The organism is Arthrobacter sp. 18067 (genome assembly GCF_902706295.1).
In the GTDB taxonomy this organism is placed as follows: domain Bacteria; phylum Actinomycetota; class Actinomycetes; order Actinomycetales; family Micrococcaceae; genus Arthrobacter.
The window spans coordinates 230,687-346,029 of the sequence record NZ_CACSJJ010000001.1; the positions used below are offsets into that span (position 1 = coordinate 230,687).

At 62.2% G+C, this 115,343-nt stretch carries 100 protein-coding genes (2 of these 100 running past the window's edge); 55 read left to right on the plus strand and 45 right to left on the minus strand.

Annotated features, from left to right (window positions below):
- Both GVL04_RS00980 and GVL04_RS00985 read left to right on the plus strand, forming a co-directional pair.
- On the plus strand, positions 1 to 885 hold the 3' portion of the coding sequence (locus GVL04_RS00980) for an ABC transporter permease (protein WP_159698184.1). 582 nt of this gene lie to the left of the window's left edge; 885 of the gene's 1,467 nt are visible here — the last part of the coding sequence; the start codon falls outside the window, past its left edge; the stop codon is at positions 883 to 885.
- 2 nt (positions 886 to 887) lie between these two features.
- Positions 888 to 1,580 (plus strand): ABC transporter ATP-binding protein, encoded by a 693-nt coding sequence (locus GVL04_RS00985; protein WP_024820032.1) that lies wholly within the window; start codon positions 888 to 890, stop codon positions 1,578 to 1,580.
- On the opposite strand, the gene GVL04_RS00990 is transcribed toward GVL04_RS00985, so the two are convergent.
- Genes GVL04_RS00990 through GVL04_RS01000 form a run of 3 tightly spaced genes read right to left on the minus strand, consistent with a single transcriptional unit; the run spans position 1,558 to position 4,563 of the window.
- Positions 1,558 to 2,739 (minus strand): ABC transporter permease, encoded by a 1,182-nt coding sequence (locus GVL04_RS00990; protein ID WP_159698187.1) that lies wholly within the window; start codon positions 2,737 to 2,739, stop codon positions 1,558 to 1,560. The genes GVL04_RS00985 and GVL04_RS00990 overlap by 23 nt on opposite strands.
- Positions 2,736 to 3,461, minus strand: coding sequence for an ABC transporter ATP-binding protein (locus GVL04_RS00995; RefSeq protein WP_159698190.1), 726 nt, complete (start codon positions 3,459 to 3,461; stop codon positions 2,736 to 2,738). Before GVL04_RS00995 ends, GVL04_RS00990 begins: the two co-directional genes overlap by 4 nt.
- 4 nt (positions 3,462 to 3,465) lie before the next feature.
- Positions 3,466 to 4,563 carry an efflux RND transporter periplasmic adaptor subunit gene (locus GVL04_RS01000; protein ID WP_159698193.1) on the minus strand — a complete coding sequence of 366 codons (1,098 nt, stop codon included), beginning with the start codon at positions 4,561 to 4,563 and terminating at the stop codon, positions 3,466 to 3,468.
- 296 nt (positions 4,564 to 4,859) lie between these two features.
- Here GVL04_RS01000 and GVL04_RS01005 point away from each other — a divergent pair, with 296 nt between their 5' ends.
- The 5 genes from GVL04_RS01005 (at position 4,860) to GVL04_RS01025 (ending at position 9,936) form a co-directional block, all read left to right on the plus strand.
- Positions 4,860 to 5,315, plus strand: coding sequence for a hypothetical protein (locus GVL04_RS01005; RefSeq protein WP_159698196.1), 456 nt, complete (start codon positions 4,860 to 4,862; stop codon positions 5,313 to 5,315).
- A gap of 209 nt (positions 5,316 to 5,524) precedes the next feature.
- A complete protein-coding gene (locus GVL04_RS01010; RefSeq protein WP_159698199.1) occupies positions 5,525 to 6,931 on the plus strand; it encodes a hypothetical protein in 1,407 nt (468 codons plus the stop codon).
- Complete coding sequence (locus tag GVL04_RS01015) at positions 6,932 to 7,585, plus strand: ABC transporter ATP-binding protein (protein WP_235036106.1); 654 nt, start codon at positions 6,932 to 6,934, stop codon at positions 7,583 to 7,585.
- Positions 7,578 to 8,810 (plus strand): ABC transporter permease, encoded by a 1,233-nt coding sequence (locus GVL04_RS01020; RefSeq protein ID WP_159698205.1) that lies wholly within the window; start codon positions 7,578 to 7,580, stop codon positions 8,808 to 8,810. Before GVL04_RS01015 ends, GVL04_RS01020 begins: the two co-directional genes overlap by 8 nt.
- A 55-nt stretch (positions 8,811 to 8,865) precedes the next feature.
- Positions 8,866 to 9,936 (plus strand): Gfo/Idh/MocA family protein, encoded by a 1,071-nt coding sequence (locus tag GVL04_RS01025; RefSeq protein ID WP_159698208.1) that lies wholly within the window; start codon positions 8,866 to 8,868, stop codon positions 9,934 to 9,936.
- A 93-nt stretch (positions 9,937 to 10,029) separates the two neighbouring features.
- Here GVL04_RS01025 and GVL04_RS01030 read toward each other — a convergent pair whose 3' ends face one another.
- The 3 genes from GVL04_RS01030 to GVL04_RS01040 all read right to left on the minus strand — a co-directional run bounded on the left by GVL04_RS01030 (position 10,030) and on the right by GVL04_RS01040 (position 11,983).
- Positions 10,030 to 10,470 (minus strand): DoxX family protein, encoded by a 441-nt coding sequence (locus GVL04_RS01030; RefSeq protein WP_159698211.1) that lies wholly within the window; start codon positions 10,468 to 10,470, stop codon positions 10,030 to 10,032.
- Positions 10,471 to 10,547: 77 nt separating this feature from the next.
- The gene (locus GVL04_RS01035; protein WP_159698214.1) at positions 10,548 to 11,219 is read right to left on the minus strand and encodes a phosphonatase-like hydrolase; all 672 of its coding nucleotides are present in this window, start codon (positions 11,217 to 11,219) and stop codon (positions 10,548 to 10,550) included.
- Positions 11,216 to 11,983: a GntR family transcriptional regulator gene (locus GVL04_RS01040; RefSeq protein WP_159698217.1), complete on the minus strand. Its 768-nt coding sequence runs from the start codon at positions 11,981 to 11,983 to the stop codon at positions 11,216 to 11,218. The genes GVL04_RS01035 and GVL04_RS01040 overlap by 4 nt, the downstream gene beginning before the upstream one ends.
- 163 nt (positions 11,984 to 12,146) lie before the next feature.
- On the opposite strand from GVL04_RS01040, the gene GVL04_RS01045 reads away from it, so the two are divergent.
- From GVL04_RS01045 to GVL04_RS01065, 5 genes are all read left to right on the plus strand, one after another.
- Positions 12,147 to 13,358, plus strand: a complete 1,212-nt coding sequence (locus GVL04_RS01045; protein ID WP_159698220.1) for a TIGR03364 family FAD-dependent oxidoreductase — start codon at positions 12,147 to 12,149, stop codon at positions 13,356 to 13,358.
- A gap of 35 nt (positions 13,359 to 13,393) precedes the next feature.
- Positions 13,394 to 14,308, plus strand: coding sequence for a phosphate/phosphite/phosphonate ABC transporter substrate-binding protein (locus tag GVL04_RS01050; protein ID WP_159698223.1), 915 nt, complete (start codon positions 13,394 to 13,396; stop codon positions 14,306 to 14,308).
- Positions 14,308 to 15,063 (plus strand): phosphonate ABC transporter ATP-binding protein, encoded by a 756-nt coding sequence (locus GVL04_RS01055; RefSeq protein WP_159698226.1) that lies wholly within the window; start codon positions 14,308 to 14,310, stop codon positions 15,061 to 15,063. Before GVL04_RS01050 ends, GVL04_RS01055 begins: the two co-directional genes overlap by 1 nt.
- Positions 15,060 to 15,914 (plus strand): phosphonate ABC transporter, permease protein PhnE, encoded by an 855-nt coding sequence (gene phnE, locus GVL04_RS01060; RefSeq protein ID WP_159698229.1) that lies wholly within the window; start codon positions 15,060 to 15,062, stop codon positions 15,912 to 15,914. Before GVL04_RS01055 ends, phnE (GVL04_RS01060) begins: the two co-directional genes overlap by 4 nt.
- 155 nt (positions 15,915 to 16,069) lie before the next feature.
- Positions 16,070 to 17,188 (plus strand): FAD-dependent oxidoreductase, encoded by a 1,119-nt coding sequence (locus GVL04_RS01065; protein WP_159698232.1) that lies wholly within the window; start codon positions 16,070 to 16,072, stop codon positions 17,186 to 17,188.
- Positions 17,189 to 17,252: 64 nt separating this feature from the next.
- Here the strand turns inward: GVL04_RS01065 and GVL04_RS01070 are convergent, their stop codons facing one another.
- On the minus strand, positions 17,253 to 19,472 hold the full coding sequence (locus tag GVL04_RS01070; protein ID WP_159698235.1) for an NADP-dependent isocitrate dehydrogenase: 2,220 nt from the start codon (positions 19,470 to 19,472) through the stop codon (positions 17,253 to 17,255).
- 356 nt (positions 19,473 to 19,828) lie between these two features.
- Between GVL04_RS01070 and GVL04_RS01075 the strand changes: the two genes are divergently transcribed.
- The gene (locus GVL04_RS01075; RefSeq protein WP_235036107.1) at positions 19,829 to 20,830 is read left to right on the plus strand and encodes a serine protease; all 1,002 of its coding nucleotides are present in this window, start codon (positions 19,829 to 19,831) and stop codon (positions 20,828 to 20,830) included.
- A gap of 101 nt (positions 20,831 to 20,931) precedes the next feature.
- Here GVL04_RS01075 and purH read toward each other — a convergent pair whose 3' ends face one another.
- Positions 20,932 to 22,602, minus strand: a complete 1,671-nt coding sequence (gene purH / locus GVL04_RS01080) for a bifunctional phosphoribosylaminoimidazolecarboxamide formyltransferase/IMP cyclohydrolase (protein ID WP_159698241.1) — start codon at positions 22,600 to 22,602, stop codon at positions 20,932 to 20,934.
- Between the two features lie 120 nt (positions 22,603 to 22,722).
- On the opposite strand from purH, the gene GVL04_RS01085 reads away from it, so the two are divergent.
- From GVL04_RS01085 to GVL04_RS01095, 3 genes are read left to right on the plus strand one after another with little or no spacing between them, the layout of a single operon-like run.
- Complete coding sequence (locus GVL04_RS01085) at positions 22,723 to 23,673, plus strand: N-acetylglucosamine kinase (protein WP_159698244.1); 951 nt, start codon at positions 22,723 to 22,725, stop codon at positions 23,671 to 23,673.
- Positions 23,648 to 24,598 (plus strand): N-acetylmuramic acid 6-phosphate etherase, encoded by a 951-nt coding sequence (murQ, locus tag GVL04_RS01090; RefSeq protein WP_159698247.1) that lies wholly within the window; start codon positions 23,648 to 23,650, stop codon positions 24,596 to 24,598. Before GVL04_RS01085 ends, murQ begins: the two co-directional genes overlap by 26 nt.
- Before the next feature lie 51 nt (positions 24,599 to 24,649).
- On the plus strand, positions 24,650 to 26,002 hold the full coding sequence (locus GVL04_RS01095) for an MFS transporter (RefSeq protein WP_159698250.1): 1,353 nt from the start codon (positions 24,650 to 24,652) through the stop codon (positions 26,000 to 26,002).
- 72 nt (positions 26,003 to 26,074) lie between these two features.
- Here the strand turns inward: GVL04_RS01095 and GVL04_RS01100 are convergent, their stop codons facing one another.
- Positions 26,075 to 27,010, minus strand: a complete 936-nt coding sequence (locus GVL04_RS01100; protein WP_159698253.1) for a hypothetical protein — start codon at positions 27,008 to 27,010, stop codon at positions 26,075 to 26,077.
- Between the two features lie 120 nt (positions 27,011 to 27,130).
- The gene (purN, locus tag GVL04_RS01105) at positions 27,131 to 27,700 is read right to left on the minus strand and encodes a phosphoribosylglycinamide formyltransferase (RefSeq protein WP_159698256.1); all 570 of its coding nucleotides are present in this window, start codon (positions 27,698 to 27,700) and stop codon (positions 27,131 to 27,133) included.
- An 11-nt stretch (positions 27,701 to 27,711) separates the two neighbouring features.
- On the opposite strand from purN, the gene GVL04_RS01110 reads away from it, so the two are divergent.
- Complete coding sequence (locus GVL04_RS01110) at positions 27,712 to 28,161, plus strand: hypothetical protein (protein WP_159698259.1); 450 nt, start codon at positions 27,712 to 27,714, stop codon at positions 28,159 to 28,161.
- Positions 28,162 to 28,201: 40 nt separating this feature from the next.
- Here the strand turns inward: GVL04_RS01110 and GVL04_RS01115 are convergent, their stop codons facing one another.
- Both GVL04_RS01115 and GVL04_RS01120 read right to left on the minus strand, forming a co-directional pair.
- Positions 28,202 to 29,533 carry a DUF6350 family protein gene (locus GVL04_RS01115; RefSeq protein ID WP_159698262.1) on the minus strand — a complete coding sequence of 444 codons (1,332 nt, stop codon included), beginning with the start codon at positions 29,531 to 29,533 and terminating at the stop codon, positions 28,202 to 28,204.
- Positions 29,534 to 29,977: 444 nt separating this feature from the next.
- Positions 29,978 to 30,901 (minus strand): LysR family transcriptional regulator, encoded by a 924-nt coding sequence (locus tag GVL04_RS01120; protein WP_159698265.1) that lies wholly within the window; start codon positions 30,899 to 30,901, stop codon positions 29,978 to 29,980.
- A 177-nt stretch (positions 30,902 to 31,078) separates the two neighbouring features.
- Between GVL04_RS01120 and GVL04_RS01125 the strand changes: the two genes are divergently transcribed.
- From GVL04_RS01125 to GVL04_RS01135, 3 genes are read left to right on the plus strand one after another with little or no spacing between them, the layout of a single operon-like run.
- Positions 31,079 to 32,464, plus strand: coding sequence for a nucleobase:cation symporter-2 family protein (locus GVL04_RS01125; RefSeq protein ID WP_159698268.1), 1,386 nt, complete (start codon positions 31,079 to 31,081; stop codon positions 32,462 to 32,464).
- Between the two features lie 18 nt (positions 32,465 to 32,482).
- Positions 32,483 to 33,850, plus strand: a complete 1,368-nt coding sequence (locus tag GVL04_RS24590; protein WP_159698271.1) for an amidohydrolase family protein — start codon at positions 32,483 to 32,485, stop codon at positions 33,848 to 33,850.
- Between the two features lie 25 nt (positions 33,851 to 33,875).
- Positions 33,876 to 34,382: a nucleoside deaminase gene (locus GVL04_RS01135; RefSeq protein ID WP_235036108.1), complete on the plus strand. Its 507-nt coding sequence runs from the start codon at positions 33,876 to 33,878 to the stop codon at positions 34,380 to 34,382.
- Between the two features lie 47 nt (positions 34,383 to 34,429).
- On the opposite strand, the gene GVL04_RS01140 is transcribed toward GVL04_RS01135, so the two are convergent.
- Positions 34,430 to 35,467, minus strand: a complete 1,038-nt coding sequence (locus GVL04_RS01140; protein WP_159698277.1) for a VOC family protein — start codon at positions 35,465 to 35,467, stop codon at positions 34,430 to 34,432.
- Between the two features lie 205 nt (positions 35,468 to 35,672).
- On the opposite strand from GVL04_RS01140, the gene GVL04_RS01145 reads away from it, so the two are divergent.
- A complete protein-coding gene (locus GVL04_RS01145; protein ID WP_159698280.1) occupies positions 35,673 to 37,160 on the plus strand; it encodes a flotillin family protein in 1,488 nt (495 codons plus the stop codon).
- On the plus strand, positions 37,153 to 37,389 hold the full coding sequence (locus GVL04_RS01150; RefSeq protein ID WP_090820106.1) for a hypothetical protein: 237 nt from the start codon (positions 37,153 to 37,155) through the stop codon (positions 37,387 to 37,389). Before GVL04_RS01145 ends, GVL04_RS01150 begins: the two co-directional genes overlap by 8 nt.
- Positions 37,390 to 37,608: 219 nt before the next feature.
- Here GVL04_RS01150 and GVL04_RS01155 read toward each other — a convergent pair whose 3' ends face one another.
- The 3 genes from GVL04_RS01155 to GVL04_RS01165 form a co-directional block, all read right to left on the minus strand.
- Entirely contained in the window at positions 37,609 to 37,986 is a 378-nt protein-coding gene (locus GVL04_RS01155; RefSeq protein WP_159698283.1) for a hypothetical protein, read from the minus strand.
- Positions 37,983 to 38,438 carry a J domain-containing protein gene (locus GVL04_RS01160; RefSeq protein WP_327785605.1) on the minus strand — a complete coding sequence of 152 codons (456 nt, stop codon included), beginning with the start codon at positions 38,436 to 38,438 and terminating at the stop codon, positions 37,983 to 37,985. The genes GVL04_RS01155 and GVL04_RS01160 overlap by 4 nt, the downstream gene beginning before the upstream one ends.
- Positions 38,439 to 38,614: 176 nt before the next feature.
- Positions 38,615 to 39,037 (minus strand): Hsp20/alpha crystallin family protein, encoded by a 423-nt coding sequence (locus tag GVL04_RS01165; protein ID WP_159698289.1) that lies wholly within the window; start codon positions 39,035 to 39,037, stop codon positions 38,615 to 38,617.
- Positions 39,038 to 39,178: 141 nt separating this feature from the next.
- Between GVL04_RS01165 and GVL04_RS01170 the strand changes: the two genes are divergently transcribed.
- Complete coding sequence (locus tag GVL04_RS01170) at positions 39,179 to 39,595, plus strand: MerR family transcriptional regulator (RefSeq protein WP_327785606.1); 417 nt, start codon at positions 39,179 to 39,181, stop codon at positions 39,593 to 39,595.
- A 212-nt stretch (positions 39,596 to 39,807) separates the two neighbouring features.
- On the plus strand, positions 39,808 to 40,719 hold the full coding sequence (locus GVL04_RS01175; RefSeq protein WP_235036109.1) for a hypothetical protein: 912 nt from the start codon (positions 39,808 to 39,810) through the stop codon (positions 40,717 to 40,719).
- Between the two features lie 64 nt (positions 40,720 to 40,783).
- Here the strand turns inward: GVL04_RS01175 and GVL04_RS01180 are convergent, their stop codons facing one another.
- Both GVL04_RS01180 and GVL04_RS01185 read right to left on the minus strand, forming a co-directional pair.
- Entirely contained in the window at positions 40,784 to 42,655 is a 1,872-nt protein-coding gene (locus GVL04_RS01180) for an FG-GAP-like repeat-containing protein (protein WP_235036110.1), read from the minus strand.
- Positions 42,656 to 42,750: 95 nt separating this feature from the next.
- The gene (locus GVL04_RS01185) at positions 42,751 to 44,487 is read right to left on the minus strand and encodes an FG-GAP-like repeat-containing protein (protein ID WP_235036111.1); all 1,737 of its coding nucleotides are present in this window, start codon (positions 44,485 to 44,487) and stop codon (positions 42,751 to 42,753) included.
- A 302-nt stretch (positions 44,488 to 44,789) separates the two neighbouring features.
- On the opposite strand from GVL04_RS01185, the gene GVL04_RS01190 reads away from it, so the two are divergent.
- The 4 genes from GVL04_RS01190 (at position 44,790) to GVL04_RS01205 (ending at position 49,107) form a co-directional block, all read left to right on the plus strand.
- Positions 44,790 to 45,956 carry a glycosyltransferase family 1 protein gene (locus GVL04_RS01190; RefSeq protein WP_159698295.1) on the plus strand — a complete coding sequence of 389 codons (1,167 nt, stop codon included), beginning with the start codon at positions 44,790 to 44,792 and terminating at the stop codon, positions 45,954 to 45,956.
- On the plus strand, positions 45,953 to 47,347 hold the full coding sequence (locus GVL04_RS01195) for a UDP-glucose/GDP-mannose dehydrogenase family protein (RefSeq protein WP_159698298.1): 1,395 nt from the start codon (positions 45,953 to 45,955) through the stop codon (positions 47,345 to 47,347). The genes GVL04_RS01190 and GVL04_RS01195 overlap by 4 nt, the downstream gene beginning before the upstream one ends.
- A gap of 436 nt (positions 47,348 to 47,783) precedes the next feature.
- On the plus strand, positions 47,784 to 48,206 hold the full coding sequence (locus tag GVL04_RS01200) for a hypothetical protein (protein WP_327785607.1): 423 nt from the start codon (positions 47,784 to 47,786) through the stop codon (positions 48,204 to 48,206).
- A 142-nt stretch (positions 48,207 to 48,348) separates the two neighbouring features.
- Positions 48,349 to 49,107, plus strand: a complete 759-nt coding sequence (locus tag GVL04_RS01205; protein WP_159698301.1) for a tyrosine-protein phosphatase — start codon at positions 48,349 to 48,351, stop codon at positions 49,105 to 49,107.
- Here GVL04_RS01205 and GVL04_RS01210 read toward each other — a convergent pair.
- The 5 genes from GVL04_RS01210 to GVL04_RS01230 all read right to left on the minus strand — a co-directional run bounded on the left by GVL04_RS01210 (position 49,089) and on the right by GVL04_RS01230 (position 57,097).
- Positions 49,089 to 50,339 (minus strand): plasmid pRiA4b ORF-3 family protein, encoded by a 1,251-nt coding sequence (locus tag GVL04_RS01210; RefSeq protein ID WP_159698305.1) that lies wholly within the window; start codon positions 50,337 to 50,339, stop codon positions 49,089 to 49,091. The two genes, GVL04_RS01205 and GVL04_RS01210, sit on opposite strands and share 19 nt — an antisense overlap.
- A gap of 409 nt (positions 50,340 to 50,748) precedes the next feature.
- Positions 50,749 to 51,999, minus strand: a complete 1,251-nt coding sequence (locus GVL04_RS01215; protein ID WP_159698308.1) for an APC family permease — start codon at positions 51,997 to 51,999, stop codon at positions 50,749 to 50,751.
- A gap of 79 nt (positions 52,000 to 52,078) precedes the next feature.
- Positions 52,079 to 54,637: a LuxR C-terminal-related transcriptional regulator gene (locus tag GVL04_RS24595; protein WP_235036112.1), complete on the minus strand. Its 2,559-nt coding sequence runs from the start codon at positions 54,635 to 54,637 to the stop codon at positions 52,079 to 52,081.
- Between the two features lie 389 nt (positions 54,638 to 55,026).
- Complete coding sequence (locus GVL04_RS01225) at positions 55,027 to 55,230, minus strand: cold-shock protein (RefSeq protein ID WP_011773907.1); 204 nt, start codon at positions 55,228 to 55,230, stop codon at positions 55,027 to 55,029.
- A gap of 1,036 nt (positions 55,231 to 56,266) precedes the next feature.
- Positions 56,267 to 57,097, minus strand: coding sequence for a hypothetical protein (locus GVL04_RS01230; RefSeq protein ID WP_159698311.1), 831 nt, complete (start codon positions 57,095 to 57,097; stop codon positions 56,267 to 56,269).
- A 291-nt stretch (positions 57,098 to 57,388) separates the two neighbouring features.
- On the opposite strand from GVL04_RS01230, the gene GVL04_RS01235 reads away from it, so the two are divergent.
- Both GVL04_RS01235 and GVL04_RS01240 read left to right on the plus strand, forming a co-directional pair.
- A complete protein-coding gene (locus GVL04_RS01235) occupies positions 57,389 to 58,633 on the plus strand; it encodes an NAD(P)/FAD-dependent oxidoreductase (RefSeq protein ID WP_159698314.1) in 1,245 nt (414 codons plus the stop codon).
- A gap of 617 nt (positions 58,634 to 59,250) precedes the next feature.
- A complete protein-coding gene (locus tag GVL04_RS01240) occupies positions 59,251 to 60,438 on the plus strand; it encodes a YDG/SRA domain-containing protein (RefSeq protein ID WP_159698317.1) in 1,188 nt (395 codons plus the stop codon).
- Positions 60,439 to 61,098: 660 nt separating this feature from the next.
- Here GVL04_RS01240 and GVL04_RS01245 read toward each other — a convergent pair.
- The 4 genes from GVL04_RS01245 to GVL04_RS01260 form a co-directional block, all read right to left on the minus strand.
- Positions 61,099 to 61,821, minus strand: a complete 723-nt coding sequence (locus GVL04_RS01245; RefSeq protein WP_159698320.1) for a hypothetical protein — start codon at positions 61,819 to 61,821, stop codon at positions 61,099 to 61,101.
- Positions 61,803 to 62,285 carry a DUF262 domain-containing protein gene (locus GVL04_RS01250; RefSeq protein WP_159698323.1) on the minus strand — a complete coding sequence of 161 codons (483 nt, stop codon included), beginning with the start codon at positions 62,283 to 62,285 and terminating at the stop codon, positions 61,803 to 61,805. Before GVL04_RS01250 ends, GVL04_RS01245 begins: the two co-directional genes overlap by 19 nt.
- A 5-nt stretch (positions 62,286 to 62,290) precedes the next feature.
- Positions 62,291 to 67,114: a type ISP restriction/modification enzyme gene (locus GVL04_RS01255; RefSeq protein ID WP_327785608.1), complete on the minus strand. Its 4,824-nt coding sequence runs from the start codon at positions 67,112 to 67,114 to the stop codon at positions 62,291 to 62,293.
- 467 nt (positions 67,115 to 67,581) lie between these two features.
- Entirely contained in the window at positions 67,582 to 69,015 is a 1,434-nt protein-coding gene (locus GVL04_RS01260) for a hypothetical protein (protein ID WP_159698329.1), read from the minus strand.
- Between the two features lie 1,141 nt (positions 69,016 to 70,156).
- On the opposite strand from GVL04_RS01260, the gene GVL04_RS01265 reads away from it, so the two are divergent.
- Positions 70,157 to 70,768, plus strand: coding sequence for a hypothetical protein (locus tag GVL04_RS01265; RefSeq protein ID WP_159698332.1), 612 nt, complete (start codon positions 70,157 to 70,159; stop codon positions 70,766 to 70,768).
- Positions 70,765 to 72,435, plus strand: coding sequence for an ATP-binding protein (locus tag GVL04_RS01270; protein WP_159698335.1), 1,671 nt, complete (start codon positions 70,765 to 70,767; stop codon positions 72,433 to 72,435). The genes GVL04_RS01265 and GVL04_RS01270 overlap by 4 nt, the downstream gene beginning before the upstream one ends.
- Before the next feature lie 252 nt (positions 72,436 to 72,687).
- Here GVL04_RS01270 and GVL04_RS01275 read toward each other — a convergent pair whose 3' ends face one another.
- Positions 72,688 to 73,593 carry an EamA family transporter gene (locus GVL04_RS01275; protein ID WP_159698338.1) on the minus strand — a complete coding sequence of 302 codons (906 nt, stop codon included), beginning with the start codon at positions 73,591 to 73,593 and terminating at the stop codon, positions 72,688 to 72,690.
- Positions 73,594 to 73,680: 87 nt separating this feature from the next.
- Between GVL04_RS01275 and GVL04_RS01280 the strand changes: the two genes are divergently transcribed.
- The gene (locus tag GVL04_RS01280) at positions 73,681 to 74,184 is read left to right on the plus strand and encodes a MarR family winged helix-turn-helix transcriptional regulator (protein ID WP_159698341.1); all 504 of its coding nucleotides are present in this window, start codon (positions 73,681 to 73,683) and stop codon (positions 74,182 to 74,184) included.
- Positions 74,185 to 74,215: 31 nt separating this feature from the next.
- A complete protein-coding gene (locus GVL04_RS01285) occupies positions 74,216 to 74,803 on the plus strand; it encodes a hypothetical protein (RefSeq protein WP_159698344.1) in 588 nt (195 codons plus the stop codon).
- Between the two features lie 703 nt (positions 74,804 to 75,506).
- Here GVL04_RS01285 and GVL04_RS01290 read toward each other — a convergent pair.
- On the minus strand, positions 75,507 to 76,232 hold the full coding sequence (locus GVL04_RS01290; protein WP_159698347.1) for a hypothetical protein: 726 nt from the start codon (positions 76,230 to 76,232) through the stop codon (positions 75,507 to 75,509).
- A 244-nt stretch (positions 76,233 to 76,476) separates the two neighbouring features.
- Positions 76,477 to 79,389: an NPCBM/NEW2 domain-containing protein gene (locus GVL04_RS01295; RefSeq protein WP_159698350.1), complete on the minus strand. Its 2,913-nt coding sequence runs from the start codon at positions 79,387 to 79,389 to the stop codon at positions 76,477 to 76,479.
- Between the two features lie 373 nt (positions 79,390 to 79,762).
- On the opposite strand from GVL04_RS01295, the gene GVL04_RS01300 reads away from it, so the two are divergent.
- The 5 genes from GVL04_RS01300 (at position 79,763) to GVL04_RS01320 (ending at position 84,082) form a co-directional block, all read left to right on the plus strand.
- Positions 79,763 to 80,542, plus strand: coding sequence for a VCBS repeat-containing protein (locus tag GVL04_RS01300; RefSeq protein ID WP_159698353.1), 780 nt, complete (start codon positions 79,763 to 79,765; stop codon positions 80,540 to 80,542).
- Positions 80,543 to 80,650: 108 nt separating this feature from the next.
- Positions 80,651 to 80,890 carry a PLDc N-terminal domain-containing protein gene (locus tag GVL04_RS01305; RefSeq protein WP_159698356.1) on the plus strand — a complete coding sequence of 80 codons (240 nt, stop codon included), beginning with the start codon at positions 80,651 to 80,653 and terminating at the stop codon, positions 80,888 to 80,890.
- Positions 80,891 to 80,894: 4 nt separating this feature from the next.
- Positions 80,895 to 81,953 carry a hypothetical protein gene (locus GVL04_RS01310; protein WP_159698359.1) on the plus strand — a complete coding sequence of 353 codons (1,059 nt, stop codon included), beginning with the start codon at positions 80,895 to 80,897 and terminating at the stop codon, positions 81,951 to 81,953.
- Positions 81,954 to 82,033: 80 nt separating this feature from the next.
- Positions 82,034 to 82,594: a hypothetical protein gene (locus tag GVL04_RS01315; protein ID WP_159698362.1), complete on the plus strand. Its 561-nt coding sequence runs from the start codon at positions 82,034 to 82,036 to the stop codon at positions 82,592 to 82,594.
- 291 nt (positions 82,595 to 82,885) lie between these two features.
- The gene (locus tag GVL04_RS01320) at positions 82,886 to 84,082 is read left to right on the plus strand and encodes a TerC family protein (RefSeq protein WP_159698365.1); all 1,197 of its coding nucleotides are present in this window, start codon (positions 82,886 to 82,888) and stop codon (positions 84,080 to 84,082) included.
- Positions 84,083 to 84,085: 3 nt separating this feature from the next.
- Here the strand turns inward: GVL04_RS01320 and GVL04_RS01325 are convergent, their stop codons facing one another.
- The 3 genes from GVL04_RS01325 to GVL04_RS01335 are packed head-to-tail and all read right to left on the minus strand — an operon-like array spanning position 84,086 to position 86,591.
- On the minus strand, positions 84,086 to 84,688 hold the full coding sequence (locus tag GVL04_RS01325) for a TetR/AcrR family transcriptional regulator (RefSeq protein WP_159698368.1): 603 nt from the start codon (positions 84,686 to 84,688) through the stop codon (positions 84,086 to 84,088).
- Between the two features lie 28 nt (positions 84,689 to 84,716).
- A complete protein-coding gene (locus GVL04_RS01330; RefSeq protein ID WP_159699068.1) occupies positions 84,717 to 85,568 on the minus strand; it encodes an alpha/beta fold hydrolase in 852 nt (283 codons plus the stop codon).
- A 27-nt stretch (positions 85,569 to 85,595) separates the two neighbouring features.
- Positions 85,596 to 86,591 carry an NADP-dependent oxidoreductase gene (locus tag GVL04_RS01335; RefSeq protein WP_159698371.1) on the minus strand — a complete coding sequence of 332 codons (996 nt, stop codon included), beginning with the start codon at positions 86,589 to 86,591 and terminating at the stop codon, positions 85,596 to 85,598.
- 91 nt (positions 86,592 to 86,682) lie between these two features.
- Between GVL04_RS01335 and GVL04_RS01340 the strand changes: the two genes are divergently transcribed.
- On the plus strand, positions 86,683 to 87,888 hold the full coding sequence (locus tag GVL04_RS01340) for a hypothetical protein (protein WP_159698374.1): 1,206 nt from the start codon (positions 86,683 to 86,685) through the stop codon (positions 87,886 to 87,888).
- A 34-nt stretch (positions 87,889 to 87,922) separates the two neighbouring features.
- Here the strand turns inward: GVL04_RS01340 and GVL04_RS01345 are convergent, their stop codons facing one another.
- Positions 87,923 to 88,294, minus strand: coding sequence for a hypothetical protein (locus GVL04_RS01345; RefSeq protein WP_235036114.1), 372 nt, complete (start codon positions 88,292 to 88,294; stop codon positions 87,923 to 87,925).
- Positions 88,295 to 88,467: 173 nt separating this feature from the next.
- Positions 88,468 to 89,832, minus strand: a complete 1,365-nt coding sequence (locus GVL04_RS01350) for an MFS transporter (RefSeq protein WP_159698377.1) — start codon at positions 89,830 to 89,832, stop codon at positions 88,468 to 88,470.
- 182 nt (positions 89,833 to 90,014) lie between these two features.
- Here GVL04_RS01350 and phnD point away from each other — a divergent pair, with 182 nt between their 5' ends.
- The 5 genes from phnD to GVL04_RS01375 are packed head-to-tail and all read left to right on the plus strand — an operon-like array spanning position 90,015 to position 93,940.
- On the plus strand, positions 90,015 to 90,914 hold the full coding sequence (gene phnD, locus GVL04_RS01355; protein ID WP_159698380.1) for a phosphate/phosphite/phosphonate ABC transporter substrate-binding protein: 900 nt from the start codon (positions 90,015 to 90,017) through the stop codon (positions 90,912 to 90,914).
- 14 nt (positions 90,915 to 90,928) lie between these two features.
- On the plus strand, positions 90,929 to 91,720 hold the full coding sequence (phnC, locus tag GVL04_RS01360) for a phosphonate ABC transporter ATP-binding protein (protein WP_235036115.1): 792 nt from the start codon (positions 90,929 to 90,931) through the stop codon (positions 91,718 to 91,720).
- Positions 91,689 to 92,552: a phosphonate ABC transporter, permease protein PhnE gene (phnE, locus tag GVL04_RS01365; RefSeq protein ID WP_159698386.1), complete on the plus strand. Its 864-nt coding sequence runs from the start codon at positions 91,689 to 91,691 to the stop codon at positions 92,550 to 92,552. The genes phnC and phnE (GVL04_RS01365) overlap by 32 nt, the downstream gene beginning before the upstream one ends.
- A gap of 10 nt (positions 92,553 to 92,562) precedes the next feature.
- Positions 92,563 to 93,330 carry a tyrosine-protein phosphatase gene (locus GVL04_RS01370; protein ID WP_159698389.1) on the plus strand — a complete coding sequence of 256 codons (768 nt, stop codon included), beginning with the start codon at positions 92,563 to 92,565 and terminating at the stop codon, positions 93,328 to 93,330.
- Complete coding sequence (locus GVL04_RS01375) at positions 93,323 to 93,940, plus strand: TetR/AcrR family transcriptional regulator (protein WP_159698392.1); 618 nt, start codon at positions 93,323 to 93,325, stop codon at positions 93,938 to 93,940. The genes GVL04_RS01370 and GVL04_RS01375 overlap by 8 nt, the downstream gene beginning before the upstream one ends.
- A gap of 5 nt (positions 93,941 to 93,945) precedes the next feature.
- Here the strand turns inward: GVL04_RS01375 and GVL04_RS01380 are convergent, their stop codons facing one another.
- From GVL04_RS01380 to GVL04_RS01400, 5 genes are all read right to left on the minus strand, one after another.
- Entirely contained in the window at positions 93,946 to 94,683 is a 738-nt protein-coding gene (locus GVL04_RS01380) for an ANTAR domain-containing response regulator (RefSeq protein WP_159698395.1), read from the minus strand.
- A 274-nt stretch (positions 94,684 to 94,957) separates the two neighbouring features.
- On the minus strand, positions 94,958 to 95,977 hold the full coding sequence (locus GVL04_RS01385) for a LacI family DNA-binding transcriptional regulator (protein WP_159698398.1): 1,020 nt from the start codon (positions 95,975 to 95,977) through the stop codon (positions 94,958 to 94,960).
- Positions 95,978 to 96,002: 25 nt separating this feature from the next.
- Positions 96,003 to 96,749: a cupin domain-containing protein gene (locus tag GVL04_RS01390; RefSeq protein ID WP_159698401.1), complete on the minus strand. Its 747-nt coding sequence runs from the start codon at positions 96,747 to 96,749 to the stop codon at positions 96,003 to 96,005.
- A 2-nt stretch (positions 96,750 to 96,751) separates the two neighbouring features.
- Entirely contained in the window at positions 96,752 to 97,714 is a 963-nt protein-coding gene (locus tag GVL04_RS01395; RefSeq protein WP_159698404.1) for a PmoA family protein, read from the minus strand.
- Positions 97,715 to 97,739: 25 nt separating this feature from the next.
- The gene (locus GVL04_RS01400) at positions 97,740 to 98,846 is read right to left on the minus strand and encodes a Gfo/Idh/MocA family protein (RefSeq protein ID WP_159698407.1); all 1,107 of its coding nucleotides are present in this window, start codon (positions 98,844 to 98,846) and stop codon (positions 97,740 to 97,742) included.
- Between the two features lie 195 nt (positions 98,847 to 99,041).
- Here GVL04_RS01400 and GVL04_RS01405 point away from each other — a divergent pair, with 195 nt between their 5' ends.
- Together GVL04_RS01405 and GVL04_RS01410 are read left to right on the plus strand one after the other, a co-directional pair.
- Positions 99,042 to 101,399 carry a glycoside hydrolase family 3 N-terminal domain-containing protein gene (locus GVL04_RS01405; RefSeq protein WP_159698410.1) on the plus strand — a complete coding sequence of 786 codons (2,358 nt, stop codon included), beginning with the start codon at positions 99,042 to 99,044 and terminating at the stop codon, positions 101,397 to 101,399.
- Positions 101,400 to 101,426: 27 nt separating this feature from the next.
- Positions 101,427 to 101,927 (plus strand): GNAT family N-acetyltransferase, encoded by a 501-nt coding sequence (locus GVL04_RS01410; RefSeq protein WP_159698413.1) that lies wholly within the window; start codon positions 101,427 to 101,429, stop codon positions 101,925 to 101,927.
- A 113-nt stretch (positions 101,928 to 102,040) separates the two neighbouring features.
- On the opposite strand, the gene GVL04_RS01415 is transcribed toward GVL04_RS01410, so the two are convergent.
- Positions 102,041 to 102,730, minus strand: a complete 690-nt coding sequence (locus tag GVL04_RS01415; RefSeq protein WP_159698416.1) for a hypothetical protein — start codon at positions 102,728 to 102,730, stop codon at positions 102,041 to 102,043.
- Between the two features lie 147 nt (positions 102,731 to 102,877).
- Here GVL04_RS01415 and GVL04_RS01420 point away from each other — a divergent pair, with 147 nt between their 5' ends.
- The 3 genes from GVL04_RS01420 (at position 102,878) to GVL04_RS01430 (ending at position 105,821) form a co-directional block, all read left to right on the plus strand.
- The gene (locus GVL04_RS01420) at positions 102,878 to 103,309 is read left to right on the plus strand and encodes a VOC family protein (protein ID WP_159698419.1); all 432 of its coding nucleotides are present in this window, start codon (positions 102,878 to 102,880) and stop codon (positions 103,307 to 103,309) included.
- On the plus strand, positions 103,306 to 103,800 hold the full coding sequence (locus GVL04_RS01425) for a DinB family protein (RefSeq protein ID WP_159698422.1): 495 nt from the start codon (positions 103,306 to 103,308) through the stop codon (positions 103,798 to 103,800). Before GVL04_RS01420 ends, GVL04_RS01425 begins: the two co-directional genes overlap by 4 nt.
- Before the next feature lie 137 nt (positions 103,801 to 103,937).
- Positions 103,938 to 105,821 (plus strand): HNH endonuclease signature motif containing protein, encoded by a 1,884-nt coding sequence (locus tag GVL04_RS01430; RefSeq protein ID WP_235036116.1) that lies wholly within the window; start codon positions 103,938 to 103,940, stop codon positions 105,819 to 105,821.
- Positions 105,822 to 105,920: 99 nt separating this feature from the next.
- On the opposite strand, the gene GVL04_RS01435 is transcribed toward GVL04_RS01430, so the two are convergent.
- Positions 105,921 to 107,174, minus strand: a complete 1,254-nt coding sequence (locus GVL04_RS01435) for an RNA polymerase sigma factor (RefSeq protein ID WP_159698429.1) — start codon at positions 107,172 to 107,174, stop codon at positions 105,921 to 105,923.
- Positions 107,175 to 107,210: 36 nt separating this feature from the next.
- On the minus strand, positions 107,211 to 107,630 hold the full coding sequence (locus GVL04_RS01440) for a YciI family protein (RefSeq protein ID WP_159698432.1): 420 nt from the start codon (positions 107,628 to 107,630) through the stop codon (positions 107,211 to 107,213).
- Between the two features lie 190 nt (positions 107,631 to 107,820).
- Here GVL04_RS01440 and GVL04_RS01445 point away from each other — a divergent pair, with 190 nt between their 5' ends.
- Positions 107,821 to 108,906 (plus strand): acyl-CoA desaturase, encoded by a 1,086-nt coding sequence (locus GVL04_RS01445; protein WP_159698435.1) that lies wholly within the window; start codon positions 107,821 to 107,823, stop codon positions 108,904 to 108,906.
- Positions 108,907 to 108,982: 76 nt separating this feature from the next.
- Here the strand turns inward: GVL04_RS01445 and GVL04_RS01450 are convergent, their stop codons facing one another.
- Complete coding sequence (locus tag GVL04_RS01450; protein WP_159698438.1) at positions 108,983 to 109,540, minus strand: Clp protease N-terminal domain-containing protein; 558 nt, start codon at positions 109,538 to 109,540, stop codon at positions 108,983 to 108,985.
- A 171-nt stretch (positions 109,541 to 109,711) separates the two neighbouring features.
- Positions 109,712 to 110,647 carry a 5'-3' exonuclease gene (locus tag GVL04_RS01455; RefSeq protein ID WP_235036117.1) on the minus strand — a complete coding sequence of 312 codons (936 nt, stop codon included), beginning with the start codon at positions 110,645 to 110,647 and terminating at the stop codon, positions 109,712 to 109,714.
- A 194-nt stretch (positions 110,648 to 110,841) separates the two neighbouring features.
- On the opposite strand from GVL04_RS01455, the gene GVL04_RS01460 reads away from it, so the two are divergent.
- The 4 genes from GVL04_RS01460 to GVL04_RS01475 form a co-directional block, all read left to right on the plus strand.
- Positions 110,842 to 112,752: an FAD-binding monooxygenase gene (locus tag GVL04_RS01460; protein ID WP_159698444.1), complete on the plus strand. Its 1,911-nt coding sequence runs from the start codon at positions 110,842 to 110,844 to the stop codon at positions 112,750 to 112,752.
- Positions 112,753 to 112,932: 180 nt separating this feature from the next.
- Complete coding sequence (locus GVL04_RS01465) at positions 112,933 to 113,823, plus strand: MurR/RpiR family transcriptional regulator (protein ID WP_159698447.1); 891 nt, start codon at positions 112,933 to 112,935, stop codon at positions 113,821 to 113,823.
- Positions 113,824 to 113,892: 69 nt separating this feature from the next.
- Positions 113,893 to 114,852: an NAD(P)-dependent oxidoreductase gene (locus tag GVL04_RS01470; RefSeq protein ID WP_159698450.1), complete on the plus strand. Its 960-nt coding sequence runs from the start codon at positions 113,893 to 113,895 to the stop codon at positions 114,850 to 114,852.
- 29 nt (positions 114,853 to 114,881) lie between these two features.
- Positions 114,882 to 115,343 carry the start of an aldehyde dehydrogenase gene (locus GVL04_RS01475; RefSeq protein WP_159698453.1) on the plus strand. Its footprint extends 1,086 nt past the window's final position, so only the first 462 of its 1,548 coding nucleotides appear in the window; the start codon lies at positions 114,882 to 114,884; its stop codon lies beyond the right edge, outside the window.

Consider the following 115,343-nt stretch of genomic DNA (forward strand, 5'->3'; position numbering starts at 1 on the left):
GGCGACTACGCCACGGCCGAAGCCAAGGCACTTGTGGGCACCTCGCTTGCGGAGAAGAACAGCCTGACAGTGGGCTCCACTTTCACCATCCAGGACAAGACGTTTACCGTGTCAGGCATCTTCGACGCCGGCACCACGTTCGGCAACAACGCCGTCTACGTCACCCTGCCGGAAGCCCAAACGTTGGCTGAAACCCCGGATGAGCTCTCCACCATGATCGTCACGGTCAACAGCATGGAAAACGTGGACAGCACCAAGACCGCTGTCCAGGACGCACTCGGCACGGACAAGGCCGATGTCACCCAGGGCCAGCGCAACCTCGAAACCGCCGTCAGCTCACTGGACAGCGTCAAGAACATCTCGCTGATCGCCTTCATCGCGGCCCTCGCCACCGCAGGCATCATCATCCTGCTCATCATGGTCATGCTGGTCCGCGAGCGCCGCCGCGAAATCGGTGTCCTCAAGGCTATCGGTGCCCGCAACCGCACCATCGGCCTGCAGTTCGTCCTCGAGTCACTGGTTCTTGTGGCTCTTGGCAGCGTGGTGGGTGCCGTGATTGCGTCGCTGGCCAGCGGCGGTATCGCGTCCGCGCTCATCAGTTCGAATTCAACCACGACGGCGGCCACCACCACCCAGCGCGGCGGCGGTCTCGCTGGTGCTATGCCAAACGGCGCCGTACCTGGCGGTGGCGGCATGCCCGGCGGCGGCCAAGGCGGTCCGTTCGGTGGCGCCTCGCAGCTGCTCACCTCCGTGACTGCAAGCGTCTCGCCCGGTGTCCTCGCTGCAGGCATCGCAGCGGTGTTCGCGGTGGCCATCATCGGCGCGCTGGTCCCGGCATTGCTGACCGCCCGTATCCGTCCCATCGAAGTACTCCGAGGAGAATAGCCGTGATCGTAGTCAAGGACCTGGTCCGTCAGTTCAAGTCCGGTGACCGGACCATCAAGCCCGTCAACGGTGTGAGCTTCGAACTCGAAAAGGGTTCGCTGGCGTCCATCGTCGGCAAGAGCGGCAGCGGCAAGAGCACGCTGTTGTCCCTCCTGGGCGCGCTGGACAAGCCCACCTCAGGTGACGTCGTCGTGGATGGAGTCAGCTTGGCCGGGCTCCCGGACGGCAAGCTGACCGAGTACCGGCGCCGGGACATCGGCTTTGTGTTCCAGCAGTTCAACCTGATCCCCAACCTCAGCGCCGTAGACAACGTCATGCTGCCCATGGAGTTCGCGGGCGTCCGCAAGGCGGCCAGGCTGCAGCGTGCCAAGGAGTTGCTGGAGCAGGTGCAACTGGATCCGGAGAAGCACTCACGAAGGACCAACCGGCTGTCCGGTGGCGAGCAGCAGCGTGTGGCGATTGCCCGGGCGCTGGCCAACGAGCCCAAGCTGATCCTGGCCGATGAGCCCACCGGCAACCTGGACGAGCAGACCGGTGAGCACATCATCGAACTACTGAGCTCGCTGAGCCGCGACCACAACACCACCATCCTGGTGGTCACCCATGACCGCAGCCTTGCGCAGAAAACGGAGCGTTGCTTCCGGCTTCAGCAGGGCCGGCTCACGGAGGAGGTCAGAACCGGATCGCGTCGATGACCTTCACGCGCACCGCCACGAGCGCAGGGATGGCTCCGGCGAGTGCGCCGACAAGGACAGCCGCGCCGAATCCAAGGAGGGCGGCGTCGACGGGGAACGCAGGGTACTCAGTGAGCCCCGGGGCTACCTTCGACTCGATCCACGGGTGTTTCACCACCGCAACCGCCAGCATGACGCCGGCCACGCCGGCCACTGCGGTGGCCACCACGGATTCCATCATGACGCCAACAAAGATCCGGCCCGACGTTGCCCCGAAGCTGCGGCGGATGCCGATCTCCCGGACCCTGTAGCGCACGGTGACCATGGAAATGTTCAGCATCCCCACGGCGCCGAGCAGCAGGACCAATCCGGCTACTCCGCCCACCACCAACTGCACGGGAGCCAACGGATCGCCCCAGGCTGCGTAGTCCATGCGGTCGGCTTGGGCGTAGTAGCCGGGGAACTGGCCTTGGAGGTCTGCGGTGATCGCTGCTTTGAGCGCGTCGGCCTGCTGCTCGCCCACCCACATCTTGAACTGGGACATCTGCGGTTCCATCCCCGTCATGGCCGCACCCTCGCTGAGGATGAACGCGGACGGCGGCGTATCCGGGTACGTATCAGGGACGACGCCGATAATCACCGCCGTAGCTGGCCGGTCACCGGGGATGCTCATCGTGGGATGGGTGGTGAGGTTTGGCCTGCCGGCTTGGTTGTAGAAGGACTCGGACACCACGACGGCGGGTGCAAGCCTTTGACCGTCGTCGGCGGCGAACCAGCTTCCCTGTTGGAGCGGAACGCGGTGGATAGTGCCGTAGCCGATGTCCACGATGGTCATGCTCACGGCGGTCACACCGCGGGGAAACTGAAAACCAGCTTGCGTCTGACCGACGTGGGTGGAGGTGGTGATGCCGTAGCGCTGCTGGATCCCTTGGTACGCCTTCTCGAGTTTCACCGGGTCCGGCATGGTCGGTCCGTTGACGCTCAACGACAACGTTGCCACCCGGCCGCCGTTTCGTTCGGACTGCACCTTGTATCCCTCGCGGGCCAGATTCCCGACGCCCACCACGGAAGTCAGTGCCGCCACGGACAACGCCACTCCCATGAGCGCCAGGAGGATCCGGACCTTATTGATGCGAAGTTCCTGCCACGCCTCGACCAGCGTGGACACAAAGCCGGTCATGCGCTGACTCCTGCTGCTGCGGGCACCGACAGTGGACTGAGTACGCCGGAGTCCAGCCGGTAGCAGGCGCGGGCCAGGGCGGCCACGTTGGTGTCGTGGGTAATGGTCACCAAGGCGGCCGCGGTCTCCGTGGCGACGGTGTCCAGCAGTGCCATGACGGACTGGCCGGTCTCGACGTCGAGTGCTCCGGTCGGTTCGTCGGCCAGGATAAGCCGGGGCTTCCGAACCAAGGCACGGGCTATGGCCACGCGCTGCTGTTCGCCACCGGAGAGCATGTTGGGCATGGTGTTGGCCCGGGCGGCGAGGCCCACGCGGTCCAGCATGTCCATGGCGATATCGCGGCGACGCCAGAACTCCTTGCCCTTGGCGTAAAACAGCGGAGTGATCACGTTGTCCAAGGCGCTGCGGCCCGGCAAGAGATTGAACTGCTGGAAAACGAAGCCCACGGTGGAACCCCGGAGTCGGGCTCGGGCGTTGTTGCCCAGCCGGTCAGCGGACTGGCCCAGGAACTCCAGCTCTCCCGATGTCGGGATGTCCAGCAGGCCCAGCAAGTTGAGTAGCGTTGATTTGCCGCAGCCGGAGCGGCCCACGATTGCCGTGTGATCGCCGCTGTGCACCTCGAGGTCGATGCCCCGGAGAATGTGCAGGTGCTGATCGTCCGGCAGGATGACGGATCGGGTGACTGACCGCAGGCTGACAAGTGTTTCCTTGGGTTCCTTCATGCCTTTAGCCCGCCGGAGCATAGGCGACCTGGCCCGGCCCCATCATGGGGTTCGGGGCAGCCGGAGCACCGGGCACGAATTCCAGGACCTGCTCTCCTTCGGCCAGTCCGGACGTTACTTCCACTACGGAGCCATCATTGAGCCCCAGCTGCACTGTGCGCTGCTCGGGCGCTGCCCCTGTCCCTCCCGGGCCGGCAATCCAGACGATCCCGTCCTTCACGCTGCCCTTCACCGAGGTCAGCGGAACAGTCACCACGTCAGGGGCGACTCCGGCGCTGACTGTCATGGTGGCTCCCAGACCGGCGAAAACCTCCGGGCCTGCCGGGATCGCACAGCTGAGCGTCCCGGTGGGAGTGCCGCCCTCTTCGGGCTGGCTCCCGCCGGACCCGGGACCCGGGATCGCTGCGCCCACGCCCATCCCGGCACCTCCGCCGGTGGCGGCCAAACCGCCCGAGGCGCCGCCGCCGTCGTCGGACGCGTTGTTCTTAAGCGTCACTTCGGCGCACTGGAACGGCGCCGGTCCACCCACCAACGCAATCTCCGCGGGGCCGGGCTTGCCGAGCAGGCGGTACTGCTGGGCTGCGGTGACCGGGCCCGCCACCGTGTAGGTTCCAGGGTCGATCTTGCCCACGGACTCGCCAACGGTCACCTGCTGGTCAATGAGCGTTGACAAGGACTGTACGGTTCCGGCGCTCGGAGCGAGGACATCGAAGTAGTCGTACACCGGCTTGGGTGCGGTGGGTGTGCCGTCCTTGGAAGTAGCCGTACTGGTGATGGGTCGCTCGGCCTTGACCTGGAAGAGAGCGTCTCCCTTGGCGACAGTGGCACCTTGGTCCACGAAGATCTTGATGACCTTGCCGGCGGAAGTGCTCCGGACCGGTTCGGCTGCGTCACTCTGAACGGTGCCCTTGATCTGGACTGTGTTGGTAACCGTGGTCCGTGTCGCCGGGACCACCGGAATATCCACTTGGGCCAGCGGGGCTGGCTCCGCGCCGGCCGATTCAAGTCCATCCACGAAGGCGATCTTGACCAATGCCACCGCGATTATCGCGAAAACCAACAACCAGGCAACCGGCAAAATGACGCGCCGAAAAGTACCCATCCCTGCTCCATTTCGGTAACTCCCCACAGAACCTCTGCGAGGGATGATGGCCTAAGCCTAGGCGAGGAAAATCTTCGGTCCGGACATTCGTATGACTTGACAGAATTCGCTGGCGGCCTATATGCATGCCGGTCAGAGGCGGTGCTGTCAATTTGAGTAACGATACGACAACGCATTCGCAGGATCAGTCAATTTTAGTCATGCCGAATATCCAGCGGAGTAGAGTTTTTGAGTCCTATCCGAGGTTTGGGGACCTCCCGACTGGACTGAAAGCACTTTTGTATTGGGGGATAAATATGAAATTGAAATTGCGTTCCATTGTTGGTGCCAGCATTGGCGCCTTTGTCTTGTCCATCGCTGCAGCGGGCGGAGCTAACGCCATCAGCAGCAGTGGAACTGCCTACTTTGACAATGGCCAGCCCATTACGGCAAACATGTGGATCCAGTCCCTTACTGCTGGGACATGTGGTTCATTCTCATCATCCGCAGTCATGAATGTCTCGCCGAACTACATCACAAACAACACGAAGTTCTACCAGATTGGCGTTGGGGGAATATCAGTTTCGGGTGTGTCCGCCTCACAGGTCGGGGGCGATCCGGCGAACCTCACTTGGACCAACAGCAACGGTGCCAGGGGTTCCTACATGAGCGGGAACGTTTGTGGTGGATGGGGCATGCTTTACCTCGGCGCGGATGTCAGCGCCAGCGCCTTCTACTACGGTAATTACCGAGTAGCAACCGCGCACGTATAGTATCGGTGGCCAGTTTTAATATGAGTTTTTCTCTCAAGTCAGGATCTTTTAGAACCGCGTTGTGCACGACCTTGGTGTTCGTCTTCTGCGCCACTGGCTGTGCGCCCAACGGTGAGGGGGGTAGCAAAGGAGATGGCCCAGAGCTGGTCGCGGACGCTTTGGCCCTCCGAGACGCAAACGGGCTTTTCCGCATGCCCGAGGGTGAGAGATTGGCGGAAGGCGATGCATTCACTACCGCCATTTACGCCCGCTCTGATCCTGATGGAAAACTGGCCGAGGGCACGAGGGGGGCTGCAGCCAAGAAACCGGTCGCTGACTCTACAGACCCGAGTCTGACAACCGCATGGTCGGCTGCAGCCCTCAACCTGCCTGGCGGACAAGCGCCCGTTCTACCCGACAAACAGCTCACGGCTGATGCGGAAGTTGCGGTGCTCTGGTACTACGCCGATGCTGTCCGCATTTTGGGGCGGAGCCAAGAAGCCGACCGAAGCATCCTGGATCGGCTTGAGAGTATAGACTTGGGCGCGATTCGTGGCCATCCTTACTTGGTCTGGCGACTGTGGGATACCTACGAGTCTTTAGGTGTCCCCCAGCCACGTGAGGTCACCGAGGTACTCATCTCGGCATCGATGGGCAATCTGCCGACGACCCCCGAATCAGTTTTTGACACTCAGGCCATACTCGAAATCTCCTCACTGCTCAACGCGCCGCCTCCCGTTCCTGGCGGCCTGGCCAAACATTTCGGGGATTTGCTGACCAGCAACGCCGTCACCGAGGACGTCACAGTGGCGTCGGTCCTGCGATCGCTGACGCTCCTGGGCAGGGCCGATGAATCCCGGCGTTATCTGGAGGACAACGTGCTGTCGAAGCGCATTGACTCCGACAACGGCTTCGTCAGGCCATTAGTGTCCCACCAAGGGACAATCGAAGGTTCCTACCTCATGTCACGGCTCCTGGATCAGTCGTTTCCAGAAGCGACGAATGAGAAGACCACCGAAACTCTTATTACAAGTATTGAAAGTGACTCAGTGGACGTCACTACCAAGCTCAAGGCAATGGTCGCCCTGAGACGTGCCGGGGACGCCCGTTGGCAGGACTATAGACACATCTCTAAGAAGGTAACCACATCCTTGCCATCCGCAGTTACGCCGTCCCAGATGGTCGCCTACTTGGACACCGTCGATGCATTGGTTCAGCTCGACTCGTCGCCCAAGTTCCCGCGCCTTGAAAAGTTCAACGCGCCCGACATCAATGACCCTGTGGTGAGCAGGCAAGCCTTCCTGGCACTTTCCAAAGCCTCATACTTCTCGAATACATCAGAAATTGCATCATGGTTTCCTGAACAGCAGAAGAATTTACCCGCTCTGGTTAGAGAACCATCAGAGCCCTATCTCCTGTACTTTAGCGGCCTCGCCGCCATGGCAAATGCCCCTCTATCGGGATTGAACTCGAATGACTTTACACAAGCAACAGAGAATCTTAAGGACCTGCAAGGATGTGGAAGCCTAAAAAAGCTTTACCGCATCAGCACTCAACCCGGTTCGCCCTGCAGCTTGATCATTTCAGTCCAGCTCATGGCTGCACCTGGCGCATACACATTTGGAAGAACAAACTAGATGAGCATTCTTACATTGGCCGGTGTCAGCAAGAGGTACCGGGACGCTTCGGGGAGATCCCATCGCGTGCTGTCCCACTTTGACCTCGATATCGGCCGCGGTGAAGTGGTCTGGCTCCGAGGGCAGTCCGGTTCAGGGAAATCAACCGTGCTAAACATCGCCGGTCTCCTTTCCACGCAAGACAGCGGAACACGCCACATCGACGGCCAAGACCTCACTGCCCCTACACAGGGTCTGGCGGCAGAAACTCGGCGCACAAAGATCGGGATGGTTTTCCAGCACAGCAACCTTCTCCCCGAACTGACAGCCATCGAAAATGTCCAGATCGCGAGCATAGTTAAACGCACCGAGAAGGACGTAATGGAGCGGCTGTCCGAACTCGGGCTTGCAGGAGTTGCACAGCAGCAGGCCAAGCAGTTGTCGGGCGGACAGCAGCAGCGGGTGGCCTTCTGCCGGGCATTAGTCAACGATCCTGTGATTCTCCTGGCCGATGAACCCAATTCCGGTCTGGACGAAAAGAACACAACAAGCATCCGTAACGCCCTCTCGGCCGCGGCAGACCGAGGATGCGCCGTTTTACTCGCTTCACACACTTCCGCATTTGAGACGATCGTCTCACGAACCTTAGATATGGAGGACGGTCGTATTGGCTAGCACCGGCATCCTGGTCCGCCGCAATACGGCGCAAACACTCCGCAAATTGCGCCCGCTGGCAATCATGATGGCACTCGCCATCGCGATCCTGCTGATTGCGGACAGCGTCGTGTCAGCGGGCATCGCGAGATATTCGAAATCGGTCACCAGTGATTCTTCGCTCAACATGGTTCAAGTCAGTTCCATCACCTCCGGCTCCATGAAGCCGATCACCAAAGGCTCACTCGATGAATTCGCCGGCATTCCTCACGTCGCGGACGTGTATGGCTGGGCGCAGGTTGACCTCACCATCGACAACCCTGCGCAGTGGCCAGGCTCTGACAACCCCGGTGCCCTATGGGGAACCCCATACATCCGCGGGGTAAGTCCAAAAATCACTGACGGATCAGTCGGCCAGAACGGCCCTGGCCTTGGGGAGATAATCCTCCCGAGGTCCAGTAGCTTTGGTGACTTCGCACCCCTTCTCGGCCAGACGGTCCGCTTTGGCTATACGCAGATGATCTCTCCCGGAAACGGAGCCCTCGCTACGATCGACCTAAAAGTCGCAGGCATGTACGACAACAGCACACCTGGAGCCGATGGCACGCAGCCTTCCTACATTTCATCCGAGCTATTAGCTCAACTCATTTCCAGCCGGCAGTTCGGAAACGCAGACATGAGCGACTCGGACGCCCTGCCGTTTGATCGCGCTTTCATCAAGCCCGAGCAACCCGATAACCTCTCCGACATACAGTCGGCAGTGTCCGGCATGGGATACGGCGTTTTCAGTATCGCCAATCAGATTGACTCTCTCCCGGGCCTTTTCAGGCTTCTTTCCTTCGTTACTTGGGCTGTCGGCATATTCCTCGTGCTTTTTTGTGTGGGAGTAGGCGGCTCAATGGGCGGCTCGTGGATCAATCAGCGCGTTCGCGAAGTGGGGATCCTAAAGGCCGTGGGATGGCCAGGGGGCGCGATATCCCGGGCATTTTGCTATGAACTAGCGCTAGTAGGTGCTGCCATCGCCGTTTGCGGAGTCACTGCCGGAGTTCTGGGTTCACTGGCAACTACAACAATTGTTGGCGCGATGGATCTGGAACTCCTGCGCGTGGAGCCGTGGACGCTGCCTAATGCATTGTGGATTGCCTCCACTTTACTCATCGTCCCAGCCTTCCTGTGCCTCGGCGCCCTCCGCAGCGCCATTGGCGTTGCCCGCATGGATGCCGACTCCGCTCTCCGCGACCTATGACGGCAGAACGCTGGGGGCAGAGGCAACGCTTGCCCGGAATGAGAGGATGTCAGTCATGACCCTCCCTATCGCCAAGCCGTGGCTTTTCTCGCAAACCAACCAGGACCCCCGAGCGGCTACGGGCCGGCGTCTGCGGTGGGGCGTCGTGTCCACCGGCAACATCGCCAACAGCGTCTCGCAGGACCTTTCCTTGCTGGAAGACGCCGAGCTCTACGCCGTGAGTTCCCGGACCCAGGGTGCCGCGGACGCGTTCGCCGGCCCGCTTGGTTTCGCCAAGGGATACGGGGACGACGGCGATGTGCCCGGCTACCAGCGGCTGTTCGACGATCCCGCAGTGGACGTAGTCTATGTGGCCACTCCCCATGCCCAGCACTTCCAGATCGCATCGGCCGCCTTGCGCGCCGGCAAGCACGTACTTTGCGAGAAGGCGCTCACCATCAACGCCCGCGAAGCCTCTGAGCTGGTGAAACTGGCCCGGGACAATAAGGTGTTCTTCATGGAGGCCGTCTGGAGCCGCTTCCTTCCGAGTATGCAGCGGGCCTTCGCGATCGCCGCATCCGGGGAGCTCGGAGAAATCCAGTGGGTCAGCGCAGATCTTGGCTTCCCCGCACCCTACGACCCCTCCGCCCGTATCTGGGCCTTGAACGACGGCGGCGGCGCACTCCTGGACCTCACCGTCTACCCCTTGCTGTGGCCTTTGGGGACGCTGGGATTCCCCCAGTCGGTGACGGCGATCGGCACGCTGAACGAGGACGGCGTGGACACGCAGAACGCACTGACGCTGGGGTATGCCAACGGTGCCCAGGCGCAGCTGACCTCTTCCCTCATGGCACACGGGCCACGGACCGCCACCGTTGCTGGCGGGCTTGGGTTCCTGCAGACCGTTGGGTCCGTCAACAATCCGCGAGAATTGATGATCCGGGTAGGTTGGGACGAGCCGCGCCACGAGCGCTTCGATGTGGTGGGCATTGGCTACACCTACGAACTCCGTGAGGTAACGCGTTGCGTCCAGCAGGGCCTCACCGAAAGCCCGGTCATGCCTCTGGAAGACTCAGTCAACGTCATGCGCTTGTTCGACGGCGTGCGGTCCCAACTGGGCATCCGGTACCCGAACGATGCGCGGTGAGTTTAAGGCACGGTGAGTTGACGGCACGGTGGGGTGCTCCCGACGGTGAGTGCCGCCGTCGGGAGTTAACCCAGGCGCGTTAACGTCGACAGACTAACGCCGCGGGCCGGTTGGTTGCCGTGCGAGTTTACGGTCAAGCGACAGCGCCCCCGGTCCGAGGAACACGAACGCCACGGAGATGGCTGCATAGACAATCAGGAGTTCTGCCGTGACGCCCGACTTGTCCGTGAGCAGGGGCTTGCCCGCTTCCGTCACGAACCAGATGCCCGCGAACATGATCGCCGCGAGGAACCCGGCCACTCGGGTCAGGGCTCCGAGGACCAGCAGCAGGCCAAGTCCCAGCTCACCGGCGATCACCAACCACGCCACGATCTCGGGCTTCTGCACGCCCATTGCCGCGACAGATGCCGCGAACGCGGCGTGACCGGCCATGAGCTTCTGGATGCCGTGCACCATGATGAGTGCACCAAACACCACGCGCAGGATGGTGACGCCACGGGCGGAGGACTTGGGAGAGGGGTGAAGGAATTTCACCCGTCCCAATCTTCCATGCCGGGCGCCCCCAGCCAAACGGGCGGCGCCAGCCAAACTGGCGGCGCCAACGCCGGACGCTAGGACAACAGCGCGGGGATGTCCTTGACGCCGGCCAGGATGTGGTGGTGCGGGTGCGCGGCGAGGTCTTCGCGGCCCAGTTTGCCGGTCAGGACACCGACGGCGGTGACGCCTGCGTTGTTGGCCGCGGCGAGATCGTTCACGGTGTCGCCCGCGGCGATCACAGCCCGGACGTCCTGCACGCCTGTTAGTTCCATGGCACGGTGGATCATGTGCGGCGCCGGGCGGCCCGCGGCTACTTCATCGGAGCAGACGACGGCGTCCAGCAAGTTGTCGTCGCCGACGCCCCATCCCAGCCGCTCGAGCAGGGGCTCGGCGACGTCGCGTGAGAAGCCGGTGGTCAGCGCCACCTTGATGCCCTGGCGGCGCAGTTCGCGGAACGCGTCTTCCACTCCCTCCAAGGCGACCGGCGGGTTGGCGTCGTAGAACTCGACGAGCAGTTCCTTGAAGCGGATGAAGGCAGCCGCCACGGTTTCAGCGTCCGCCGTGCCTCCGCCGGCTTCGATCAGCGCCGTGATGGCCTCCACCTTGTCCGCGCCCATCCATTCCTGGACGGCGTCGGGTGTGGTGGCCACGCCGGTCTCTTCAACGCAGCGGGCAAGGGCTACGTACACGTCGCCGTGTTCGTCGATGGTGGTCCCGGCCATATCGCAGGCGACAAGGGTGATCATGGGGTGGCTCCTTCGGTGTGGATTCGGACCAGGGCGGCCCTGCGTTCCACGGTGTTGTCGATGGTGAAGTTGGTCAGTGCCGGCAGGTAGCGGTCCTCCGAATATTCCAGGGGCTGGCCATCGCCGGAACGGGTGATGCGGCGTTCGCGTAGGAGCGGAATGCCTTCGGGCTGCTCCAACAGCTCGGCGTCCTCATCGCTGGCGGCAACGGCGTCGATCGTGTGCCGTGCGCTGTGCAGGTCCACGCCTTGCTCCTTGAGGAACGCGAAGATGGACCCGGAGTCGGTGTCGAAGTCGAACAGTTTCCGGCCCACATCCAGGATGAACGTGGTGCGCTCAATCATGGCCGGGGACTCGTCCAGGTAGCGGACACGCAGGACCTCCACCACCGTGGTTCCCGGCACCAGACCGAGTGCCTCGGCAGCTTCCGGGCTGGCCTCGCGGCGCGCGACCTCCAGCGTCCGCTGGCCGGGCTTCTTGCCGATGCCGCTGGCCCATTCGGTGAACGAGTTGAACGTGGAAAACGACTGCGACGGCACGGACGAACGAACCATGGGAGGACGGCCCCGCCCTCCGGTCACGGCGCCTTCCGACCGGAGAAACGCGAGCGCCTGGCGGATCGGTCCGCGCGAGGTCCCGAATTCCCGGCATAGCTCCGCCTCGCTGGGCAACTGGTAACCCGGAGGCCACTCACCGTCGGTGATGCGGCGCATGAATTCCTCGCTCAGCCTGACGTGGAGGGGTGCGTTCTGCTGTGTGCTCACCAGTTGATAATACAAGTCTGTTTCGGCAATAACACCGGATTTGAGCGGTCCCAGGTGAATTTGGGGTGAACTCAAATGAACAGACGTTAAATTCAGATTAACTTGTATATACAAGTGCCATTCTGGCTTGATTCCCCTTCCCGGAGCCGCCAATGTCAGTGGTGTGAACAACCCAAGCACCTCCCCCACCCCCTTCAACAACAGCGCGGGCCAGCCCGCCGACGTCGTGATTGTCGGCGCTGGAATCGTTGGTTTGGCGCATGCCGCGCACGCTGTTGCCAACGGCCTGACCGTCACCATCATTGACCGCGACCACCACGCCGCGGGCGCCTCCGTCCGCAATTTCGGCCACTGCTGCATCACTGCCCAGTCCGGGGAACTGTACGAACTCGCGCAGACCTCGCGGAAGTACTGGCTCGAGTTCGCCGAGCAGGCAGGCTTCTGGGCCTCCGAGGCCGGCGCTGTAGTACTCGCCCGCACCGAAGCCGAGATGAACGTCCTGCGCGAACTCTCCTCGGTCCGCGAGCCAGGCCAGGTGGAATTGCTCTCCCCTGCAGAGACGCGGAAACGGCTGAATGCTTCGGCTCCTGAGGAAGCGCACGACGGCGGTGGTACTTCCGGCGCGGCATGGCCCGGCCTCGTAGGCGGCGCCTTCCTCCGGGACGACCTCCGCGTCGACCCCCGCACCACCGTCGCCAGGTTGGCCGAATGGCTGAGCCTGCAGCCCGGCGTCGAACTTCACTGGAACACGGCGGCGCTCGGCTTCTCGCAGGGTACCCGCGGCGTGACCGTCCAGACCTCGCGGGGCGAGCTTCGCGCCGGGCAGGTGTTCGTGTGCGTGGGCCATGACGTCGACTACCTGTACCCGGTGCTGGCCGCCGAACACCGGATCCAGCGGTGCGCGCTGCAGATGTCGCTGGCCGCCAAGCCGTCCAGCGTCGAGTTCGCTCCCGCTGTCCTTACTGCAACATCCATGCTTCGGTACCCGGCATTCACGGACATGCCCGCTGCCGCTGCGCTCCGCTCCGAGGTGTTGGAAAACCAGCCCGAGTTGCTGGAGGTCGGCGCCAACGTCATGTTCACCCAGCGCCCGGACGGCAGCATCATCCTCGGTGACTCGCACCATTACCACCACACCGCGGACCCTTTCCTGGACGAATCCGTGACCACCACCCTCAACACCGAAATCGAGGCCCGCATCGGTGAGCCGTTGGAGATCATCCAACGCTGGCAGGGCGTCTACGCCTCTTCTGACGTCGCACCGATCCTGGTCCGAGAGGTCCAACCCGGAGTCACGGTGGTGTCCGTGACCTCCGGCGTGGGCATGACCCTGTCCTTCGGCCTGGCACACCGCAACGTGTCGCGTTTGTACTGAAGCTCCCCTCCCCCTCCCTTCGCATAAGGAATCCCATGAAAACCTCGCTCTTCACCGGCTCCGCCCTTGCCCTCGCCACTGCCCTTGCGCTCACTGCCTGTGGCGGCTCAGCCCAGTCCTCGCCCGAGGCAACGTCCGCCACCTGCCCCAACGGCGAGATCAAGTTCGGCATCGAGCCTTACGAGGACCCGGCCAAACTCAAGCCCGCCTACGACGTCCTGGCCGCAGCGCTGTCCAAGAAGCTCGAATGCCCCGTCAGCGTCCAAGTGGTTGAGGACTACGCCGCCGAAGTCCTGGCCATGCGCAACGGCAAGCTGGACCTGGGCCAGTTCGGACCGTTGGGATATGTGTTCGCCGATGCCAAGGCCGGTGCCGAACCCCTGGTTTCGTTCGGCACCGCGGAGAAGGAACTCAGCACCTACACCGCAGGGATCTGGGTTCCCAAGGACAGCCCCGTCAAGGCCATTGGGGACCTTAAGGGCAAGTCGCTCGCCTTGGGCAGTGTTGGATCCACCTCGGGTGACGTGCTGCCGCGCTTCGGCCTCCGCGAAGCCGGAATCGCCGAGGCCGACATCAAGATGGACTACACCGGAGGTCACCCCGAAGCTTTGCTGGCCCTGACCAACGGCAAGGTGGATGCAGCCGAGATCAACTCCCAGACGCTCGCCACGGCGATCGCTGCAGGGACGTTCAAGCAGGACGATTTCCGCCAGGTTTGGACGTCCGACCCCATCCCGAACGATCCCATCACCGTGCGCGGTGACGCCGATCCCGCCTTCAAGGCTGCCGTCAAGGACGCGTTCCTGAGCCTCGATCCCGCGGACGTGGCAAAGGTTGGCGAGTTCCTGGATGTCACCCCTCCAGGGCCGCTGTTGGAGGTCACCAAGGACAACTACACGCCGCTGTTCGACCTTGCCGAGACCATGGGCCTCACTGAGAAGGACCTGTAATGCCTCTCTCCGTCCAAGGCTTACGCAAGTCCTTCAGCGGGCGGACCGTGCTTCAAGGAGTGGACTTCTCCGTTGCCGCGGGCGAGCTGGTGGCTTTCCTTGGCGCCAACGGTTCCGGTAAGTCCACCACCCTCCGCTGCGTCATGGGCATCACGGAACCCGACGCCGGCAGCATCAGCATCGATGGGGCGGCACTGGATTCCCTGCAGGGCCGGGAGCTGCAGCAGATGCGCCAGCGAATGGCCATGATCTTCCAGAAGATCCACTTGGTCCCCCGGCGCACGGCCCTGGACAATGTTTGCGCCGGTGCCCTCGCCCGGATTCCCACTGTGCGTTCGCTGTCGCCGCTCTTGTTCCCGGCCGACGTTCAGCAGGAAGCCCTCGACTGCCTGGACCGCGTCGGCTTGGCCGACCGTGCCTTCGACCGCGTCGGCCGGCTCTCCGGCGGACAGCAGCAGCGCGTGGCCGTGGCCCGGGCACTCTGCCAGCGGGCCGACGTCGTACTCGCCGATGAGCCGGTGTCCGCCCTGGACCCGCACGCCGCTGAGCAGGTCATGGCGCTGCTGCGCGAGCTCGCGCACTCCGAAGGGCTGGCCGTTGCCGCCGTCCTGCACCAGCCGGACCTGGCCCTGCGCTACGCGGACAGGTCCATCGGGCTGCTCCAAGGATCCATGACCTTCGACCTCCCCTCCACAGCGGTCACGGCTGAACATCTCGACACGTTGTATGCCCCGGACAGGAATATCGCAGCATGACACCCCAGACCCTGACCCCGGCCGTCGCGCGCCGGAACTCAACTGCAAAAAACCGAGTGGCACTTGTCCGCCCGAAGAAGCCGCTGCGGTGGATCACGACGGCGGCAGTGTCTGCCGCCGTCGTCGGACTTCACGCTGTGGCCATCGAAGGGACGGACTTCAAACCGGAGCTGTTGGTGGATGGCTGGAAGGGCATGGCCGCGTTCATCGGCGATGCCTTCCCACCTGACCTGAGCTGGGAGAAGACACTCAAGCCTGGCCTGGAAGCCACGCTGGTGACATTGTGGATCGGCCTCCTGGGGACCACACTGTCTGTGCCGTTCGCCCTGCTCCTGGCCGCGTTGGCCGCCGAGAACACCAGCCCGCACCGGCTGGTCTACCAAGGCGCCCGGGCCGTGCTGTCCTTCTTCCGCGCCGTGCCGGACATCGTGTTCGCACTGATCTTCGTGACGGCCGTGGGGCTTGGCCCGTTCGCTGGCGTGCTCGCCCTGATCTGCCACAACACGGGCGTGATGGGCAAGCTGTGGGCCGAGTCCATGGAGGAGATCGACGCCGGTCCGCAGGAGGCACTCCGTACTGCGGGCGCCAACCGAATCCAGCAGGTAGCCAATGCCACGCTGCCCATGGTGGTCCCCCAGTTCGTGGGCCTGCTGCTCTACCGCTTCGATGTCAATGTCCGGTCCTCGCTGGTCCTCGGCCTGGTGGGCGCGGGCGGCATCGGGCTCCTGATCAACCAGTCCATCAAGTCGTTCCAGTTCGACTCCATGCTGACGCACATCCTGATCGTGTTGGTGCTGATCATCGTCGTGGACCAGTTCTCCGCGTGGATCCGGCGACGCCTGGCTGCCTAACGCTGCATTGTTGACCCAAGTAAGTAGCAGATGACGCCGTTTTGAGCTCTCAGAACGGCATGATCTGCGACTCAGTTGGGTGAGTGGGGGCAGAATGGGAGGTGGCCCTGTTTGGGGCCGTGGTTGGAGTCGCGGACGTTGTGGATGGAGCAGGCATGCAGGTTGATGTTGTAGTTGTTGGCGGAGGAGCCATGGGATCGGCGGCCGCGTGGCAACTCGCCCGCTCGGGCCGCTCGGTGGTCCTCCTGGAGCAGTTCGAGGCCGGGCACCACATCGGCGCTTCCCACGGCGCCACCCGCAACTTCAACACCGCCTACGCTGAGGCCGACTACCTGGACCTCCTGGCCGAATCCAAGACCCTCTGGGACGAACTGGCTGCCGAGAACGGCGCGCCCCTGCTGGACCTGGTGGGGTTGGCGAACCACGGCAACCTCCCCCGTTTGAAAGAAGTCCGCGAGGCCCACGAGGCACGCGGCATCGAGAGCTACTTCATCTCCGCCGAAGAGGCCGCCAACCGCTGGCTGGGTATGAACTTCGCCACCGACGTCCTCTTTGTGCCGGGATCAGGCCGGATCCGTTCCGCCGACGCGCTGGCGGCGCTCCGCAAATCCGCCGAGGCCCACGGTGCGGTCTTCATGTACTCGACGCCGGTCCGCGACATCCGCGTCGACGGCGCCGAATCGGTGGTGGTGGTGACTGAGGAGACCGAATACACGGCCAAACGCGTGGTGGTCACCGCCGGAGCCTGGACCCCCAAGCTCATCGGCAAGCTCACGGACCTGCCCGCGTTGGTAGTCACCCAGGAGCAGCCGGCCCACTTCACACCGACAGACAACACCTTCGTGTGGCCCAGCTTCAACCACAGCCCCGACCCTGATCCGAACAACGAAGCCTACGAAGCCTACGAATACTGGTACAGCCCGGTATACGGCATGCTCACCCCGGGCGAAGGCGTGAAGGCCGGCTGGCACGGCGTCGGCCCCGTCATGGACCCTGACGAACGCACGTTCGAACCCATCCCCCACCAGATGGAAGCGTTGGTGCGGTACGCCCAAGAGTGGCTTCCCGGCGTCGACCCTTCCACCGCCGTTCCCATCAGCTGCACCTACACCACTACACCCAACGAGGACTTCGTGCTGGACCACTTCGGTCCCCTGGTGGTGGGCGCCGGGTTCTCGGGTCACGGCTTCAAGTTCACCCCGGCGATCGGCCGGGTGCTGAAAGACATCGTCGACGGCGGCGTGGCACCGGAGCGGTTCCGCGCGGACCGCTGAATCCATCCTTAAAAGCAACTGGCCCGCAGGCAATGCCTACGGGCCAGTTTGCTTAATCCGGTGACTACTTCAGGGTCGCGAGGACCTTGTTGAACGTAGCCGACGGGCGCATGATCTCAGCAGCCTTCGCGGCGTCCGGACGGTAGTAGCCGCCCAGCTCGACGGCGGGACCCTGGACTGCGGCCAGCTCGCCGACGATGGTCTCCTCGTTGGAGGTCAGGGCTTCGGCAATTGCTGCGAAGTCCTTGGCCAACTCGGCGTCCTCGGTCTGCTTGGCCAGTTCCTGGGCCCAGTACGTGGCCAGGTAGAAGTGGCTTCCACGGTTGTCCAGCTCGCCAACGCTGCGGCGCGGGGACTTGTTTTCCAGCAGGAACGTACCCGTAGCGCGGTCCAACGTGTCAGCCAGGACCTGTGCGCGGGCGTTGCCCGTGGTGGTGGCAAGGTGCTCGAAGCTGACGGCCAGGGCAAGGAACTCGCCCAGGCTGTCCCAGCGGAGGTGGTTTTCCTTGACCAGCTGCTGGACGTGCTTGGGAGCGGAGCCACCGGCACCGGTCTCGAACAGGCCGCCACCGTTGATCAGCGGAACGATGGAGAGCATCTTGGCACTGGTGCCCAGCTCGAGGATCGGGAACAGGTCCGTGAGGTAGTCGCGGAGGACGTTACCGGTGACGGAGATGGTGTCCTCGCCCTTGCGGATGCGCTCCAGCGTGAAGGCCGTAGCCTCAACCGGGGAGAGGATCTTGATCTCGAGGCCTTCGGTGTCGTATTCCTTGAGGTACTCGTTGACCTTGGCGATGAGGTTGGCGTCGTGCGCGCGGGTCTCGTCCAGCCAGAACACGGCCGGGGTCTGGGAAGCGCGGGCGCGGGTGACGGCCAGCTTGACCCAGTCGCGGACCGGGATGTCCTTGGTCTGGCAGGCGCGCCAGATGTCGCCCGGGAAGACCTGGTGTTCGGTCAGGACGGTGCCCTTGCTGTCCACGAGCTGGACGGTGCCGGCTGCCTGGATCTCGAAGGTCTTGTCGTGACTGCCGTATTCTTCGGCTGCCTGCGCCATGAGGCCCACGTTGGGAACGGTGCCCATGGTGGTGGGATCGAAGGCACCGTTGGCGCGGCAGTCGTCCAGGACAACCTGGTAGATGCCGGCGTAGGAGCTGTCCGGGATGACGGCCAGGGTGTCGGCTTCTTTGCCATCCGGGCCCCACATGTGGCCGGAGGAACGGATCATGGCCGGCATGGAGGCGTCAACGATGATGTCCGAGGGAACATGCAGGCTGGTGATGCCCTTGTCGGAATCGACCATGGCCAGCGCGGGACCGTCTTCGAGGCCCTTGGTGATGGCTGCCTTGACGCCTTCGCGGACGTCCTCGGGCAGGTCTTCCAGGCCGCTGAGGATTGCTGCGAGGCCGTTGTTCGGGCTGATGCCTGCGGCTGCGAGCTGCTTGCCGTAGGTGTCGAACAGTTCGGAGAAGTAGGCCTTGACCACGTGGCCGAAGATGATGGGGTCCGAGACCTTCATCATGGTGGCCTTCAGGTGTGCGGAGAAGAGGACGCCCTCTTCCTTGGCGCGCGCGACCTGTGCCTTGAGGAACTCGTCCAGGGCGTCGGCGCGCAGGACGGTAGCGTCCACAACTTCGCCGGCCAGGACGGGGAAGTCCTTCTTGAGGACCTTGGTGGTGCCGTCTTCACGGACCAGCTGGATGGTCAGGGAATCGTCGGCCTTCAGGACAACGGACTTCTCGTTGGAGCGGAAGTCGTTCTCGCCCATGGTGGCAACGTTGGTCTTGGAATCAGCGGACCAGGCACCCATGGAGTGCGGGTTCTGGCGGGCGTAGTTCTTCACCGACAGGGGTGCGCGGCGGTCAGAGTTGCCTTCACGCAGCACCGGGTTCACAGCGGAGCCCTTGATCTTGTCGTAACGCGAGCGGATGTCCGTCTCGGTGTCCGAGGAAGGGTTGTCCGGGTAGTCCGGAAGGGCGTAGCCCTGGGCCTGGAGCTCGGCGATGGCAGCCTTGAGCTGCGGCACGGAGGCGCTGATGTTGGGCAGCTTGATGATGTTGGCTTCCGGCTGCTTTGCCAGTTCACCAAGTTCAGCCAGGGCGTTGCCCGTGCGCTGCTCTTCGGTCAGGAAATCGCCGAAAACGGCGATGATGCGGCCGGCCAGCGAAATGTCGCGGGTCTCCACCTCTACGCCTGCGGTTGAGGCATACGCTTCCACAATCGGCAGGAATGAGTAGGTTGCCAGCATCGGCGCTTCGTCTGTGTGGGTATAGATAATCTTGGCCATTGGCGGGGTTCTCCCTGAAAGTCTGCAGATTTCAACATCTCCTAACTTACCCGAGCAAGCCGCAACGGCGGCCCTTCGTGTCCGGGATCACGCCTTTGGTTACCGGGCGGGAAAGCGATTTACGCACGACGGCGACCTGGCCACCAAAGCTGCCGACCGCCGTCGAACGCTGCTCCCGCCTCCCCGAACGAGGGCGCGCAAACATGGCCCACCTAGCCTCAACAGGAAGTGACAGCAAATTATCACAAACTATGAAACATCTCTTTACAAACTTGTCATACGTTCGATACCTTCAATTCCGTCAGTCGGCGGTCGCCATCACTGGCCGCCTCACTCCCTCGATAGGTAGGAACAACGTGACAAAAACCAAGACCCTGGCCACAAGCCTGCTGAGTCTGTCCGCTGCCGCAATCCTGGCGCTGGTCGGTACCACCAGCGCCAACGCGGCGCCGGTAAACACCACAGACTCCAGCAGCGCTGCGGTCAGCAGCCACGCAGTGTCGGACGCCGGCGCTGCAGACTACTGGACGCCGGAGCGCATGAAGACGGCACAGTCCGGCGAGATCCTGGCCGCCAAGGCACTGGATCGCGGCAAGCTCCTCAACCTCGGCAAGGCCCCGGTCACCGAAGCCCCGGGCGCCGTCAGCAGCATCGCCGGCCAGCAGGCCACCACCGAATCCAAGACCATCGACCGCAAGGTCAACCAGAGCGAAACTCCGGTCAAGCACATCGGCAAGATCTTCTTCACCTTGGGCGGCTCCAACTACGTCTGCTCCGGCAACTCCGTCACCGCAGCCAACAAGAGCACCGTGTCCACCGCAGGACACTGCCTCAACGAAGGCCCGGGCGCCTACGCCACCAACTTCACCTTCGTTCCGGCGTACCTCAACGGCGCAGCACCCTACGGGAAGTGGACGGCAAAGGCGCTGTACGCCCCCACCCAGTGGGCCTCCAACGGCAACATGCAGTACGACACCGCATTCGCTGTCATGAACACCCTCAACGGCCAGAAGCTCGCCGACGTCGTAGGTTCCTCCGGCGTCCAGTTCAACGCCGCCCGCGGCCTGAGCTACAAGTCCTTCGGCTACCCGGCAGGCTCGCCCTTCAACGGTGAATCGCTCAAGAGCTGCTCCGGCACCGCCACCAACGATCCCTACAACCCGCAGTTCGCCACGCAGGGTATCCCCTGCAATATGACCGGTGGTTCCTCGGGCGGTCCTTGGTTCATCGGCAACAGCTCCTCCGGCTACCAGAACTCCGTGAACAGCTACGGCTACGGCAGCAACTCCACCACCATGTACGGCCCGTACTGGGGCACCGTGATCCAGTCCACCTACAACACCGCGGCGGCTTCGTAACCGATTTAGCAAGTCCCTGTTAACAACGACGGCGGCCGTCCCCTACCGGGGGCGGCCGCCGTTGCGTTGTGGTGCTTGGGCCCTCTCGGGCTCTTCCTCTTCTAGTGGAAGAAGTGGCGTGCGCCGGTGAAGTACATCGTGATGCCGGCAGCGTTGGCTGCGGCGATGACTTCCTCGTCGCGGACGGAACCGCCCGGCTGGACGACGGCGCGGACACCGGCGTCGATCAGGATCTGCAGGCCGTCAGCGAACGGGAAGAACGCATCCGAGGCTGCAACGGCACCGCGGGCACGCTCAGGTGCGTCTGAACCGCTGGCGTTGGAGGCACCGCCGGCACCTTCGACGTCGGACGCCACCGTCACGCCCAGCGTGTTGGCGCGCTCGACGGCAAGGCGGCAGGAGTCCAGGCGGTTGACCTGGCCCATGCCGATACCCACAGCAGCACCGTGATCGGCGATCAGGATCGCGTTGGATTTTGCGGCGCGGCAAGCGGTCCAGGCGAAGGCGAGGTCGGCGAGGGTTGCTTCGTCGACGGCTTCGCCGGCCGCGAGGGTCCAGTTGGCGGGGTTGTCGCCGTCGGCGTCCACCTTGTCGCTCATCTGGACCAGGACGCCACCGGAAACCTGGCGCATCTCAGAGGGGTAGCGGCCGTAGCCCTCGGGCAGGGCCAGGAGGCGGATGTTCTTCTTCTTGGAGAGGATCTCCACGGCTTCCGGCTCGAAGTCCGGGGCGATGACCACCTCGGTGAAGATGTCTGCAACCGTGCGGGCCATGCCGGCGGTGACGGTCCGGTTGGAAGCGATGACGCCGCCGAAAGCGGAGACGGGATCGCAGGCGTGGGCCTTGGCATGGGCGTCGGCGATCGGATCTGCAGCATCTGCGGAACCGACAGCGACACCGCACGGGTTGGCGTGCTTGATGATGGCGACTGCAGGCTCGGCGAAGTCGAAGGCAGCGCGGAGGGCGGCATCGGCGTCGACGAAGTTGTTGTAGCTCATGGCCTTGCCGTGCAGCTGGTCGGCCTGGGCGATGCCGGCCGGAGCAGCCTTGTCCACGTAAAGCGCGGCCTGCTGGTGCGGGTTCTCGCCGTAGCGCAGGACCTCGGAACGCTCCAGGGCGAGGCCTGCGTAGGCGGGCCAGTCGATGATGCCGTCGCCGTCTTCGTCCAGGAACTGGCTGGCAGTCCAGGAAGCAACAGCGTTGTCGTAGCTGGCCGTGTGCGCGAAGGCCTTGGCAGCCAGGCGGCGGCGGGTGTTCAGGTCGAAACCGCCGTGTGCAGCGGCGTCGACAACTGCGCCATAGAAGTGCGGGTCCGTGACGATGGCGACGGCGGCGTGGTTCTTCGCGGCCGAACGCACCATGGCGGGGCCTCCGATATCGATCTGCTCAACGACGTCGTCCTGCGCCGCGCCGGACTTCACGGTCTCGACGAACGGGTAGAGGTTCACCACCACGAGGTCGAAGGTTTCGATCTCCATGCCGGCAAGGGTTTCCATGTGCGCCGGAACGCGACGGTCGGCCAGGATGCCGCCGTGCACGCGCGGGTGCAGGGTCTTCACGCGGCCATCCAGCATTTCCGGGGAGCCGGTGACTTCTTCGACTTCCTTGACCGGGATGCCTGCGGCGGCGATCTTCTTGGCGGTGGAGCCGGTGGAAATGATGGCGACGCCTGCTGCGTGCAGGCCCTTCGCGAGCTCCTCCAGTCCCGTCTTGTCGTAAACCGAGATCAGTGCACGGCGGATGGGAACACGGTCAAGCTGCGTCAAGCTCACAAAAGTCTCCGTCTTAGTTCGCGTAGATGTCGCGGGTGGTATCGCGGGTGTGGGGATACGGAGAGTTTATCGTGTTTCGTTGGAGCGCCGGTTTTGCGTCGTGCAACATAGGGTTGAGCCATGGAAGCCCCCAACGATGTCGTACTTGTTGCCGATCTAGGGAAGAGCCGCTGCCGCGTGGAGTTGCGCAGCGGTGACGCGTTGCTGGGCGCCGCAGACCAGCACGGCTTTCCCGGAGTGCACGTGGACAACGGCCCCACCCTCGCGTTTGACCTCCTCCTTGAGACGGTCAGCCAGCTGCCGCCCGGCCTCCCGGTCAGCACCTTGACCGGAATCGGTGCCGCCGTGGCCGGCGTTGAAGCTTCAGCGGAGAAGTCGCAGGAACTCGCCACAATGCTCTCGCAGCGGTTCAGTGTCCCGGCAGCCGTCCTCTCCGATGCCACGGCCGCCCAGCTCGGCGCGCTCCAGGGCGCCCCCGGCACCACGCTCATTGTTGGGACAGGCGCCGTCGCCTTCCGTTTCGATGACGCCGGCGTCCTCCACCGCGCCGACGGCTGGGGACCCTATCTTGGTGATCGCGGCAGTGGACGATGGATCGGCCAGCAGGGTCTGCAGGCAGTTCTTGAAGCGCACGACGGCGGCACTGCCACATCGCTGTCGGCTGCGGCCGGTGCACTGGTCGAGTCGCCCGAGATGCTTCCGGGGTGGCTCGCGGCAAACGAGAACCCCTACCGCGCGATGGCCCGTTTCGCGCCGCTGGTTCTGCACGCCGCCGAGGCGGGTGACGCCGTCGCGCATGACATCATCGGCGAGGCGTGCCGCATACTGACCCACACGGTGAAGCTCGCGTCCAGCGGCGACGACGGCGCCACGCCCCGCGTGGCGATGCTGGGCGGAGTGGTGGGCTCGGAGTTCTTCGCGGCGCTCTTGCGCAAGTCCCTCGCTTCGGCTGGGATTGAGGTGGTGGCGCCGCTCGGCGATGGCTTGGACGGTGCTGCCCTCGCTGCGACGCGCCGCGGGCTCATCCAGGAAAGGTACATCCACCGTGACGGAACAATCTGGCCCGACTAGCGCCGACAAACTCGCGGGCTTGCGCACGGAACTCGCCGGACTGCAGACCGAAGCCACGGCCGAGGGCTTGGAAAACCTGGACATCCTGGGCACCGAGGAACTCGTTGCCGCCATGCTTTCCCACAGTTCAGGAGTGCACGCTGCGGTCGAGGCGGCGGGCCCCGCCATTGTCCAAACCGTCGACGCCGTTGCGGAGCGGCTCCAGCGCGGCGGCCGCCTTTTGTATGTGGGAGCCGGCACGGCCGGGCGTCTGGGCGTGCTCGACGCGAGTGAGTGCCCGCCGACGTTCGGCACCCCGCCGGGACTCGTCGTCGGACTCATCGCGGGCGGCGTGCAGGCGATCCAGAAACCGGTGGAGTATGCCGAGGACAACGCAACTGCCGGCGCGCGCGACCTGCACGATATCAACGTGACGGAAGCGGACGCCGTCGTGGGTATTACGGCCTCCGGCCGGACCCCGTACGTGATCGGCGCACTGGAGGAGGCTCGGAAGCGGGGCGCGTTCACGGCGTCGCTGGCGTGCAACAAGGGCTCGGCAGTAAGTCATGTGGCGGATGCTGCGATCGAGGTTGTGGTGGGTCCGGAGTTCATCGCGGGTTCCACCAGGCTGAATTCGGGCACGGCCCAGAAACTCGTCCTCAACATGATCAGCACGCTGGTGATGGTGAAGCTCGGCAAGACCTACGGCAACCTCATGGTGGATCTGCGGGCCACGAACGAGAAGCTCCTGGCCCGTTCGCAGAGGACCGTGCAGCATGCCACCGGCGTGTCTGCCCAGGAAGCCGCCGTGGCGTTGGACTCCGTTGGTGGTTCGGTCAAGGCGGCTATTTTGGTGCTCCTGACAGGCATCGAGGCTGGTCAGGCCAAGGGTGCCCTGGAGGAAGCCGGCGGTTTCCTGCGCCGGGCGATCGAGAACCAGAAGTAACCCGGGCGGCGGCGCGTTGCCCAGCGCATAAAGTTGCATGCAGGAGGGCAAATGAATACATACACAGCCGTGCCCAGCGGCGAACAAGTTGTGCAGGAACTGCCATGGCGGTGGAAGGTCCAAGGACGGATTTTCCTGATCGGCGGGCTCGGGTTCATGTTCGACGCTTGGGATGTCACGCTCAATGGCATCCTGATTCCGTTGCTGTCCAAGCACTGGTCCCTGCAGCCCGCTGACGCTGCATGGATCGGGACGGCCAACTTGATCGGCATGGCTGTGGGTGCGTTCGCGTGGGGAACCATTGCGGACACTATTGGCCGCAAGAAAGCCTTCACGGCAACCCTCCTCATTTTTAGCATCTTCACGGTTCTGGGTGCCTTCGCCCCGGACATCGTGTGGTTCTGCATTTTCCGTTTCATGGCCGGCTTCGGCCTGGGCGGCTGCATCCCCGTGGATTACGCGCTGGTGGGTGAGTTCACGCCTCGTAAGCAACGCGGCAAGGTGCTCACAGCCATGGATGGCTGGTGGCCCGTTGGTGCAGCGCTGTGCGGTTTCATCTCCGCCGGGCTGGTTGCGGCCTTTGGCGACTGGCGGCTCACCATGCTGATCATGGTGCTGCCCGCGTTGTTGGTCTTCTGGGTGCGCCGTTCGGTTCCCGAGTCGCCGCTGTTCCTGATCCGTGCGGGTCGGCGGGCTGAAGCTGCGGCGGTGATCGATGGCTTGGTCGAGGCGACAGGTGCTTCGCCGCGGGCATATAGCCTGCCCGAACCGCAGGCCGCGCCGCGCCTCTCCCCCGGCAGCGCCTGGGCACAGCTACGGGGGATTTGGCAGTTCAACTGGAAGATCACGACGGCGGCTTGGGCTTTGTTCTTCTCTGTGCTTCTGGTCTACTACTTGTCGCTGACGTGGATGCCGCGCATTCTCATCGGTGCTGGATTCGAGGAGTACAAGGCGTTCGTCACGACGGCGAGCATGGCCGCCGTCGGGCTCTTGGGCGTGGTAGTCGCAGCGCTCCTGGTGGAGCGGGTGGGTCGCAAGTGGATCCTGGCCATCACCGGTCCACTGTCCGCTTTGACCTTGGTGATCGTGGCCTTCGTGGTGGATGTTCCGTCGGCCGCCGTGTTCTGGTTGCTGGTCTTCGGGTTCGTGGTCCAGGTGGCCATCCCGGTTCTCTACGCCTACGTGTCCGAGCTCTATCCGACCGAGCTTCGTGGCTCCGGTTTCGGCTGGGCGTCGACGTTCTCCCGCCTCGGCGCAGGCTTTGGGCCTCTGGTGTTCGCCTCGTTCTTCTGGCCGGAGTTCGGATTGGCGCAGTCGTTCGCGATGGCCGGCGGCTTGGTGCTCCTGTCCGTGCTGTGGATGGCCTTCTTCGCCCCGGAAACGAAGCAGCGCGAACTCTCGTAACCGCCCCGCCTCGTACCCAACTGAGTCGCAGTTCAGGTCGTTCCCAGCCCTGGGAACGACCTGAACTGCGACTTACTTGGGTGACCAGCCGCGTTGTTCGAGCGCCCGCCGCACCTTGGCCACGGCGGACCTCGCGTTGTTGCTCATGTGGCCCTTTGAGATTCTCACGAGAATCCAGCCGGCTCGACTGTAATCCTCCTCCCGGGCGATGTCCCTCACGATCTGCTCCGGATCCGAGTGACCCTCACCTTCGTACTCCACGGCAACGCGCTGCTCGCGATAGGCCAAATCCGGTTGACGCACGACGCCGGGACTTAGCTCCGTAGGAACGTTGACTTCCGCTGTGGGCAGGCCAGCCCACTTGAGCGCCAGCCTCAGTCGCGTTTCGGGAGCCGAGTCGGACCCCACGCATGCTTGTTCCAAAGCGAGGCGGGCCTTGCGGATGCCAGGTGTCCCCCAGTGACGGTCAAGCATCTCTTCGAGCTCATCCATGGTGCAGTGGGGCGAACTCCGTCCTTCGAATTCCGGTCTGGGAATACGCAGCAAATGATCGGCCACAACGGTGATCTCGTCGATGTCCATCTTCCGCGCGCAGTCCAACCACGTCCGAGCCCGGCTGGTGATGAGCAGGCCATTGAACGTGGTGATTTCATCCTCGAAGAACTGACCTCGATGTCCCACCACACCGCGCCGTCGAGGGATGGCCATGGCGTGGGGCCGCGAAATATGAATCCCAGGCTCGTGGCTGCCGGGCAGGAACCCTGGAAACCCCCACAGCAGGAACGCCGTCGCGTGGGAGGCCGCCGAAAATGGTGTGACCTGAGTGATCGGACGAACCATGTCCGCGAAGGCATGTTCGGTCTCCAGACGAGGGACTCGAATGGCTCGGCTCGGCGAGTCCAGATCCCGGTAACGCAGGCGCCCAACCGACACTCCGGCGTCGAGTGCTTCCTGCGTTGTAAAGGATTTCGAAGTGAGGTCTGCCGGGAGCGGCCGTGGGATCTTCATCAGCCCATGCTGGCAAATGCGACGGGAGCCTGGGGCGTTATCCACAGCCTTTCGTTCCTGCCACCCAACTAGGTAACAGCAAACGCTCCACTCAGGGCTCAGTGGAACAGGTGCTGCGACTCAGTTGGGTGCGGCGGCGAGGTCTGCGAGGGTCTGGACCAGCAGGCGGCGCTCCACTATCTTGATGCGCTCGTGCAGGGTTTCCTCGGAATCCGCAGGAAGGATAGTGACGGCTTCCTGGGCAATGATGGGGCCCGTGTCCACGCCGGCGTCGGCCCAGTGCACAGTGCAACCGGTGACCTTCACGCCGTACGCGATGGCGTCGCGCACTCCGTGGGCGCCCGGGAAGGACGGGAGCAACGCGGGGTGGGTGTTGACGTACTTGCCGCCGAAAGCGTTGATGAAGTCCTCGCTGACGATCCTCATGAACCCGGAGGACACCACGACGTCCGGCTTGTAGGACAGGACTTTGTCGCGCAAAGCAGAGTCCCATTCAGCACGGGTTTCGAACGAGTTGAAGTTGACCACGAAGGTCTCAATGCCGGCCTCGTCGGAGCGTTCCACGCCATACGTATCGGGGCGGTCGGCACCCACAGCGGCGATCTCGACATCCAGTTCACCCGACTTCACGGCGTCGATAACTGCCTGAAGATTGGAACCGGTACCGGAGACGAGGACAACAATGCGCATTGCACTAGCTTATGGGCGGCTCGCGTAGGCTGGAAAACATGAATCCCGACGTCGGTCCCAAGCCGAGCCAGCAACCCCGCTCAGAGACCGAAAAGTCCGCCCTCGGCGTGACCCAAATCCTGTTCCGTGCATTCCTTTTGACGGCTTTGGGCGCGTTCTTTGTGTTCTCCCTGAACGTGAATTACGTGTGGTTGAGTGCCATCCTGACGCTCGCGGGTTTGGTGTTGGGGATTGTGGTGCTGGTGAGGACGCTGAAGTACAAGCACCCGCGGCTGATTCTCTTCGGGACGATCTCCGGCCTCATCGTTTCGGCCGTCATGTGCCTGCTCATCCTGACGTCGGTGCTCTTTTTCAACCAGGTCAGCACATACCAGGACTGCTCGCGCGGAGCATTGACGGAATCCGCCAAAACACAGTGCATGACGCAGCTCGAGGACTCAATGCCGGGGTCGCTTCGCTAAGCCGGCTGAGGCTCCCCAGCGCCAGCGGAAGAGGTCCCGCTTAGGCGTGTTCGTCGTCGTACGCTGCTTCGTCGAGGTCCGCCTCGCGCAGCTTCTGGCGCCGTTCCAGCCACGGCCCCACTGCGTAACCAATTACGACGCCGATACCCACTTCCGCGGCCAGCCAGACTGCCGTCCACAACGGGTGGGGTCCGATTTCCGTGAGCCGGCCAATTCCGGCCGATCCCCGCGCGATCCACGCCAAGGCACCGCCCAGCAGACCTGCAGCTGCGCCGATGAATGCGCCCAGGAACAGGGTTGAGACGGTGGCTGTGAACCAGCGGGCTTTGATCTTGATGGAGAGCCACTCGTCGAAGTGGTTTTCGCCTTCGCGCAGGAACCACCAACCCGCCAGGATGCCCGCAACGACGGGAAGCGCGAGGGCCATGGCTCCGGCGTCGAGTTGACCTGCGGGGAGCGCGCCGAGGACCGGGACGGCCGGGAGCGGTCCGACGGCGGTACCCAGCGGACCTGCCGTGGAGCCGACGCCGAGCGAGAAGCCCGCACCGGAGGACCATGCCAGGGCGAAGATCACGAGGTTGGGCAGGAAGCCGAGCTGCGCGATCGTGAGAACGGCACCGCCCAGCGCGCCGGCTTGGATGCCTTCGTAGACGGCGATGATGTCAGTCCAGTGCCCCACGATGGTCACGGCCAAGAGCAGCGCGGCCAAACACACAGCAGCCATGGCCGCCACGAAACCGGCTTTCAACGCCGAGCCCACGTAGGAGCCTGCCCAGCGCGAGTGCTGGCTGGTCTTCGCGAGCCAAGCAACGGCGTCGACGCCGATCAGGCGGCTCCACGAGCCTGCCTCGCGTCGGGCGCCGACGATCATGCCCAGACCGAAGGAGATCAGCGGAATGGTCATGGCAAGCCAAAGGTTGATGACCACTTCGGAGGTGCGGCACACGAACCCGGTAGCTGCACCGAAAGCCGCGTAGACAACGAATGCGCCAAAGAATGCCTGCCACAGCTGGTCTGTGTACGAGGCACGGGCGAGGCGGCGCCCGGCCCGCCAGGCGAGCAGGAAGGGGATGAGCGTCAGGCCCAAAGGAATGAGGGACAACAGGCCCGAGCCCGGCTGGCCCGCAGTGCCGAGGCTGACTTGGGCCAGCTCCAGCGGAACGCCGTGAATCAGCAGCCAGGCCTGGCCTGCCAAGCGAGCCAGGGAGTCCACGTTCCGGTCTTGGAATCCATCAGTGGCCCACACTCCCACCAGCGGCAGCACCACAACGATGGCCGAAATGAAGGCTGCCTGCGCCGATTCCAAACCACCCTGCAGCCAAAGGGGCATCGGGAGGCCACGGTTTCCGGTCTGATCAGCGCGCAGTTTCATCGTGATCTATCGTGCCACGGCAGGGGGCGCCCGCCCCGCAGGCGCCCCTGAAATACCGCGAATTCCAGCGCTTTTTCCATGGAGTCGCCGTAAGATGGGAGGTGTTCTCCCGGGGTACGGAGCCCTCAGTTGCCACCTCAGCTCCGCCTCACCTGCACAGACTTTGAAAGGCCCGGAAACAATCGAAGCCGGGAACTAGGAGCGGCCAATGAATAGGTGTCACAACTCATAGCAGAAAGTCGTACTAGCAGCTGGTGCAGCCGCCTTGGGATTCTTTCCATAGGCTGCACCAGCCTTCTTTTTGTCCCCGCCTTCCGCCGAGGGGCGACTTCTCGGGACTTTGGGGCCGCGCTTACTGCCGAGAGCTAACCCCTCGCTCAAGGAACGCACGACGGCGGTCCCGTCACCAGAGCGGCCGGCGACCCGGCCCATCCATGCCTGCCATCAGGCGGGATTGGAGAGTTGCTCGCCGGAGGTTGACCGTTCAGAAACCACGTGGGAGGCCAGGCGGTTGCGCAGCCACAGCTCCGGCTCCGTTGGCCTCTGCTCCAGTGAATAGAGCAGGTCCACTCCAACCAGCCAGTCTGTGTGCTGGTACGCCTCCAGCCTGAGCTCTACCAATTCCCCACTGGCCAACTCCTGAGGAATGAATTGCCTCGGCACGGTCGCCCACCCCAAGCCGGCCCGAGTGAGTTCCACCAAGGGGCCGTAATCAAAGATCTGCCACACCTGCGCGTTTCGCAGGTACTCACCCGTTGGATGGACGTTGGCCTGATCGGCGTAGACCAACCTTCGGTGCTCCCGCAGATCCTCGAATTTCACCAGATCCCGACTGGCCAACGGGTGGTCCCGGTGGGCCACGTGCACCAGGATCAGATTGCCCAAACGGCGAAAGGCAAGTGACCTTGGGTAGTTGGGCAGCGTAAAGCAGACACCCATGGCGGTGGACCCGGCAAGGACATAGTCACTGATTGGACGTTGGTGGGCGGGGTTCTGCACCACCAGGTTGACGTGCGGGAAACGAGCCCCGAATTCCTGCAACGGTTGGGAGATCATCCGGAGGGGAATGTTGACGCTGATCGTCATCGTGTGGGCCGTTCCAGAGGCGAAGGCATCCGCTTGAAGTTCAAAAGCTTTGGCTCGTTCAATGACTGTCCGGGCGTCCAGGGCCAAACGCTGCCCAGCTTCGGTGACGGTTGGGATCCGGGTCGATCGATCGAAGAGTTCCACCCCGATCTCGATCTCCAGTTGGGCGATCGCCCCCGACAGGGATGACTGAGACCTGCCCAGCCGGCGTGCGGCCGCCGAAAATGATCCAGCCTCGCAGGCGGTGACGAACGCTTCCAAGCGGTCCAACGAGATATTCACGAAAGCCCTTCCTATCGGAGAATCCGATGATAACTAGCTTGGCTCATCGGGAATGTCGCAACTACGCTCCCCATTATGACGCAGCACACACCCCATCACCACGCTGTACGGGCTGCGGCAAATCCCCCCAACATCCCCGCACTTCAGCTGCAATGCACTCCCACTGAAGGAGTTTCCATGTCGTCAACGGCTCTACCCAACCACCGTCCGGAGGACGAAAAGCTCGGTTTCGGACGAACACTGCTCTACGGCCTGCAGCACATGCTCACCATGTACGGCAGCCTCATCGCCACGCCCTTGGTCATCGCAGGCGCGGCCGGGCTATCCCCCGCTGAGAGCGGCTCACTCATCACGGCTTCCCTGCTTATGGGCGGCATCGCCACGCTCATCCAATCGCTGGGACTCCCCTTCTTCGGCTCCCAGCTGCCACTCGTTCAAGGCGTTTCATTCGCCGGAGTGGCCACCATGATCGTGATCATCAACGGAGGTGGTGGGCTTCCGGAGATATTCGGAGCCGTCATAGCTGCCTCCGCGATCGGCCTGGTAGTCGCCCCCTTCTTTGCACAGGTTGTCCGCTTCTTTCCCCCTGTAGTTACAGGCACGGTCATCACGACCATCGGTCTCACCCTCATGCCAGTTGCGGCTAACTGGGCCATGGGCGGCAACTCCGGGAGCACCGACTACGGGTCTGTGGACAACATCGGCCTTGCCGGGTTCACACTCCTCATAGTCCTCCTGCTGTCCAAAGCCGGCGCCGGCATCATCTCGCGCCTGTCCATACTGCTGGCAATGGTTCTCGGCACCATCGTCGCGTTGATATTGGGCAAGACCGACTTCTCTGGCGTCGGCGATGGACCGGCGTTCGCCTTTCCCATGCCCTTCGCCTTCGGTGCGCCCGTTTTCGACGTCGCCAGCATCATCGCAATGCTCATCGTCGTACTGGTAACCCTCACGGAAACCACGGCGGACATCCTCGCTGTGGGCCAGATCGTTGATACAAAGATTGATCGCAAGCGCATCGCTGATGGCCTGCGGGCAGACATGGCCTCGTCCATCATCTCGCCCATCTTCGGCTCATTTACGCAGACGGCATTTGCGCAGAATGTTGGACTCGTGGCCATCACGGGCATTAAGTCCAGGTACGCAGTGGCCGCCAGCGGTGGCCTCTTGGTGGTCCTCGGTCTCCTGCCCATCCTCGGCAGGGTCGTAGCCGCCGTCCCCACACCAGTGATTGGCGGAGCCGCTGTGGTTCTCTTCGGCACCATCGTGGCAGCGGGAATCCGCACGCTCTCAAAGGTGGACTATTCCAATTCGATGAACTTCATTGTGGTGGCGGCATCGATTGGATTTGGCATGATCCCCATCGTGGCTCCCGGGTTTTATGACCAGTTCCCGGGCTGGTTTGCCATCATCTTCGGCTCCGGCATCAGCTCGGCCGCGATCCTGGCGATCGCCCTCAACATCCTTTTCAACCACGTCAAATTCGGGACGCCGTCGAACCCGTCCGTTGCTGCCAAAGGCGCGGAGCACTTGGCCATGGACCACAACAACGAAACTCACTGACAAGAAATCGGAGAAATCATGAAGACCACCATCTACCTGGCGGACCTCGTTCTGACCATGAACGCTACCCGCGAAGTCGTCCCTTCAGGTGCCATCGCTGTTCAGGGCCAAACCATACTCGCTGTGGGCGCCGGCCCCGATCTCATCGCTTCCAATCCGGAAGCGAATGTTGTTGACCTGACCGGGCATGTACTGATGCCAGGCCTCGTAAACTCCCACCACCACTCCGGTGTCCTCAGGGGCACGGCTGAGCACCTTCCTGTCTGGGAATGGCTGCGGCTCCACATCGACCCCATGCATCGAGTGCTCCAACCAGATGAGGCCGAGGCCGCTGCCTGGCTCTGCTACGCCGAGGGTCTCCTCTCCGGGACCACTACTGTCATCGATATGTGGCGGTACATGGATGGCAGCGCCCGCGCCGCATCCGCACTCGGCAACCGCCTGGTCAGCGTGAACTACGTGGGCGCTCATCCCGATCACGACTACTTCGACACCCTGGATGACAACGAGCGCATGCTGCGCGAATGGTCAGGTGCCGCCGGGGGACGAATCACGCCGTGGGTGGGTCTTGAGCACCTGTTCTACGCAGACGCGGAGGGCCGCTCGCGTGCCATTCATCTTGCCCGCGAGTATGACACCGGCATCTACATGCACTGTTCCGAGTCGCAGGTGGAATTGCAGCAATGGCACAACGAGTTTGGTTTGCGCCCCATGATGGCCTTGGAAAAGCTTGGATTCTTCGACGTTCCTCGAACCATGATCGCCCACGCGGTATGGCTCGACAACGAGGAAGTCAGCCTCATCGCCGACAGAGGTGTGGGTGTCTCCCACAACCCCGTTAGCAATATGAAGCTCGCCAGCGGAATGGCTCCGGTGGCCGAGATGCTTGCCGCCGGAGTCAACGTTGGTATTGGTACGGACGGTGAGAAGGAGAACAACAACCTGGACATGTTCGAGGAGATGAAGGTGGCATCACTCCTGGGCAAACTGCGCGCCATGGACGCCGCCGCCATGGACTCCTGGACTGTTCTGGAAATGGCCACGATTGGCGGTGCCCGGGCGATCGGGCAAGCCGATCGCATCGGTTCCCTTGAACCCGGCAAGCAAGCGGACTTCATTGCCGTGCGCACTGGAACTCCCCGGACTACGCCATTCATCACCGAGGGTCCGTATGCCAACGTCCACCACAACCTCGTCCATGCAGTCCGCGGCAGCGACGTCACCACAACAGTGGTGGCCGGCGACGTAGTGGTTCGTGATGGACGCTTGTGCAACGCTGACCTCAGCGAAATCATTGACCGTGCTGCGGCGACGGTGCCCGGGCTGTTTGCGCGGCGTCGTGAGTATCTCGACCGCGTCGGTGAGCCCCACGGCCTCTTCGTCTAATCCATACCAAGAGAGAGATTCAGAAGTGACAAGCACTGAGAACGCCGGCCCCGCCATCTCCGAACAGGACGTGGACTTCCTGCGCCTGGCCATCGCTCTTTCCCACCAAGTCAAGGCTGAGGGACGGCATCCATTCGGCGCCGTGGTGGTGGACGAACATGGCACGGTGGTCAGCTCAAAGGGAAACAACTCTATGCCGCCGGAAGGCGACCCGACCCAGCACGCCGAACTCAGGGCTGCGGCGGAAGCATTTCGGCAGCTCAGTACGGAGCAACTGGCGCGATCGACGCTGTACTCAAGCGCAGAACCATGCGCGATGTGCGCCGGCGCGGTCTACTGGACGGGAATCGGGCGGGTGGTCTACGGTCTCAGCGAGGAATCACTGCTGAGCATTACGGGAGACAACCCCGAAAACCCCACCCTGTCCCTTCCCTGTCGCGAAGTCTTCAGCCGCGGTCAACGCAAAATCTCTGTGGTGGGCCCTCTTCTGGAGGACGAGGCTGCCGCCCCTCACAAGGATTTCTGGCACTAAACGAGGGGTCAGCTCTCGGCACTTTGAGGCCCGCGAACTGCCGAGAGCTAACCCTTCGCGAAAAAGTCCACGCCCGATACATATTCCATCGCCTTCACGAACTTCGGGTCGCTCATCCTCGCGTAGGCCTCCTCCTCGTTGAGCTCTGCGACCCGGCAGTGGATCCACCAGAGATTCCCTAAAGGATCCCGAACGCGGCCCACCCTTTCTCCCCAGAACATCTCCGTCATGTCTGTGACCGCCGTGGCACCGGCGGCGAGTGAGGCAGCGAAGGTGGCATCGCCGTCGTCGACGTAGACGCGGAGGAAGGCCGGCGTCGGCGGCCAGCCAGGGCGGGAGTCGAAGGCGAGGATGTTCGAGTCGCCGATCTTCGCCTCAGCGTGCCCGATGGACCCGTCTTCCATGGGAACCCGGAACGCTTCCTGGGCACCGAAAGCGGCAGTGACGAAGTCGAGGAGCCCGGGCGTGCTGCGCGTGATGATCCAGGGTTCAACGGAACGATATCCAGCGGGAATGTGGCTGATGCCGTCGGCTCGAACCAGCGGGTACATGGACGTCACTTCATCGGGGACGGGTGCGTCCGGCTGGCCGATCATGTGCCGATGGAGGGATTCGACCGCATAGTCCATCCCCGCCGCGTACTCGGGGGCCTGCCAGCGGCTGGCGGCTTCGTCGTCGGAGACGTCTTCCATATGCGACATGATCCACCAGACGTTCCCCAGCGGGTCCTGAATCCGGGCGCCACGGTCACCCCAGGCGCTGTTGTCGAGGACCGAAACCGTGGTGGCACCCGCGGCGAGGGCGGCGTGGAAGGCGGCATCGGCGTCGTGCGTATAAAGACGGAGGTACGACGGCATTGCGGGCCAATGCGGTCGGCTGTCAAAAGCGAGGACAACGGAGTCGCCAATCCGGGCTTCCGCGTGCCCGATGGTGCCGTCCTCACCCACGACGCGGTCGATCTCCTCGGCGCCGAACGCGGCCGTGATGAACTCGAAGAGGGCATTGGTGTCCCGAGTGATGAGCCAGGGGCTGACGCTGGAGTAGCCGTTGGGGACTGTGCTGATGGTCGGGTCTGCCGCGGTCATGACTGTGTCCTCTTCGTCGGGGTTCCGTGGTTTCAGACTATGCGGATTCGAGGTCAGGATCGGTCCGCGATTGCTGCCCGTAAATGACGCACAAACGTGCTGGACTTACCCGCTCCGGCGGAACAAGACTGTGTACACGGGCAACCACTTGGCCTATGGGGGTCATCCACAGTGGCAGGTCTACTCAGTCTGAAGGGACAGGTCAATGGACGACCTCGCAGCTTTCTTTCCACTCATCGCCGGGATTCTGGGCGTCGTTGTTGTTATTGGCTTCATCTGGTTGGCAACCAAGGCGATGTGGAAGGTGGCCGAACCCAACGAAGCCCTGATCATTTCGGGGCTGACGCGTGGCACCTTGGAAAATACCGACGGCATGGACTTCAAGATAGTCACAGGCAAGGGCGCGCTGGTGGTCCCCGGACTGCAGACAGTTCGTACTCTGGCGCTGACGTTGAACGAAACGGAGCTCAAGGTTTCATGCGTCACGTCGCAGGGCATCCAGGTGATCGTGGACGGTGTGGTGATCTACAAGATCGGTGACGCTCCCCCGTTCATCGCCAACGCGGCCCGCAGGTTCCTGGGGCAACAGCCCAAGATGGAGAGCCAGGTGTACAACGTGTTTGAAGGGCACCTGCGCTCGATCATCGGCAGCATGACTGTGGAGGAGATCATCCGCGAACGCGACAAGCTCGCTTCGCTGGTGCGCAGCGCAAGCGGCGTGGAGATGGAAAAGCTCGGCTTGGTGGTGGATTCGCTGCAGATCAAGGACCTGCAGGACCCCACCGGATACATCCAGAACCTGGCCAAGCCGCACATCGCGCAGGTCAAGATGGAGGCCCGCATCGCGGAAGCTACCAGCAACCGTGAAGCTGCGGAGAAAGAAGCGGAAGCTGCCGCGCTGATTGCCGATGCGCAGAGCCGTTCGGCGATCAAGCAGTCAGCCGCTCAAGCTAATGCCGAACAGGCCCGTGCGAACGCAGCCCAGGCAGGGCCGTTGGCCGATGCCACAGCACGGCAACAGGTTGTGGTGCAGGAAACCGAAGTAGCCAAGCTTGAGGCCGACCGCGAAGAGCAAAAACTGCAGACCACCATTCGCAAGCCCGCCGACGCCAGGGCGTATGCCCAGCGCACGGACGCAGAAGCGAAGAAGGCGGCCGACATCAGCGCGGCAGAAGCCTTGGCCAAACGCACCGAGCTGGAGGCAGGGGCCAATGCCCGACGCGTTGAACTGGAAGCCCAAGCCGCCGCCGGTGCCGCGGCTGCCATGGCTGGCGCTACCCGGGTGACCGGTGAAGCAGAGGCTGCTGCAACAACGGCTCGTGGAAATGCCGCGGCTTCCGCTGTGAAGGCAAAGGCACTGGCCGAAGCCGACGGCATCAAAGCCCGCGGCGAAGCCCTGGAGACGAACCAGGAGGCAGTCATCAACCAGCAGATCGCCGAGAACATGCCCGCCATCGTTTCAGCCGCTGCTGAGCCGTTCTCCCGCATTGGTCAGTTGACCGTGCTCAACGGCGGAGACGGACTGAACAGCATGGTGGGCGGGATCCTGTCCCAGGTCGGGAGCTTCCTGCCGTCGCTGGCCTCCGCACTGAGGGGTAAGGATGCGCCTGCTGCCTCACCGCGTTCTGCTCCCGCCAAGCCCGTGAAGTCCCCGCCCGTGACGGCACCACCGGCCAAGGCGCCCGATGCATAAAGAGTTCAACCGAAGCCTTACCGGCAAGATCGGCCGGGTAACTGGAACCATCGCCCCAGGCACTATCGGCGAAGTCATGCTCCCCTTCCACGGAGGAACCAGCGCGTTCTTTGCCTACCCGTTCGATAAGACGAGCGTTTACCCCGTGGGCGAGAAGGTTCTGGTGATCCACTTCGAACCGCCGCAGACGGTTTACGTGGAGGAACTGCCGGAGGTGCTGCGGGAGTAGCCGGCTTGCTTTCGCCGAGGGGCGACATCTCGGCACTTTGAGGCGCGCTTACTGCCGATAGCTAACCCCTCGCGAAAGGACGCACGAGGGCGGGTGGCCGGACTACCGCCGAGGGGCGACATCTCGGCACTTTGGGGCACGCTTTCAGCCGAGATCCCGCCCTTCGCGAAGGAACGCACGACGGCGGGTGGCCAAGTAGGTGCCCAACGGCCAGGCGCGTCAAAGTTGAGGCCCGTAGATGAACTCCTTGGCGTGGTTGACGGCCTTCTTGAACGCGTCATTCCGGAGCGTCACCTGCTCCCTGTTGGATCCGGCGCTGGGTTCCACGAACGTGGTGGGGCCGGGACGGAGCATCCAGATATCGCCGGCGGGTGGCAGGTAGAAGACGCCAAAGGACCTGTGCTCGGGGTCGTCGGTCCAGATGGGAACCACGGCCACAGCAGCACCGGTGTCCGGGTTGATCCACTGCGCCCGTGGCATGGGTTTCTCGTGGACTTCGGGATCGAGGAACGGTGCTGTCCCTCTCCCCCAGCGCTTCTCGAACCGTTCGTAGAAGGCGGGAATGATGTGGCCGTCGTACGGACGCCAAGCACTCATGAATGGCTCCTTGGGGTTCTCGGGGTTCGGGATGAAGGCTCCCAACGGGCTGGCCCGAAAGACAGGGGCGGCTGGGGCCGGCCGGTCTCCTTGCTGACTGCCGGTTCGTATCGATGGACCCGCACCTTGACAGGCATTCCGGGCCTTCGTGCGGGCACACCGCTCCCCCGCGCCTGATCGTAAGCCGCCCGCTTTCCTGGGTCCGACAAAACGACGTACGCCTGCGTGATGGCGTGCAGCTCCTTGAGGTCGACCGCGGAGGTGGTGTCGCCGTCGTCGACCCTTTGGCGTGTGTCCGGGTGGTGCGACCGAAGGAGAGCACGGTAAGCACGGGCGATCTCACGGGTCGTCGCGTCCGGCGACACGTGCAAGGTGGCGTAGTGGTCAGATTGATCGCTCACGGTTGGTTCCGGTTTCCTGCAGCGGACTTGGGGATGGCCCCCGGCGTGCACCGGGGGCCATCAATCGGGAGACGACGGGCGGGGGCCGCTTTCATGTGCGCTAAAAAACGCTGTGACGTGGCGCGAAGCCTGCGCCCAACTATTCCGATGCGGCCGCCTCCGTTGTTCCCGGTCGGCGCCCTGCCGGTTGGCCACCCCCGGGTGAGCCTTCCGGCAGGACGGACGGGTTAGGCGTTGATCTCTTGCCGTTGTCCGTTGGACGTGATCTCAATGCGCCGCGGCTTTGCCTTCTCGGCCACGGGGATGCGGAGTGTCAGCACGCCCGCGTCGTAGCTGGCCTTGACGCCTTCGGCGTCCAAGGTGTCGCCCAGAATTAGTTGCCGGCTGAAGACGCCTTGCGGGCGTTCGGCGGCGATCATCTCTGAGTTCTCGCCAGCCGGCGACTTCCGCTCTGCCTTGACGGTGAGGACGTTGCGCTCGACGTCGAGGTCGACGGAGTCAGGGCTCACACCTGGTAAATCAAAGGCAACGACAAACTCCTCGCCCTCTTGCCAGGCATCCATGGGCATGCCGGCAGGGCGTGCTGTTGTGCCAAAAACCTGTTGGGCGAGCCTGTCGAATTCGCGGAACGGGTCAGTGCGCATCAGCATTGTGTTCTCACTCCTCTGGTCTTGATGCTGATTTGTTGTTGTGCCAGCTCTTCCTGATCTGTGGTGGCTGGTATAGATTTTTTATAGCACCGGGGAGAGTGTGGTGCAAGTAGGTTTTCGAAGATTTTGGGAGACGTTTGCATGCCAGGTTCAACAGAGGAGCACGACGGCGGATTGGGCGCGTCCGCGCCGGGCGGCGGCTCTGCGTCTGCTGTCGATCGAAACGGGGCCGAGCGCGACGCACTGGGGGTCTATGCGATCTCCGTCGCCGCCGAACTCGTGGGAACGGGGCAGCAAAACCTTCGGTTGTACGAGCGCAAAGGCCTACTCACCCCGGAGAGGACCGACGGCGGCACTCGCCGATACAGCGAACGGAACCTGCTGACGCTGCGACGGATCGGAGTGCTGCTAGATGAGGGGCTGAACCTGGCGGGGGTGAAGCTGGTGTTGGAGTTGGAGGCGACGAACCGGGGGTTGACGGAGGACAACGAGGGGCTGCGGGAGGACAATCGGGGGTTGCGGAAGGATTTGAAGCGGGCTCAGCAGGGGTTGGGATGAACTCCCCAAATAGCGGGCATCTATCAATTTGCTAAATCGCCAGATGGCAGAAGCATGGAGTTTCAAGAATGAGAGCTCACGTCCATATTGATGAATAGGTGAAAGCATGACATCACTTAACCAATGAGCCCAAGTAACTAAGTTATTGAAACGCAATTTATTGCTTCGTGTCCTAAAATAAGAGCCCACTGGTGCTCTGCGATAGTGATGCCATGACAACTCCAGAGCTTCCAGGGGCGGGCTCACAGCAGCCTTCGCCTCATCCCCAGCACCCTCAATACGCTCAAGGGCAGCCTCAATATGCGCAAGGCCCAGGCGTCCCGCCCTATATTGCCCAGCCAACGCCGACGAACACGAAGAAACAGTTAAACGTAGTAGGCCTCATCGCGCTCGTAACGGCCGTTCTGGGCTTCATATTTGCATGCGTTCCCGGCGCCCTGATCGTCGGCTGGGTCTTGCTGCCTATCGCATTTATCCTGGCTATCGTCTCCCTTTTCCTCAAAGACAAAGCCAAATGGATGGGAGTCGCCGCCTTGATAGCGTCCGTAGTCGGCACGATTGTTGGGGTTATTGTCTTCACTGCTGTTGTAGCGACATCGTTTGACAACGCTTTCGGCGGCGACACCAAGGTTGTGGAGCCCTCTAAAGACGGAGCCGTTGAGAGTGGTTCTAAGACCGATTCATCGACGAATGCCGGAACTCGAGAAAGCCCTTATCCCATTGGTTCAGTCATTGAATCCAAGGATTGGCGAGTCGTAATAAATTCGGTCACCTTGGCTGCAACTGATGCCGTAGTGGCTGCCAACCAGTTCAACAAAGCACCATCTGCAGGATTCGAGTACATCTTGGTCAACTACACGGCGACTTACACAGGCGATGATGCCAACGGCCAAATGCCCGTCTTCGTTTCAGTTGACTACGTCACCGCCGACGGAACTACCGTCGACGGTACCAAGTCGTTTGCCGTAGCACCCGAGCCAATCGACAACATGAGCACCCTGTATAAGGGTGCCACCGCGACGGGAAATAAGGCCTTCGAGGTTCCCAGCGCGACTGCCGGACAAGGAGTCCTCGCAGTCAGGGCAGGAATGTTCGGCGACAAGGTATTCGTTGCCACAAAATAAGCACACGGAACGCCAAAACCCCCGACTGCATGAACTGCATTCGGGGGTTTGCCGTTTCATCACCTTAGAGAATCGCAGTCATGCCGTTCCAGCCCTGGCCGATAACACTTCCAATAGGCCACTTGGCACCGCCACTGCCAGAGAAGAGCCACAATGCGCCGGACGAATCACGAGCCATGATGTCCGCTTTTCGATCACCGCTGAAGTCGCCGGTTGCGAAGAGTGCCGTCATGCCATTCCACCCCTGGCCGTATTGAACTTGCGGTAACCATCCCCCTGCACCGTTTCCCGGGTAGAGCCAGAGCCGGCCACCGGAATCCCGTGCCATAACGTCAGATGAGCCGTCGGTGTTGAAGTCACCCACGCCCACAATGTCCGTCATGGATGACCAGCCAGAACCGATCTGGACCCTGGTCAGCCAGCCGCCCTTGCCATTTCCTGGGTACAACCACAAGACGCCACTACCATCCCGTGCCGCAACATCCAGGTTGCCGTCACCATTGAAATCACCTGCAGAGGTGATTGCGGTCATGCCGCTCCAGCCCATGCCAATCTGCACACGTGGCAACCAACCGGCAGAGCCGTTCCCGCCATAGAGCCACAGCATGCCGGAAGAGTCGCGGGCAAGCACATCCGAATAGCCGTCACCGTTGAAATCGCCAGGAGTAACCATAGACGTCATGACGTTCCAGCCTTGGCCGACTTGGCGCCTGTCGAGCCAATCGCCAGCACCATCCCCCGGGTAGAGCCAGAGGACGCCGGAACCGTCACGCGCCAAAACGTCTGCATTTCGATCGTTGTTGAAATCGTTCTTGACGGGTCTGGGATCAGCGGACTGAACAACCGTCACCGAGGAACTTCCCTGATTCGCCACGTACGTTGCGCCCGTGTACTCGTGGACCGCAACGGCTACAGGTTGAACTCCGGTTCGAACAACTGACGAGGTGTTGGATGAGTCGATAACGGAGACACCCCCACCGCTCAAGGGAGCATATGTTCTGTGGCGCGTGGAATCGATGGCCAATGCGGTCGGCTGCGTCGGGACGCTAATCTGGGCGATCTTCTGCCTCGTTGCCGGATTCACCAGCACAATCGACGAACTGCCACCAGCATTCGTGGACTCGACATAAACAATACCTGTCCAGGAATCCACAGCCACCTTCCCGAAAGTCTCATCCTGCCGGTACAGAAAACTCGCATGGGCGGAGTCTTCAACGATTCCCACATCGCTTTGCGGACGGCCTAGATAACTTCCCGCGAGCGTTTGGAACACTTCGTTGGTCCGGATGTTGACGGCATGGCCAACCGCATCACCGCCACCCAACACATAAACGTTCTTGAAGTTCGTCTGTCCGTCGATGACAGTGAGAACACCACCGTTGGTAGGGACGAACACCCTATTTCGCGATGAATCGACAACCATGCTCAGCGGGGTTGAGTTGTAGTAGGGGATATCGACCGTCGCATGTTCAGCCCAAGGGTCAATGACGGTGATCCCGTAGCTGTAGGAAACGTACACTTTCCGGGTGACTTGGTTGATGGCCACTATGCGCGGGTTGGCTCCTGTTTTGACCCTTCCCGCGACCGTGGCCTCATTCATGATGACCACGGACCCTGCGGCACCCGCTTTGCCTGCAACGCTGACGTAGGCAGTGCTGCTTCCCAAGGTCGCAACACCTTGAGCGACGCCACCCACGTCGACTGTCGTCACTTTTCGGGTTTCCGCATCGATGACGGAGACTCCGCTGTCGGTGGCCACGTAGACGTCCCCATTGCCTGACACTGCAATGTCATGCGGGGCCTTGCCAACGGCAATATCGAACGACGTCGAGTCAGCCTTCGCAGGCGACCCAACCAACAACGAAACGGCCAGCGCGCCAACAACGGCAAGGGCCGCCGTCGTCTGCTTTCGACCCAACTTCTTCAATCCGGACACAGTAGAACCAGATGCGACAGAACCCAAGGGGACCCCCAGAAAATGAGACGCGACTGCCGCGTCGATGAGCGGAGTCTACAGCCTTCCCAGCTAGCTCACAGAATCGCTGTCATCCCGCCCCACCCCGTACCCACGCGCTGTGCCGAGGGCCAAGCCGTTCCCCCGGTACCGGAGTACAACCACAGCTCGCCGGCAGCATTGCGGGCAAGGAGGTCAGCCCGTCCGTCGCCGTCGAAGTCACCGGGCCCAACCAGAGAGTCCATGACATTCCACCCTTGGCCAACGGTCTGCCGCGCCAGCCAGCTGCCGTATCCGTTGGGCGGGTACAGCCACAGTGCGCCGGACCCGTCGCGGGCCACCAGATCGGTCAGCCCATCGCCGTTGAAGTCACCCGCTCCGGTGATCTCGGACATTCCGGCCCATCCGGACCCGGCCCACATCCGCGGCAACCAGCCGCCGGCACCGTCACCTCGGTATACCCACAGAGCACCGCCGCGGTCGCGGGCCACAACGTCCGCGCGTCCATCGCCGTGGAAGTCAATTGCTTCGATAGCGCTCATGCCCTCCCACCCCGTACCGACGAGCACGCGCGGCAACAACCCGCCTGCACCGTTTCCTGGGTAAAGCCACAGCAGACCAGCGCCGTCGCGGGCCAGCACATCGGATTTGCCGTCACCGTTGAAATCACCCGGCGATACCAAAGCAGTCATGACGTTCCAACCCGGCCCGACCTGGACCCGGGACAACCAGCCACCGGAGCCGTTGCCGGGGTACATCCACAGGACTCCGGAGCCGTCGCGAGCCAGAACATCGGCCGATCCGTCGCCGTTGAAGTCGTTCTTGACCGGCGCGGGAACGGTTCCGTCAATCACCGATACGGAGTCACTGCCGGTGTTGGCCACATAGACGATTCCGGTGGAGGCGTTCACCGCAGCATCAACCGGATCTTGCCCCGTAAAGACGGCTGAGAAGGTGTTGTCCGCGCCATCAACTATGGCGACTCCCCTGCCGGACAGCGGTGCGTAAATTTTGTTCGACGCCGGGTTTACCACGACGTCCATGATCCGGGTGGCGGTCCTTAGCTCGGCGACCTGAGTCTGGGAAGCACCGTCAATAACTTGAATGAAACCATCGATGGAGGGGCTGTCCCCGGCTACGTAGATCTTGTTGGTGGCCGGGTTCACGGCAAGTTTGCCCACGTTGTTCGCGGAAGGAATGCTCCCAGTGACGGTATCGGTGATTCCGTCCACCACGCTCACGCCCGCACCGTATCTGCCGAGCCTTGTGAAGTAGATTTTGTTGGTCGTTTCGTTCACTGCGACGTCAAGAATGCCGCCGGCTCCGATGATGATGCTGGAGGTAACGATGCCGCCTGCGTCCACTACCCGGATGGTCCCGGAGGACTTTACGTACACCTTGCCGGTGGCCTGGTTCACCACAATGTCCTGGGCGCCCCCGGCGAGCGGCACGGACGTGGTGGTGTTCGTTGCCCCATTGATGATGGTCATCCCAGTACTCACGCCGACGTAAATCTTGTTGGTGGCGGAGTTCACTGCAATGACGCCGGGCGATGACCCCACGGGAATCCACGTCACAGCACCAGAGACCCCATTAACAACAGCAACGGAGCCGCCAATCTCGCTGACGTAGATCTTGTTGGTCGCCGGGTTCACGGCAACGTCAACAGGCATGTCTCCGGAGTACAGGATGCCCCCGTCGGACGTTCCGTTGATGACCGAAACACCCTCGAACGAGGCCACGTACGCCTTGTTTGTGACGGGATTGACGGCAATGCCGGTGGGATTATCTCCCACTGAAACGGTATTCGTCACAACATCCGCCATAGCGGGCGAACCAACCGTTCCCAGCAACAGCGCCAGCCCCAAACCGACGGCGACTGACCGCACCGCTGCCCTGCGCCGTCGTCGTACGTTTACTCCCCCACGCGCGCGCGAACCATCCCCAGCAGCAAACATGGCAAGACCCCCAGAAGTCATGACGCCCCAGCGCGTCGGTGAACCAGAGTCTACGCGGGCCCTGAGACAAACTGGAGCCCCACCTGTTAACCAACTCTTCCTCCACAGGCCACCCGTTCTAACCCGCCCCGCCAACCGCTCCGACCACCGTTGAAGGCGTGAGGATCGCAATCGTCGCCGAATCATTCCTGCCATTGATGAATGGGGTAACCCACTCGATACTGCGGGTGCTGGAGCATCTGCAGGAGCGCGGGGATGAGGTGATGGTGATCGCGCCGTCGACGTCGGACACTGATGTTTCGAGCGTCGAGAAGGGTGCGTATGTGCACCGGCTTCCCTCGGTGCCGCTGGCCGGTTACACGAATGTGCGGGTTGCGTTGGGTGGTGTGAATCGGGTCAAGCGAATCCTTGCCGATTTCTCCCCCGACGTCGTTCACCTCGCCTCCCCGTTCGTCCTCGGCTGGCGCGCCGTGCAGGCCGCCCACCAACTCGGCATCCCGACTGTGGCGATCTACCAAACCGAAGTTCCCAGCTACGCCGCCCGCTATGGCGTGCCGTTTCTGGAGAACTGGGCCTGGAACCGCGTGGACAACATCCACCTTCTGGCCACCCGAACCCTTGTGCCGTCCACGTTCGCGCTGAACCAGTTGCGCGGACGCGGCATCCTGCGCGTGGACATGTGGCGGCGCGGTGTGGATACCGCGCGCTTCAACCCCGCAAAACGTTCGACGGCGTGGCGCAGCTCAGTAGCGCCCGACGGTCACCGGATCATCGGCTACGTCGGCCGGCTCGCCGTCGAGAAGCAGGTTGAGGACCTCGCTGTGCTGGCGGATCTGCCCAACACGAAGCTGGTGATCGTGGGTGATGGCCCGCAGCGCGCGGCCCTAGAAGCGCAGCTGCCGGAGGCTCATTTTGCGGGCTTCCTCGGCGGGGATGCGCTGGCGGAGGCCGTGGCGTCCTTTGACCTTTTTGTTCATCCCGGTGAGTTCGAGACCTTCTGCCAGACCATCCAGGAAGCCATGGCATCGGGCGTTCCCGTGGTCGCGACCGGCCGCGGCGGACCCCTGGATCTCGTGGAGAACTCACGCACCGGCTGGCTGTACGAGCCCGGAAACCTCACCCAGCTGCGCAGTTACGCGCAGGACTTGATCGGCGACGACGCCAAGCGCCGCGCGTTCGCAACGGCAGCAACTGCTTCGGTCCAAGGCCGGACGTGGCCTGTCCTCAGCGCAGACCTGGTCCGCCACTACGACGAAGTCATCTCAGGGGTGCCCGAAGGAACCGGCCCCACTGAACTTACCTCAAGCAAAGGACCCTCCTCATGAAGATCTCCGTGATCGGCTGCGGCTACCTCGGCGCAGTTCACGCCGCAACGCTCGCTTCCATGGGCCACACCGTGGCGGGTATCGACGTCGAATCCTCCAAGGTTGAACAGCTCAACAAGGCGATGGCACCGTTCCACGAACCCGGCTTGGACGAGCTCCTCAAGGATGGCCGCACCACGGGCCGCCTCGTGTTCACCACCGATTTCTCTGCTGCTGCGGATGCTCAGGTCCACTTCCTCTGCGTGGGCACCCCGCAGTCCAAGACCTCTGACACGGCCGACCTCTCCTACCTGATGGGCGCCACGAAGAGCCTCCTGCCGCACCTGGCCAAGGGCGCCGCCGTCGTAGGTAAATCGACGGTGCCGGTTGGCACGGTGGAGACCCTCCGCGCGATCCTGGCCCGACGCTCGGACGTGCTGCTCGGCTGGAACCCCGAGTTCCTGCGCCAGGGCACCGCCGTCAAGGATTCGCTGGTTCCCGACCGGCTGGTTTACGGCGTCCCCGGCGGCAAGGGAGCCGCTGCCGGCGCCCCGGTCACCGCTGTGCTGGATGCCGTGTACGAGCCGCTGATCTGCGCCGGTATCCCGCGCCTGGTCTGCAACTTCGCGACGGCGGAACTCATCAAGTCGGCGTCGAACGCGTTCCTTGCCACGAAGGTCAGCTTCATCAATGCGATGGCCGAGCTTTGCGACGCGTCGGGCGCTAACGTGAGCGAGCTCAGCGAGGCGATGGGCCTGGATCCGCGCATCGGCAACCGGTACCTGCACGCCGGGCTCGGGTTTGGTGGCGGCTGCCTGCCCAAGGACATCCGGTCGTTCCGGGCGCAGGCGCGCGAGTTGTCGGTGCCGTCGGTGGATGAGTGGATGGGCTTGGTTGATTCGGTGAACCTGGACCAGCGTTCCCGCGCCGTGGAGGTTGCCCGCGAGATGTGCCGAGGCTTCCTGTCCGGCCGCACGGTGACCATCCTCGGCGCAGCGTTCAAGCCCGACACCGACGACATCCGCGACTCACCCGCCCTGGACGTCGCCCAGCAACTCGCTGCGGCCGGCGCACACGTCACCGTCACCGATCCAAAGGCCATCAACAACGCCTGGATCCGCTACCCGCAGATCCGCTTCGAAGCCTCCACCAAGCGCGCCCTCGAAGGCGCCGAACTGGTGCTGCTGCTGACGGAGTGGGACGAATACGTTTCGCTTTCGCCTACGGTTGTCGGGTCACTCGTACGACGCCGGATGGTGCTGGACGCTCGAAACGTCCTGGACGCTGAGGCCTGGCGGAGTGCGGGGTGGACGGTCCGCGGGTTGGGGACGGGGGCTTCGGTTGTGGCTGCCGAGCGCGGGGCTGGAGGAGCTGCGGTGCGTGCCGGCGGGAAGAAGCACGCGCGGGCGTAAGCCCAAAGGTATTGGCGTGCCACCTGTAATGTGAGCGGCACGCTAAGTCATAGATAACTTTCCCTCCCCTTGCCATTCCGCCGAATGTTATGGTCACGGGACGCGCCATCGCATCGGCGCATCTACAAGGGGGCAATAAGTGAAAAAGGGTTCCATTCGCACGGCCAAAAACCGGCATTTGCCAGGCAAGTCTTCCTGGGCTCAACGCAGGAAGGCTTTGGGACTGGTGGCAATCACGTCGCTGCTGGCTATGACCACAGCCTGCGGTCAGGGGGCGACGACAAACGCCAGCTCGGTGAACAGCACAACGGCAACACCTTCTGCGACACCGTCGCCGACACCCAGCAAGGTCGCTGGGACGGCTTGTACAACTGAGAAGGCGACTCAGGCTTCCTCTGGTGAGACGTATGTGTGTGCGGTCGACAGGGCGGGGAAATTGACGTGGTTGGAGTCAGCGACCGCGAAGAAACTATCCGACGAACGAGCTGCGGAAGCGGCTGCCAAAGCTGCGGTCGAAAAGGCGGCAGCAGACAAAGCAGCCGCGGATAAGGCAGCTGCTGACAAAGCTGCAGCCGATCAGGCAGCGGCGGCTCAAGCCGCAGCAGACAAGGCCACCGCTGACAAAGCAGCTGCGGACGCCGCGGCTGCCGCGTTGGTTCCCAAGCCTGTTCCGGCCGCGCCGCAGGCACAGAGTAACTGCGATCCGAACTACTCGGGTTGTGTTCCCGTCGCATCCGACGTCGATTGCGCCGGAGGCAGTGGCAACGGTCCGGCATATGTGAGGGGACCAGTAACAGTTATTGGATCCGACATTTACGGTCTGGACAGCGACAAAGACGGAGTCGGCTGCGAGAAGTAGTAGTCGTGGAGGGCGACCGCGGCCGACAAGCTGCGGTCGCTCCCACCGAGTTTGCGTGCTGGCTTTCGGTTGCGGCGTCCCTCGTACGACGTTGGATGGTGCTGGACGCACGGGCGGAAGCCCAATTTGCTTTACTAGGGCCATGGAAGAGTCTGGGACAAATGACCGAGTCCTGCGGGTGGATGGTCTGGTCAACGCGCGCGATCTCGGTGGCTTGGAGCGCGCAGACGGAACTCTGACTCCCCACGGGGTGTTTTTCCGGAGCGACAACGTGGACCGGATCAGCACCGACGGGTGGCAGCAAGTGTACGAGGCCGGGATCCGCACCGTCGTCGATCTTCGCCAACCGGGTGAACGTGAAGGTGACACCCAGACTCGTCCAGCCTGGCTCACCACCATCAACGTGGATCTCGATGGTCTTGAGAACACGGAGTTCTGGGCCGACTACTGGGACAACGGTTTGGTGGGCACCGCACTGTACTTCCTGCCGCACATCACCGAGATGCCCGAACGAGCCGGAGCTGCAATCTCCTCCATCGTCAACGCTCCACCGGGTGGCGTCCTATTTCATTGCATGGGCGGACGGGACAGGACAGGCATTATCGCCATGCTTCTGCTTTCGGCCGTGAACGCCACTTCTGAGGAAATCGTTGATTACTACCTGGAAACCGTCAGGCTGGGCGATCTCCGAGCGGCGAGCAGCAACAGAAATAATGCCGAGTCCCTACTCAACGAACTTTGCGAGCGCCACGGCACCACCACCGAAGGCGCCTTCCGAACGGCTTTGGCCGGGTTCGACCTGCGTGGCTTCATCAAGGCAGCGGATCTCCCCGAAAGTGACCGCGCTGCTCTCAGCACTTGGCGCGGCAGCGTCCCAGAGAGTCAGTCGATGCGGCTCTGAACATCGAGGAGGAACTTGACTCCGGCCTCGGACAGCTTCTCGTCGAGTCGACGCCAGCTTGGGTCTTCCCACAACTCCAGCCGGTGCAGGCTCCCAGTGACCTCGTAGTAGAGGTCGCTCGCCCAAGACAGGGGAATCTCGCCGCCGGTTCTGGTTCTCAACCCACCGTGGTGAAGCGCAGCCTGGATCACCTGATCCCTAAGCCCGTAGGGTGGCTCGTCCCCGGTTAGCTCCCAATGGATGAACAGCGGCGTTGCGATGCGCTCCGCGTCGCTGTCTGGGTTCGCCAACTCATTTGCCAGGAAATCCCACAGGGCTTCGGGGTCCCCGGCCAGTTTCCGTCCCCTGGGCGTCAGAAGGAGTTTGTCCTTGAGCTTCCGCAGAAGCTTCCACCCCTGCAACTGTTCCCGAAGATTCAGGATTGGCGGAGTGCTCACCTCCACCCGTCCAGCCGAGATCCATTCATCGTCCCAGCCAAGCTCGGTCATGGCGCGCTTCACGAAGGCGGGCTTCAAGTACCCGGCAGAGGTCAAAGGTAAGCCGTCCAGCTGGGCCTCCTTAAGGAACCACCGGATCGGACCCAGAACGGCTTCGTAGTCCGCAGCCGTCACCTCACCTGGCCAGAACCGCTGCGCCAAGCTGCGAAGCTGCCCGTTGATTGCCACCAGATCAAAAGCGGCCGGATCGAACTTGGAGACGGGCTCCTGCGTCACGAACTCAAGCCATTCAACAGCTTCCCTGTGCTCAGGATGCTTGCGGTTGCCCACCACAGCCACCACGTTGGCGTATCCACCGACTCCCCCGGAATCCTCAATGGGACCCCTCATCGCTCCGTCGAGGCAGGCGATCGTGTTCTCATGCAGCTCAGCGGGACCCACAACCTCGATCTCGTGCGTCCAGCTGTCACCGAAGTCGTACTCGTAGAGGAGGTCTGAAAGACCTGGTGTCTGAACGTCGAACAGCTCCAGCAGCCGCACGGCAGCTGGGCTTTCGGCACCCTCGGGACCATCGCCGTCGTCGACGTCCATGAAGATGCGCTTCTTGCCTGAGCTGTCTTTGCCGGCGACGGCGTACAAATGCGAGTTCTTCCACCCGAAGGCGCACTGGATGGCGCCGTGCAGCTCGGCAACAGTAGCACTCTCCGGAATGACGAGCTGCCGCCAGATCAGTGGCTCTGTCTCACCGATGGAAATGCGCAGTTCGACGGCGGGAACGGTGGTGGGTGACTCCATATCAGCAATTCTGCCAGTGCAGGCCGACGGCTACCGCTTTGCAGGGGGTGAACCAACCAGAACAAGGACTTGCCAGTGATCACGCACTTCTACCCAGTAGCCCTTCGCATCATCACCACCACGTTGCTCGCCGTGATCTGATCTGTTGCCGCTCGACGGCGGGCCAGCACCTAGGCGCTGCCGCTCACCACTCATCTTCGCCTTTCGCGGCCCCTATTTCATGAGCGTGCAGCACCTAGTGGCCGAATCCGAACACCTAGTGCCCGAAACCCGGCCATAGTCTCTTTGTGTGCCTCCGGGGCGGGTATCCCGGTGTCCGGCGGGAGCCCCACCCGCTCCTGGCGTAGGAGGCACTACAGCGCGGCCCCACCTGCCTACCCCCTGGTGGGGTCGCGCCCAGCCGGAAGCGTCAGCGTCGCCGCAAAAGCACCAGACGGAACGCGACGCCCACGCCAAACATCAGCACACCCAGTCCAACAGAAACCGGCGGCAGCGTCGCGACGAGCACCACACATGCCAGTGCACCGGCCACCTGCAGGAACTTCGGGTACCGACGGTCTTCCGCCGGCTGGGTGTACGCGGCGACGTTCGCGACCAAGTAGTAGAGCAGAACGCCGAACGATGAGAAGCCAATTGCCCCGCGAAGATCGGCCACTGCGACGATCAGGCAGATGACGACGGCGAGAGTGACTTCCGCCCTGTGGGGAACCTTGTACTTCGAATGCACGGCAGAGAGCCAGTGCGGCAGGTCGTGCTCCCGGGCCATGGCCAGGGTGGTCCTGCCGAGCCCCGCCACGAGGGCCAGCAGCGCACCCAGCGAGGCAACGGCAGCGCCCACGCGAACCACCGGCGCTGCCCATGCAAGAGTCCCTGCACTAACAGCATCGGCCAGCGGTGTCGGGGTAGCAGCCACACCTTGGGGACCAAGCGCCGCAAGCAACGTCACTGCAAGGACGGCGTAAATGATGATCGTGATTCCAAGGGCGATACTGATAGCCCGCGGAATGGTGCGCTTGGGCTCACGTACTTCCTCGCCCATGGTCGCGATCCTTGCGTACCCGGCGAACGCGAAGAACAGCAGCCCCGCCGACTGCAGGATGCCGTACCAGCCGTGAGCCAGCAGCCCCTCCCCCACAAAGTCCCCGAAGTCGGGACCCGAACCACCCCACACGGCAGCAACGGCAATTGCCAAGGCAAGCAGTACGGCGAGCACCAGCACACGGGTCAGTCCCGCTGTGCGTGTGACCCCGTGATAGTTCACGGCCGTCAGAAATACGACGGCGGCAATTGCCACCGGGCGCTCCCAACCTTGCGGGGCGGCATAGGCAGCGAAGGTCATCGCCATTGCTGCGGCGCTGGCCGTTTTGCCGATGACGAAGCCCCACCCGGCCAGGAAACCTGGCCAAGGTCCGAGCCGTTCTCTTCCGTAGATGTAGGTACCGCCAGAGGTTGGATATGCCGCTGCCAGCTGGGCGGACGACGTGGCGTTACAGAAGGCCACGAAAGCGGCAACGACCAACCCAATCAGCAACCCCGACCCCGCGGCGGCTGCGGCCGGGGTGAAGGCAGCGAACACACCCGCACCGATCATCGAGCCGAGGCCTATGAGTGAAGCGTCAAAGGTGCCTAGTCGGCGGGCCAAAGCCGGGGAGTTGCTCACAGAAACCCTTCACGCGGATGAACCGGGCTCAGAGTGGGCGTCAGAGACCGGGATTGGAGTGGTTTCAGCCTATCTCCGGTCAGCGAGGCGGGAGTGAATTCCCGACGAGCATGAAGAGACTGTTGCGGGACGTTGCTCCTGTCTTCCTGAGCGCGTTGGAAATGTGGTTCTCCACCGTCCTCGCGCTGATGCCCAGGTGTTCGGCGATCTCCACATTGCTGCGGTGCCCTGCCAGAACAGCGACTTCGATCTCCCGTTCAGTCAGCGGAGTGGTCCTGAAGGAATTGAACGAAAGTTGTTCGTTGGCCGACGGGAACCTGACAGCGAACATGGACGATGCCTGGGCCATGGCGTCAGCAGCGGCAGCGTCCCCCTCAATCACATGCCTTTTGAGCGCACCCCTGAGGAGCATGCCCACCTGGTACGTGTCCCCGTCGGCTTCGTAGTGCTTCAGGAGCAATCCCAGCAGCTTGTGATCGCCTTCAACAACCGCCGCGGCAATGGCAATGAGTTGATCATGAACCTTCACCTCACTCTCACGCAGGATCTTCTGCAACAGCTCCAACACGGGGCGTCCAGGACACAGGCAGGTGCAGAGAAGCGCCGTCATCATGGCTTCCAGGACGTACCCGGTCTTCAACTGTCGTCTGATGAGTTTCGCAGCCTTGCGGTCGAACGTTGAGGGTTGCGTGTTGTTGTGGGCGATCAGCTCATAGGCGCCCTTGCCGATGCCAGGTAACGGCCCGACGTCGGGGACTTCTGTCCGCGCTTGGGCAGCAATGGAAAGCGCAGGAGAGATAGCCGTGGTCGCGTGCCTGAGGCCAGCGAGTCGCAGCATGGCGTCGTAGAGGGAGTCGACAACGAAGCCCGGACGGCCCATCGCAAAAACACTGCTCATGAGGTACTCCGCTTCTTCGAAATGTCCGCGATAGAGCAGCGCGTGTGCCGCGATGTAGCTGCTGGTGACCACGCCGAACTGGTCCAGGTTCTTTCGGGCCTCGGATCGCCAATCCAAGGCGAAGACCAAGGATTCCTCCACCCGGCCGGCCGCGAATAGCGCGAAGCCTCGAATGAAGGGGCGGAGATGGGCGAAGGCGTCGTCGTGGCCCTCGCCGTCGATGGCTTCAAGCGCCGCGGCCGGCCGGAAGCGATAGAGCTCCAACAGCCCACGGACCAGACGCCCCATTCCCGATGCCTGTTCGTCAGAAGTCCCCTGCCCAGGGCCTGTATCCGGCGGAACTCGGCCATGGGAAGCGCTGAGGAACCGAATGGCGTCCTCGGTCTCTGCCGTCAGGGGCGGGTTGTCCTTTGCAAACCGTTGAAGCAATTCGACGGCGACTCCCGGCCCCTGCCATGTATGGATCGCAAGCATGGCCTCCGTAATGATGACGAAGAGGACGTCCCTGGGATCGGCGTCGAGCGTTGTCGTTTCCCGACAGACGCGGGTGGCGCGTTCAACGTCCACGGACGCGCCCCAATAGATTCGCAGAAGAGCCGCAGCATTAGCCGCCGACTTGTTGGCTTCCCAACGTTCGAAGCGGATTCGTTCCCGGTCTGCATTGTGGTCGTGAAAGTGACGTGCGGTGACGGCATCGTCATCGCCCTTTTCCAGCCGCAGTGTAGACAGAACACGGGCCAAGCAGTCGACCGTACTGCGGTTCTCTTGCGCCGTCCCCGGAACAGCCTCAAGCACGCCAGCGATCTTGCTTCGCAGCAGTTTCCGATCCGTGAGTTTCTTGTTCCCACGGAAGTAGTCTGCGATGACAGGCGGGCTGATGGCGGCAATGGAGCCATTGTGATGATCCGCCAGGACGGTCAGGAATCCCCTGCGTTCCAGGCCTTCCAAGGCATCCGAGGGGATGACCTTTTGCAGGACGTCCACACGGGCCGTGCCGAGAATCGCCATGGTGTGCAAGGCCGTGAACTCATCGGCGTTGAGCTCCGCCAGTAGCGCTTCAAGAGTGCCGCGCAGGTGCTCGTTCCAAAGCGTGTTTGCAACCATGCCCCATTGATTGTCCTTCATGACCAGGAGGTTGCTCAGCGCAGCCGTCTCCGCGATCCGCACGATCAGACGGGGGCTGCCGGCGGACTTGGTGAGGATTCGGGCGGTCGTGTCTGCGTCAGCCGGGGCGCCCAGAACCTGGGCGATGAGCATGTGAACCTGCTCGTAGTGGAGGGGATCCAGTTGCAGGTGCGCCTCGCGACCGTTATTGAGGACTGCCAACTGGCTTCTGGAAAACGCCCACGTCTCAGGAGCGGTCGCTACCATCGGGCAATCTGATCGCCGCCTCACGGCCTCCAGGACTGCCAGCGACTCGTTGTCCACGAGGTGGAGATCGTCGACGACGAGCAGGTGCTTCCCTGGCTTGGCGAGCTGGCCCGAGAACACGTCAGCCATATCGAAGACGCCACTGCGGCCCGGCCTCATTTCGAGCCCGAGCCCCTTTATGGCCGAGTACGGAATGGTGCGGTGCGTGCGCAGACCGCTGATGAAATGCACGTCCACTCCGGTCTTCTCCAGGCTTCCCATGACGGCGCGAACCACCGTCGTCTTGCCGCTCCCCGGTGCGCCGACAACCCGCACCCCGATACCGCGCGCAACGAAGTCGAGGATTCGCTGAACCTCAGAATCGAACACTCGACCCAACCTTCTGTTTCCGTGGACGCCCGACATGCGGCTCACTTCGCAGGCTAGATCTTGGAAAGGGCACTAGGTGGCAAAACGGCCTTGCACAGGCCGATCTCGAGCCATCTAGGTGGTGATTTGGGCAAAAGTAGGTGCTCCGGGCGGACGTCTAGGTGGTGAGGCGGTTCGAAGATCTGGCGGTTCATAGGGTGCTCCCTCAGCTCTGTGGGTGGATTACGTTCCACGCTACTGACGGCCAAGGCTGAATTACATGGGTGTAATTCACTATGTGGATATATGTTCTATCCATGAATTGAGCGATAGCACATATCTTCTAACTGTGGGCAGACAAAAAAGCAGGGCCGGTCAGTGACCGGCCCTGCTTCTTAGTTATCCGAAGACTAGATAGCCTGGATGTTTACTGCCTGGGGACCCTTGGGGCCCTGCTCGACGTCGAAGGAAACCTTCTGGTTCTCTTCGAGGGAGCGGTAGCCCGAGGAGTTGATCGCAGAGTAGTGAGCGAAAACGTCCTGGCTGCCATCTTCAGGAGAGATGAAGCCGAAGCCCTTTTCGGAGTTGAACCATTTTACGGTACCTGTAGCCATTTTTTCAGTCCTTACTGAAGGTGGAGATTCTCCCGACTTTCGGGTCTCCGGTGTGGGGTGTTCTCCACCGTTACTTCAGAAGGTCACGATCCAGAGGGACCGTGGGGACTGCCTGAACTACCAAATGCCAAACACAACAACACCGTCAAGTCTACAGAGTTCTGAGCAGATAGCTAGTGCTGGGAAAGATTTGTCCATCGGATGATGCCCGAATCAATCAAAACCTGCCTGAGATCCCTCTAGCGGGTCACCTGTCCGGTCGTCTGAGTCGCGTTCGGAGCCGGCGTACCCGTCGCGGTCGCGCCAGGCGCAACCGGGTCCGAAACGACCGGATCCGGAGCGAGCGGGTCTGGCACCAAAGGATCAGGAACTGCCGTGTTCAGCGAGTTCGGAAGGTCAGGTGACTGACCTCCCCTACCGTAGCTAGCCCCAGGCAGCGTGACTGTACCGATTGCTTGGTTGTCTGTGATCACCCGCAGCCGTCCCTGATCGGAAGTGGACAGCCGTTGGTCGACTACCGTCACCTCACACGAGGCGTCCTGTGCTCCCGGTAGGAGAACTTGCAGGCAGTTAGTCGACCCCAGAGTGAACGAATCACCCACGTCGTTCACGACTTCCACCGCAATCACCTTCAACCCTTGCAATGAATTATTCACGACAGAGTAGCCTTTGGTGACGGGCCCAGGCCGGTCAAAGGGGATCAACCCGTTCCTCGATAGAATCACGACGTTTGATTCGACCGGCGCCCCGTTGTTGACTCCCCCGGTCCCGCTGTTGGAGGCCATCGCCTGCGTAACGCTTGGGGCAGGCAGAGACCGCGAACCCATGCCCCCGTCCTGGCTGGCCTCACTCGTTCCCGGCGCAGAGGAAGATTCCGTACCGCTCCCCGACGTCTGGGTTGGCTGGTTCGATCCAAGCGCAGTCGAGGACGCTGTACTGGTCCCGGCACCCTGGGTCGCTTGCGGGGACGGGCCGCCACAGGCGCTGACGATGATCGCAACAAGGAGCAAAGGACATATACGAAGCTTGGTGACTTTCATGATCTTCCCGGGGTGAACTCGATGCGAATATCAGGGCTGTCCTGCAGGACAAAAGTGGTCCCGGCGTCGTGGGTCCAGTTCTCGGGCAGAAGGAAGTACTTGCCCGCTGAATAGACCAGAAGCCTCAGCCCGGAGTACTCAAAGTGGTAGTCCGAGTCCGGAAGGTCCAGCCTTGTTTCAGTGATTTCTGGATGCCGAAGCGCCAGTGACTGTTTGCTGTAAATTTTGACGCCGGGCCGTGCAGCCAGGTTGCTTTCCAAGGCTTGAGCTCGGCCGAGACCGAGTGCACCGGCATAAAGTGTCATTCCCCAGAACAGGCTCAGAATGATCAAGAGGACCACGATGACGTAGCCCGCCCGCTCCCACTCCGGAGCCTCGCTCTTCCCGATTCTCGCTTTCGGGTTGAAGTTTGTCCGGAGCATGTGGAACGAATAGCCTGCGAGACCGGCCCCGCCGCCCAAGAGGATAGGGGGAAGAAGGTAGTAGCCGGCAAGAACCACGAACATGCTCCGGACAGCCACAGCCACGGCAATAGCTCCAAGGGCGATCAGGACCACGAAACCTGCTCGAATCACCCGCGAATTCTGGAACCTCAGGATGAGTTGTCCAGCGATAGCGTGCATTATCAGGACAACGAGACCTGCTGCCAACAGCACGGCAATGGGAACGATTACTGGTTCCCCGCTACGGAGGAGGTAGTCGACTGTCGAGTACCCCAGCATGTTCGCGTCCACACCGAGGTAGTACGTGCGGGATGCCGTGAAGTTATACCCGAACCAAAAGGCCAACGCTGTCACAAGCGTCGTCGGCGGCAGAACAATTACCACCCACTCCCGCAGGCTTGACCACGGTACTCTTCCCGGGTTTGGACGTCGAGGAGATGGAAAGCGAGATGCATTGGGAGCTCGCCTTGGCCCGGCTAGAGTTTTGCGCGCGCCAAGCGGCGCGGCACTTTGGTGTCCAGTCACCATAATCCCGTCCAATCCGGAACGAGGAGTGCTGGATCCAATTATTCCACCGAAAAGTCTTATTGGATAGAAGACAGAGCAGGCCACTGACCCGGCGAACACCCCGGCAATCATGTCCCCAAGCAGCCCCGCAGGCGTAAACTCCACCCCATGGGAGCGACCCCGGATACGGTCATCATCGGCGCAGGGCAAGCCGGCCTCACGACGAGCTACTGGCTCACGCAATTCGGCGTCGAGCATCAGATCCTGGAACAACGCGATTCACTTGGCGGCGCATTCCAGGACCGTTGGGACAGCTTCTACATGAACACCCCGAACCTTGCGCTGGACCTCCCTGGGATGCCGTACGACGGCGACGACCGGGACGCCTTCATCTCCCGCGACGCCGTGGTGAACCTCTTCAGGCGGTATGCGGAGCTGATCGCTGCACCGGTTCACACGGGCGTCGATGTGACCCGTCTATCCGCGGGATCGGACGGCGGCTTCAACGTTGAGACGTCTCTCGGGCACCTGCGGGCGCGGAACGTCGTCCTCGCAACCGGCGCCTACCAGGTACCCAAGGTCCCCGCCATCGCAGCCAAGCTCCCTGCCGGCGTGACCCAATTCCATACCCACGACTACCGCAATCCAGAGCAACTGCCAGACGGCGCCGTGCTCATCGTCGGCACGGGCCAGTCGGGTGGGCAGATCGCCGAGGAGCTCCACGCAGCCGGCCGCGAAGTCCACCTCTCCGTCTCAATCGTCCCCGAAGCACCCCGCCGATACCGCGGCCAGGACCTCATCTACTGGATGCTCGAAACCGGCAAACATGGCCCCGACTTCGGCGTCAACGCCCTCACTACGGAGGCGCTCCCCTCCCCCGCGGCGCGTTTCGCACCAAACCCCCTGCTCTCCGGTACCGACGGCGGGCACGCCATTCACCTCCGCGAGCTGGGCCGCCGCGGCATGCACCTGCACGGTCACCTGGAATCAATCGACGACGGCGACATCACCTTCAGCGACGACCTCCCCGACCGCTTCGCAGCGGTCGAATCGATCTTCGCGCAACGCTCAGGTAGAGCAATTGATGCGTACATTTCGGCGGCGGGGATTGATGCGCCGGAGCAGAAACCCGCACCTGCCGATGACTGGATGCCCTCAGGGCCGGCGCAAGTGAACCTGGCAGATGCAAACATCACGTCCGTCATATGGGCCAGCGGGTACAAACTCGACTTCAGCTTGGCCGACATGCCCTTCACTGACCAGTGGGGCTATCCGAGGCACGATCGAGGAGTTACACAAATTCCCGGCATATACGTGGTCGGCCTGCCGTGGCTGACCCGCCACTACTCAGCGATCGTTGGTGGCGTGGGGCTGGACGCGGAGTACATGGCGGGGAGGCTTGCCAAGTTTTGATACGTTCCCTGGGCCTGCTCATAAACTGAGTGCATTGCTGCTAGCGTCCCGTCTTGAAAGTGGGCTGCACTGGGCCAAGCAGCTTACAACATCTTCCGCAACGTCTCCCGTGACTCGACTCCAGCTCACATTGCCCGCGTTCTCGCAGCGTTCCCCCGCGTCGCTGGTACCGCTTGAACCGACAGCCCCGCCCATCCCTACCACTCCGAAATCGATCTACGGCCGCGACCTAGTCGATGAGCAGCGCCGGTAGATGTTAATTAGTCGCTGGTCGTCTTCCTCCTCGCATGCCCATGGCCCGTGGTGGAGTCACATTGACGCCGCTACAGGAGCCTGGGGAAGCACGGTCTTCCGACAGGGCGGCGGGATCGCAGGACGGCAAATCGTCAAACTCCGAATTTGAATTTAACCTCCGAGTCCTGGACGCCACCAGCCTCGAAAATGGCCGTGAAACAGAGATCCCCAATATATGTGTAGGCCAGACATCGATCGTGACGCTGTTCTCGTATATTTTGGACAGCAGATCGTCGGCATCCCCGCCGAGACTCAAACGATCCGCCGCTGCGCGACGCCAGACGTAGTTGGCAATAGAGGGCTATGGGCTAGGTGGTACTTCTGTGGGGGCATTGTCGGAACTGACGGATCCATCAGCAGTGATAAAAACAATTGAGGAGTTCATGTCCCTTGGAAGACACGCTTTCCTTGAAAAGTACGAGCAACAACCTTCCGTACGGTACTTCGCTGCAGTCGAGGGCGTGTGGATCGACTCCAAACCCCTCTTAGCAGTCGCGTACGGGAAGCAGCATCCTGATAGAGGCCCGCTCTCTGTCCGGCTGTTCTCTGGTGGAGAAGAAACTCGAAGAGCGCTTAGTCGCTTCGGGATCGAGCTAGTCTCGAATGCCGGCGAGACCCGTCAGGTTGTGTACGGGGGAATTCCCGAGTGTCCGCCGGGGACAGCTTTCAGGGATCGACGGGAGGCATTTGACGCCGGCGTTCACAGGACCACACAGGCAGGCATTGCTGGCCAGGCAGGCGGCACCCAATCCATTTGCCTTTCCGATGGATACTCAGATGACAGGATTCAGGGCGACTTGATCACCTACACCGGATTTGGTGGTCGGGCCCCTAACACAGACCGACACATCGCCGATCAAAAGCTGGAAAAGGGCAACCTTGGCCTGGTCGAGAATTACAAACTTGGCCGGCCTGTTCGGGTCCTAGTCAGGGAGTCCGTGCTCACCGTGAGGAATGCCGACAACGAATATATCTACCTGGGGCTGTTCGCAGTCACTAATTGGGGCTGGGGTATGCGAGAAGGTTGGAAAGTCCTGATCTACCAGCTCCGAGCAGTTGCTGGCGAGAGTCTCATCCCCGATGAAGTTGCTACGGCTTTGACCCGTGGGGAGGATGTAACGCCGCCTCGACGCAGCGCACAAGTAAATCGGATCATTCGGAACTACGATGTCGCAGCTTCCGTGAAGCGACTCTATGACAATAGCTGCCAGATATGCGGAACCAGACTCGCAACCGCCGCCGGGCCTTATTCGGAGGGTGCACACATCCGGCCACTGGGCATCCCTCACAACGGGCCCGATACTTTAGAGAACATCCTCTGCCTATGCCCCAACTGCCATGTTCTTTTCGACGGACATGCCCTGACCGTTCGGCCTGACAGCACGGTAATGAAGCTCGGGAGCCCGATCGGAAAGCTAAAGGTAATGGACGCACATGGGCTGAATTACGAGCATCTTGCTTATCAAGAGCAGTTCTCAACTGCTAATTCGGGACGCTCGGCTGATTCATAGCCTCCGCGAACTTCGCCCCCGTAGCACGCGCCTACACTGCTGGGTAGAAAAATCGAAAAACGGCGACATCACTTTCAGAGACGACCTTCCCGAGCGTTTCGCAGGAGTCGAGTCAAACTAAACTGACGCATGCGGAAGGTCATTGATGGGTGCATCGCAGCGGCCGTAGTCGGAAGGCCTAGGCTGAACACGCCATACTCAGCCATAGTTGGCGGCGTGGGGATGGACACCAAGCACTTTGCGATCTGATTGCTGATTGAATTCTCGATAGATAGTCTCGGCTTACCCGAATCACCTTCGTTTGCCCTTTCCAGGGAGACCTCCGCTGACGGCCTTCACGCTCGTCGTTGCTTCGGATTCCGCTGACACGTATCGAGAAGGTTCTGGCCGGTAGCGAAGTGGAGCCAATACCGCTTTCTCGCCTTCGGCCGGGGCCTCGATCTGTTTCGCTGATGCCCGGCAGGTTTCTACCTTCCCTGGAATCTGATGTGAGTAAATGCGACCAGTGAGCAAATTGTAGCGCGTTGCCGCGGCACATTCGAGGCAATCAATGGGAGACGAATTCGGGTTTCTCATAATGCTCCAATCTGAGAACAGTTCCAAGTTAAGAAAGAGACCAGAGGATGTCCAGTGCATTCACCAACTTGTACTGACGATCCTTCAACACAGCCGGATTCCATTCATCAGTCGCAATGACCTGGATTGTAAGAGTGAAAGGTGCGGAACCATTCGGACCAGAGAAATATCGAGGCTTCTTATGATCGAGCTCGCGATTTGATGCTTCGGAACCGGAGGGACCCAATCCTGGTTGTCCATTTGGTTGAACCGCAGCAACCATCTGTTGATCCGGTCCGCTGAGCCCGAAGACGGATATCTTCTGTCAACCACCGTCCCGTACGCATCGGCATACGGAAGAAGGATGTCATCGATGAACGATTCGGCAGTACCTATCTCCTTCAGATATGGATCTAGGACTTCTTCACGGAATTCCTTGAAGATCTCCTGCCGTCCCCGGACTTTCGTGAAGATCATCCTGATGTGCTGGAACAAGTCCGCGAAACCATCCCTGCCGAGCTCGACCTCCGCCACTTCCCATTTGTCCGCATAACCGACCCGTGCGCGATCAGGAACTTGGCCGATGAGCTCGGCTTTAAAGATGTCCGCGGCCGACAGATCAAGACCGCGAGCGTTCATAACGCTAAAAATGCGGTGGGCGCTGTCCAGATCCTCGGTCGAGACCATCACGAGAAATGTTCGCAAGGTCAGCATCATGATCAGCGCCATACGCTGCTCTTCACTTAACTTCACCAGCTGGTCGTGGAGGAGGTTGGCGTTGTCACGAATCGCACGTTGCGCGTCGGTCTTCAGTTGGCCGTCCGACAACGCGAAAAGTTCCTGGAGCTTGCCCTGATCCTGAACGTACCGGGTGAAAAGTCGCGATCGCGGGCGCGGAGGTGGAGCCTGGGCTTACTGGCAATTCCCGACGTGATCCTCCCCGGCTCCACAATGTACTCACGCATCTCGGACCGAACTTGGGAGTTCTCGCTCAGCTCCCTCAGGACAGTCAGAAGAATGGACAGCGTTGTCAGACGTTGCTGACCGTCGATCACGTCGGCTTCGGGGCTGCCTTCCTCCTTGACTAGGACGAGCGACCCTAGGAAGTACGGTTCATCTGGGCTACGTCGTTGAGCCTCCATAATGTCTAATAGGAGTTGGCTGGCTTGCTCGCCACCCCCGGCGTAGGGCCGCTGATAGTCCGGGATTGAGAATTCGAGTTGCTCACTGAAAATCTGATTCAGCGGCTGCTCGGCAGCATGGATCCTACTCTTGACCGTCCTTTCAACCACGGCTGTTACTCGGCAATCTCTAGAGCGGGCAAGTTTGTGACGATCCGACTAGTCTCCACCGACACCGTGACGATCCGCTTGATTAGGTCGAGGATGTACCGGGGGTTGCCAACCTCGCGGCAATAGTCGTTGGGGTCGTTGGTGATCTGCGAGTCCTTGTGGGTGGTGACCTGGTAGCGGTCGATAATCCATTCCAGCGCCGACTTGCCGTTGACCTGGTAGTCGAAGGCCTCGTCCGGGATGCCGGCCAGGGTAACTTGCGAGTTGTAGACGATGCGGGAACGGTCCTTACGGGCGCCGAAGGACAGCTTGTTGACCCGGTAGAGGTCGTACTCATCGCCAGCAGGGGCTCCGTGGACTATCTCTTCCAGCGCGTACGGCTCCACCGTCTCGTAATTCAAGTGCAGCTCGGCGAGCGCGCGGCCGGCCGTGCTGAAGCCCCGGAAGTCCTTGACCTTGGGGATGCGCGGCAGCATCTTTTGGAGGTCGGCCTTGTAGCTCTCGCGATATGCCGGGGAATGAACGACGCCGTAGACATAATAGAAGATGTCCTCCTTGCTGATGGCGGCGTCTTCGTAAAAGCCTCGGTAGGCGGTCAGGGTCGCCTCGGTGATATTGTCACGGCGCCGGTAGCCATCGAAGACGACACCGGTAGCATCAGCGAAGAGGTCACCTTGCGCTTCGGAAGCTATCAGTTCATAGGTGTAGAGGCTATACGCCTGGCCTGTGTGAACGAGGTGCAGATTTGGGACGCAGTCGACGATTAGCGGGCTGAAAATCTTGGACGCTCCCGGACTGCTCATGTATAGCGCGATGTTCGGATGATCTGGGGTTGGGAACAGCTTTGGGAGCTGATACCGGCGCTCGTTCATGCTTCCGGAATAGTAGACCGTTTGCCGACAAAACGGACGATATATAGAGTGCTGCAATGCCGATTGCTCGTATTCCAGGTGTGTCCCCCGTTTGAGGTCATCTTTCAGGCTTCCACCCCAGGCAATTCTGGTGGCATCGTTGTTTGGCTCGTCCTCTGCGAGCTGCGAGTTATAGAAGTCGATCGTGCGGCGCATATTCAACTCGACTGCAGATTTGCTGAAGTTGTAACACCAGGCGTCGCGGTTAGTCTTCAAGCCAGACGAGTAGTTTTCGAAGATCCCAGGCGTCGCCGTCGTGCCTTTGGCAGCTTTGTCGCCTATTGGCTGGAATTCGTCGTAGCGTTCGTCGCGGTGGTTGATCCAGTCGCCGTGCTCGTTGGGTGCGATGGTTTCCCAGTCGGTGCCCTCGAGAGACTGCTCCATGGTGAGGATGTCGAGTTTCTGTTCGCGAGTGAGGTAGTCACCGATGTCCCGGTACTGGATATCCGCCGGACTCGTGCTGTCGGAGTTCTTGATCAGGATACAGATGGCCACTTGGGTCCGGGAGCCACTGCCGAAGACCTTGCCACCTTCCCTGCGGGACTGCTCACCTGAGGTGCGCTGATTGCCTCGGAGGTTGTAGACGAAGATTCGGCTAAACTCGGTGGCGAAAGTCTTGCGGATGCCGTCGGCGGTGTTGCCATCGATGAAGCTGCCGTTGGAAACGAAAGCGATAACGCCGTCGTTCTTGATCCGGTTGGAGGCCCAGCGGATCCCGCGGATGTAGGAATCGTAGAGGCTGTTCTTGTTCGTCGCAGTGGACTGCCTGGCGTAGCTTTCGGCGATGGAGGCGTCCAGTACAGGGTAGGCCTGGTTCTGGTTGTTATCATTCGCGTTTGTCTGGCCGGCAGAGTAGGGCGGGTTCATCACGATGACTTGGATGGGCGCGTTCTTTTGCCGTTTCACGCGCTCATTGTTCTCGGGGAAGAACTCGGAGGATTCCAGCTGGTCATCGGATTCGTTGAGCTGGAAGGTGTCCGTCAGGGCAATCCCGTCGAAGGGAACATAGCCGTGGCCGGTACCGTGTCTGATTGATTCTTCAGCGAAGACGGTCTCGATGTTGATGGCGGCGATGTAGTAGCTAAGCAGAACGATCTCGTTGGCGAATAGCTCGGTGGTGTATTTACGGTGCAGATCCTCCGGTTTGATCAGCCCGGATTGCAGCAGCCGGGTCACGAACGTTCCGGTCCCGACGAAGGGCTCCAGGATGGAGACGCCTTCGTCGGAGAGTGATTTGCCAAATTCGTGGCGCAAGGCCGCATCGGCGGAACGAAGGATGTAGTCCACCACCGGCACGGGTGTGAAGACGATTCCGAGCCGGTCGGCTACCCGAGGGAAGGCGTTGCGGAAGAAGTTGTCGTAGAGCTCAAGGATGATCTTCTGCTTCGCGGCAGCGTTGTCGATGGACTTCACGCGCGCCCGGACGGAGTCGTAGAACTTCTCCAGCCCAGCCCGCTCCTTTTCGAATGCGGAGTTTTCATCGAGCTGGTTCAGGATGTTCTGCATCGCTTTCGAGACCGGATTGTGCTCGGTGAAGTTCGAATCGGCGAACATCGCATCGAACACGGGCTTGGTGACCAGGTGTTGGGCCAGCATTTCCACGGCCTGAGCTTGGTCGATCTCCGGATTTAGGTTCTCTCGCAGGCCCTGGATGAAGTCATCAAACGCAGCCCGGTGCCCTAAATCAGCGTGCTCGAGCAGCTGGTTGATCAGCACGATGTGCTTGTTCGCGATCGCAGCGATGTCCTTGGACCAATCCTCCCAATACATACGGTTGCCGCACTTGTCCACGATCTTGGCGTAGACGGAGTCCTTCCACTCCTCCGCCGGGAACTGCAGCGCAGGCTGGACGTACAGCGGATCCTCAGGGTTGTCCGGGTCCGGTGTTGGCCGTGGGTCGATTATCTTTGACTTCTTCTTTGGCTCCAGATCGACGGTCTCGATCAGAATGGATTCCGGGGCGTTCTTGTTCAACTCGATCTGGTTGATCGCCGCGTCCATGCGCTCGTCGTGTGCGCGGAGAGCCTGCAGGACCTGCCACACCACCTTGTACCGGGCATTGTCCTTAAGCGCCTCGGAGGTGGACATTCCGGAAGGAATCGCGATCGGCAAGATGATGTACCCAAACTGCTTGCCCTTTGCGATGCGCATGACGCGGCCCACGGCCTGGATCACATCCACCATCGAGTTGCGCGGATTCAGGAACAGCACTGCATCCAGAGAGGGCACGTCCACGCCCTCGGTGAGGCAGCGGGCGTTGGTGAGGATCCGGCAGGTGGGCTGGCCGCCGTCGTCGTTGGCCTCTTCCTTGAGCCAGTCCAAACGCTCCGCCCGCGAGACGGCGTTGAAGCCGCCGTCGACATGCTTGACCTCCACCTTGAGGTCGTCGGTGGGGTCGTCGTTCTCCAGGTTGGTCAGGTGCACTCGGACGAGGTCCTCGAACTCAGACTCGACCAACTTGGAGGATTTGATGTCTCGGTTGAACGCCAGGGCCCTTAGCATCGGCTGCGAGTCGGTCCCAAAAGAGGACTCGAACTCCCCGGACCGGCGCTTCGCGAGCCCGTTCCAGCAGCCGATGAGCTTGGCGACATCGTCGATCTGCAGTTCCATGCTCGAATCCGCCAGCTGGTTCTGGAAGCTGGAGACGACTTGGCTCTCATCGACTCCGAGCACCAGGACCTTGTAGTCGCTGAGCAGTTTCTTGGTGACCGCTTCGCCGAAGCCGATCCGGTAGAACACCGGCCCGTAGAGTTCCACGTCATCCATCGAGCACAGGATGGCGTCCTTCTCCAGAGCGGCGTTCTTCGTGTCGTCGTTGAACAGCCGCGGTGTGGCCGTCATGTAAAGCCGCTTGACGCCGGCGATCTTGCTGTTGTCATGGATCTTGACGAAGTGGGACTCCTCCGTGCCGGCGAGCGTGGCGCCAGTCGTGCGGTGGGCTTCATCGCAGATGATCAAGTCAAAGTCGGGCATCCCGGCTCGCTGGGCCTCGGCGATGGCCTCAATGGACTGGTACGTGGAGAACACCACGGTCATGCCCTCGTCGAGTTCACGTCTGCCCATCGCCTCCACTAGAGTTTTGCCGTCGGTGGTAGCCGGAATCTGAAGGTCGTGGATCGCGACGTCGGTCAGGTCCGAGTTCTTCTGCCGGCCTACCTTCACGTCCGAGCACACCGCGTAAGCGTGCATTGGCTGCTGTGTCTCGTCCGACCACTCCTTCAAGGACTGGGACATCAAGGCCAGGGACGGCACGAGGAACAGGACGCGCGCGTGGCCCTCGGCCTCCACGAAACGTTCGGCGATCTTCAGTGCCGTGAACGTCTTGCCGGTGCCACAGGCCATTATCAGCTTGCCGCGGTCGCTGTCTTGGAAACCCTTCAGTGCCGCCGTGACCGCCTCGTGCTGATGCGTGCGGAGCTGCTTCTTCTCATGCAGCTTAGGAGCGTTGGCTGGGTCGGTGAGCGTATAAGTCGCCCAGTCAATGTTTGAGTGACGGAATTCGGTCAACCCTATACGCTGCACTGGGAGATGCTGACTGTCCAGCATCTCCTCAGCATTCTTGGACCATTTGGCAGTGGTCGAAACAATGAGTCTGTGGGTAAACGGCTTCTTTCCAGACGCAGACATAAACGAATCGATGTCGTGCTTCTGCATGACGTGGTCTTCGACGTAAAACTTGCACTGTATGGCCGTTACTCCACCATCGACGCGTTGTGCAACGAGGTCAATCCCATTGTCAGACTTGCCCTCACGCCCAGGCCAGTCCCGCCACAGCCAGACATTCGAATACTGGGGTGCCTGTACGCCGTCGTTTTCTAGGTACTGCTCAATCAGCTGCTCAAAATAGCTGCCCTTCATGCGCTCCGAATCAGCGAGATCCCGGTAGGAGTCGAGGAGTTGATCAAACGTCGTAGACACTAGGGCCCCCATGGCAGTCTGGCATTGGAAAATCGACATCTAGTCGGCAAGTTGATCCTATGCTAGCCACGCCCCTCAGCCTGCAACACGAGCGCTGGTTGGATCCGTTCGCCTCACGGTACGAACTGACTAACTCCCAACTGCAAGGCCCTAGGTATCTCGGCCGACTCGGTGAAGAGACTAATCGCGTGCGTGTCAAACGGTCGTCGTTCAGGGTTCTCGAGGCTCGCACCCGAGCGTCGGAATGCTGCAGAACCTAGATCCGTCACTGACCGGTAATCGAACGCCCGACTAAGACATAGGTCTGGACCCTTCAGTGAAGCTCCGTTGAGCTTGTTCCCAGCAACTCGCTTGCACGACCGTCAGCTTCGTTGATCCTCAACGCAATTCTTAGTCAGCTTCCGCACGAAGTTGCACCCTGGAATACCTTAGACATGGCTCAGCCCGGGTCGCCAGAGACAACAGGGCTAATTCCAGAACTCCTGGCCGCCCACCTGCAGCTCGGCCCTCTTGGCACCCACGTCAACAGTTATCCGCAACACATCCCCAGGATTCACGCCCATCGCGGCGATCGCAGGGTGCCAACCCCAGCAGAATGAATGGTCGTCACCGAGCTTCGCCGTCGCCACTTGTTTGCCCTCATACGAGATCGCGAGAGACTGACCGGCAAACAGCCCCTGGATCTCCGGGACAAAGGAGAGCACGCCACTGCTAAGGAAAGACGTAGTCACATCCATAGTCTGAGCAATTCGGCCGTCAGGAGCCCAGGACCAGGATTTCCTTCTCGGCTCGGCCTTTTGCCGCGCTTTCGCTGCTGTTCGGATCGCCTCTACAGCGCCGGGATGCGGGGAACTTCCACGTAGGCCCCATACATTCGAACCAAACCTTTCCATCCACTCCGCGTATGTGGTCCATATTCCATACGTTCCTTTGGGAATGCCCGCGTCACTGCAGGCCTCGGCCAGGGACAGGCGGTCCATCACCTGATACGGCGACCCTTTCAGAACGTCAACCATCGTCGCAGTTGTACTGCCTAGTACTTCGCGATAGTCGAGCGGCTTGATCGGACGCACGAGTTCACCTTCCACGACAAAGTAGGGGCTCTCGTCGAAGAAGATCCTCATTGCTTCGGTAGGCGGAAGGATGTCGAGGCCCCGGAACTTCCACAACCTACGTGCGCCCTCATGGATCGAGAAAACCGTCTGTGGCGAGTTTACCGACAAGATCGACCGCGCAGTGTTCACCAAGCGATTCGCATGCGTGCCGTCTTGGTCCTTCTCAACCCACAGCCACTCGCCCGCCCACCTAACACTCGGCTCCCGTGTCAGAACACGGCGAATGTCCGTTGGATCAAGGGGATTGCCGGGAGTGGCAAGCGCCTGCCGGATCTCTTCGACTGTTGTCATGCCGTAGGAGCTAGTATGCTTTTTCGCAGTTGAAAATGCCTTCATCACGGCCACCTCCGACTCCTCAACGAACCAGTCATCGACGCACACAAGGTCTACGCCGACCAATTCAATCGGCGAGGTGCCGATGAGTTTGAGGATATTCAAGAATGCCTTACCCGTGAGGGTTGGCCGCGTTTTTCCCGATCTCGCGAGCCGCCTACCGATGGGTTCGGGTACAGGTGAGCGCGCCGCAAGCGCCTCAGCGACGTCCTTTGCACGGTGAACTGTCGCGCCTTTCAGCTCGGGCTCAATCCTGGCCATGACCTGGCGAACGCGCTCCCGCGTAACGCCGATTTCAGCGCCCGCCTCGTCGAGCGTGGAGACATCGCCTGCTGTCCCAACCCGCATGGCCATCGCCCTACGCCAGTCGTCCGAGGGCTGACGGTTGAATGCGGTCGTGTACGCCTCTACGAGCAGGCTCTCTACCTCATCCTCGAGTCTCCGACTAGTCATCGAGACCTGCCCTTCCTTCGGCGGTTGTAATTGTAGCTCTGCTAGTGATCAGATTTAGGGCGATCACCGCCCGAGTTCCAACTGGCACCCTCAATTCCGAAAGCAGGGAACCGAAGCCCCATAGTCGGGCGTTCCGCACATTGACACGCCCGGCGCCCACCCCATCAGTATCCATTCGAAACTCTCGGCCCTCGATTATCTCGGAGACTGCTCTTGGTACTGCGACGACTGGGCTAGGACTGGTGGAGACCGAGAACTCGATCATAAGTGACCCGTCGGCGCCCCAGACAAATGATGTCGGGCGGGCGCGGCGAGCGAGTCGGGGCGCCATGACGTTGCCGGAGGAGCTTTCGTTATGCTGTCCTCGCAATGCCCACATCCCTCGACCCACTCGAGTGACAGCTGGATGGGTACTGAGCGTGGTCGCAATTGTCGTCCGCCTTAGTCCGACCTTTTCCCCATGGTCCAAGAGCTCGCTCCGGGCCACCCCGCCCGGTCGGCCGCGCATGGCTTCGAGCAAGAACTGACTGACAGGGTCGAGGTCCTCCGGAAAGGTCGCTGCAACTATCACCGAGTACGAGCCTTCCCCGGAAGTCGACACCGTGAACCCGCCGGCTTCTAGTGCCCATTCACGCATTGTCGCGATGTCAGCAGGGAGTGGTGTGTACGGCGCCTTCCCACCGGCCCGGGCCCAGGCGCTGACGACGTCATCCCATCGGAGGGGGCCAGTAATGGTGAGCAACCGGCGCAAGGCGCGGGCAGTGGGGAGCAAGTTCGCAGAAGGCCCAGACGGAACCGGCAGCGACAACACCGAGTAAACGGCGTCACTCATCATTCCGCTCGGCACCTCGATCGATCGCAGAAGCTCGTTTCGTGCTCTTCGGACGGTCTCACGGGAGACCCCGAAATCAGCGGCGATTGAATCGAGGCTATTGCGTTTGCCGGTGGCATCGTCGAGCCCGGAGGCGCGCAGAGCCATCGACGATTTGATTGAGCTCCACCCCTCGGTCGCTTTGACCGCCGCTCGGTGCAATGAATCGAACTCGGGTTCATTCGGCTTAAGCATAATCCCATCTTGACACAAAGTAGTAAGTGTGCGAACCTCAAAAAATAGTAGTAAGTGTGCGAACGGGGAGTGTGAATGAAACTGACAAAAAAAGACGTATCAGTGGTAGCACTAGCGAAATTGGGCGGCGCATCCACTGTGATCGACACTGAGGACGCCGCTATTGCGGCGCATGCGATCGATCGACGTGCGTTCGGTTGGAAAAAGTACCCTGAGCGGGTTGATCTTGATGCAGTGCGTACTACACTCCGCCATGAAGGCGAGGGCCGCGAGCCTCGCATTGAGGGCTCGATTCAAAAGGGGTGGCATTTGACGCCCCGGGGCGTCGATTGGATCGAAGCGAACCCAAGCCTGCTAGATAACACACCCGTCACAGTCGCTGCGACATCAGCAGCTACGCAACGGCGCCGGGCTGAAACACGGGAAGCCGGGGCAGCGGTGAACCGCGTGCGTGTTTCGGAGGCATTCCGCTTGTGGACCAACGGCAGGGCCTTCACGTCACGCCAGGCAGCGGGCGTCTTCCGCATCGACGAATATACGCCGGCCAAAGATCGCACTCGAAAAACTGCGCAGCTTCAGGAGCTCATTCGGGGCGACGAGTACGTGGAAGCATTCATGAAAGAGGCGATCCCCTCGGCGCTCGAATTGCGCGCACCCGTTGGGCGCCTTGAGGAAGGAAACCGATGAGCCAGATCAACGTCGTCAGTCACGTGGGCCGCGACATCATCCAGTCCGCGCAACTCTTTCGAACGCCAGAGGCCGCAGTGTGGGAGTATGTGGTCAATTCCCTGCAGTACGTTGATCCCGGCGTCGTACCGCATGTTCAGGTGACAGTCGACGCGCCGGGCAAAAGCATTACGATCCAGGATAATGGTTCAGGAATGGACCGCGCCGATCTTCAGCACTTTTTCACCATGCACGGCGAGAACCATCAGCGAAGGCTGGGCACACCCGGTCGCGGCAAATTTGGTACGGGCAAATCGGCTGCCTTCGGCATCGGCTCGGACCTGACAGTCTCGACTACGAAGAATGGCAAGCGCCAACGTGTTAAGGTAACCCGTCAGGCCATCAATGCGTCCGATGGAACGTCGGTACCTGTTCATATTGTTGAGAGCGACGTCGACGCGAACGGGGATCCGAGCGGTACAACCGTTGTGATCGGTGGGATCAGTGTTCGATTGGCCAAGGAACCTATCGTTGCACTCATCGAGCGCCACCTGTCGGCTTTCCAGGGCTCACCTGTTGTCGCTGTCAATGGACGCGTCTGCGAAATTGTTCGCCCGACTGCCTCGATCACCAGAGATTTTAGGCCCACAACCGATCAGGCGGCACTCATCGGTGATGTAAAACTCACCGTGAAGGCTGCCAGCGCCCCGCTCGAGAATATACACCGCGGGGTGCAGATTACGATCGCTACAGACAACCTTGTCGCTGTCGAGACGGCAGGAGTTGATACAAAAGAGTACGGCAAGTACCTATTCGGGCACATTGATTGCCCTGAGCTCGACAACGCGACTTACGACCCCGTTGCTGCCTACACGAACGACCGCAGCATGAAGCTCAACCCTGCACACCCGGTAGTCCAGGCCCTGATACCTTTCATCGGTGCGAGCCTTGAGCAGGTCCGGCAGGAGCTGGTCGAGGAAGGTCGGATTGCCAAGGCTGACGCCGATCGCAAGCGTCTCAAGGAAACGACGGACAAGATCGAGCAGATCCTGAATGCCGATCTTAAAGATTTCCGTGAGCGCGTCGAGGGCCTTGGCAACAACGTCCGGAGGCGGACCCTACTCGACGGCAAAGCTGGAGGCAGGGAAGAGCACCCGACTGACAAGGTCGTAGACCCAGAAGGAGACGAAACCGGACGAAGGGGAGGCATCGGCGGCGATAACGTAGATGAGCCGACACCGAACCCCGAACCAACCCCGCGGGGGCCCGGGGCTCCAGGCTCGGCCGACCCTGGCGGCGAAAACGCGTCGCCAGCCGCAACCAAGGACACCTCAGGCGACGAGATCATCGCGCCCGCAGGAGCCGGCCACAGCCGTCTCCGCGGTGGCCTTGTCATAGATTACGATCACTATGGTGCAGACTATGATCGCTACCGATGGGCGCAGGACGAGCGGAAGATCATCATCAATCTCGACCACCCCGTGGTAAAGGCAGCCAAGGAGCTACCCGATGACGAAGCAAGCTATCGCCGACTGATCTGGGAGATCGCTTTCACTGCCTATGCGGTGGCCCTTGCGGACCTGCAATTTGAACGTGACCCAGCCCTCGCGTCGAGCGATGCGACTTACGAGATCCGAGAGGCACTTCGCCGGGTGTGGGCAAACGCCGGCGCGCTCTACGCCGTGTGAGTCCAGCTTAGTTGCGCCGCGCCTTCGCTTACTGCACCCTGTTGTGTACCTATACGCAACAGGGTGCCCCTTCTAATTAGTGGTGAGTCGGTCTATCCACGACTGAAGCCAGGGCAAACAGTTCGAAACAAGTCGTGGGACCGGGCGCTCTCGGCGGCGGGCGTAGGTCGCAAGACCGGAAGAACCGCAACGCCGGGTTTATGCATGGTTGCCCCCACTAGCTGCGGACTGCAATCGGGCCACTGCCCGGAATTAGCCCTGAGGCCTCTCCCGATGCACCAAGAACACCGCCCCCAACACCAACACTGCCCCAGCCAGCTGCCACCCCGACAAAGACTCCCCCAGGAACACGAATCCCAGCACCGTCGCAACGAGCGGGCTCAGGAATCCCAGGAACGAGACCACCATCGTCGGCAGCCGCTGGATCCCCCGGAACCACACCGCGTAGGCAGCCAAGGCACCGATGACACTGAGGTAAGCAAAGCCCGCCAGGTTAGGCAAAGTAACCGACCCCGGCAGCCCTTCAACAGCCAGCGTCACAGGCAGGAGCATGACTCCACCCATCGCTAACTGCAGGCCGGTAAACCCAAGCAGCCCCACGCCGTCGGGCCTTCCCCAACGCTTGGTGAGGACTATGCCGGCCGCCATGCTCAGCGCCGCCGCCATCCCGGCGAGCACACCCACAAAAGTCAGCGTCGCGTCGGATCGCAGGACGAGCAAGCCGACACCCGCGGCTCCCACTGCGCAGGCAATGATGTGCGCCTTGCGGATCCTCTCCCCCAGCAACAGCACGCCCAGGAAGAGCACGAACAAAGGCTGGATGGACATGACCAGCGCGGCGAGCCCACCCGGCAGTTGGTACGCGGTGAAGAACAGTAGAAAGAAGAACAACCCAATGTTGAGCGCGCCCAGCGCCGCCGCTTTGAACCACCAACTCCCCCGCGGCCACGTTCGGGTGACCACCATGAGCACGATCCCAGCTGGCAGGGCCCTCACGGTTGCGGCCAGGAGCGGCCGATCGGCGGGGAGGAACTCCGTGGTCACCAGATAGGTGGAGCCCCAGACCATCGGCGCAAGGGCGGTGATAAAGAGGTCGCGAGATGATGCCTTAGACGCCCCACCCCCCGCCTTGCTGGCAACCGCTGCAGATGAACTCATCTTTCACTTCCATACATTTCGATGTCGAACTATTTGATGTAAGACAATGTAGGTGCTGTACTGTTTGAGGTCAAGCATTGGAGGACGATGGACCGCGACGCAGTGGACATGATTCTTGAGCAGTGGAACAAGGAGCGACCCGACATCGACGTCAGCTCCATGGGCATTCTGGGACGACTCAACAGGGCGAGTCGCCTCGCCTCCTTGGACGTGCAGAAATTCATGAACCAGTTCGGACTGGAGCCGTGGGAGTTCGACGTCCTGGCAACACTGCGCCGGTCAGCGGCCGAGGCGCCGTTGACGCCGGGTCGACTCGCCAGCCTCACCATGATCGGCTCGGCGGCCATGACCAACCGCGTGGATCGGCTGGTATCGCGCGGCCTGGTTCATCGCGAGACCAACCCAGAGAACCGCCGGCAACTGTTGATCAGCCTCACCCTCGAGGGCCTCGCCCTGGTGGATGACGTGGTGGAGCACCACGTCGAGAACCAGCAAAAGATGCTCGAAGGCCTCTCCAAGACTGAGCGGACACAGCTGGCGAACTTGCTGCGCAAGTTCCTGCTAACAAACAACGACGGCGAACCCTCCTAAGCGGTAGCGTCACCCATGCGAGGATGAGGCGGTGGACACTTCCTCTGAGCAGCTGGCGATCGCAATCGGAAAAGCGCTGGGCGGCGGACAAGCAAGCGCCTACACCGGCACCTCGTATTGCCAAAGCGCCAACCACTTGGTGCGGCATGCTGTTTCGGTGCACCCAAGGGCCTTCATCTGGTCTGCGAAAGAGCTGCCGGACGGACCTACGAGGACGTTCGACCCCCGCTCCCTCACTCTTCAGACGGATGGCGTCGATGATTTCAGCCTTTCCATTGATCGCATCCCGTTTTCGTTTCCTCAAGCTGTTCAGCTTTCGTTCCCACTGTCCCTGCCCATTTGGGGCCGGCACCTGGACGACTATCACCCTGTCGCTTGTGAGGTAAATGGCTCGGACACGACACTCCTGTTGAGGCACCGCGTTGACCCGACAATTTTCGGGTCCTTCACCTTTGAAACAGAAAGTGGAATCGCGAAAACCCTGCTCACGCCGACGACGGCACTCAAACTGGAGCGTGAGCTCCCTCCGAAGAACGGAAAATACGACTTCGGCTTCGTGGCCGGCTCGGGTGACCCCGACTTGCAGAATCGCCTTCGCCCCGACCAAAACACCCATTAGCAAAGCGATGGCCCGCGGACGTTAGTCCGCAGGCCATCGTCAACTTCCCGGTCACTCAAGCTCGCTGGGCTCCTGTGTAGACTCCATACGTTTGCTCCGCCGCAGTACATAAAGGCCGTAGCAACCAAACGCCAGCATGAGAACCGCAGCGCCCACCCGCCACCAGACGAACGGCTGCCACGTAGCGAACACAACTGCCAGAGCGAAGAATGCAGCGACTTGCAGTGGATGCGGAACCCGGCTCACCACTTCCCCCTAAGATGATGAATACGCTCTTGTGGGTAGATCCTCGACACCCCAGCGCTCCTCACAGTGGCACTCCAGATTCTGATGAACCCCCATCGTCTGGGTCTGAAAAATGCCCGGACCTCGTCAGCCACCTATGCACAGTCATGGAGACGGCCAGGCTCAGCAGGGGAACCAGAACGGAACTCCATTCATACCCTCTGAGAAGTAGCGCTGAAATCATCGCCATCATGCATCCCCCACCCAAAGCGGCAGAATACGGTTGTCCCCTCTTGACCGGGACCCATCGCAAGCGTTTGTAGTAGATCGTCGCAGCCACGAGAAGGCCGAGAAGCGCTAGAACAGCGAGGAAAACCAGCCAACCGGGGACCAGCCCCACTACCGTTATGCCAATTCCCATAATTAGAGACAAAACAACTGAGTATTGCTTGGCCCTACTCAAACTCCTACCTGCCCTTCAGCAACCTCTATTGAAGTCGACTATCATCCCAGCCAAGCCAAGCCCCAGAGCACAGGCAACTGCCGCTGGAGGATAGGCGGCAAAGGGTCCACAGAAAGCAGTATTGAAGGCGAACCAAGCCCAAAACGCTGCCCACGCTGAGGGGCACTGCGGAAAGGAACCCCACCCAAAAGTCGTGGGGGTTCCGGAATCGCTGGTGTACGACGCCATAGCGTCCTTGTTGACGATCATTGTCACCCAGTTGCTTGAGTCCGAAGCAGGCCGGACCTTGTACTCTAAGACCTTTTTCTCCATCAGATCGATCATCCCGGTGAGGGCATCAGTTGGCATCGATGCCGCCATTCCCTCGATCTGTATATCTCTATCGAGACCCTTGAAACTCTTCAGGTACTTGGATACTGCCTTAGACGAAGTGATGAGGTTAAACCGAACTTCAAATCCAAGCGGGTCCTGCGCCTTTACCTTTTCAATGGCTTGGTGGAGTTCTTCAGATGCAACGCGATCTGGGTTCACAACTAGAGTTGATGTACTGACAGTCTTGTTGTCGTGAGACGCTACGGGTTCCGGAGGAGCGGCATGTGCCGCCAGCGGAACTGACGCCAGAAGCGTTGCAGTGGTCAATATGACGGCAGCTATCTGAAGTCCCTGCTTCCTCCAGGAGACGGACAACGTATGAGGACTGGACTTGCTCGTTCTTGTGGTGCTGATGTGCTTCAGGATCATGATTGCTCCTAGTGAAGAACGATCTTGCTTTGACCCGCACAGCCTGCCCCCACGAATGCCCGCACAGATGCGCAATGGCCGAACTAGGTGGTGATTTCGCTAAAAATAAGTGACGAAAGCCGAAGAATGAGTACTAATCAGCCCTCGTCTAGGTGGTGACACCCGTGGGAATACCCTCACAAACAGGTGTGGGACCCGCCACCTGCGGATCCCACACCTGACCTACCTCAGCCAAGCAAGGAAATCACCTCAACCCCGGCGGCAGATTCCCTACAGCAATACCCATGATGTTCAGCCCCTCATTCACCAGCGCGCTCCCCTGCGGCAACGTGACACTGGAGACCTCAAAAGCGGGAGGAATGTCGATCTTCGTGGCAAAGATACGTGCCGGCTCATCAACCCGCACCACGGTCGACGGTCCACCGATGTAAGCCTGCGTGTGCCGCTGGTGATAGGCCGAGGACGCCACCACCACCACCGAAGTATCCGTAGCAACCCCGGTCCGCCAGTTCGGTAGCGCAACGGTCACGGTCCGGCTCTGCCCATTGGTGAAGTGCACTGTCGCAACACCCGAGGACACGTTGCCGGTGGAGAACCCCGTCACCAGCAAAGTCCGCCCGCGGCCCGAAAGAGCTACTTCCTGACCCGCAGCCTTCACAGTGTCCGGCGTTCCCACGGGCGTCGGATGCCACACGGAGGACACCCCAAATGCCGAATACGGCGCGCCCGAGCCAAGCCCGGCAGCAGCCAACGCCTCCTCAGAGAACGTCCGCCGATCCGCAGAAACAGCTCCGTTCCGAGGATTAGCCGCATTCGCCACAGAGGTCTGATTCACCAACGAAGCAAACGGCAAAGGAGCAACAGCAACCCCCGGCCCCTGATAGGCCCCGATGTTCGGCGCGGCCACCGGTGCCCCAACGGAACCGGCACCAGAGGTGGGGTTACCGAAGAAGTCCCTGCCGCCGTCGTCGGGCACAACAACGCCGGCACCAATCAGCGGCGAGCCTGACAACAACCGGTACCCGGGAACGTCCAACGTCGTCTGCCCGCTGCCACCAGCCACCAACCGCGGATCGCCCAGCACCGAACCCGTCTCACCGGCGGGCGGGAGGATGCCACCGAAGTACGCGTTGTTCGCATACACGGCAGCAGAGGATTTGAGAACGCCGCCCGGGGCCACAATCAGGTTGTTCCGCACCTCGCGTGGACCGGTCATGTCGTCCAGGAAGGTCCGGGACGGGCAGTAGAAGGTGTTGTTGTAAATGAAGTGCTTGCCGGTGCCGGTACTGCTGCCACCCAGACGGCAGTCGTCCTGTGCGATGTTGTAGCGTAGGACCACGTTCGCCGCCGTTGCTCCGCCGCCGCAGTTGGACACGCAGTTGAGGTAGAAGCCGCCGGCGTTCCCGTACGAGTAGTTGTACTGGAAGAGGCAGGTTCCCACGATCTTCATGTCGCAGTCCCAGGCGGTTGAGTCGTACGTGGAGGTGGTGCTGTTGCCCACCACGTTGAACTGGAACACCGGGTTCTTGGAGTTGTAGGGCCACATGCCAGCGAAGTTGCCACCCTCATATGGATGGGCACCCTGGCCAAGGTTGAGCCCGCTGTTGTACTCAATCAGCGGCGCGTCCGAGTTATGGATGACGATCGCGTCGCCGCCTACGTCATGGATCTTGTTGCGCGCAACGTAGACCTTGGTGTTGTAGCGCTCGGTGGTGTCCGGGGCGGAGATTTTCACGCCACCGCCGGCAGCGTCGTTGACCTCGTTGTCGGTGATGGTGATGCCGTCCACGGATCCCATGCCCCAGGTGCGCACCATGATGCCGGCAGACTGCGCGAAGCCCGCGCCGTCCGTGGCCTTATTGCGCCACCCTGCCACGTCCTCCACATGGTTGCCCGTGACCACAATTCCTGCGGTCTGCGCTGTTCCGCTGTTCTCGAAGAGGATCCCGACCCTTCGCACCGGAGTGTCCGACGGGTTCACCACGTGCAGTCCGCTCACCGTCCAGTGGCTGGCATTGGTGATCTGGATGGCTGCCACCGCGCCGTTGCCGTTGATGGTGGGCTTCTCACCGTCCCCGTAACTGGAGAGCGTGATGGGATGGTTGGCGACGCCGGTGCCAGCCGGTGTCAGTGCGCCGATGCAGTCAGTGCCGGCCCGGAAAAGGATCGACTCGCCGGCGTTGAACGCGCCGTGGCCGTTGACCTGCGCAATCGAGTTGAAGGGGCTGGCCTGGCTGCCGTCACCCGGAACAACGGCAGCGCAATCCACGTAGAACCTGGCGTCACTGATCTGCACAATGAACGCGCCGATCCTGCCCGTGGTGGCCACATCAAACGGCCCAGTACCGGTAGCGACCAGTTCAGTGGTCCCGCCCGCAGCTCCAGTCGGCACCACAAAGGTGATGGTGGCCGCGCCGGTGGCGTCAGCAACGGCGTCGGCCACGTTTTCGCCGCGGAGGCTCAGGCTAACGGGGCTGAGCGGCTTAAGGTCACGCACGACGACGGTAGCTGGCGTTCCGGGGACCAGCCCGTTGAGGTTGGTCCCGGCTGAGCCCTCGACCCGTAACGGTGCAGCGATGAATGCGTCCGAGCAGTTGATCTTGGCATCGGCCCAGTCAGCGTGATCGTTGCCGTTCCCTTCCGGGCCGGTCTCCACTTTGAGCTGCAGCGTCGTGCCGCCCTGCAGGTTCACGTTGACGGGCAGAGCTCCGTCCGTCCCCTTTCGCTCCCCCGCGAACCGCTCGACGCCATCCACCAGGACTTTGAAGTCCACGCGACCCCGGTCTCCCTGGGTGTCGTCCACCCCCACCTGTGCGAGGAACTGCCGGCATTGCGCACCAAGGTTGTACGCAATGGACGACGCCGCGTGGGTACCAATGCCCTTCGCGTACACGGTGCCGCCGATGGTCAACGGCCGGCGATTCGCATCGCCTGCAGCTTGGCCACCGTTGCTCATGTCCAGTTCAGCCGGTCCCCAACCGTTGGTCATGCTCGACCACGGAACGTCGCTGGCATAGACGACGCCGGTGGGTGCCGGGGGTAGTTCGGCTGCGGTTGCGCTTGGGCTCGCTGCGATTCCGGTCGCCAGCCCGGCTGCCGTTAGTGCCGCCGCTGCGGCTATTGCTGCCAGACGCCTGGCCATGGGTTGTGGGTGCAAGTGGGGCTCCTCATTGAGTGTGATTCCTCAAGGAGTGTCTTGCCGGGTGTGCGGTTGTGGCAACCAAATGCACAGGTATGAACATGGCGGCGGCGTCGCCCGGTGGTCAGCACGCTTGGCTGGCCGCCGGCCACCCCTAACAAAAGCCACCCAACAGGACTAGGCTCCGGTGAATCGATTGATGACTATGTTGCTAATGGGGGTAACAGTGATGTTCCGATCAAAGTCGACCAAGAATTCATGCCATAAAACACCCGAGAATCGACGGCGCCCACTTTTCGTAGGGACAACTCTGGCCGCGGCCGCGGCACTGCTCTTGGGCACAACTGCCCTTCCAGCACAGGCAGCCCAGCCGGGCACAGGCGCATCAAGCGTGCCAACAAACAACTGGGACTACGTCGACATCAACACAAGCTATTTTGACGACGTCCTGGCCCGGGACACCGCCGGTGACCTTTGGGTCTATCCCGGGGACGGCAAAGGCGGTTGGAAGAAGCCCCGCTCCAAGATGGGCGAGGGTTGGAACGTGATGACTGCAATCATCGGTGCGGGCAAATTCCAAAGCGAGTTCAACGACGACATTCTTGCCCGCGATACCAACGGCGATATGTGGCTTTACCCCGGAACAGGCGCCGGGTACCTCAAGCCACGAACCAAGGTTGGCGTCGGATGGAACGCCATGACCGCCATCATGGGTCCTGGCGACTTCGACGGCGACTACTGTGCCGACGTCATCGCCCGAGACGTTGAAGGCCGGCTCTGGTTGTACCCCGGCGATCACACCGGCGGCTGGAAACCCCGTGTCCAGATCGGTGTTGGTTGGAACGTGATGACAGCCCTGATCGGCCGCGGTGACTTCAACGAGGACGGCAAGCGGGACGTCATGGCCCGCGACACCAGCGGACGGCTGTGGCTCTACCCCGGCGACGGCAAGGGCGGTTGGCTGCCCCGTATGCAGGTAGGCGAAGGCTGGAATGCCATGACGGCCATCATTTCCACGGGAAGATTCGACGGCAACTACCCAGGCTATTCACAGTTCATCGCCCGCGACACCAACGGAGACCTGTGGCTCTACCCCGGCGTCGGTAGCCGCCACCTCGAACCACGGAAAAAGATCGGAGAAGGCTGGAACGTCATGACCGCCTTGATCTGACTCGACCGAAGCATCAGCCAAGGGGCCGCACGCAAGGCGGGCTCCGCCGTCGTACGTTTGCAGCGCGAGTGCTATTTTGTACGGAAGCTGCTGGCTCAGGGGGATGACATGGAAGCTTGGGAATGGGTCTTGGCGTCGCTGGCGGGACTGTCCGCGGTATTCGTCATGGGAGCGAATATCTGGGCGATCTTCGATGTCCTACGGCAGGACCGTCTCGATCAAATTGCCCGGATCATGTGGGTGATGCTGTTCTTTGTGGTGCCGCTGTTCGGTGTTGTCGTGTGGCTGTACGCGAAGCCGCGCCTGACTAACGTGAGCGGAGGCATACGCCTTCGCAGAACCCTTTAGCGCCATGGATTCACTGCTGCAGGGCCCCCGAGGCCGCCGCCTCTGCCTCGAACTCGCGATGGAAATGGACCAAGACATCCGGATCGCCGTCTTCCAGCTCGGATACAACCTCGATCCCGGTGCCGGCAGGTCACGAGTCTTGTTGACCATGAATCCCTCCGGAGAGGTGCCGCCTCCCCCGCCGGAGCCGACCGTGGATGAACTCGCAGCATTGTTCACGTCCCTGGATCTTCGGAACATCAACAGCCAGCTGGTTCAACACGCGCTCCAGCGCTCCGTTGACACCGCCAGATACTGGCAGGAGCCCGACGGCGAAGACGTCCTCGCCGCCACCGAGGAAATCACCGAGTCCCTGGCACACGTCGCGGAAGGCCTGGTCGATTCGCCCTCAACCCAGTGGTGGAACCAGAAGGCGCAACCCGGGCAGTGGGCTATCGACTGGCGCTCGGCAGACGATCCCACGCCGCTCCCCCGAATCCCGCAGCACACGCTGGCCGAGTGGGGACGGAAGGAACGGGCCGAGGAAATCCGCGCGGTCAAGGAACGGCCACAGGACCCTCACGCCAACTTCAGCGGCGAATGGTGGTCGATCCCCCACGGACTGATCCACACGGTGGCACGGATCCCTGAGGGGCTCAGTCTGGTTGAAGATTCCCTCGGGTGGGAAGAAGCCACCGTTATCCCCGTCGCTGGAACAGGCAGGATCCTGGAAATCACGTCGGCCGAGGACTGGAGTGAGCTGTGCCGGGCGTTCCCGTTGGAGGTCACCGCGTCCCGTCGTCACGATTGGTTCCGCACCACCGGCCGCCAAGGCCGCTGGGTTATCCCCGACTGGGAGAAAGCTGCCAGCACGTGGGATGCCGTACACCTGACTGTCGACGGCTACCTCAGCGCTGCCGGCCGCGCCCTTCCAGTGGGCAAAGACACCGCAACCGTCATCGCCGGATGGGACCCTGGCAGCACTATCTGGCTCACTGGCGTGGCACGCGAAACGGAGACTCCACGGCAGTTCTGGCTCCGGCCTCACAACGAAGACCTGTGTCAGTTGGCCCCGGGAAACTGAACCCGACCGCCCACGAGGCCGTGAGAGAGCTTTCCGAAGAACCACACACATGGGGCACAATCAGGGTTATGGGCGGATCAATGTACGAAGCAGCGAACGCAGATCCTTCGCGCGAATCAACCCGACAACGGCATCTGGCGGCAGCTGACGACTTCGGCGAGTTTGCGACGTCCATATCGCGCCCAAACCAAACAATGATTTCGGTGTCTGGTCCAGCGCAAACCGGGCATGGGATGGCTGTCGTCACGCATATCAGTGAAGCGGGCCGAGTGGCTGGCCCTCCTAGTGCAGCGCAGTGTTTTGTCACCCTAAAACCTGCGCCTCACTTCCGAGTGCAGACCGCCGCCGTCCTCAACGTGCTGACCGCGGAACTTTCAGATTTTGCCCTCCGTCAACTACTTGCGTCGTATGAGGATGGGATCGTGGAGGTCCTCAATGGCGTCAGCGCTCAGCCGTCAACACTTCAGATCAACGGCGTCAGCATTACCGCGTGGAGCCAGGAAGCCCGTGGTGTGCGTGGAAGAATCGCCGGATACCAGGATCGCTTGATCATGTGGCTCGGCGCTGGCAACCATCAGGCTCCCCCATCGTTGATTACCAGAGATTTAGGCTCGCATCTTCGGAAAATCAGCGCAGACTAAGGTTTAGCGGTTACCGGGAGCAGGCCGCCGCCGGTCCACGGCGTGAGCTTCTCGACTTCCTTGCTGTCCAATTGCAGACCCCCACATGGCATATGTCTTCGACGTGCCTTATCCACGCGCTAGCCAGCTCAGTTTCAGTCAGTGCCTCGGTGAGATGCCGTCGGCACTCAACCCGGCCGGCCGTCGTCGTCGTCCCGTTAGCGCCCGCCCCATCACTCCCGGTAAATTTAGACAAAGAGTTTGACCCTCGGTGAGCAACACCACTCGCGCGCCTCACGAAAGCAGGATCATATGACTGTCTCTCCCCTCATCTGGGGCATCACCATCGTCGTCATTCTGGCGCTTTTGGCCTTCGACTACTTCTTCCACATCCGGAAGGCCCACGTCCCCACCTTGAAGGAAGCGGCCGTCTGGTCCTCCATTTACGTGGGCCTGGCTGTGGTTTTCGGCATCCTGGTCCTGATCTTCGGCGGCGGCCAGATGGGGTCCGAGTACTTCGCCGGCTACATCACGGAGAAGGCCCTCTCGGTCGACAACCTGTTCGTGTTCCTGATCATCATGGCGAGCTTCCGGGTGCCGCGTGAGGATCAGCAGAAGGTCCTGCTCTTCGGCATCGTGTTCTCGCTGATCGCCCGGACCGGCTTCATTTTCCTGGGCGCCGCGCTGATCAACTCTTTCGCGTGGGTGTTCTACATCTTCGGCCTCATCCTGCTGCTCACGGCAGGCAACCTGCTGAAGCCCGGCGACCACGGCGACGATCAGGCAAACAACTTCATCATCCGGCTCGCCAAGAAGTTCTTCCACACCACGGATAAGTACGACGGCGACAAGCTCTTCACCATGGTCAACGGCAAGCGCGCCCTCACTCCCATGCTCTTGGTGATGGTGGCTATCGGCGGCACGGACATCCTCTTCGCGCTCGACTCGATCCCGGCGATCTTCGGCCTCACCCAGAACGTCTTCATCGTCTTCACGGCCACGGCGTTCTCACTGATGGGCCTGCGCCAGCTCTACTTCCTGATCGATGGCCTGCTGGACCGCCTCATCTACCTCTCCTATGGCCTGGCAGCCATCCTCGCGTTCATCGGCGTCAAGCTGATCCTGCACGCCCTGCACGAGAACAACCTGCCGTTCATCAACGACGGCGAGCACGTCAACGTCATCGAGATCACCACCGGCCTCTCGCTGAGTGTGATCATCGGCGTCCTGGTCATCACCGTGGTGCTCTCACTGATCAGCCCGGCCGGCAAGGCCCAGACCGCCATCAACAACGCCCGCCGTCACGCCGTCGACTACCTCGACCTCGACTACACCGCTGACGCCAACGAGCGCGAACGCATCTACCGCGCATTGACCGCGGAAGAAGCGCAGATCGTCCAGATGCCGCTGAAGTACCGGAACAAGGCCAAGGACGTGGACAAGATCCGCGAGCAGGTGACCGAAGCGCACCGCCAGCACGAGGAATTCCTCAACCGCCAAGGCAGCTAAAAGTCAGGCGCCCAGGAGCACGTTGATCTGATCCCGGATCTCGTCGCCAACCTGGGCGTCTGTGAGTCCGATGGTGGCCGAGGACGTCATGCTGATGAACATGATCGAGGAGATGATGCGTGCCAGCTTTGCCGGATCGCGGGGAACCAGCTTCTGGTCCCCGCCAAGGATCTCGGCGATGGCCTCTTCTGTGCGCATTGTGAGCGACAAAGCCTCTGCATGGTGCGGCTCGGCGGGATCACCGAAGACGATTTCCTTCAGGTACGTGCGGCCGTTCTCAATCTGCACGCGGTTGCACTCGACGATGGGACGGATGATGGCCATCACGGCGTCGAGCACAGCCTTTTCCTTGGAAGCGGCTTCGACGCCCGAGGTGAGCGCCCCAGCGTACTTCACGTTGTGCACCAGCAGCAGTAGCTCCGCCTTGGTCTTGGCGTAGAGGAACACGGTTCCCGATCCGACGTCGGCCTTCTCAGCCACTTGCTGGGTGGTGACCTCATCCACGCCGTACTGGGTGAAAAGCTCACGGGCGGCCGCGGTGATGCGGTCAAGCTTCTCCTGCTTATTCCGCTCACGTCGGCCAAGGGTCTGGGGCGCAGGCTGCATTCAGCTACCGTATCAGCGGGCGGGAGCTTCAGCGGCCCAGAAATTCGAGGGCCACAGGGACAAACCTGTCGTGGAACTGGAAGATGCCACCGTGTCCGGAGTCGGGGTAGATGACCAGTTCGCTGCCGGGAATGCGCCTGTGCATGTCACTCGAAAGGACGGACGGCACCATGCGGTCGTTGTCGCCGTTGGCGATCAGCGTCGGCTGGGTGATGACGCCCAAATCGGCCGACGGCGACAGTCCCCACCGCCTGATGGCTTTCAGTTGGGTTTGGAACGCCTGGAGCTTGATGGGTGCCTCGCGGTTGGTGGTGCGTTCTTTGAGTCGATTGATGAAGGCTCGCGCTGCGGACTTACCGGCGGTGTTCCGGTTAAAGAACAGGAACTCTTTGGGGTCCTGCCTGGTGAGGGTGGCGCGGAGCATGTCGTAGTACGTGGTTCCCATGATCTTCTGGATGCCGTCCCCACCGGCAGGACCTGTACCGGCCAGCACCAACTTCCGGATCAGGGTTGGGTGCTTGAGGACCAGCGACTGGGCGATCATGCCACCGAGTGAGAATCCGAAGAGATCCACTGTGGGATAACCGAGGGCCTGGATGAAGGACGCGGCGTCGTCGGCCATGCTGTCGATGCTGTCCGGAACACTTCCCGTGGACGCGCCCACTCCGCGGTTGCTGAAGGTGATCACGTGGTGCTTCGCGGCGATGGGATCGATGATGCGCGGATCCCAGTTGTCCATGGTCCCCGCGAGGTGAATCAGGAAGACCACCGGAACCCCGCCTTTGGGCCCCATCTCCCGGTACGCATACGTGGTCCCGCCGGCAGTCACTGTTTTTGAAGGTACCTGCAGATAAGGCTGATTGTGTTGTTCGCTCATGATGCTCGTCCTGTCGGTTGGCTGGTGTGGCTACAGATGGCTGACGACGGTCTTGCCGCGGACGCCGCCGTTTTCCAGGTCAGCAAGGACATCAGCCGTCTGATGGAACGGCACCACGCGGCCCAGTACCGGCTTGATCTCACCGGCATCGATGAGTCCCGCAATTTCCCTCAGCTGGTCGCCGTCGGCGCGCATGAAGAGGAACTCGTAGCTGACACCCAGACGGCGGGCCTTGCGGCGGATTCCCGAGCTCAGCAGCGTCATCGCACCCAGCAGCACAGGGTTTCCACCTAACTGCCGGGCGAATCCGGCATCCGGCGGACCGGCGATGCCGATAGCCTTGCCACCCTTCTTCAAGACCTTTAGGGACCGCTCGAGGTTCTCGCCGCCGAGGCTGTCCAGGACGAGGTCGTAGTCGTGAAGGATCTCCACGAAGTCCTCGGCGCGGTAATCAATCACCACGTCGGCGCCGAGTTCACGAGCAAAGTCCTTGTTCCCCGCGCTGACGGTGGTGGCTACCGTAGCGCCCAAGTACTTGGCCAGCTGGATGGCAATGGAGCCCACGCCCCCGGCGCCGGCATGGATGAGTACTTTCTGGCCACGGCCAACATTTCCGCGCTCCACCAGCGCCTGCCATGCCGTCAACGCCACCAGCGGAAGCGAGCCCGCTTCCTCCATGCTGATGGTTGCCGGCTTGATGGCCAGGTCTTGCTCGGCGACGGCGATGCGCTCCGCGAACGTGCCAATGCCGTCATTGCCGGGGCGTGCAAAGACCTCGTCGCCGGGCTTGAAGGACTGAACTTGCGCCCCGACCTGCAGGACCACGCCGGCCACATCATGGCCCAGGACCTGCGGCAGTTTGTAGGGAAGGATCTGTTTGAACTCCCCCAGCCTGATCTTCTCGTCCAACTGGTTCAGGCCTGCGGCCATCACCTCCACCAGCACGTCGCGGTCCCCGAGTACAGGCTCGGGTACATCGATCTGCTGCAGGGGTTCCTTGTACTGGTTGAGGACGAAGGCTCTCATGTGGGTTCTCCCGTGATTGGATTTCTGACTTAACTCAATTATGAGCGTACTCAGTAAATTTGGCAAGAAGGATCCACTACATAATGGTCGGATGGGACAGCGGAGAGATGACGGCGCGAAAGAACGATGGCGGACCAGCACGCGGCTGCCACTCATCCTCGACGCCCTACTGGGATCCGAAGAAGATCCAGCCGTGCGGCAGTTGATCGATGCCTTCGGCGGGCCAGCGGCGCGGGTCAAGGAACGGCTGGTGGGCGAACCCGCTTACCGCTCGCGGCGGCTGCAATTCTCGTCGGGCGGCGAAATTATCATGCACGACGACGTCACGGTGGCAGTCGTGCTTCACGCAACGCCCACTGAGTTCGCACCGTACGGTTTTGACCTTCCACCGTGGGTCCCGGGCCTCGACAAGTGCGCCACCCTCACCGACCTCAAGGCAGCCATCGGGGCTCCCCGCGCTCTCGGAGGCATGGGATTCGTGCTGGACGGCGCCTACGCGGAACCCAGCTTCAAGAACAACCGCGGCTGGAACGACCCCGGCAACCTCCTCAGCCTCAGCATCACAGTGGAGGCACCGCAACGCGCCTGCCGCCCCGAGGATGACGACTGCCCAACGTGCAGCGATCTTCTGGTTCGCGGAGCCGGCCCGGGTGGTGGGGTCGTGGTGGATCGAACCATCGCCGCACTCTCCTCAGCCGCAGCGGCGGGCCTGATCACGGAAAGCCCCAGATGGGTTCCGCTCGCCGACCTCCAAACACTCCATGCGTCACACCTCATGGAACGGGTGGAGAGCCAACTCAGCTGCACAGCGTGCAAACGAATCATCTGCCTGACCCTGTACCGCGCATCACCACCCACCCTTGAATACACCGTGTTCAACGAAGCCCGGCAACGACCACTCGAAGCGATTCCGCCGGTTGAGCAGTGGGGTGATGGTCTGAGGACCGCCCAGGACCGCGATTCCATGCACTACGTGGACCACCAGCCAGGCTCGTGGTTCCTGGTTGAACAACTAGGTTCTCTTTTCCTCGAAGCAAGGTACTGGCGAAACTCGATGGTGGACTCGTCGGCCCTGATCCGTCTGGACCAGGCCGAAACCGATTCATACCGGACCGGTGGCCACGGCTACCTCTCCGACCTCGTCGGGCGAATCGATAAGAGCAGCCCCCACACGAAGGAATCTCCCTACTTTCAACGAGACCTCTACCGCGGGCCGGACAGCGCCATGTTGTCCAAGAGTTTCGCGGCAGCCATTGTGAATCACACCTGGATTGCGGAGCAACGGCGTCGGACCTGACGCGGCGGGACCAGCCATCTCCCGAGAAAAGGATTTAGCCGGAGCTTTCGCCCTGTCGACGCTCATACAGCGCAACCACATCCGCCCACGACCACTGAACGTCAATGCCCTGAACCCACCCCTTCGCACGTGGCTCGGACACCCAGCTGACCGGCACCACGTGCAGCGCCAAAGACATGGTCGCGGCGTCTTCGTCGTCGACCCAGACGAGCGCCAGCCCTACAGTCTCGGAGTACGTCCAACAGTCCACGTGAGTGGCCCCGGCCGAGCGGAGCGCAGCCGTGTAGGACCCGGTGCTGTCGGCGCGCCGACCCTCAAGATCAAGGACACGCCATGGCCCAGCCCAGTACATGCCCGCCGATTGCATCTTGGACGCGAACGCAGCGATCTCTGCGGCGACAACCACCCATCCTTCGCGGCATCCAGAGTGCCGGCAGGCAACCCGTCGGCCTGCGTCATGAGCCCCCGGCCTTCGAACGGCAGGATTCCGCCAGCCGTCAGCGACGCCGACCCAAAGGCCGAGTCCCCGTCCCTGTGCAGGTCCATGTCAAAGTCTGGCACCCGACTCAAGCTGCCCTCCTAAACCGCAGGCTTCCGCCACATCACAGCCAGCACCAACACCACGGCACTGAGCCCCAGCATCACCAGGACCATAATCCCCCAGTTCGCCTGGTTTACCCCCGGTCCGTACAGCACACCGATCAACACAGTAGCGGTGATCGCACCGAGGTAGCGGCACGTCTGGAAGATTCCGGCCGCCACGCCCCTCTCCTCGGGTCGGGCAGACACGTACAGGCCCTGATTGGACGCCGTGCTCACCACGCCGTACGGAACGCCCATCAAAGCCGTCAGCACGAACACCAGCGGTGCCCACAAAGTCATGGTCAGGAAGCCGAGCGTCCCCGCCGCGACGGTCAGAATCAGCACGCCGGTGATCAAAACGGGACGCACGCCGAACCGCTCAATGAACCGCACCGTCAGTGGCGTCACCACAACCGACAACGCCGCAAGGGGCAGCATGAGCAGGCCGACCACGCCGGCGTCGTAATGTCCCGCCGCCTGCAGCAACTGCGGGAGGCCGAAGAACGCGAAGTAATAGACGCCGCTGAACACGACGAACAGCAGGTAGACCAGCAGCAGCGGTCGGTTCCGGCCGAGCAAGCGAAGGTCCATGAACGGCGGCTGGAAGCGCAGCTCACGCCATGCAAAGAGCGCGCCGATTGCGGTGGCGGCGCCCAGCAGGTACCAACGGTAGCCGGGCATGACGTTGAGCAGGGCCATCATGGCCAACATCAGCGAGGTGACGAAGGCGAGAATGCCGGGGATGTCGGAGTCGCGGATCAGCTGGCCAAGCCGGCCGGTCTCGCGCCCGGAATCGACCGGCGCAACCTTGTAGACCACGATCATGGCCAGCAAGGCGATGGGCACGTTGATCGCGAACAGCGCCTGCCACCCGACCAGGCTGACCAGCAGCCCACCCACCACGGGTCCAACAGCAGCTGCCGACGTGTTCGCCATCTGGATCCGGCCCAGCGGCCGCGTGGACGGCAAGTTCGCCAGCCGGCTCAGCTCGGTGACCATCACGACGGCGGACGGGTACGCCGTCGCGGTCCCCACAGCCATGAGCGCGCGGGCCACGCAGACCAGCGCGAAGTTGGGCAGGAACGGTGCGATCGCACAGGTGACAGCGACCAAGGCCATACCGAACATGAACAAGCGGCGCGGGCCGAAGCGATCGGCGAGCCGGCCCATCAACGGCTGGCCGGCGGCGGACGCGAGGTAGAACGAGGTGATCACCCACGTGACAGTGGCGACGTCGAGTTCGAAATGCTCCCTCAGGACCACCAACGCGACGGCGATCATGGACGAGTTCAGCGGATTCAGCGCCGTCCCGAGGCTCAGCGCAGCGATCGCGAGGCCGGGGCGGGGTTTGTTGGCGGTCACCCAACCCAGTCTGCTCCATTGTTGCCTCGGGTCACGAAACGGGGTCACAGGGCGGACTTTTCATGCGAGCGCAAACAGTTAACCTTCCCGCCATTTGAAGTACGGCAGTCTCGTAATTCCGATTCAGATACTGCTGGTTTCGTAATTCCCGTCACCCCCAACACATGACGGAAGGCACCACCATGCACGCTCGTGCAGGCATCATCGCAACTTCGTTCATCGGCCTGTTGGCCATCGGCGCCCTCACTGGCTGCTCCGGCGACGCCAACGCCGCTGGCGCCGACAGCAGAAAAACCGAGCTCGTCTTCGCCACTCCCCCAGGCACCGACGACCCCGACGAGCAAGCCATCATGGCCGACCTCGCCACCATGGTGGGTGAAGCCTCTGGCCGGACCATCACCAACCTCCAGCCGGCCGACTACCTCGGCGTGGTTGAGGCAGTCCGCAACGGCTCGGTGGACGTCGCCGTCCTCAGCCAGTTCTCCGCGGCCCTCGCCTACAAGACCGACAGCGTGGATCCGCTCCTCGTGTGGCCCGCGAGCACCGAACCCGCAAGCTTCTGCCTGGCCAAGAAAGACAGCGGCATCCAGTCCCCCGCCGATGTGAAGGGCAAGCAGGTGGCCTTCATCGATCCCGGCTCCACCACGGGCTACTTCATGCCCAAGTCTCTCCTGGCCAAGGCGGGGCTCACGGACGGCACCGACTACAAGAGCACCTTCGCCGGCTCTCACGACTCCGCCGTCCTGGCCCTCGCCAACGGCAACGTTGATGTCGCCTGCACGGCCCGCCAGCTGTACCCGACGTTCGTGCAAAAGGGGGTCATCAAGGAGGACGAGATCACCATCATCGCCAAGTCGGACCCCATCCCCGTCGGCATCTCCATCGTGGTCCGCAAGGACCTGGACAACGATGCCCGTGAAGCACTCAAGGCCAAACTCCCGGCCCTTATCACCGCCAACGAGAAGATCTCCAAGACGTTCGGGATCAGCGGCGAACCCGCCAAGGACCCTGAGTTCAGCACGTACGCTCCGCTGGTTGACGTGGCAGAGTCCATCGGCGTGGACCTCCAGGACCTCCGATGAGCCTCTTGTCACCAATGAAAAGCACGACGCCGGCACTCGCCCCGTCGGCGACGCCCACCGTCCGGGCACGCCAGTTGCGGGTCCAGTACGGCGAGCAGGTTGCCCTGGCCGGGATCGATCTGGACGTCTACCCTGGCGAAGTCGTGGCGCTGCTGGGCCACTCGGGCTCCGGCAAGTCGACGCTGATGAAGACCTTCACCGGGATCGCCCCCTTTACCGCTGACACGCTGGAGGTAGCCGGCCGCTCAGTAGCACAGCAGAACGCGACCGGTCTGCGCGAACTGCGATCCGACGTCGGCTATGTCTTCCAGCACTTTAACTTGGTGCCACGGCTGACAGCACTCACCAACGTGCTGACCGGCGGACTCCACTCGGCCGGGCCTTTGAACGCGCTGGGCACGTTCAGCCGCGCGCAGCGGTCCATGGCGCTGGATCTCCTGGACCGTGTAGGCCTTGCGCATAAGGCCAAGCAACCGTGCCGGAGCCTGAGCGGCGGAGAGCAGCAGCGTGTTGCCATTGCCCGTGCACTCATGCAGCAGCCACGCCTCATCCTGGCCGACGAACCCGTCGCATCCCTGGACCCGCGGCTCGCCGGCAACATCCTTGGCCTGCTCCGCGACATCGCCCGCGAGGAACAGATCCCCGTCATCGTGAGCCTGCACGTGGTGGGCCTCGCGCGCCGCTATGCCGACCGCGTCCTTGGCCTGCACTCCGGTGAGCTCGTTTTCGCCGGCCCCGCCACCACCATCACCGAAAAGGAGGTGCACCAGATTTATGGAACAGACACTGAGCTCCTCGAAAACTGAAGCCCCCGCAGAAGCGGCCAAAACTATCGACACCACCCTCCCCGAAGCCGACCGACTCCGGCTTTCGCGTCCCTTCGGCCTCCCCACACCACGTGGCGCTGCGCTCTGGGTGATTGTCGCCGTCGTGCTTGTCTGGGCCGGAATGGGCGCCGGGTTCAACCCGGAGAAGCTGCTCAGCGGCATCCCCAACATGGGCAACTTCCTGGGCCGCCTCTTCCCTCCGACGTTCGATAAATTCGGCACCATCATCAAGCTCCTCGTCGAGACCTTGCAGATGGCGTTGGTGGGCACTGTCCTCGGCGCACTGGCGTCGCTGCTGCTGAGCTTCGGCGCGGCCAGCAACATCGCTCCGCGCTGGGTCTACACCTCCTGCCGGGCTGTGCTGAACGTGCTGCGATCCGTCCCGGAGCTCATCTTTGCCCTGATGTTCGTATCCGCCGTGGGGCTGGGGCCGTTCGCCGGCATTCTCGCGATCGTGCTGGGCTCAGTGGGATCCATTGGCAAGGTCTACGCCGAAGCCATGGAATCCGTGCAACCCGGGCCGGTGGAAGCCCTGACTGCCGTCGGCGCCAACAAGCGCCAAATCATCAGCTATGCAGTACTCCCCCAAGCGGCGCCGCTGCTGGTCAGCTACACGCTGCTCCTCTTCGAAGGCAACGTCCGCGGCGCCACCATCCTCGGTTTGGTGGGCGCCGGCGGCATCGGCTTGGAGCTTACTACCGCAATGCGCATGTACGATTACGGACACCTTTGCGCCATCATCATCAGCATCGTCGTGCTGGTCACCATCATCGACCGGGTCAGCGCCTTCATCCGCGCCAAGCTCAGCTAGGAACTCTCTTTTGGAAACTCTGGATCTCTCCCCCGTCAACCTGCGCGACCTCGGCGGCCTCCCCGTTTCCGGTGGCACCACCCGCCCGGGCGTGCTGCTCCGCAGTGACGATGTCTCGGTGATGCCGGCCGCTTTCGCCCAGCAAATGATCGACGACGGCGTCACTTCAGTCATCGACCTCCGCTCACCTGAGGAAGCACTCTTTACCGGGCGGGGTCCGCTGACCGTTCCGGGCGTGAGCTACCACCATCTCGCGTTGACGGCTTCGGTGTCATCGCCGGACGACATCAGCCACGAGATGATGACCGCTGCCACTACTCCTGCCCACGTGGGCGCTTGGTACGCCAACCTGCTTGAGACCCAAGCCCGGCAGCTGGCGCTTGGCGTAGCTCTCGTAGCCATGGCGGATGGCGCAACCGTCTTCCATTGCGCGGCCGGCAAGGATCGTACGGGAGTGTTTGCCGCCGTCGTGCTGTCCGCCCTCGGCGCTACGCCAGCGACCATTTCCGCCGATTATGCCGTGACGGCCACCCGCCTGCCGCAGCTGTTCCCGCGGCTCCGGGCGATCATGGGCGGACTCATGCCCGACCGCGTTCTGGATGAGGAAGCCATCAAGGGCATGGGTGCCATGATGGGCGCCCACGCGGAGTCGATGGAGGCGATGCAGGCTCTGCTGATTGAGCGGCATGGAAGTGTGCTGGAACCCGTCCGTCGTGCCGGGCTTTCCGACGCCACCATCGCGCAACTCCGTGAGCGCCTGGTGGTTGAGGATGCCTGAGACCGCTGTTGTTGCCGATCGGCGGCCGGGCAGGCCGCGCGACACAGCCCTGGAGTCTGCGGTCCTGTCCGCCACGGTGGAGCTGTTGCTGGAACGGGACACTCGTGACGTGACGGTCTCGGCGATTACCGAGCGCTCAGGCGTGAGCCGTGCTGCACTGTACCGGCGCTGGAGCAGCCGCGAAGAACTACTCGCTGCAGCCTTGGACAGCGTTCGAGCCAGCATTGGCTTCAAGCGCAGGGACACCACACTGGAGACGATCCTCGCCTCGTATGAGGAAGCGGCGATCGATGTCGACGGCCGGGTGGGTGCACTGGTGAAGAAGCGCGTGGCCATGGGCCTGGAGAACGATGCACTCCGAGCACTGTCCTGGAACCGGCATGTGTCCCGGCGTCGCGAACCCATTGCCGCGGAAATTCGCCGCGGAATTTCCGCCGGTGAGCTGGCACCGGACGTTGATATTGAAGCGATGATCGACCTCATCAACGGGCTGTATTACTACCAGTTCGTGGTGCGTCCGCCGGGTTCCGATGCCGCGTCCATCGCTGAAACGAAGGAACGCGTGCGGAACGCAGTGAAAATGGTCTGGGATGGTGCGCTACGACGGTAGCCGCCCTACTCCTCGAAGTGCGTGGTGACCTTCCCCGAAGAAACCGCCGCGATGATCGACTTCGCCAGGTGCCGCAGCTTGATGTTGCGGTTGCTGGAGGCCGTGCGAAGAATGGTGAAGGCCTCTTCCTGGCTGCATTTGTTCTGCGCCATGATCGCTCCGACAGCGAGGTCGATCACGGTGCGCGACTGCATGGCTGCTGCGAGGTCGTTCCGGGCATCGCTGAGCTGCGCAATCTTCAGGGCCAGGCGCAGTGATTTGGAGGCGTGCGATGCGAAGACTTCGGCACGCTCCACGTCGAACTCGCTGAACGCATTGGTCCGCTCCGAATAGAGGTTCAGGGCCGCGCGGGTATCGCCCTCCACCAGGAGTGGGACGCTGAGGATGGACCGCAGCCCTTGGTGTGATGCAGCTTCGACATAGTCCGGCCAGCGATGCTCACTCAGGAGGTCCGGCACCAAGACGGGTGTCAGCTTGTCCATGGCCGTGAGGCACGGACCCTCAAAATCGTTTTGAAGTTCGTCCATCACGCGGGCGCGGTCATCACTGCTGGCCGCAGTAGCGGACTTCTTACGGCGCAGAACGGTGATACCGCAGAATACGGTGGCGTCGGGATGTGAGAGGCTCTCGGCTGAGAACGCCGCTAGATCGCTGAGAAAAGCCTCGACGTCTTCGCTGCCCAGGACTAGATCCAAAAAGTATCCATTCCGGAGAGCTTCTTGCTCAGGGCGGGGGTTGACCATGCACGTTCCTACTGACTGAAATGCGTCCCCAGCAGACAGCAAAGGAGCGAAAAGGGCCGCCCTCTGCAAAACGGTCTGGCAATACCTTATCGCCCAACGATCAACGGTACAAAGTGCGGCGCGGAAGGTCTTGACCTGCGGATACGCAACCCGGGAGGAGCTATTTTGTCAACCCCGACGACGGCTCCGCATCCTGCCCGGCACACGGGCCCTTCGTGCAAAGGATTGCGCAATGGAGATCTTGACGGCCTCCGCGCAGACCCCTCCGGCAGGGCTAGGAAACAGGAGCCGTCGAGCCCCTCACCACCAGCTCAGTTCCCAGCTCAATCCGCTGCGGCAACTCCTCGTCACCTTCGAGGTGCCGGAGCAGCGCGCGCATGGCAGTTTCTGCCATCTGGACCACGGGCTGGCGGATGGTGGTGAGGCCAGGTTCGATCCATTCCGCGGCGGGGATATCGTCAAATCCGATGATGGAGAGGTCCTCCGGGATCCGCAGCCCGGCCGAGCGCGCGGCGCGGTACGCCCCGAGGGCCTGAGCGTCGTTGCCGGTGAAGATCGCCGTGGGCCGTTCCGGGAGTGCCAGCAGGGCCTCGGTCCCCCGGGCCCCGGACTCTGTGGAGAAGTCGCCTGGCACCATCAACGAGGAATCAACGTCAAGTCCTGCTCGGCGCAGCGCCGCCACATACCCATCCTCGCGGGCGCCGCTGCACTGAAGATCCTCACGCCCACCGATCATGCCGATCCGCGTGTGACCGAGTTTCAACAAGTGCTCGGTGGCCGAGAACGCCCCGTCCCAGTTGGCGGCCCCCACGGTCATGAGGTCCGGCCCCGGCTGCCCGACTGGGTCGATGAGGATCACGGGAATGCCGAGGGACTTGATGCGCTGGATCTGCTTGGAGTCCAGTTCGTAGACGGCGAGCAATACGCCGTCGGACTTTCGCTCCGCAAGGTTCGCCAGCCAGGGCCGGATGCGCGAGCCATCCAGCGACAGGCTGCTGACCACCGTGCCGTAACCGGCTTCCTGCGCCACGCGCTCCACGCCTTCGATGATTTCGCAGGCCCATTCCGAGCCCATGCCAGGGAACACCAGGTCAATGAGCCCGGCTTTCTTGCTGCGCTTGGCCGGCCGGCGGGCGTAGTCGCGCTTGGCGATGATCTCTTCCACCTTCGCCCGAGTGGCTGCGGCGACGTGGGCATGGCCGTTGAGGACCTTGGAAACCGTAGGCACGGACACTCCGGCCTCGCGCGCGATCTCGCTGATCGTAGCCCGCCCCGAGTCCTGCTTGGTCACCATAGGTCCCCACCTCTCAAGCCGGGAATCACGTCCCGACGATTGCAGTTTCGGAAAGTTCCCACGCCTGGATCCGGCCACACATGCCATAGATCCTGCGGGTTTTCCGTTCGCCCATCGTAGTCCTCGCATCTTGCAAGTAGAAACTTTCCGTTGATTCGAGAGACTCCAACTGCTGCCCCGTCAAACCCGCCTGGCGTTGCGCGCCCCCGACCAAATACCCCCGCCACGCGCCGGCCTTGCCGCTCACCAACTGGGCGGCGGACGCATGAAAATCGGCGAGCGCCGCGACTCCTGACTCAAGTACAGCGGCTTTCAGCTCCAGATACCCCTCCAACGCCAGGTCCCGACGACGGCGCGCGGCCGCCTCCGCAGCCGCGTCACCGCCGTCGGCGTCCCGGGAAGGAAGGGAAGCCGCACGCGAGTAGGCGTCGACGTCCACCAGGTGTTCTGGTGGGAAGGTCATCACGGCGTCGCCATTCTCTGGCAGACCGGCATTCTGCATGACCACCAGCACCCTGAGGTCTCCGCTGTCATTGATGGCGCGGTGCACTGTGCCGGGCGTAAACCACACCACCGTCCCGGGTGCCAGCTGAGTGGACGTGAATCCGCGCGAGTCGAGGGTCTCCAGACGGCCGGTCCCCTGCTGCACCACGTATGCCTCGGTGGACGCCGTGTGCAGATGCGGAGAGCCGCCGGCCGCGCCGTCCTGCCCGGGCCAGTCGTAAATGCTGACCTCAGAAACCGCTGTGGCGCCCGGGAACGAGTTGCACATGGTTAGACCCAACCGTCCAGTGCGGCTGTTGCAGCGTCGGCAAGGGCAGCAGCTTGGTGGTCGGCGAGGGAACCGTCAGCGATGACGACGGCGTACCTGTACGTGAGCGGTTCGCCCTCCTTCAGCGGGACTACTTCGCTGAAGAACGGCGCCGAGCCGAGGCACGCAAACATCGAGGAGCGGGCGAACCATTGGTTCGACGCACCCGGGTTTGACTGGTCTTCGACGAACATGATGCTGGACTTCCGGCACGTTGCGTCGTGCTGCCCGGTAAAGGCGATCCACGGCGAGCGGGTGCCCATGAACTCATCAGAGCCGGCCCCGGCTTCGGAGCGGAATTCGCCGCCAGTGAAGGAGCGTGGCCCGCGCCAGAACAGTCCGCCGTATCCTGCGTTGTCGCGGCCTTCCGTGGTGGGGCTGCCGATGCCGATCTCAGCGCCGGAGACGTTGTCCATGGTGGTTTCGAACAGGAGCGCCCACGCGTTGTCGGCCGGGAGGAGTTGGATGCTGAAGCGGCGCTTCTCTTTGATCAAGGGTGCGCCATCCTTCCCAGGCTGGGCCGGCTGCCCGGTCCAGAGCAGGGATTCCGTGGCAGTGATTCCTGCACCGGAATCCTCAATACCCGTGAAGGCTTGGTGGTTCATGGCCCCGTTATTATCCAGGTTCGCGTAGCCGGTCTCCCGGGTGTAGGTGGCTCCGCCCCAGAAATTGTGGTCGCCCACATTCGGCAACGCCCACGAAAGGCCCTTGTGCCACACGTGATCCCATGGCCTTGAAATGGTGACCTCGTCCCCTTCCAAGGTGGTCAGTGGGTGAAAGAAGGGACGCGGGCTTTCGTACTGCTCGTCCGTGGCGTGGTACGTGTACGTGGCGATGACCTGGGCACCAACCTTAAAGGTCAGGGAGCGTCCGTCGTCGGTGTAGCTGAGGGTATCGGTCAGTGAGGTCTGCGTTGAGGTGGCCATTAGGAGTCTCCGGTCGGGTTTGGGGTTAGGCGCGGGCTGTGGAGGCGAGGACGCGGGTGCCGCGACCGTCGCCGTCCATTCCCTCGTAGAAGGCATGGCCGGGGACGATTTGTCCGCGGCGCACGGGTTGGCCGGTAAAGGCTGAGGCGTAAATCGCGGCAGCGAACTCCAGGGTTTGACGCGCTGAGTCTGCGCCGGCTGGGAGCGGCCGTCCGGCGTCGAGCGCGTCATACATGGCAAGGAACTGCGCTGAGTGGCCGCTTCCGCGCTCCAACGGCTGCCCGGCCCAGGCGCCCGAAACGGCGTCCTCGTGTCCGGGTGCCGCCGTGATGGTCCAGTCCTTGGTGCCGTAGCCGTAGAGGTGGCTGAGTTCAATGGTGGCGAACTCGCAGTCGACGCGGATGTCAGAGGTCTCCCGCGGCGAGAGCAGGGAGTTGATCACCGTGGCAGCGGCCCCATTCTCGAAGCGGACCAGCGCCGCCGAGAAGTCCTCGGTGGACGTGGCGCGGGCTTGCCTGGAAGCGATCGCGTTGACCTCTTCCCACGGACCGAGCAGGTGGAGCAGGAGATCGAACTGGTGAATGCCGTGGCCCATGGTGGGCCCACCGCCCTCAGCTTTCCAGGTGCCCCGCCACGGCAGGTCGAAGTACTCATCGGGCCGGTACCAGAGGGTGTCGCATCGGGCCACGAGCGGGCGGCCGAATTCGCTGCCGCCAATCAAGCTGCGTGCCGCGGCTGAGGCGTCGCCGAATCGGTGCTGGAAGACGCACGAGAATTGAGCGCCGCCCTTCGCTTGAGCCTCGTTGAGCCGGTCAAAGTCGGCGAGGCTGAGGGCCGGGGGCTTCTCGGAAAGGACATGCGCACCGGCCTCAAGGCACTCAATCGCCTGGTCGATATGCATCATCGGCGGGGTGCAGAGATGCACGATGTCCGGCTTTGCCTCTGCCAGCAACTCGGTGAGGCTCTGGTAGCGGCCGACTATGCCGTGTTCATCGCCAAAGGCCTGGAGCCGTGCCTCGGCGACGTCGCACGCGGCCACCAACTCGGCCCGGTTGTCGGTGCGGGCCAGGTTGGATGCGTGAACTGCTGCGATGCCGCCCGTGCCCACGATGGCCACTCGGTACGTCTGCATGTTTCTCCGTAGGATTCAGGATGGAAATATTCGGAAAGTTTCGGAACTTTGGTGGCCTGTGGATGCCGCTTGGCCACCGCGTCAGATCAACGCTAGGGAGATTCTGTCCGTAAATCAACACTTTTCGACTCTAGAAACTAAATGGAAATTTCTGATAGTTTCTAGAAATTGCCATTTCAACCCTTAGGAGACCCCGTGAGCACCGGCGCCGCCGATCAGCAAGCACTTGCCCGCGTTCCCGCGTCGGACGTCGTAGAGCACCTCATCCGCGAAATGACCCTTGAGGAAAAGCTCGCCCAGCTTGTGGGAGTGTGGGTCAACGCTTCCACCGACGGTGATTCCGTGGCCCCACTGCAAAACCAAATGGCCGGCGACACGCGTTCCTGGGAGGAAATCATTGCCGATGGTCTGGGCCAGATCACGCGCATGTACGGCACTGTTCCAGTGGAACCCGCCGAGGGCGCGCGCCGGCTGGCGGCTGCACAGGAGCAGATCATGGCCGCTTCCCGTTTCGGGATCCCGGCGCAGGTCCACGAGGAATGCCTGGCCGGTCTGGCCGCTTGGAAAGCGACTGCGTTCCCGGTTCCGCTGGCGTGGGGCGCCACGTTCAACCCTGGTTTGGTTCAGGTGATGGCAGCCCGGATTGGCACGAGCATGCGGGCCTTGGGGGTGCACCAGGGTTTGGCCCCGGTGCTGGATGTGGTGCGAGATCTCCGTTGGGGCCGCGTGGAGGAAACCATCGGCGAGGACCCGTACTTGGTAGGAACCGTGGCCACCGCCTACGTCCAAGGGCTGGAATCCACCGGTATCGTCGCCACGCTCAAGCACTTCGTGGGGTACTCAGCATCCCAGGCCGGCCGCAACCACGCGCCCGTCTCCATGGGCCCCCGCGAACTCGCCGACGTCATGGTGCCGCCGTTTGAAATGGCGATTCGCCACGGCGGCCCGCGTTCCGTGATGCACGCCTATACCGACGTCGACGGCGTACCGGCCGCCGCGAACCGCGCCCTTTTGACGGGGCTGCTTCGTGAGGAGTGGGGCTTCGCCGGGACAGTGGTGGCCGACTACTTCGGCGTGGCGTTCCTGGACGTCACGCATGGCGTGGCCGCAGATTCCGGCGACGCCGCGGTACTCGCCCTGCGTGCCGGCGTCGACGTCGAACTCCCTACCGTGAACTGCTTTGGCGAGCCGCTGCTGCGTCGCATCCGGGAAGGTGCGCTGGACGAATCTGTTGTGGATGATGCCCTGCGCCGGGTCCTGACGCAGAAGGCCGAGCTGGGGCTGTTGTCGACCGATTTCTCGCCGGTTCCTCTGGCGCTTTCCGGCACCAACGAGTCCGATCCGATTGAGCTGGATCCCGCGGCGAACCGGTTGTTGGCTCGCGAATTGGCGACCCAGTCGTTGGTGTTGTTGAGCAACCGGGAGTTCAAGGGGGCTCCCGCGCTGCCACTCGATCCGGCTGGTTCGCTGGGTGTTGTGGGACCGCTGGCCGACGACCCCTTCGCCATGCTGGGCTGCTACTCCTTCGACGCTCACGTCGGGGCTTCCCATCCCGAGGTTCCCATGGGTATTTCCGTCCCGTCCGTCGCAGCTGCTGCCGCTGGGCGGTTTGGCAGCGTGACCACGTCCGTCACCGGCAACTGCGAGTCAGCAACGGAAGAACAGATCGTCGAAGCATGCCAGGTCGCGTCCTCCGTGGAGACCTGTGTGGTGGTGGTCGGTGATAACGCAGGATTGTTCGGCCGAGGTACCTCGGGCGAAGGAAACGACGCCGCCGATCTCCGGCTTCCCGGCGACCAGCATCGGATGCTGGATCGTGTTCTCTCTGCGTGTGAGGCCAGCGGGACGCGTGCCGTGGTGGTGGTCCTGAGTGGTCGCCCATATGCCCTGGGTGACTTTGTTGACCGCGCCGATGCGACCGTTCAGGGCTTCTTCCCGGGCGAGGAAGGCGGTTCCGCTCTCTGGGATGTTCTGACCGGCGTCGCCAATCCGTCCGGAAAGCTCCCGGTCTCAGTGCCCCGCTCCCCCGGCGGCCAGCCAGGCACCTACCTGCACTCCAAGCTCGCCGGCCCCAGCGGGGTCAGCGCGCTGGATCCTTCGCCGCTGTTCGGGTTTGGGCACGGCTTGTCCTATACGACGTTTGAACTCTCCGATCACCAATGCAGCGCCCCCACGATGTCGACGTCGGATTCGGTCAACGTCAGCTGTACGGTCACGAACACGGGTTCCCGAGGTGGTGCCGAGGTTGTGCAGCTGTACCTGGAGGATCCGGTGGGCGAAGTGGTTCGTCCCGTCCGCGAGCTGATCGGCTACGCCCGCGTCGAGTTGGAAGCCGGTGCGTCCGCCGTCGTAGATTTTGTGGTTCATGCGGACCGCACGTCGTTCACCGGGCTGGACCTCCAGCGCGTGGTGACGCCCGGGTTGGTGAAGCTCCATGTTTCGACGTCCAGCACTTCCGACGCCGCTTCCCACGAGGTCATCCTGCACGGGCCGCGGCGTGTGGTGGGGTTCGAGAGGGAGATGTTGACGCCGGTGGAGGTGCGGCGGGGCTAGTGTTCCTGCTGCAGGTAAGCTTCGGAAATGCTTCCCCACCCCACGGACCGGTTGCGTTTCCGAGAGATGACCCTTGCTGATCTCGACGTGATGAGCTCGATGCTTGGTGATCCCCTGGTGATGACGTACTACCCTGCACCAAAAACCCGTGACGAAGCAGCAGCCTGGATCGAGTGGAACCGGGACAACTACGCCCGCCACGGGTACGGGTTGTGGATTGTCGAAACGCACGACGGCGAATTCGTGGGCGACTGCGGACTGACCTGGCAGAACGTCAACGGGCGATCCGAGCTCGAGGTTGGTTACCACGTGCGCTTGGATCTCCAGGGCCGCGGGTACGCATCAGAAGCGGCTTTGGCGTGCTTGGAATATGCCCGGGATGTGGTGGGTGTGGGCCGTATCGTCGCCATCATCCACCCGGCCAACGCGGCTTCGCTTCGGGTTGCCGAACGGCTTGGGATGCGGCACCTTGAAGACGATCTGGGCGAACCCTTGGTGCGGACGGTGATGGGTGTGGAGTTGACCTAACTGCCGTACCTTCACCACCCACTTTGGATCCCGAAAGCTCAGAATGCACCCTATTTCGGTTGCAATCGCTCCGCGTGGCTCCAAAGAAGGTCGGGAAGCCCCGCCACCGGGCGTCAAGCGAACCGCACGTCCGGGTCCGGGTCCTTGCGGGTATCCAACATGCTGACGATCTTGCTTTCCAATGCGGCCACCGTCGCTTCCGGCAGGACGATCAGGCCGTCGAGTTCCTTGCGGGCACGTTTGTACGCCGTCTGCCGTTCGGCGGGTGTGGCTGCGGCGTCTTCCGCGATGCGCAGCAGCTTCCTGGCAGTCGCGAGCCGTTGCCGCTCGGGGCCACTGAAATTGCCGTCCTTGATGCGCCTGGCTTCGCGTTCGGCCACATCGAAAGCGAGTTCGTAACTATGGACGGCCGCCCGATACTCAGCCAGCCGGGCCGGCGTCGAGATTTCTTCAGGCGTAGCTGGCCGTAAGCCGTCGGCCTCTTTCTTGGCGCGCAAGAAGGCGACCGTGAGCGGTTCGCGCACGTCGGTCATGAGGGGGAAATCAATGAGGTTACCGACGTCGAGCTCGTAATCAAGCCACCTGTGGTTCACAGAATCGTGCGCGGCAATCAGCGAGACTACCTCGGTCTGGTTGGCCTCCTCGTGCACAGCCAACTGGTTCTTCAACTTCAGCAACTCCACCTTGCGGCGGTGTCGTTCCTCGCTGGCCTTGGACCATGACCTTGCCCAGCCACCAGCCATCCCGCCGATTGGGAAAATGAGCCACCAGTAACTGCCAAGGAAGTCGAAGAGGGGTTCCACTGCTCCATCCTCCCACCGGCTTGGACCGGGGCTCAACAGCACCGGCCAAGTTGGCTACTTCGTGATGTTGAGTGGCTCCGTCCGCGGCTGCTGCCCCGACCCGCCCGGGCGAGTGCCGCCGTCGTCCGCTCCCGCTAGGCTTCCCCTATGGACCAGCAACTGCACTTCCTCACCTTTGCCACGCCGGACCTGGACGCCGCGCGCGCCTTCTATAAGGACGGGCTCGGCTGGGATCCTGCCATGGACGTCCCTGGCGAAATCCTCTTCTTCCAGATCGCGCCGGGACTGATGCTCGGCCTGTTCGACGCCGAAAAGTTCGACCAGGACCTCGGCTCCGCTGCTCCGACGGCAGGAGTCAGCGGCGTGACGCTCTCGCACAACGTCGGCAGCCCGACGGAAGTCGCCAGCACCATCGATGCCTTGGTGGCAGCGGGCGCCACGGTTTTGAAGCCGGCGCAGGCAGGCGCGTTTGGCGGTATCTTCCACGGCCATGTCAAGGACCCCAACGGCATCGTTTGGGAGATCGCCCACAACCCCGGCTGGGGAATCAACGACGACGGCACGGTGGTTTTCGGATGAGCGCGCTCCCGCACACCTTCACTGAGGACGTCATCAACCACGACGCCCGGGCCCAGTTCGATACGTTCCTGGACGAGCACCGCAGGGCCCTCAACGAATGCCTGGATGGACTCACTGAAGAACAAGCACGACGGCGGCTGGTCGCCTCCCGCACCACGCTCCTGGGCCTGGTGAAACACGCCACCTTCGTGGAAAAGGTGTGGTTCGACGAAGCGATCTCGCGTAGGTCCCGGGCGGAGATCGGCATACCCGCGACCCCGGATGAGTCGTTCATCCTGGACGACGACGACACTGTTGCCAGCATTCAACGAGCCCATGTCGAGGCGTGCGAGGCCTCCAGGCAGGCGGCTGCCCACTTGGGCCTCGACGACCTTGTGCTCGGGAACCGCCGCGGCCCACTCCCCCTCCGCTGGGTGTACCTGCACATGCTGCGGGAACTCGCGCAGCACTGCGGGCACGCAGATATTTTGCGGGAGCAGGTCACCCGGTAGCCGGGCACCCTAATAATGTCGGACCCCCCTGACATGATGTTTTTATGGAAGATACAGGGCAGTTAACAGCACTCAGGGCGGAATCGTCCCCTGCTGTGGCTGCCCTGGCCGCTGTCCGGTCACGACGCTTCTTGAGTATGCCGGACTTGGTTAAGGACGGGTTTAAGGATTCGACGGCGCCCGTCACCTGGATCGGCCACGTCCACGGTGCTGGGCTGCTCAACGACGCTGAGGTGGTCAACGGAAAGGCCCAGTTCGCCCCGACTTCAGAGGCCACGGGCGCCGGGCGCACTGACACCGCGTCCACGGGCACCGGGTCCATGGGCTCCGCCCCGGCCGACGCTTCGCCCCTAAGTGCAGGATCGATCCTGAACCAACAGCGGAATCGTCAGACCGGCCAGGGCGCAAAGTCGGCTCAGCCGATCCAACGTTTCGACACCCAGCGTCCTGATCCCAATGCCGCCGGCGGGATGGACCTGATGGCGCTTCTTATCGACAGCGCTGCACTTCTGGACTCCGCACGCTTGTCCGCTGCCCATGAGGCTTCTCTGTTTGGGTTTGTTGAGGCTGCTGATTTTGCCGGCAGGGTCGAGGAGATTTCCCGATCGATGGAGTACTTACAGGTCGTCGCAGCCCACGCGGTGGAACGGACCCGGAACGAAGCACAACAGACGAGGCCGGGGTCCTCGGCAGCAGCGCCGGAATGGCGGACCGGCTGGACTGACCAAGTCACGGGCGCAACGGATCCGGAGGCACCAGTTTCCGTTGGTGAAGCACGCTCCACTAACGCAGCACTTTCCACGATTGGCGCAGCACTGTCCGTGAAGGGGGCCGGGTCCAAGGCCAGTGTTTTGGATGACGGGTACCGGAACGCGGCAGAGTTCCTCCGGGCGCGGTTGCGGATCGGCATCGGGGAAGCCCGGCGCAGGCTCGCCCTGGCACCGGATGTCCTCCCCCAAACCGGGATGACCGGGCAGGAAATCCCGGCCCGCCGCGAAGTCCTCGCCGCAGCGGTTGAGGCCGCTTTGGTGTCGTCCCGGTCCGCGACCATCATCAGCACCGCCCTGGACAAGGTCCGGAACCTCACCGACGAAGACACCATCACCCGGATGGAACACGCCCTAACCACCACCGCCATCGAAACCGACCCGGACTTCGTCACCAAAATGGCCAAACGCTGGGCCGACAGGATCGACCAAGACGGCCCCGAACCCTCCGAAGAAGTCCTCCACCAATTCCAAGGCGCGTTCCTCCGCCGCCGACGCCGCCACGGACTCCACCACCTCGAAATCTTCGCCACCGACGAACAAATCGAAACCCTCACCACCGCCATGAACACCGCCACCAACCCCAGACTCACCACCGACCAGCACGAAGCGAACACCGCAACCGGGACTGCCGGCCCGGACCTGGACCGCCGCACCCACCCCCAGAAACGCCTCAACGGCCTCGTCGGCGCCTGCGCCCTCGCCATGCGCACAGAGAAACTACCCTCCAACGGCGGACTCCCACCCCAACTCACCGTCACCATCAGCTACCGCGAGCTCCTCGAACAACTCCACAACAACAAACAGCACCGTCACACCGGAACAGGGACAGGCACAGCGACCTTCACCGGCCCGATCCACCCCACCACCATCCGCAAAATAGCCTGCGACGCCGACATCATCCCCGTCCTGCTCGGCAGCGACTCCCGCGTCCTGGACATCGGCCGCACCACCCGGATCTTCCCACCCCACATCCGCAAAGCCATCACCGCCCGCGACCAAGGCTGCACCTTCCCCGACTGCACCATGCCCCCACCCTGGTGCGAAGCCCACCACACCACCTACTGGTCCCAAGGCGGCACCACCGGAACAGAAAACGGCACCCTGCTCTGCAGCCACCACCACCACCTCATCCACAAAGAACAATGGACCATCGACATGACAACCGGGGCCCCCTGGTTCATCCCCCCACCCCACATCGACCCAAACCAAACACCCCGACGCAACCACCACCACACACCCCACAGAACATAAACACGTCCCGGGAACGGTGTGTGCAGCATCGAAGTCCGTCGCTGGAGGGCTTTGGTGTGACTTGAATTGGTGCCCCCATCAAATGGATGGGACCCGAGGCTATTTGCCCGCCAAGTCAGCGATCTTGCGTTCCAGTGCTGTTCGTTCGGCAGCGTTGGAGCAGATGGCCAATGCCTCCGCCAAGGCTCCCTGTGCTTCCCCGAAGCGGCCGAGCCTGGTGAGAAGTTCGCCTCGAACGGTTGGGACCAGATGAGACCCGTCCAGATCCCCACGGTTCGCCAGGGCTTCCACCAACTGCAGCCCGGCTGCCGGCCCCGAAGCCATGGCTACCGCAACGGCGCGATTCAATTCAATGACCGGAGATGGGGCCAAACGTCCCAGGGCTTCGTACAAGATCACAATCCGTTGCCAATCCGTGTCCGCTGCGGTTCGAGCCACCGCGTGGCATTCAGCAATCGACGCCTGCAATCCATAGGCGCCCAGACCGCGGCCGGCGCCGACCGCCGTCGAAAGCGCCGCCCTGCCTCGACGAATCGCGGACTGGTCCCAACGACGTCGGTCCTGGTCTTCCAGAAGGACCGGCTTTCCGGCTGAGTCGAGCCTTGCAGGAAAGCGGGCAGCAGTCAGTTCCATGAGCGCAAGCACGCCAAATACCTCGGGCTCCGGTGCCAGTCGAACCAGCACACGTGCCAGTCGTCGTGCTTCACTGGCCAATTCCGTCCGCATCCACGAGTCACCGGTGGTGGCGAAGGAGCCCTCAGTGAAAATCAGATAGACCACCTGCAGCACGGAGCCAAGCCGCTCGGGTATTTCGCCTGCCTCCGGCACCGCAAACGGAATGTGCGCCGCCGCCAAGGTTTTTTTGGCGCGGGTGATGCGGGCTTGGATGGTTGGTACGGGCACAAAGAACGCCTTGGCAATCTCCTCCGTGCCCATGCCGCCCACCACGCGGAGCGTCAAAGCGATCCTCGATTCCTTGGACAACACCGGATGGCAAGAGATAAACATCAAGGCGAGTACGTCGTCGTCGATCGAGTCTGGGTTGAACAGCGTGTCCACACCCGGTTCCTCCTCGGAGAGATCGCTGGCAAGCAGTGCGTACTTTTCCTCCCGGGCAGAACGCCGCCGGAAGGAATCGATCGCCCGACGCCGCCCGACAGTCAGGAGCCATCCTGCCGGTTCTGCGGGTACGCCATTGACAGACCAAGACACCAATGCTTCCGCGACCGCTTCCTGGGCGAGGTCTTCGGCAAAAGTGAAATCGCCCGAATAGCGCGCAAGGGCGCCGACGATGCGTGCGGATTCACTACGCCACACCGCGTCGACGGCGGCCCTTGCCTCGTTGCTGCCCACCTCAGGTGCTCCTGACTGCAGTTCCTGAGACCGGCTTTAGAGTTGGCCGGTCTGCTCGCGCCATGCACGTTCCTTTTGGATCCATTTGTTGTCTTGCGGGAACTCGTCAATGCTGGCGACGCGACGGATTTCGGTCTTGGTCCCTTCCGTCATGGGTGCCCGCTTGGCCCACTCGATGGCTTCCTGCTTGGACGCGACGTCCAGGATGTAGTAGCCGCCAAAGAGCTCCTTGGTTTCGCCGTAGGGGCCATCCGTGACAACGGGGGTTTCACCGGTGAAGTCGACCACGACACCCTCTTTAGGATCCTCCAGGCCCTCCGCCGCCAGGAGGACACCGGCGCGGATCAGTTCGTCGTTGAATTGACCCATGGCGTCAAGGATCTCGTTGAAGTCGATGTTCTCGAACTTGGCGTACGAAGCGTCGTCTGCCCTCATGATCAACATGTATTTAGCCATCTGACTCAATCTCCTGTGTAAGTGGAAAGTCGCCCTTCGACCTTCTCATCCATAGGTCGAACAGCGCGAGGGCAAATCGACAACGGGTCCAAAACAATTTTCCTGGCTCTCTGGACACGTCATCGGCGTAGTCTGGAGGGACGGCGGGAAACGATTGTGTTGAGTCCGCCAGCAAGTGGTTCGAGGCACCATGGCACCAGATCGTTCGTCCGATGAATCTTTGCCGGACCAGGGTGCCACCCGGACCGTCAACAGTTACGCCGTGCTCCTGAAGTCCGTACGCAACGCTGGATTGCTGAAGCGCCGCAGGGGCTTCTACATCGCGGTGTTTGTGATCCTCATGGTGGCTTGGGCCGGAACCTGGAGCGGCTTCCTGTTGCTTCGGGACACCTGGTTCCAGCTCCTCATTGCGGCGGGAATGGGCGTGGTCCTGACCCAGTTCGCGTTCCTGGCCCATGAAGCTGCCCACCGTCAGGTTTTCAAGTCCAAGGGAATGAATGAGTGGTCCGCCCGGCTGGTTGGTACCGGATTGGTGGGCATCAGTTACTCGATGTGGGCACAGAAGCACACGCGTCACCACAACTTTCCCAATGTGATCGATAAGGACCCGGACATCCATACCGGCGCCATCGCGTTTCATCCTCAAGCAGCCAGCACCCGGCGGGGCATCATGGTGCAGGTCACGCGCAGGCAGGGGTGGCTGTTGTTTCCCCTGTTGTTCTTCCTCGGTGTGAGTCTGCACATTGATTCGTTGAAGTACCTGCTGCACCAACGAAAAGTTGATCACCGCTGGGTGGAGATCCCCGTCATCCTGCTGCGCTTGCTGGCTGTGCCCATCCTGGTGTTTTCCATGCTGCCGTTAGGCATGGCCTTCGCCTTCCTCGGCGTCCAGCTGGGCGTCTTCGGTTTCTACATGGGTGCGTCCTTCGCCCCGAACCATAAAGGCATGACCATCCTGCCCACGTCCAGCAGAGCGGACTTCCTCAACCGCCAAGTACTCACGGCCCGGAACATCTCAGGGGGACGGTTCATGGACACGCTGATGGGTGGGCTGAACCGTCAGATCGAACACCATCTCTTCCCGGACATGCCTCGTCCCTACCTTCATCGCGCGGCCGGGATCGTCAAGGAATGCTGTGATGAGTTAGGGATTCCCTATACCGAAACCAGTCTGGCGGCCTCCTACGTGATGGTGGTGAGGTATCTGGATGACGTCGGCTTCTTCGCGGGAGAACCCTTCGAGTGCCCGGTCGTAGACGAATTCCGTCCCCGGTGACCAGCAGGTGTCAAAGGACGGCAAAGGATCCCCCGGAGTTATCCGGGGGATCCTGTTGCCGGCGGAGTTGTCAGTTTCAGCGGCCGCCTCCGCCGATGACCCCGGCCTCGACAGCCTTGGACACGGCATCAGCCTCAGCTTGCGTGAGCTTGCCGTCGGTGACTGCCTTGTCCAGCCTGGTCTTCAACGCAGCAGCACGCTCCGCCTGGCCTTCGGCACGGATTTCCTCCAAGGCCGTAGTGACCTTAGCCTCGTCCACACCCAAGGCTGCGGCCAGTGACTTAGCCAGTGCCGCGTCCTGCGCCGTGCGGTCCGGTTTGGTGCCTTCCGTTCCTTCGGCAGGTGGCGTAGTGGGCTTGTTCGCCTCACGGAAGGCCTTCAAGGCGTCGGTGACCTTGGCCTCGTCGACACCCAACTTGCTGGCCAGCTGCGCCGCAATTTGCCCACCGTCACGTCCGTGTCCGTGCCCGCCGGGCTTTCCACCGCGGTCCGACGGCGTGGTCGCATCCGCAGAGGATGTGGCGCTGGGCGATGGTGTAGTGGCCGCGGTTGCCATGCTGGTTACACCGAGTCCTGCGCCCAGTGCCAGGGCTCCGGCCGCCACTCCCAGCGTAATTCTCTTTGTTTTGGACATGTACCTCTCCTCAATGAGCCGTTGGTACGGCTGGTGTCTGAGGGACGGGCAGTAGTGCCGTCCTCTTAACACGATGAGAGGACAACCCCAGCCCACGCTGTCCTGAACCTGTCATTCGGCTGTGAAAGTGAACCGGAAGCTGTGAAGGACTCTCCTCACGGTCCAGCCGAATCAGCGAATCCGGTCCAAAGCGTCCAGCAGCCGCTTGACCGCTCCACCCAGGTTCCAGTCCGTAGCCAACTGTTCAAGTTCGTCCCGCGCTGCGCCAGTGACGGGACGCAGTTCAGCTCCCACGTCTTCCAGAGTGGGGACTTTGAGGTCGCGCACAACGTTCACGACGGCGGGTGCCACCTTAAGGTAATCGGCTGCGGCCGACAGTTTGGCGCGTGTGGAAGCGGACAACCCGCCGTCGGGGTCCTCTGCCGCCTCAAGCAAGCCTTCCAGTGAGCCGTGCGTGCCGAGCAAAGAGGCCGCCGTTTTTTCGCCGATCCCGGCCACGCCCGGCAGGCCGTCAGAAGCATCGCCGCGCAGGGTGGCGAAATCAGCATACTGCTGGGGCAGGACCCGGTATTTGCCCACTACCACCACATCGGTGACGAGCTCCAGGTTCCTCATGCCGCGGGCGGTGTAGATAACCCGGACCGCACGGTCGTCATCCACGAGCTGGAAAAGGTCGCGGTCTCCGGTGACCACGTCCGTAGGGAACTGCGCCTGGCTCGCGTAGGTGCCAACGACGTCGTCGGCCTCGTGCTCATCGACACCCACCACGGCTATCCCGGCGAGATGCAGCACGTGCCGGATCATGGGAATTTGGGCTTCCAGCGGGTCCGGGACCACCTCGACGTCGGGACCGTCCGGAACGATCTCCGCCACCCTGTGCGACTTGTAGCTGGGGATCAGATCCACGCGCCATTGCGGCCGCCAATCGTTGTCCCAGCAGGCGACGACATGTGTCGCTTCGTAGTCCGTGGTGAGGCGGGCGATCATGTCCATCAATCCCCGGACGGCGTTCACCGGAGTTCCGTCGGGGCGGCGTATCGAATCAGGGATGCCGTAGAAGGCACGGAAATACAGGGAAGCAGTATCCAGCAGCATCAATCGGGGCATACCTGATCCTGACATGCCAGCGGTCCGTTCGGCAGGAATCACACGGAAATTCGCGGGCCAGGATGGCATCAGGCAGCGTAAAGACTTGATCACCAATGTGAGCCGCATTACGATGTTGAGAGCGATAATAGAACAGCCTGTTCTATTATCGAACAATTGGCGACAGTCAGCCCACAAAGAAGTGAGGAAAGCCCGTGCAGTTCCACCACCACGGTTATGTATCCGGTGACCCGCGAGTCGAGCCGGCAGCCGGCGTCGGAATCAACCGCCCAACCGAGCTTCCCGGCGAAGTGGATGTCCTCATCGTGGGCAGCGGTCCCGCCGGCATGCTGACCGCGGCGCAACTCTCCCAGTTCCCCGGCGTGACCACGCGCATCGTTGAGCGACGCCCAGGCAGGCTAGCCATCGGCCAAGCCGATGGTATCCAGGCCCGCAGCGTCGAGACATTCCAGGCCTTTGGGTTCGCCGAGCGCATCATTGCGGAGGCCTACCGCATCACGGAGATGGCCTTCTGGAAGCCGGACCCGGCCGATCACTCCCGCATCGTCCGCGCCGCCCGCGCCGTGGACGACCCCGCCGGAATCAGCGAATTCCCGCACCTGATCGTGAACCAGGCGCGGGTACTGGACTACTTCGCCGAATTCATGGCCAACTCCCCCACACGAATGACGCCGGACTACGGTTACGAGTTCCGTGGCCTTGAGGTCACAGGTGAAGGCGAATACCCCGTCAACGTGACCCTCGCCCACACGTCCGGCCCCAACGAAGGCCAGGAGCGCGTCATCCGCGCCAAATACGTGGTCGGCGCGGATGGCGCGCGCAGCACGGTCCGCGAGTCGATCGGCTGCCACCTCGCGGGCGACCAGGCGAACCATGCCTGGGGCGTCATGGACGTCCTCGCCGTGACCGATTTCCCGGATATCCGCACCAAGTGCGCCATCCAGTCCGGATCCGGGGGCAGCATCCTTTTGATTCCCCGAGAAGGCGGACACCTCTTCCGCATGTACGTGGACCTGGGCGAAGTCGCCGCTGACGATCACGGCGCAGTGCGGAAAACAACCATCGAGCAGATTATCCAGAAAGCCAACGACATCCTGCACCCGTACACCTTGGACGTACGCAACGTTGCGTGGCACAGCGTGTACGAGGTAGGCCACCGTCTCACCGACAGGTTCGACGACGTTCTTCCGGTGGAGCGCGGTACGCGCACGCCGAGGGTGTTCATTACCGGCGACGCGTGCCACACCCATAGCGCGAAGGCCGGACAGGGCATGAATGTTTCCATGCAGGATGGCTTCAATATCGGCTGGAAGCTTGGCCATGTCCTTGAGGGCCGCAGCCCGGAAAGCCTGCTTGATACGTATTCCGCCGAGCGCCAGGTTGTTGCGAAGAACCTCATCGACTTCGACAAGCAGTGGTCTACGCTGATGGCCAAGAAGCCGGAGGAGTTTGAAGACCCAGCGGAGCTGGAGACGTTCTACACCAGCACGGCCGAGTTCCCGGCAGGATTCATGACGCAATACGCGCCCTCCATGCTGGTCGCAGCGCCACAGCACCAGGAGCTCGCAACCGGCTTCCCGGTGGGCAAGCGTTTTAAGTCCGCACCGGTCCTGCGGGTCTGCGACACCAACCCCATGCACCTTGGCCATCACGCCAAGGCCGATGGTCGTTGGCGCATTTACGTCTTCGCCGACGCCGCCAAGGCCGGTGCGGCAGGACCTGTCGCCGACTTTGCCGAGTGGATCGCGAACTCGCCGGACTCGCCGCTGGCCGCCACGCCGTCGGGCGCTGACAGCGACGCCTGGTTCGATGTGAAGGTGGTCTACCAGCAAAACCACACGGACGTGGACATCAACGCCGTTCCCGCGGCGTTCAAGCCCACAGTTGGACCGTTCAAGCTCACATATCTTGAGAAGGCTTTCGGCACCGACCCGGACGCGGACATCTTCGACTTGCGAGGAATCAGCCGCGACGGCGCAGTCGTGGTGGTCCGCCCTGACCAGTACGTGGCGAACGTGCTGCCGCTGCATGCGACGGCGGAACTCGGCTCGTTCTTCGGGCCCCTGCTGGCGACCCACCCGACGGCAGGACTCGTCCAGGCCTAAACATAAGGAGACTGCCGGCGGGCCTTAGTGGCCCGCCGGCAGTTGCTGTTTAACTGCCAGCGTTGTCCACTGCTGAAGTTTTTACATCCCTGTAACGCAAACCACTAGAAGCAAACGAAATTGCAGAGTATCTTTATTGCAATGCAGTTTGCAGAGTGATGTTCGTTACAAGGAGAACCAGTGAAGATCAGCGAGGACATAGCCGACGCCTCCCCCGTGGCCAGGGAATCCGCGGATCACGCATGGCTCGGGGATGCCCTGCCGGACGTTGCACTGTCCAAGTCGCAGGCGCGCGTCGTGGAAGTCATTACCCGCAATCCACAGCTGTCGTCATACGCGGACATCGCGGAAATCGCCCAACGGTCGGACGTAAACAACTCCACCGTAGTCCGCACCGCCCAACGACTCGGCTACCGTGGCTGGCCGGACCTGCAGCGCGAACTGCGCTCACGCTACCTGGTGATGATCTCTACCGAAGACACCCTGATCGAACACGGTGAGCACCGCAGTCCCCTCCACGACGCCCTGAACCACGACATCGAGAACCTGCGCCTGACGCTCGATTCCAACACCGCAGACGATGTCGAGGCGGCCATCGCCGCCCTCGCCTCAGCGAAGTCGATCACCACCATCGGCATTGGCTCTTTCGCTGGGCCAGCGAGCGTCATGGCACACCTCGGCTCAACCATGGGCTATCCCATTACCTTGGAAAATCGCGGCGGCGTCCACCTTGCGTCCGCTGCGAACACGCTCGGGCCCGGCGACGTCCTGGTGGTGGTCAACATGTGGCGATCGGTCCAACAGATCATCGTCACCGCCGAAGCCGCCAAACAATCCGGTGCAACAGTGGTCGCCATCAGCGACATGCGCCGGGGCCGCCTCGCTGCAGCCGCGGACCACTTGCTGATCGTCGCATCGGAAGGCATCTCCTTCTTCCAGTCAGTTACCGCCGCAAATTCGATGGTCTATGGATTACTGGCCGGAATGGAAGCCGCCCACCCGGAACGCAGCCGCGCTGCCATCCGGCGCACCCAGCAATTGTGGAAAGACCTGGACATCTACCTGGACTGACGTCGGCCAGGTTCCACACATGGATGCCCTCAAGAAAAGAACCCTTCAATGCCCCACCAGGAGTACTTCATGAGCAATATTCGTCGCGTCGCCGTCATTGGCCTCGGGTCCATGGGCGGTGCCATGGCTTCCACTTTGCACCGTGCGGGCTGGACCGTCACTGGTTTCGATCCTTCGGAGGCCGCACGTGATGCCGCTGCACTGACCGGCATCTCCACTACGGCCGACCTGAAGGAATTGGCAGGAACCCCTTATGCGGTCCTGTCCCTGCCTTCCGCGAGCGTCGTCGAGGCCACAGTTCCGACGCTCCTCGCCGCACCCGGGACCATCGCTATCATCGACACCACCACGTCTGAGCCCGGCACCAGCAAATCCATGGCAGAACTGGCGGCCTCCCATGACGCAGCATTCGTCGACGCCCCGGTTTCCGGCGGACGGGACGGCGCTGCAACCGGCAGCCTGAGTGCGTTCGTCGGAGCAACCGACAGCGCGTTGACGGCGGCCGAACCCGTCCTGGAAGCGTTGACGGGCGGCAAGTATGCGCACATCGGTGGCCCGGGAAGCGGCAACGTGGTCAAGCTGCTGAACAACGTCCTGGCCGCGGCAAACCTGGTGTCCGTGGGGGAAGCCCTCGGGGTGGCCAAGGCCTACGGCATCGATCCGGCCGTTGCCGCTGCCAGTATCAGCAGTGCCTCCGGCGGCAGCAAGGTCTCAGACGCCATGTACCCCAACTGGGTTTTGTCCGGAACGCATAATTCCGGGTTCTCCCTGGGCCTCATGGCCCGGGACGCCGCGCTGGCCATCGACGTTGCCCGGCAAATGGGCCAGCATCCGGAACTGCTGGCCGCAGCGGCCAGTCAATGGCAGGACGCACTGGCCGTCCTTGGACCGGCGGCGGACTTCACGGAAATCGCCAGAACGGTGGCCCCTGACGTGACACCGGCCGGCGCCCCGGACAAGACGTCCGCCCCGGATCCGACTTCCACCACAGACAAGACGTCCGCCCCGGACAAGTCCCCGGCCGCGTAACCACGCACCCGTAAGAAAAGGACACGACCTTGAGCATCACCACAGCCCCAACAACATCTTCGGCGGAGACCGCCCGGACAGTCCTGGACTCGGCTTTCCCCCGCGGTCTCGGCGCCTTCGTGGACGGAAAGGTGGTCCCGGGCTCCGGGAGCACCATCACCCTCACGTCCGCAGCCACAGGCGTTCCTTTCGCAGGATACGCCGATCCCGGCACAGAAGGGGCCAACGCCATCCTTGAAAGCTCCGTCCGCGGCGCAGCGGCCTGGGGAAAGTTCAATGGCTTCGAGCGCGCTGCCATCCTCCGTAACGTCAGCAGGGTGGTCGAAGCACATACGGAAGAACTGGCGATCCTGGAATCGTCCACCACAGGCAAGCCCATCCGCGATGCCCGCGTCGAAGCGGCCAAAGTCGCGGAAATGTTCGGCTACTACGCAGGCTGGGCAGACAAATTGACTGGTCAGACCATACCCGTTCCCGGCCCGTGGCATACC

Bases quoted from the DNA above. Each gene is read 5' to 3' on its own strand.
- GVL04_RS00990 (WP_159698187.1), bottom strand. From the start codon at position 2,739: ATGACCGGCTTTGTGTCCACGCTGGTCGAGGCGTGGCAGGAACTTCGC.
- GVL04_RS00995 (WP_159698190.1), bottom strand. From the start codon at position 3,461: ATGAAGGAACCCAAGGAAACACTTGTCAGCCTGCGGTCAGTCACCCGA.
- GVL04_RS01000 (WP_159698193.1), bottom strand. From the start codon at position 4,563: ATGGGTACTTTTCGGCGCGTCATTTTGCCGGTTGCCTGGTTGTTGGTT.
- GVL04_RS01005 (WP_159698196.1), top strand. From the start codon at position 4,860: ATGAAATTGAAATTGCGTTCCATTGTTGGTGCCAGCATTGGCGCCTTT.
- GVL04_RS01015 (WP_235036106.1), top strand. From the start codon at position 6,932: ATGAGCATTCTTACATTGGCCGGTGTCAGCAAGAGGTACCGGGACGCT.
- GVL04_RS01025 (WP_159698208.1), top strand. From the start codon at position 8,866: ATGACCCTCCCTATCGCCAAGCCGTGGCTTTTCTCGCAAACCAACCAG.
- GVL04_RS01035 (WP_159698214.1), bottom strand. From the start codon at position 11,219: ATGATCACCCTTGTCGCCTGCGATATGGCCGGGACCACCATCGACGAA.
- GVL04_RS01050 (WP_159698223.1), top strand. From the start codon at position 13,394: ATGAAAACCTCGCTCTTCACCGGCTCCGCCCTTGCCCTCGCCACTGCC.
- GVL04_RS01055 (WP_159698226.1), top strand. From the start codon at position 14,308: ATGCCTCTCTCCGTCCAAGGCTTACGCAAGTCCTTCAGCGGGCGGACC.
- phnE (WP_159698229.1), top strand. From the start codon at position 15,060: ATGACACCCCAGACCCTGACCCCGGCCGTCGCGCGCCGGAACTCAACT.
- GVL04_RS01065 (WP_159698232.1), top strand. From the start codon at position 16,070: ATGCAGGTTGATGTTGTAGTTGTTGGCGGAGGAGCCATGGGATCGGCG.
- GVL04_RS01070 (WP_159698235.1), bottom strand. From the start codon at position 19,472: ATGGCCAAGATTATCTATACCCACACAGACGAAGCGCCGATGCTGGCA.
- GVL04_RS01085 (WP_159698244.1), top strand. From the start codon at position 22,723: ATGGAAGCCCCCAACGATGTCGTACTTGTTGCCGATCTAGGGAAGAGC.
- GVL04_RS01095 (WP_159698250.1), top strand. From the start codon at position 24,650: ATGAATACATACACAGCCGTGCCCAGCGGCGAACAAGTTGTGCAGGAA.
- GVL04_RS01100 (WP_159698253.1), bottom strand. From the start codon at position 27,010: ATGAAGATCCCACGGCCGCTCCCGGCAGACCTCACTTCGAAATCCTTT.
- purN (WP_159698256.1), bottom strand. From the start codon at position 27,700: ATGCGCATTGTTGTCCTCGTCTCCGGTACCGGTTCCAATCTTCAGGCA.
- GVL04_RS01110 (WP_159698259.1), top strand. From the start codon at position 27,712: ATGGGCGGCTCGCGTAGGCTGGAAAACATGAATCCCGACGTCGGTCCC.
- GVL04_RS01115 (WP_159698262.1), bottom strand. From the start codon at position 29,533: ATGAAACTGCGCGCTGATCAGACCGGAAACCGTGGCCTCCCGATGCCC.
- GVL04_RS01125 (WP_159698268.1), top strand. From the start codon at position 31,079: ATGTCGTCAACGGCTCTACCCAACCACCGTCCGGAGGACGAAAAGCTC.
- GVL04_RS24590 (WP_159698271.1), top strand. From the start codon at position 32,483: ATGAAGACCACCATCTACCTGGCGGACCTCGTTCTGACCATGAACGCT.
- GVL04_RS01140 (WP_159698277.1), bottom strand. From the start codon at position 35,467: ATGACCGCGGCAGACCCGACCATCAGCACAGTCCCCAACGGCTACTCC.
- GVL04_RS01145 (WP_159698280.1), top strand. From the start codon at position 35,673: ATGGACGACCTCGCAGCTTTCTTTCCACTCATCGCCGGGATTCTGGGC.
- GVL04_RS01150 (WP_090820106.1), top strand. From the start codon at position 37,153: ATGCATAAAGAGTTCAACCGAAGCCTTACCGGCAAGATCGGCCGGGTA.
- GVL04_RS01155 (WP_159698283.1), bottom strand. From the start codon at position 37,986: ATGAGTGCTTGGCGTCCGTACGACGGCCACATCATTCCCGCCTTCTAC.
- GVL04_RS01165 (WP_159698289.1), bottom strand. From the start codon at position 39,037: ATGCTGATGCGCACTGACCCGTTCCGCGAATTCGACAGGCTCGCCCAA.
- GVL04_RS01170 (WP_327785606.1), top strand. From the start codon at position 39,179: ATGCCAGGTTCAACAGAGGAGCACGACGGCGGATTGGGCGCGTCCGCG.
- GVL04_RS01175 (WP_235036109.1), top strand. From the start codon at position 39,808: ATGACAACTCCAGAGCTTCCAGGGGCGGGCTCACAGCAGCCTTCGCCT.
- GVL04_RS01195 (WP_159698298.1), top strand. From the start codon at position 45,953: ATGAAGATCTCCGTGATCGGCTGCGGCTACCTCGGCGCAGTTCACGCC.
- GVL04_RS01205 (WP_159698301.1), top strand. From the start codon at position 48,349: ATGGAAGAGTCTGGGACAAATGACCGAGTCCTGCGGGTGGATGGTCTG.
- GVL04_RS01210 (WP_159698305.1), bottom strand. From the start codon at position 50,339: ATGGAGTCACCCACCACCGTTCCCGCCGTCGAACTGCGCATTTCCATC.
- GVL04_RS01225 (WP_011773907.1), bottom strand. From the start codon at position 55,230: ATGGCTACAGGTACCGTAAAATGGTTCAACTCCGAAAAGGGCTTCGGC.
- GVL04_RS01235 (WP_159698314.1), top strand. From the start codon at position 57,389: ATGGGAGCGACCCCGGATACGGTCATCATCGGCGCAGGGCAAGCCGGC.
- GVL04_RS01260 (WP_159698329.1), bottom strand. From the start codon at position 69,015: ATGACTAGTCGGAGACTCGAGGATGAGGTAGAGAGCCTGCTCGTAGAG.
- GVL04_RS01265 (WP_159698332.1), top strand. From the start codon at position 70,157: ATGAAACTGACAAAAAAAGACGTATCAGTGGTAGCACTAGCGAAATTG.
- GVL04_RS01270 (WP_159698335.1), top strand. From the start codon at position 70,765: ATGAGCCAGATCAACGTCGTCAGTCACGTGGGCCGCGACATCATCCAG.
- GVL04_RS01275 (WP_159698338.1), bottom strand. From the start codon at position 73,593: ATGAGTTCATCTGCAGCGGTTGCCAGCAAGGCGGGGGGTGGGGCGTCT.
- GVL04_RS01280 (WP_159698341.1), top strand. From the start codon at position 73,681: ATGGACCGCGACGCAGTGGACATGATTCTTGAGCAGTGGAACAAGGAG.
- GVL04_RS01290 (WP_159698347.1), bottom strand. From the start codon at position 76,232: ATGATCCTGAAGCACATCAGCACCACAAGAACGAGCAAGTCCAGTCCT.
- GVL04_RS01305 (WP_159698356.1), top strand. From the start codon at position 80,651: ATGGAAGCTTGGGAATGGGTCTTGGCGTCGCTGGCGGGACTGTCCGCG.
- GVL04_RS01310 (WP_159698359.1), top strand. From the start codon at position 80,895: ATGGATTCACTGCTGCAGGGCCCCCGAGGCCGCCGCCTCTGCCTCGAA.
- GVL04_RS01315 (WP_159698362.1), top strand. From the start codon at position 82,034: ATGTACGAAGCAGCGAACGCAGATCCTTCGCGCGAATCAACCCGACAA.
- GVL04_RS01320 (WP_159698365.1), top strand. From the start codon at position 82,886: ATGACTGTCTCTCCCCTCATCTGGGGCATCACCATCGTCGTCATTCTG.
- GVL04_RS01325 (WP_159698368.1), bottom strand. From the start codon at position 84,688: ATGCAGCCTGCGCCCCAGACCCTTGGCCGACGTGAGCGGAATAAGCAG.
- GVL04_RS01335 (WP_159698371.1), bottom strand. From the start codon at position 86,591: ATGAGAGCCTTCGTCCTCAACCAGTACAAGGAACCCCTGCAGCAGATC.
- GVL04_RS01340 (WP_159698374.1), top strand. From the start codon at position 86,683: ATGGGACAGCGGAGAGATGACGGCGCGAAAGAACGATGGCGGACCAGC.
- phnD (WP_159698380.1), top strand. From the start codon at position 90,015: ATGCACGCTCGTGCAGGCATCATCGCAACTTCGTTCATCGGCCTGTTG.
- phnC (WP_235036115.1), top strand. From the start codon at position 90,929: ATGAAAAGCACGACGCCGGCACTCGCCCCGTCGGCGACGCCCACCGTC.
- phnE (WP_159698386.1), top strand. From the start codon at position 91,689: ATGGAACAGACACTGAGCTCCTCGAAAACTGAAGCCCCCGCAGAAGCG.
- GVL04_RS01375 (WP_159698392.1), top strand. From the start codon at position 93,323: ATGCCTGAGACCGCTGTTGTTGCCGATCGGCGGCCGGGCAGGCCGCGC.
- GVL04_RS01380 (WP_159698395.1), bottom strand. From the start codon at position 94,683: ATGGTCAACCCCCGCCCTGAGCAAGAAGCTCTCCGGAATGGATACTTT.
- GVL04_RS01385 (WP_159698398.1), bottom strand. From the start codon at position 95,977: ATGGTGACCAAGCAGGACTCGGGGCGGGCTACGATCAGCGAGATCGCG.
- GVL04_RS01390 (WP_159698401.1), bottom strand. From the start codon at position 96,749: ATGTGCAACTCGTTCCCGGGCGCCACAGCGGTTTCTGAGGTCAGCATT.
- GVL04_RS01395 (WP_159698404.1), bottom strand. From the start codon at position 97,714: ATGGCCACCTCAACGCAGACCTCACTGACCGATACCCTCAGCTACACC.
- GVL04_RS01400 (WP_159698407.1), bottom strand. From the start codon at position 98,846: ATGCAGACGTACCGAGTGGCCATCGTGGGCACGGGCGGCATCGCAGCA.
- GVL04_RS01410 (WP_159698413.1), top strand. From the start codon at position 101,427: ATGCTTCCCCACCCCACGGACCGGTTGCGTTTCCGAGAGATGACCCTT.
- GVL04_RS01420 (WP_159698419.1), top strand. From the start codon at position 102,878: ATGGACCAGCAACTGCACTTCCTCACCTTTGCCACGCCGGACCTGGAC.
- GVL04_RS01425 (WP_159698422.1), top strand. From the start codon at position 103,306: ATGAGCGCGCTCCCGCACACCTTCACTGAGGACGTCATCAACCACGAC.
- GVL04_RS01430 (WP_235036116.1), top strand. From the start codon at position 103,938: ATGCCGGACTTGGTTAAGGACGGGTTTAAGGATTCGACGGCGCCCGTC.
- GVL04_RS01440 (WP_159698432.1), bottom strand. From the start codon at position 107,630: ATGGCTAAATACATGTTGATCATGAGGGCAGACGACGCTTCGTACGCC.
- GVL04_RS01445 (WP_159698435.1), top strand. From the start codon at position 107,821: ATGGCACCAGATCGTTCGTCCGATGAATCTTTGCCGGACCAGGGTGCC.
- GVL04_RS01450 (WP_159698438.1), bottom strand. From the start codon at position 109,540: ATGTCCAAAACAAAGAGAATTACGCTGGGAGTGGCGGCCGGAGCCCTG.
- GVL04_RS01455 (WP_235036117.1), bottom strand. From the start codon at position 110,647: ATGCCCCGATTGATGCTGCTGGATACTGCTTCCCTGTATTTCCGTGCC.
- GVL04_RS01470 (WP_159698450.1), top strand. From the start codon at position 113,893: ATGAGCAATATTCGTCGCGTCGCCGTCATTGGCCTCGGGTCCATGGGC.